The sequence below is a fragment of the Amycolatopsis sp. cmx-4-54 genome, from assembly GCF_046548895.1.
GTDB lineage: Bacteria > Actinomycetota > Actinomycetes > Mycobacteriales > Pseudonocardiaceae > Amycolatopsis.
In genome coordinates, this window is sequence record NZ_JAEBEJ010000017.1 from 112,562 (window position 1) to 210,581 (window position 98,020).

Sequence of the window (98,020 nt, forward strand, 5' to 3'; positions counted from 1 at the left end):
ATCACCTCGTAGTTGTTGCAGCCCAGGACGACGCCGACGATGTTCTTGCCGATGTCGTGCACGTCGCCCTTGACCGTCGCCAGGACGACCTTCCCGTTGCCCTGGCGGGTTTCGACCCGGCCTTCGAGGCGCGCCTTCTCCTTCTCGGCCTCCATGAACGGCTCGAGGTAGGCCACCGACCGCTTCATCACGCGCGCGCTCTTGACCACCTGCGGCAGGAACATCTTTCCGGCCCCGAACAGGTCGCCGACGATCTTCATGCCGTCCATCAGAGGGCCTTCGATCACCTCCAGCGGCTTCGGCAGCTTCTGGCGCGCTTCCTCGGTGTCCTCTTCGATGTAGTCGACGATGCCGTGCACCAGCGCGTGGCTGAGCCGTGCCTCGACCGTGTTGTCGCGCCAGGACAGGTCGACCGTGCGCTGGGTTCCCTTGCCGTTGACCGTTTCCGCGAACGTGACCAGCCTGTCGGTGGCGTCCGCGCGGCGGTCGAAGAGCACGTCCTCGACCAGCTCCAGCAGATCCTTGGGGATGTCCTCGTAGACCGCGAGCTGCCCGGCGTTGACGATGCCCATGTCCAGCCCGGCGCGTACCGCGTGCAGCAGGAAGGCCGAGTGCATCGCCTCGCGCACGACGTTGTTGCCGCGGAAGGAGAAGGAGAGGTTCGAGATACCGCCGCTGATGTGCACGCCGGGGCAGCGTTCCTTGATCCGCGGCAGCGCGTCGATGAACGCCTTGGCGTAGCCGTTGTGCTCGGAGATACCGGTCGCGACCGCGAGCACGTTCGGGTCGAAGATGATGTCCTCGGCGACGAAACCGGCTTGCCGCGTCAGGAGGTCGTAGGCGCGGCCGCAGATTTCGACCTTCCGGTCGGCGGTGTCGGCCTGGCCCTGTTCGTCGAAGGCCATCACGACCACGCCCGCGCCGTAGTCGCGGATGCGCCGGGCCTGCTGGAGGAACTGCTCCTCGCCTTCCTTGAGGCTGATGGAGTTGACGACTCCCTTGCCCTGCACGCACTTCAGTCCGGCCTCGAGCACCGTCCAGCGCGAGCTGTCGATCATGATCGGCAGCCGGGCGACCTCGGGTTCGGTGGCGATGAGGTTCAGGAACGTGGTCATCGCCTTTTCGCTGTCGAGCAGATCGGCGTCCATGTTGACGTCCAGCAGGTTCGCCCCGCCGCGGACCTGCTCCAGCGCGACGTCGACGGCGGCCTGGTGGTCGTCGGCCTCGATCAGCTTGCGGAACTTGGCGGATCCGGTGACGTTGGTCCGCTCACCGATCATGACGAACCCGGTGTCCTTGCCGATCTCGAACGGCTCGAGCCCGCTGAACCTGGTGTGCGGCTTCGGGGCCGGGACGTTCCGCGGGGTCATCCCGCGGACGGCGTCGGCGATCTCCTTGATATGCGCGGGGGTCGTGCCGCAGCAGCCGCCGACGACGTTGACCATCCCGGCCGTGGCGAAGTCGCCGAGCAGCCCGCCGGTCTCCTCGGGCGTCTGGTCGTACCCGCCGAACGCGTTCGGCAGGCCGGCGTTGGGGTGACAGGCGGTGTACGTGCCCGCGAGGTGCGACAGTTCGGCGATGTGCGGGCGCATTTCCTCCGCGCCCAGCGAACAGTTGACGCCGACGAGCAGTGGTTCCGCGTGCTCGATGGAGCTCCAGAACGCCTCGACCGTCTGCCCGGACAGCGTCCGGCCACTGAGGTCGACGATCGTCACCGAGATCCACAGCGGCAGATGCGGTGCGACGTCGCGGGCGGCGGCGATCGCGGCCTTGCAGTTGAGCGTGTCGAAGATCGTCTCGATGAGCAGCAGGTCCACGCCGCCCTCGGCGAGTGCCTTGATCTGGTCGGCGTACGCGGCGTACACCTCGTCGAAGGTGACCGCGCGGAACGCCGGATCCTCGACCTTGGGCGACAACGACAACGTGACGTTCAGCGGCCCGACCGACCCGGCGACGAACTTCCCGCCCGCCGCGTCCGCCGCCTCGCGGGCGATCTGGGCGCCGCGAAGGTTCATCTCGTACGCGAGGTGCTCGAGCCCGTAGTCCGCCTGGCCGATGGTGGTGGCGGTGAACGTGTTCGTGGTCGTGATGTCCGCGCCGGCGTCCAGATACTGGCGGTGGATGTCGAGTACGACGTCCGGCCTCGTGATGTTCAGCAGGTCGGGGTCGCCGGTGATGTCACGGGGATGGTCCTGGAACCGCTCGGTGCGATAATCCTCCGGCTCGAGGCCGGCGTTCTGGAGCATCGACCCCCAGGCTCCGTCGAGCACGACGATGCGCTCATCCAGCAGCTTTCGCAGGGCGGTCGTTTCCATCCAGCGCTCCTCCCATGTCGTGGGAGGCGCCCTTGCGGTGATGTCCGGGGCCGAGCGTGGCGGACCCGGCGGTCCGTTGCAGCGCCTCTCGACCTTGGCGTCCAGACTACCGGATCAGGACAAGCGCACTTCGCCTGAATTGCTCACCCGCTGGCCAACGCGGGTTCGGCTTCCCGCACTGTGAGACGCGGCGATGACTGGGGCACAGCGTGGCCGTGACCACTATCGCCGGCGGTCGGACGTAGGCCAGACAGCCGAATCGTAAGAAAATCGGTAACGGGCGCCGGAGCGTGCCGATGTGATCATCGGACGGCTCGCGGGAGGGTGAGCCCCGCCGAAATCGGAGGCCGGCGCTGGGGAGGGGACTGCGTCCGATCGTTCGGGAGCAGGCACGTTCGCTGGTCCGGTCGGCGTTTCGTTGACGCCACGTCTTCACGCTGCATCCAAGATCTCGCAGCTCCACCACGTCTTCGTGGTGGAGCGCGGTGACGCTGTCCGAATTACCTTCACCATTACGAAAAGGATTTCCATGCGCCAGAGACGGTCCATCCGGAGAGCTGCGGTTCTTTGCTCCGCCTTCACCATCGTGCTCAGTGGTGTGGCCGCGGCGGCTGGAACGCAGGTCGCGGCCGCCGAGACGATCACCTGCCGGGCGAACGCGGGTGTCTTCTACACGAAACCCGACACGGTGCTGCAGCTCGACCGGCACAACGAGCCCGAGACCGGCGCCAGGTCGTGGACCGGCAACACGACGATCGGCAATACCTGGGCGGGAAAGACCCTGGCCGGCCCGGACGGCCGTATGTACTTGATCAATGACAACGGTGACGTCCTGCGGCAGCGGCGGCTGGCGACCGGCTGGGAGAACGGCGGGGCGGGGCAGATCATCGCCACCAACTGGCGAGGCGTGACTCACCCCGCTCAGCGCAACAGGATCACCGTCGATTCGCTGGGCGACTTCTACTGGTCGCACGACGGCATCCTGGCCTGGCTCCGCTACGACGAGACCACCAAAGTGTGGACCGACCGGCTGATCGACACCGGTTGGGCGACCTCCCGGTACGACATGATCGTCGGGGCCGGTGCTGGTGTCTTCTACGCGCGCACACCCGGTGGGGACCTTCATCGCTTCCATTACGACGCGAACAGCCAGCGCTGGCTCGAGTACGCGAAGCTCATCGGCGCCGGTGGCTGGCAGAACTTCGCCCAGATGGCGTCCGCGGGCGGCGACGTCCTCTACACGCTCGACAAGAACAACGGCCAGATCAAGTGGTATCGCTACCTCGGAGATGGCACCTGGGCTCCTGGCCCGACGGTCATCGGCACCATCGGCGCGGACTGGCAGCTCTCCGTCACGACCGACGAGTGCAAGCTCGTCAACACGGGGGTGCCCACCCGCCCGGCTGTACCACTGCGGACGAACGCGCCCAGCACCGTGCTGGAAGGAGCGGGTGGCAGGCTTCAGCACTTCTACGTGGACGGATTCGGCAGACTGATCCATGGCCGCCAGCGTTCCGACGACGTCACCGTGGTCGAGTTCACCGTCGTGCCCGGACATCAGGCGTATACCGGGACACCTTCCGCGGTCCGGCTTGCCGACGACAGCCTGCGCGTCGTCGCACTCGGGCAGGACAGTGAAAGCCGCACCAGCACTCTGGCCACGGGCACCACGACCTGGCCTGCCGTTTCCGGGTTCGGCGGCTGGACGCCGGATGCCGCTTCGCTCGTTCAGCGGGCGGGTCTCGGCGCCGCGTTCATGATCGACGGCCTTGGCCGGCTCTGGGTACGGCCCCAGGATGGGGGAAGCAAGCAATACTTGCCGTGGCGGATGCTCCCGTCATCCGGGCTCGCCGGCGATCTCACCGCCGTGGTGCAGGGCGACGGTATCGACCTCGTCGCGAGGACGACTGCCGGCGCTTACACCAAGGCCACTTACGCGAACGGCGCGCTCAGCGCTTGGACCGCTGTGACGGGCAGCGGGGGGACTGGAAAGCTCGCCGGGGCCCCGAACCCGGACAACTCGCTCGAAGCCTTCGTGACCCGGGCCGACGGAGCGGTGGTCACCCAGCGCGAGAAGGCCGACGGATTCTCGGGTGCCTGGGTCCCTCTGACAGGCCTCGTCGCCGCTGGACCGCCCGCTGTGACGGTGGATTCGGGTGGCATCGTGCACGTCGCTGTTCGGGCCAACGACGGCTACGTCTATACGACCGAGCAGAGTGCGCCTGGCAGCACGAGCTACAAGGCCTGGCGTCAGCTGATCGACTCCCGGACCGGTGCGGCTTATCAGTCGGCCACCGACCCGGCCGTCACGAGTGTTTCAGGGGGCGGGGTGGTCGTGACGTTCCGGGACATCGACGGCGTCACCTACGCCTATTCGCCCACTCCGGCGCCGGCTGCGGCGATGCGGTCGGCGCCGGCTTCGGACGGCACGACCTACCGTGGCGGACCGCTGCCGAAACCGTCGTTCTGACGCCCCGGCGATGAGGCCCGGATGCGGCCGGAGAAATTTCCGGCCGCCTCCGGGCGAATTCGCCTCCTTTCCATGCCTGCAGTGACTTCACTTCACGAGGACGGGTCTACCCATGTCTTATGCGCACCGGCACAGCTCACGGGGAACCGGTTTGTTGAGCAGGATCGGCTTGCTGGGCCTCGCCGTCGCGCTCATGGCCGGATTGCTCGGGCCCGCCACGCGGTACGGGGCGTCCGGCCTTTCCGACGTCGAGTTGCTCCAGCAGGCGATGGCGATGTCGCCACGGCAAGCCCAGGGGGACGCGACGTCCGGTGAGCCGGAGACCGGTGGTCCGGCCAATGTCGCGGGAGCGGAGTCGTTGCAGGCGAAGTACCCGCCGATCTCAGCCGGTACGGAGAACGTCCGGGAAAACGCGGTCAAGGTCGAACCGGTCACCGCGGAGGTCCGGGGTTTCGACGAGAAGACCAGCAGGGAGCTGCCGGACCGCCGGACGGCGACGGATCGTACGTTCGCCAACGCCGACGGCACGCTGACCACGGAGTTCGGTGACGAGGCGATCAACTACCGTGCGCCGGACGGCACCTACCGAACGATCGACACGGCGCTCGTCCCGCGCGAGCGGAACGAAGGCTGGCGCAACGGTGGAGACAGCGTGGCGCTGAACTTCGCTTCGGCGGCATCGGCGGAGGGTTTGGTCGATGTTCGCATCGACGATGAACACCACTTCGGCTTCGGCCTCTCCGACGCCGCGCGCCAGGGTGGCGCCGTGTCAGGCAGCCGGGTCACCTACCCATCGGTGCGACCCGAATCGGACGTCAGATTCGACGTCGTTTTCGGTGGTGTCAAGGAAACCCTGGTCCTCAAATCGGTCAACGCGCCGACGAGCTGGGAATTTCCCTTGCGTCTCAAGGGTCTTCGAGCGTCGATGGCGGGTGGGGACGTCGTGTTGCTCGACGCGGAGGGTCGGGAACGGGCGCGGATTCCGGCCGGCTTCATGGTCGATGCCCGGACCGACCCCGAGACCGGCGAACAGACACGATCCGAAGGTGTCACCTATCGGCTGCTGGAACGCGATGGCGCGACAGTGCTGCGAGTGGAGCTCGACACCGCCTGGCTCCGGGATCCGGCGCGCAAGTTCCCGGTCGAGGTCGACCCCAGCGTCGACACGACGGTATCGGACGGTGGCGCGGTCTTCCAGAGCGGTTCGAGGATCGATGGCGGGACAGAGCTCAGGGTCGGCACCAACGGCTCCTCCAAGGCCGCCAGCTACCTGTCGTTCGGCGGGGTGGAGAACCGTCTGCGCAACCACAAGATCCTCGGCGCGCAGCTGACGCTCAAGAGCAGCTGGTCGTGGTCTTGCCAGCCGAGGCCGGTCACTGTGCACGACGTCATCGCACCCTGGAACACATCGAGCGCGTTCCCGGGCCCCGCATATGGCGCTGCTCTCGCGCAGGAGTCTTTCGCGCATGGGTATATCGGTCTTTATCAGCACGCTTCGAGCTGTCCGTCCGCGACCGAGCTGATCCCACTCGGCGTGGCGGGACGCGATCTGGTGCAGCGATGGGTCACGGGTGCGCAGCCCAACTACGGCCTGACAGTGCGCGCGTCGGAGACGGATCGCTTCGGATGGAAGAAGTTCACGGGTAACCGCACCGCCAATCCGCCCCGCCTGTTCGTCACCCACTCCGCCTACGACGCCGAATACCGGGTCGATCGCGGAGTGCCCGAACCGCCGGTCACGCGTCTGCAGAGCGGCAAGGTCAAGATCACCGTCACCAACCGGGGCGCCGACACCTGGACCGCCGCGAACTTCGCGCTCGGCTATCGCGTGTTCACCAAGGCAGGCGCTCCGGTCGGCGCCATCGAAGCGGCTTCGCTACCCCGCGATGTCCCCCGTGGCGATTCGGTGACTCTCGACGCGACGATCAAGGCGATCGACGTCGGTGACTACTTCTTCGACTTCAGCATGCTGCGTCGTGGTGGTTCCTGGTTCACGGACGAACAGATCCCGCCGACCCGCCTGGCGATGACCGTCTTCGACGTACCGCCGATTGTGAAGGCGCAATACCCGCCCAACGGGTTCTCGGCGCAGACTTTGACTCCGCAGCTGTGGGTCGACGCCGTCGATGTCGACGCTCCGGTCTCGTCGACGTTGAAGTATCGCTTCGAGGTATGCGAAAAGTACGTGCCGAAACCCGACGGCACGCTCACCGGTGTGTCCTGTGTGGACTCGGGCTACGTGACGAAGCGGACCTGGACGGTCCCGGTCGGTGGGCTGCGGTGGAGCATGGACTATCAGTGGCGGGCCTTCGCCTTCGACGGGAACTCCGAGAGTCAGAAGCTTCCGCCGAGCCACCTGCTGACGGCGGTGCCGCAGCCGGAGATCACCTCGCATTTGTCCAACGCGCCCTACAGCGGTGCTCAGCGTGACTTCGATCCACAGACCGGGAACTACTTCACCAGTGCCATCGACGCGTCCCTGCAGGTGAAGGGACCGGAGCTGACCGTCGGACGGACCCACAACAGCCTCGATCCCCGCAAGGATCTGCTCTTCGGCGCAGGCTGGTCGACGCGGTACGACATGAAGGTCGTCCCTGACGGCGACGGCTCCGGAAACGTGGTCGTAACCTATCCGGACGGCCAGCAGGTCAGGTTCGGACGGAACCACGACGGTACGTTCGCGCCGCCGCCCGGACGGCAGGCGAACTTCCGTATCGAGGTCGAAGCCGCTGGTGGCGGCTGGGTGTTGACCGACAAGTCGGCGACGTTGTACCGGTTCAGGCCGGACGGCAGGCTCATCGAGATCTACGACCACGCCGGCAACCACATCGAGCTCGATTACGGGACACCCGAACAACTTCGGCGGGCGATCAGCCGCACGAGCGACCGGATCCTGTACTTCAAGTGGACCGGAAACCATGTCACGTCGGTCAGCACCGATCCGGTCGACGGCAAGCAGCTCACCTGGAACTACACTTACGACGGCGATCGGCTCACCAAGGTCTGTGACCCCGACGGCGGCTGTACCGGTTACGACTACACGGCGGGTTCCCACTACCGCAGTTCGGTCGTGGACTCGCGGCCGTCGTCGTACTGGCGGCTGGGAGAGTCCGCGGGTACCACCGCGGCCAGCGAGAACGGGCTCAAGCTCGGCAAGGACAACGGAACCTACAAGGACGTCGTCCTCGGTCAGCCGGGTCCGCTGACCGACGGGGCGAACACGGCGGCTTCGTTCAACGGAACGTCCTCCGTCGTCACGCTGCCGGACGGGATGGTCCGCAAGAACCGTGATCTCGCGGTCGAACTGTGGTTCAAGACCACGACGGGTGGCCCGCTCTTCGGGTACCAGAAGGCGCCGATCAGCGGCACGCCGTCCGGTGCCGTGCCGGTGCTTTACGTCGGCACCGACGGGAAGCTGCGCGGTCAGTTCTGGAACGGCGCGACCGCGCCGATCACCTCGGCCGCGGTGGTGAACGACGATCGTTGGCACCACGTCGTGCTCTCCGGCTCACTCGCCACCCAGACCCTGTACCTCGACGGGCAGAAGGCCGGATCGGTCCAAGGCGAGATCTCGCACGACGACGTCGTCTACAACCAGATCGGCGCGGCGTACACGGTTCCGCCGTCCGCCTGGCCGGCCTGGGGCGCCGACGCACGCCGCTTTTTCTCCGGCCAGATCGACGAAGTCGCCTTCTACGAGTACCCGGTCGGGCCGACGACCGCCGCGGCCCACTACCAAGCGCGTACGAGTGCGAGCTACCTCTCCAAGATCACTTTGCCCACGGGCCGGGTGGCCGCCCAGCTGAGCTACGACGCCGCGGCGGACCGGCTCTCCGAGGTCGTCGACCGGGACGGCGGACGCTGGCGCCTCGGCCGTCCCATCGTCACCGGGACGGAGACCAACCTGATCCGCACCACTCAGGTGGCGGATCCGGCGAACCGGCTGCACTTCTACGACTACGACCCGGTTCGTGGCCGCATCCTGCGGTACGTCGCCCCCCTTGGCCAAGGGCTCCGGCAGGAGGACAAGCGGGATTCCGGCGGAAAGCCGGTGCCGCCGGACCTGGTTCCCTGTGATCCGAGCGCGCCGCCGACACCGGGTGACCCCTCGTATTGCGGTGGACCGGTAGGCGGTGACGGAACCTGGGTCGGTGGGCCTGTCAACGGTCAAGGGGTTCGCACCTACGACTACGACGAAAAGGGATTCCAGACCACCATCGGTGACGAGCTCGGCAACGTCCTGGTGCTCACCAATGACGAGCGTGGCAACGTCGTCTCGAGAAAGACCTGCCGGGTGGCGCCTGGGGACTGCCAGACCGCCTACTACAGCTACTACTTGAACTCGGCGGACGTCACGGACCCGCGCAACGACAAGATCCTGACCTCCAGGGACGCGCGTTCCGCGAATGGTTCGGATGCGACCTTCGCGACGAACTACGCGTACACGGATCTGGGTGTGCGTGGCTTGCTGACAACCGAAACCAACGCCGCCGGGCAGGTCACGCGGCACGAATACGCGAACGGGTCCGAGGCGGCGGTGGGCGGCGGCAACGTTCCCGCCGGTTCGCTGCTCAAGACCACGGATCCGCGTGGTGGAGTGACGGCCTACTCGTATTTCCGCAACGGTGATCTCGCGAAGATCGTCGATCCCGCCGGGCTGAGCACGTCCTACACCTACGACGTCCTCGGTCGCAAGAAGACCGAAACCGTGGTCAGCGACGCGAATCCGAGTGGATCGACGACCACGTACGCCTACGACGCACGTTCGAAGCCGATCTCCGCGACCGGTCCGGGGGTGACGAATCCGATCACCGGTGTGACGCACACTGCGCAGACGCTGACCGCCTATGACGCCGACGGCAGTGTCATCCGCACGGAGACCAAGGACCTGACCGGCGGGGATCCCAGCCGCGTCACGACCTTCGGCTACGACGCCTTCGGCCGGCAGAACCAGGTGACCGACGCTGAGGGTGAGACGACCCACTTCGGTTACGACCACTTCGGCAACAAGATGTGGACGGTCGACCCCGCAGGAAACAAGTACGAATACGGGTACACGGCGCGTAACGCCCTCGCGGAGGTCCGGTTGCGGTCCTGGCACGGGCAGGCGACCGATCCCGCCGGCGAAGGCGGCGACACCGACGGGGACGGTGACACGTCCTCGTCGCCCACTCTGGTCCTCGCCTCTTACGGCTACGACCTGGCCGGGCGGAGAGTCCGCGAGACCGACTCGATGGGCCGCACGACCCGTTACCAGTACTTCGGCGACGGGAAGCCCTGGAAGGTGATCGCGCACAACGTGAGCGATCCGTTCAACCCCAGCGCGCCCAAGCGTGACGTCACCCTGCGGGAGTTCACTTACGACGCCGCGGGACAGAAGACCAAGCTCGTGGAACCCGGCGGCCGGGTCACCACGTACGAATACGACGCCGCGGGAAGAGGCGTCGCCGAGACGGCCGACCCGAACGGCCTCGCCAACCGGACCGCCTGGACCTACGGATCGGGTGGCGACGTCGAAAAGGTCGTCCACACCGGACAGAGTTCGAACAGCACGCGACTGGACCTGGGGAACCAGGAGACGGCCGAGTTCCGTTACGACGTGGCGGGCCGCCAGACCAGCACATCGGTGACGAAGAGCCTGACGGAGAAGCTCACCACCACCGTCGCCTACGACCAGCGAGGATCGGCCACCTCGATCACGGCGCCGCGAGGGAACGTCTCTGGCGCGAACGCGGCCGGGTTCACCACCAATCTCGCCTACGACAAGCTGGGGCGGTTGTCCGTCACCACACTCGCACCCGTTTCCGCGGAGACCGCAGGTTCCACGGCCGCCGCGACGCGTCCGCAGAGTACGTCGGGCTACAACACCTTCGGCGAGGTGACCGAGACCCGGGATCCAAACGGCACTGTCGAGACGAAGTCGTACGACCGGCTCGGGCGTTTGATCCAGGCGACGTCTGCGGAGTACCGCAAACCGGGAGACTCCGTCGCGGCGAAGGCGGTCTCGAAACGGCAGTACGACGCCTTGGGCAATCTTTTGGCGCAGACCGATCCTCTCGGCGCCGTCACCCGATACCGCTATGACCAGCTGAACCGGCCGGTGGAGCGGATCGACCCGGACCCCGAGGCGGGCGATCGCCCCGGCGGTGTCTGGAAGTACGGCTACACGACCGAAGGGGAAATGCTCTCGACGACCGACCCCACGCTGTCGCGAGTCGAGGCGACCTACGACGATCTCGGCCGTCAGGTCACGGCGACGCGCTTGGAACGCCGTCCCGACCCCGCCGCTTTCGTCACGAAGCTGCGTTACGACGACTCCGGCAACCTCCGGTCGAAAACCGCTCCGACCGGCGAGCTCACCGCCTACGAGTACGACGTGCTCGGTCAGCGGGTCAAGGCGACCGACCCGGCAGGAGTGGTCTCGCGATACGGTTACGACCTCGCTGGGCGACAGGTCCGGGAGTCCGACGGGCACGGCCGTACCGAGTACGTCAGCTACGACCAGGCAGGCCGGGCGACCGGTGTCTACAGCCTTTCGCCGGAAGAGCGGATCCTGCGCAAGACGGCGGCGGCTTACGACGCTGACGGCAACAAGGTGTCCGCGTCCGACGCTCTCGGCCGCACGACCCGTTTCGAGTACGACAGCCGTGGGCTGCTCGTCAAGCAGCAGGAGCCGGTCTCCGAATCGGCGGCCATTACGACGAGCTTCGGGTACGACGCGGCCGGGAACAGGACGCGGGTCACGGACGGCCGGGGCAACGCGACCTACCAGACGTACAACTCGCTGAAATTACCGGAATCGGTCATCGAGCCCGCGACACAGGCGCATCCCGCGGCGACGGATCGTACGTGGACGACGGCGTACGACCTCGGCGGCAGGCCAGCCTCGGTCCGGGCACCAGGCGATGTCGTCCGGCGGCCCGTGTTCGACACCCTCGGCCGCTTGAGGTCCGAGACCGCGACAGGTGCCGAACAAGCGACGACGGAACGCAAGCAGCGGTTCGACCTGGCAGGAAGGTTGCTGGGCGTCGACACGCCCGGCGGAGAGAAGACGTTCACCTACAACGATCGTGGTGGCCTGCTCACCAGCACCGGTCCGACGACCGGCACCTCGAAGTATGGCTTCGACGACAGCGGACGGCTGACTAATCGGGTCGATGGCGCCGGAACTGCGGCCTTCACCTACTCGAAGGGGCGGCTCGACACCCAGCAGGACGGTCTGACCGGCGTCAAACAGACGATCGGCTACGACGACGCGGGGAAGGTGGCGAGCCTCGACTACGGCTCGGGACGCGTGCGGACGTACGGTTATGACGATTTCGGCCGTCAGTCCAAGGATGAGCTGAAGGGCGCGGACGGTAAATCCGTGGCGTCGCTGACCTATGGCTACGACCTCAACGACCGGCTGACCGCCAAGAAGACGGTCGGTTTCGCGGGCGCCGCGGACAACGCCTACGCCTACGACCACGCCGGCCGGCTGAAGTCGTGGACCGCCGGCGGCCAGACCGTCGGCTACGGCTGGGACGACTCGGGCAACAGGATCAAGGCCGGAGAGCAGACGTCGACTTTCGACGAGCGGAACCGGCAGCTGGCCCAGGGCGCCGAAGGCTTCTCGTGGAGCCCCCGGGGAACTCTGGTCTCACGAACCGGCCCGGCCGGAACCGTCCAATCCGGATTCGACGGCTTCGATCGTGCGGTCAAGCAGGGTGGTGTCAGTTACGAATACGACGGCCTCGACCGCACCTCGTCGCGAAACGGTGTGCCGTTCTCCTACGACGGACTGAGCCTCGACCTGGTTTCGGACGGCTCGTCGGCTTTCGCCGTCGGGCCCGGTGACGGCGTGCTGGCCCAGCGCTCTCCGGACGGTGCTGCGCAGCTCACGCTGACCGACCAGCACTCGGACGTCGTCGGCATGCTCGACGCGTCCGCGGGAGTCCTGACCGGCTCGGCGACCTTCGACCCGTTCGGCGGGAAGACCGCGTCCAACGGTGTCTCGAGCGCGCTGGGTTTCCAGTCGGACTACACGGATCCGAGCACCGGTTCGGTCGACATGGGGGCGCGGTGGTACTCACCGGGTTCGGGGACCTTCAACGCACGGGACAGTATTTCCCTGCCGGTCAGTCCCTCGGTGGGAGCGAACCGCTATACGTACGGGAACGCCAGTTCGCTCAATGGAATCGACCCGGACGGACACCGTGTGGTCGCCCCCGCGCCCCCGGCTCCGGCTCCGGTAGCAGCGCCGCCGGCATACAACCCCTGGAAGGGAGCGGCCCGGTTCGGCTCCCGGTTCGGCGGATGGATCGGCAATGCCTACAACTTCCTCTGGGATGTCCCGGCCGCCGGACCGTCTTGTGAGTTCCGAGATGCGGCAGGCAATCGTTGTGCTACGACCACTCGAGAGGCGTGGCGAGCGGGGTGCGGCTTCGGTTTCCGGGACTGCTATGCCGGTAGCGGCCGCCTTGGCTACTGGGTGGACACCAGGAGTGACAGGGCTTGGAATCCTTCCTGGAGGAGCGGAAGCAACCCCGGCCCCGGCCCTGGTCTTGGCCCTGGTCCTGGTCCCCGGCCCCCGAAGAGGATCGCTCCTCCGCCTCCGCCTCCGCCTCCGCCTCCGCCGCCGCCGCCGGGCATCCAGGCGCGGATCGACCAAAAGAAGAGGGCGGAGCGGGTCGCCGACCGGATCCCGGACGCTGCAAAGAACCCCCTGGTGAGCGGGCCGCAGATCTCGTCGTCGCCGAACCTGCCGGCCAACGTGGTCGCCGGAGTCCTCGACAACGTCCAGGACCTGGTGTCGATCTACGACATCTTCCTCAAGCAGGTCCTGGACGCGAAGAACCCGGTGGTCCAGAACGTCGACGCGCCGATCCCTTCGCCGCTTCTGCCTTCGCAGGTGTCGGCTTGGGACAACTGCGGTGGTGGGGTCGTCCGGGACGACTTCAACGGTGGTACCTCACGGACGGCGTTCGCCTGCGAAGGACCGGACGCGACTCAGCCTGATGAAGCCAGTGGGCCGGCAGTCTTCCGCGGGACTACGCAAGGTTACGGTGGCAGCGACGGCACACAACGTGTCGGAATCACTCCGACTTCGACGGATCCGGGTGTCGCGGCAACTTTTGCGACGCACTCGGAGAACTATGGAGAAGCCGTGGTACAGATCGCTTTGCCAGGTGATTTGGCCGGAGTGGCCACGTATGAGGGTTACATACCGTCTGAACTTGAAGTGGGTGTGGAACTGAGTCCAGGTGAATTCGCCAGGCGGGCAAGTATTGAGATACCTTCGTCTGTAGCTCGTTCGATATTGGGTGAAATGGGATTCGGAATACCCGGCCGTATTGGGATTGGGGACCTGTCGCAGATACTCGCAACTACGCAGAAGCTCAGCCCTGCCCAGATCCGACGGTTCATTGAGGAGGCCCGCGGCTATGGGAAGTGAAATTCGAGTAAGTGTCGAGAGTGTCGAGTCAGCCCTTGGCGGGACAGTGGCATGCGTTGTTCGGTGTCTGAACGGGACAATTTCTGCGGGAGATGTTTTCGACGTGGCTACATTGAGCGACGATGCGGAGGCGTCGGTCGAGCTTCGAGTCGTCAGTGTCTGGCGCTACGGTCGATCTGTCGATCTACTCGACCCGCCGCATGTCGCGAAACTCGAACTGGCTGGTGGGGACTTTTCCTCGCTCTCCCAGGCCCGGGAGCTCCGTGGGCCTGGGAGGCCTGCCGATGTCGATCGCTGCCCGAAATCCGCGCGGAGAAACGTCGTGAGTGGCGATTCGGATTCTTAAAGTAGGGCGAAGGTGGTGTGGGGAGGCTGCCCTGTAAACGCTAGCGTGGCCGTGATCGCCGTTTTGCGTCACGGTCATCGGGTAGGCGCGGTGAGCGGCCCGCTTGTCATGACACGGCACGTATGTCTTACCCCTCAAATAGCGCCCGAATTTCCGTGCGCGAACGCCGCCGCTCAAGGCATGCAGACCGCTTTCCGAACCGGCTTCAGAAACGGACGGTCGCCTTCTGGATCTTCACCGGCTTTGCGGGCAACCCGTCCTGCGGGCCGTTCGGATCCGTCGGGATGATGCCGTTCGCCACGATCCGGTCCAGTACCTCCATGCCCCGCACGACTTTGCCCATCACCGAGTAGTTCTTCGGGATGTTCGCGAACGAGTGCACGATGAAGAACTCGCTGCCGTTGGTGCCGGGGCCCTGGTTGCCCATGGCGATGGTGCCGCGTTCGTAGATCTCGGTGCCGTCGACCTCGTCCGGGAATTTGTAGCCCGGTCCGCCCTTCTCGGCTTCGTAGATGTCGCCGCACTGGAGGACGCCGAGGCGCGACGAGTTCGTCAGGCGCCAGCACTGGCTGCGGTCGTAGAAGCGCTGCAGGGCCAGGCTTGCCAGGTTGTGGACGGCGCACGGAGCGGCGCCGGCGCGGTTCAGGCGCACGGTCACCGGGCCGTAGTTGAAGCGGAAGGTGACGTCGACGGTGCCGCGCGTGAACGCGAAGGGGAGCGGGCGCAGGACCGGCCGGGCCGCGGGGTTTTCCGGCGTCGGGGTGAACTCGCAGCGCACGATCGGCAGGGACGCCGGGGCGGGCGCGGCGGTGGCGACACCGGGCAGCAGGACGGCGGCGAGAGCGGAAACGACAGCGGTGACACCCCAGCGCAGCTTCATGAGGGGGAACCTAACCCAAAAGGATGGTCGTCGGGTAGCGGTTCACGCGGGTGCTGCCCTTGCTCGGGTCCGTGAAGGCCTCCTTGCCTACGCTGAAGGTAGTGAAGGAGGCCTTCACTACCTTGGTGCTCGCCACGACCGCTTCAGGTGGTCGTGAGTGGCGATTCGGGTTAGAAACACGAATCGCCACCCACGACCCACCGGGAGCCGCATGTTCACCGCCACGTACCTCGCCCTCGCCCTCTCCCTCGTCCTGCTCCCGCCCACCGAGATCCGGCCGGACCAGGTCGAACACGTCGCCTTACCGTGCGTCCAAGCCGGCGCGACGGCCGACGACGCGGACGCCGCCAAAAGCCTCAACCAGCAACTCGCCACCAAGATGCGCGGCTACATGAACCCGTACAACACGTCGTGCGCCAGAGTGATCGTCGAGACCGTCCAGAGAGCGGGGTTCAACGATCGCGCGGCGGCCATCGCGATCGCCACGGTGATCGTCGAGTCCAGCGTCGCGAACCTCGACGGCGGCCTGGGTGACTCGGTCGGGCTCTTCCAGCAGCGCGCGAGCTGGGGGAGTTTCGAGCAGCGGACCGACCCGGTCTGGGCGACCGGCAGGTTCCTCGCCGTGATGCGGCAGTTCTACCCGAACGACACCTGGAACAACGTCGCCATCGGAGAGGTCGCCGCGGTCGTCCAGCGGCCGGCGGCGAAGTACCGGCATCGCTACGGGGTCGAGGCGGGCGACGCGGTCAAGATCGTCGGCGAGCTGTGGACCCACAACGGCCAATAGCCCCTGCCCACGAAGGTGGACAGGGGCCATTGAGCCGTGAAAAAGCTACTTGCGCCAGGCCGTGCGCTGCTTGCGGATGTCCAGCACCAGGCCGAACACGAGCAGCAGGGACAGGCCGATCAGCCACAGGTTTTCGGTCCAGCCGTGGTGGTTGCCGTACAGCATCACCAGCAGGATGATCGCGGTCAGCCAGCCCGCGATCCGCGTCGCCTTCGGGAAGGAACCGTGCCAGCCCCACTCGGCCGACGGCTCGTCGCGGGGGTCAACGGTGTCGACGCCCACCCGGCCGCGCTTTTCGACCGCCTTGCTCGCCACGATCAACTCCTCAAAACCCGATGGTTCGCTTGCCCGCGAATGATCCCACACCTGGCTGCACGCGCCCGACGGGCCCCAAGCGACAATGAGACCCGATGACTACCTCGCGAAGTGTGCTCGTGCTCGGTTCGACCGGATCGGTCGGCGCCCAGGCCCTCGACGTCGCGGCCCGTAACCCGGAGCTGTTCCGGGTCGCCGGGATCGCCGCGGGCGGCTCCGACCCCGCCGCGCTGGCCGCGCAGGCCCTGGCGCACCAGGTCGACGCCGTGGCGATCAGCAGGCCGACGGCCGTGGAAGATCTGCAGCTCGCGCTGTACGCCGAGGCGCAGAAGCGCGGCTACAACCGTGGCGACTTCAAACTCCCGCGCATTTTCGCCGGGGCCGACGCGGTCGTCGAGATGATCGACGCCACCCCGGTCGACGTCGTGCTCAACGCGCTCCCCGGCTCACAGGGGCTCCCGCCGACCCTGCGCGCGCTCGCCACCGGCGCCACGCTCGCGCTGGCCAACAAGGAGTCGCTGATCGCGGGCGGGCCGCTCGTGCTGGCCGCGGCCAAACCCGGCCAGCTGGTCCCGGTCGACTCCGAGCACTCCGCGATCGCGCAGGCCCTGCGCGCCGGCCGCGAGTCCGAGGTCGCCCGGCTGGTGCTCACCGCGTCGGGCGGACCGTTCCGCGGCCGCGGGCGCGAGGAACTCGCCGACGTCACCGTCGAGCAGGCGATGGCGCATCCGACCTGGTCGATGGGTCCGCTCATCACGATCAACTCGTCCACTTTGGTCAACAAGGGACTGGAGCTGATCGAGGCGAAACTCCTGTTCGACATCGAGACCGACCGCATCGACGTGGTCGTCCACCCGCAGTCGATCATCCATTCGATGGTGACCTTCGTGGACGGCTCGACGATCGCCCAGGCCAGCCCGCCCGACATGCGGCTGCCGATCGCGCTGGCCCTGCACTGGCCGGATCGTGTGCCCGGCGCCGCGGCCGCGTGTGTCTGGGACAAGCCCGCGAGCTGGACCTTCGAGCCGCTGGACAACGACGCGTTCCCCGCCGTCGAGCTGGCGAGGCACGCCGGAACCGTCGGCGGCTGCGTCCCGGCCGTCTACAACGCGGCGAACGAGGAACTGGTGGCCGCCTTCCTGGCACAGAACACCGGCTTCACCTCGATTGTGGACACTATTGCCCAGGTGGTGGAAGCCGCCGACGAATGGCGTCGTGAACCTCGCGACGTTGATGACGTACTAGCTGCCGAGCGCTGGGCTCGCGCGCGTGCCGGTGCGCTGATCGGTAAGGGGAAGTAGCGCGTGCTCTGGTTCATTCTCGGGATCGTGCTGTTCGCGCTGGGTATCTGCCTGTCCGTAGCGCTGCACGAGGCCGGCCACATGTGGGCGGCGAAAGCATTCGGCATGAAGGTCCGGCGCTACTTCATCGGCTTCGGGCCGACGATCTTCTCCTTCCGCCGCGGTGAGACCGAGTACGGCGTGAAGTGGATCCCGCTCGGCGGGTTCTGCGACATTGCGGGCATGACCGCGCTCGACGAGGTGACTCCGGAAGAGTCGAAGCGCGCGATGTGGCGCTTCAAGACCTGGAAGCGCACCGTCGTCATGTCGGCGGGTTCGGCGATGCACTTCATCCTCGGGTTCATCATCCTCTACCTGATGGCCATCACCATGGGCCTGCCGAACCCCGAGGCGCAGGCCGCTCCCACCCAGCCGGTGATCAACGCCACCTCCTGTGCCCGTACGGCCACCACGATGGAGCAGCTCAACGACACGAGCTGCCCGGCGGACGCGCCGACCCCGGCGAAGACCGCCGGTATCCAGGCCGGTGACAGGATCGTGTCGGTCGCCGGCAAGCCGACGCCGAACTGGACCGACGTGCTCGCGGCCGTCCAGGTCGCCGGCGGTCCGACTCCGTTCGTGGTCGAGCGCGGCGGGCAGCGGCTCAACCTGACCGTCGACGTGCCGCGCGTGCAGCGCCTGGTCGCCGACGGCGAGAACAAGACCACCGTCAAGGACGTCGGCATGATCGGCGCCTCACCGGTCCCGAAGACACTGGTGGCGACCTATGGCCCGGTCGACGCGGTCGGCGCGACGGTCAGCTTCACCGGCACGATGTTCTCCGAGACCGCCAAGCGGCTGATCGAGTTCCCGTCGCGGATCCCCGCGGTGGTGGAGTCCATCTTCGGCGGCGAGCGCGACCCGAACACGCCGGTCAGCGTGGTCGGTGCCAGCCGTATCGGTGGCGAGGCCGCCGAACGCGGTCTGTGGGAGATCTTCGTGCTCCTGCTGGCGAGCCTGAACTTCTTCATCGGCGTGTTCAACCTGCTGCCGTTGCTCCCGCTCGACGGCGGGCATATCGCGGTCGTCTGGTACGAGCGGGTGCGGGACTGGTTCCGCAAACTGCGCGGCAAGGCGGCGGGTGGTCCGGTCGACTACACGAAGCTGTCCGCGGTCACGATGGTGCTCGTGTTCATCGGCGGCGCGGTGACTCTGCTCACCGTCACCGCCGACATCGTGAACCCGGTCAAGCTGTTTCAGTGACGCGGGAGGCCGGTGCCGGAGCGCGCTGTCAGCACCGTTGGGCTGCCCAGGTAATGCTGCTCACCGTGACGGCTGACGTCGTGGATGTCCGCCGATCGGGGTAGGTACGCTTGAAGGCGTGACTGTCGCTCTAGGTATGCCAGCGCTTCCTCCTCCCGTCCTCTCCGAGCGTCGCAAGACCCGACAGCTGCAGGTCGGGCCGGTCGGCGTCGGCAGCGAGCACCCGATCTCGGTGCAGTCGATGACCACCACGCTCACCTCCGACGTCAACGCGACGCTGCAGCAGATCGCCGAGCTGACCGCTGCGGGCTGTGACATCGTGCGCGTCGCGTGCCCGTCCGCGGACGACGCCGAGGCGCTGCCCGCCATCGCGAGGAAGTCGCAGATCCCGGTGATCGCCGACATCCACTTCCAGCCGAAGTACGTCTTCGCCGCGATCGAGGCGGGCTGCGCGGCGGTCCGGGTGAACCCGGGCAACATCCGCAAGTTCGACGACCAGGTCAAGGAGATCGCGCGGGCCGCGAAGGACCACGGCACCCCGATCCGGATCGGCGTCAACGCGGGTTCGCTCGACAAGCGGATCATGGACAAGTACGGCAAGGCGACCCCGGAGGCGCTGGCCGAGTCGGCGCTGTGGGAGGCGTCGCTGTTCGCCGAGCACGACTTTTACGACGTGAAGATCTCCGTCAAGCACAACGACCCGGTGGTCATGGTGCGTGCGTACGAGATCCTCGCCGAGCAGTGCGACTACCCGCTGCACCTCGGCGTCACCGAGGCGGGCCCGGCGTTCCAGGGCACCATCAAATCGGCCGTGGCCTTCGGCGCGCTGCTGCGGCAGGGCATCGGCGACACCATCCGCGTTTCGCTGTCCGCGCCGCCGGTGGAAGAGGTCAAGGTCGGGATCCAGATCCTGCAGTCGCTGAACCTCAAGGAGCGCAAGCTCGAGATCGTCTCCTGCCCCTCGTGCGGCCGCGCGCAGGTGGACGTCTACACCCTCGCCGAGCAGGTCACCGCCGGGCTGGAGGGCATGGAGGTCCCGCTGCGCGTCGCGGTCATGGGCTGCGTCGTCAACGGGCCCGGCGAAGCCCGCGAAGCCGACCTCGGCGTCGCTTCGGGCAACGGCAAGGGCCAGATCTTCGTCAAGGGCGAGGTCATCAAGACCGTGCCCGAACACGCGATCGTCGAGACGCTGATCGAAGAGGCCATGCGCATCGCCGAGGAGTCGGGTCAGACGATCGGTGAGGGAGAGCCGACCGTCACCGTCGGCTGAGTCCGCCCGAGTGGTCGAGACCACGCTAGGAAAGGTCCTTTCCTCGCAAATTTTGCCAGGAAAGGACCTTTCCTGGCGCTTGTGGGGCCCGACCTGCCGAAGTTCTCTCAGCGTGTCTTAAAGCTTGCGTTCCGTTTAAGCCGCCGATCTGGCACCCTGGAGTGGTGTTGCGGCTTGCAGGTGCACGGCTGCTCGATGATCGGGACTATCCCGCGGTCCGTGCCGCGCTCGCCACAGACCCGGTCGGCAGCTGCATGGTGAGTGCCAGGGTGGAGACGGCGGGTCTCGACCCCTGGCGGCTCGGTGGTGAGCTCTGGGCCGCGGATTCCCGTCCCGTTCGCGCGGGCAGGCTCCAGGGGCTGTGCTTCTCCGGGCCGAACTTGATCCCCTTGCGCGGCAACGCCTCCGCTCTGCGTTCCTTCGCCGATCGCGCCCTGCGGCGCCAGCGGACCTGTTCGTCACTGGTCGGCCCGTCCGAGCAGGTGCTGGGGCTCTGGGACGAACTCGAGCCGGAATGGGGCCCCGCCCGCGAAGTCCGGCACGACCAGCCGCTGCTGGCGCTCGACGGGGTCCCGGCCGTGGCCGCCGATCCGCTGGTCCGCGCGGTACGCCCGGAGGAACTCGACCGATATCTCCCGGCCGCGATCGCCATGTTCGTCGAGGAGGTCGGCGTCGACCCCCGCAACGGTGACGGTGGCGCCGGGTATCGCGCCCGCGTCGCGGAGCTGATCGCCGGCGGCCGGGCGTTCGCGCGGTTCGAGGACGGCGAGGTCGTCTTCAAGGCCGAGATCGGTGCGATGTCCTCGACGGTCGGCCAGATCCAGGGCGTCTGGGTGCATCCGGAACGCCGAGGCGGCGGGCTCGGCACGGCCGGGACGGCGTCCGTGGTGACCAGGCTCGTCCGCGGGATGGGCCGCACGGCGAGCCTGTACGTCAACGCCTACAACAGCCCGGCGCTCGCCGCCTACCGCAGGATCGGCTTCCAGCAGGTCGGCCGGTACGCGACCGTTCTCTTCTAGACCGTGTCGCGTCCGGCCGGAACGGGCCGGGGCTGGCAGGATTCGAAGCATGCCTGCAGGTCGTCGTTTTGCCGTCGTCGTGCTCGCGGGGGTTGTGGGCCTCTCGGCCGCCGGGTGCGGCCTCTTCGCCGATTCGGGTCCCGAGGACGCCGTCTCGGGTTTCCTCGGCGGGCTCTCTTCCGGGGACGCCGCCGCCGCGGCCGCCTTCACCGATTCGCCGGAGGCCGCGCGCTCGTCGCTGGAGATGGTTCGGAAAGCGCTTTCGCCCGAGTCGATCACCATCGTAGACAAGCAGGTCCGGCATTCGTCCGGGGCGGACAACGGGACGGCGACCTATCAGCTCACCTGGAAGCTGCCGCGCGGCCGGAACTGGACGTACCGGGCCGACGCGCAGGTCCATTCCACGCAGGACGGCTGGAAGGTGCGCTGGTTGCCGACGGCGCTCCATCCGCAGCTGGCCGCGCAGCAGAGCATCGCGCTGAAGGCCGATCCGCCGGCTCTCGCGCCGGTGCTCGACCGCGACGGGACGCCGTTGCTGCGCCCGCAGACGGTCGTCAGCGTGGTGCTCGACCCGGCCAAGGCGGGCGACCTGGTGGCCGTCACCGACAAACTCGGCGCGGCGCTCAACCGGTTCGAGGCGTCGGTGACCGGCCAGTCGATCCGCGACGGGGTGAAGACGCTCAAACCCGGCTCCGGCTATCCGGTGGTGAGCCTGCGGGCGAACAGCTACCAAGAGGTGAAACCCGAGATCTACGACCTGCCCGGCGTCCGGTTCAGCCAGCAGGAAAGGCTGCTGCCCGACGACAAGAACTTCGGCAAGCAGGTGCTGCCCGCGGTCCGGTCGCTCGTGGAGGACCAGGTGGAGGGCTCGGCGGGCTGGCGCGTCGTCACGCTCGACACGGGTGGCGGCGAGATCATCGACCTGCACTCCGAGAACCCCAAGCCCGCGCCCGCGGTCGTCAGCACGCTCAGCGTGAAGGCGCAGGGTTCGGCGGAGCGGGCGCTCGCCTCGGTCCCGACCGCCTCCGCGCTGGTCGCGATCCAGCCGTCGACCGGCGAACTGCTGGCGGTGGCGCAGAACGCCCCGGCCGACCCGCAGGGCGCGATCTCGCTCACCGGCCGGTTCCCGCCGGGCTCCACGTTCAAGATGGCCACCGCCGTCGCTGGGCTGACCGCGGGTTCGGTCCGGGCGGACAGCCCCGTCGACTGTCCCGGCACGGCCACGTTCGAAAACCGGACGGTGCCGAACGAGGGCAAGTTCGCGCTCGGTGTCGTCCCGCTGTCCACGGCGTTCGCCAAATCCTGCAACACGACGTTCGCGAAACTCGCGACCGATCTGCCGCCGGCCGCGCTGACCGACGCCGCGCGCGACCTCGGCGTCGGTGCCGACTTCGTGATCCCCGGCTTGACCACGATCACCGGTTCGGTCCCGCCGGCGAACACCGTCGCGCAGCGGGCGGAGAACGGGTTCGGGCAGGGGACCGTCGTGACGAGCCCGTTCGGGCTGGCGGTCGCCACCGCGACGGTCCAGTCCGGGAAGGTCCCGGTGCCGACGCTGGTGCGGGGAATGGCCACGACGTCGTCCGGGCTCGGCAAGCCGATCAAGCCCGAGGTGCTCGACGCGCTGCGCGGGATGATGCGCGAGGTCGTCACCGACGGCACGGCGACGCTGCTCAAGCCCCTGGCGGACGTCCGGGGCAAGACCGGGACGGCGCAGTTCGGCGACGGCACGCGTGCACACGGCTGGTTCGTCGGCTACACCGGCGACCTGGCCTTCGCGGTGCTGACGACCGACGCGGGAACGTCCAAGCCCGCGGTCGAGGCCGCCCAGCGCTTCCTGGCGGGGCTCGGTTAGCCGCCAGGTCGTAGGCTGGGCTCATGTCCGTTCGATCCCCCTTGAAGCCCGGCGTCCAGACGCCGAGGCGAGTCGTCCCCGCCGGCATCGCCCGTCCCGAGTACGTCGACCGGCCGGCGCCGAAACGCGACACGGGCAACGGAGTTCGCACGCCCGAGGTCATCGAGGCGATGCGGGTCGCGAGCAGGATCGCGGCGCAGGCGCTCGAGGAGGGCGGCAAGGCCGTCAAGCCCGGTGCGACCACCGACGACATCGACAAGGTGATCCACGAGTTCCTCCTGGACAACCACGCGTACCCCTCGACCCTTGGCTACCGCGCGTTCCCGAAGTCGTGCTGCACCTCGCTCAACGAGGTGATCTGCCACGGCATCCCGGACTCGACGGTGATCGAGGACGGCGACATCTGCAACATCGACGTCACCGCGTTCATCGGCGGCGTCCACGGCGACACCAACGCGACGTTCCTGGCGGGTGACGTCTCCGAGGAGGCGCGGCTGCTGGTCGAGCGCACGCGCGAGGCGACCATGCGCGCCATCAAGGCCGTCCGCCCCGGCAGGCAGCTCAACGTGATCGGCCGCGTCATCGAGGCGTACGCGAAGCGGTTCGGCTACGGCGTCGTGCGTGACTTCACCGGTCACGGCGTCGGCCCGGCCTTCCACACCGCGCCGACCGTCCTGCACTACGAGGAGCCGTCGGTCGACACGATCATCGAGCAGGGCATGACGTTCACGATCGAGCCGATGATCACCCTCGGCACCATCGACTACGACATCTGGGCCGACGACTGGACCGTCACCACCAAGGACAAGAAGTGGACGGCCCAGTTCGAGCACACCCTCGTGGTGACCGAGGACGGCGCCGAAATCCTCACGCTGCCGTAAGTACATGAAGGCCCCCTTCCTTGCGCCAGGCGCAAGGAAGGGGGCCTTCATGTACTTCAAGGTCAGCTCTCGTCCTGCTCCACCCTGGCCAGGAGTTCGTCCAGGAAACCGCACGCCTCGGTGGCGGCCCGGTCGGCGTCGCGATCGGCGATGGCCTCGGCGAGGCCTTCGTGCCCTATCTCCGGCAGGTACTCGCGCCCCGGCGTCACGTTCGACGTGGCGGCCACGCTGGCCGTGATCACCTCGGTGAGCCCGCGGTACATCTCGGTCAGCAGGGTGTTGTGTCCACTTTGGACGACGGCGAAGTGGAATTCCGCGTCGAGGCGGGCGAAATCCTCCCAATGGCCCTCGCGCAGCTCGGCGTTGCGGCGTTCGAGCAGCGTCTTGAGTTCGGCGGCCTCCTCGTCGGTCCGCGACGCGGCCGCGAGCCGGGCGCCTTCGACCTCGAGGATGCGCCGCACCTGCAGCACCTCGCGCAGTTCCGAACCGCACAACCGCCGGATGGCGCCCGAGACCTCGCTCGTCGCCCGCACGTAGGTCCCGTCGCCCTGCCGGACCTCGAGCAGCCCCGTGTGCGCGAGTGCGCGAACGGCCTCGCGGACGGTGTTGCGCCCGACGCCGAGCTGTCCTGCCAGCTCCGGTTCGGTCGGAATCCGCTGACCGATAGGCCATTCTCCCTGCGTGACGGCGTCACGCAGCTGCTCGATGACCTGATCGACCAGGCCGGCACGGCGCGTGGTGGCCAATGGCACAGCGTTGTCCCTTCATCCAATCATCCTATGTATGTGATACTAGCCGACGTGCGTGTCGACTCCCGAAAACCCGCTTCCCCGTTCGATGAAAGCCTCGAACTCGAAGGCTCGATCGAAACGGCGTGGCGGCCGGGTGTGATCACCGGCGGCGTGCTGCTCGGTGTCGCGGTGATCCTGGTGGCGCTCAACCTGCGCCCGGCCATCACCAGTGTCGGCCCGATCCTCGGCGAAATGCGCGACGACCTCGGCGCCACGGCGACCTGGGCCGGTGTGCTCACCACGCTCCCCGGCCTCTGCTTCGCCGCCGCCGGTCTCGCCGCGCCTCTGCTGGCCCGCCGGTTCGGCATCGGCGCGGCCATCGTTTCCGCGCTTTCGGTGCTGGCCGTCGGCCTGGTGCTGCGCGTGCTCGACGGACCGTACGTCGTGCTCGGGGGAACCCTCGTGGCCACGGCGGGAATCGCCCTGGCGAACGTACTGATCCCGGTCGTCATCAAGGACTCCTTCCCGGCACGTGTCGGCATGATGACCGGCGTGTACACCGCCGCTCTGCAGGGCGGGGGCGCCCTGGGGTCCGCGCTCACCCCTCCCTTGGAGAACGCGTTCGGCGGCTGGCGCCAAGGTCTCGGCGCCTGGTCCGTATTGGCGGTGCTCGCACTCCTCGTCTGGATTCTCGCAGCCCGCGGTGCGGGGCGTGCGCCCGTTGCGGAGGCAGGCAAGCAGGGTAGCGGGCGATCGCTCCTGCGTAGCCCCCTTGCGTGGATGGTCACGCTTTTCTTCGGAACTCAGGCCTTTTTGGCCTACGTCGTGATGGGCTGGCTGCCGGAAGTGATGATCGACGCGGGGGTGAGCAAGGGTGACTCCGGTCTGCTGCTCGGGCTGATTTCGCTCATCGCCGTCCCGATCAGTCTCGTGGTGGCCCCGATGGCCGCGCGGCACAAGAGCCAGAGCCCGTGGATCGTCGGGCTGGGCGTCTTCGGCTTCGTCGGCATGGTCGGCATGATGGTCGCGCCGTCCGTCTCGCCGCTGCTCTGGTGCATCCTCATCGGGCTCGGGATGAGCGTCTTCTCGCTCGCGCTGACGGTGATCGCGCTGCGGGCGCGCACGGGCGAGGACACCGCGCGGTTGTCGGGGATGGCGCAGGGCATCGGCTACCTGATGGCGGCCGTCGGGCCATTCCTCTTCGGGCTGCTTCACGACCTCACCCACGCCTGGACCGTGCCCTGGATCATGATGCTCGTCGTCTTCGCCGCGCAGATGACCTTCGGCGCCTTGGCCGGTCGCCGCCGCTTCGTCTGAACGCGTTCAAAAAATGTCTTGACCCAGCCATGGGCGGAGCCATAGCCTGACCGAGTTGAACCTGTTCAAAACTCGGGCCTGGGGGTCGGCGTGGTGGAGGGACTGGCGTACGGGGCGGCGCTGGCGTGTTTCGCCGCGGTATGCGTATCGGCGCCGTCGCGGCCCGCGGCCGCGGTCTCGCCGCATGAGTTCTACCGCGCCGTGGACCGGGTGTGCGTACAGGTGGGGGCGGAGAGCAGGGCGATTCAGCGCTACTGGCCGGACCCGGAGGGGGACGTCGCGACGGAGCAGCGCAAGTGGCGGCACTTCATCGCGACGAGGGTGGACGAGGCCAAGGAGATCCTCAAGGGGGCGACGGGGGTCCGCACGGTGCCGGGAGGGGCGGCATCGGCGCGGGAGGAGTTCTTGGCGGCCGTCCGCCGGTACGTCGAGGCGGGCGAGCGGTTCTCGGCGGACGGGGCCCGCTCGGCCACCTTGATGGGGATCTCGGACACCCGGATGAACGCGGCGAGCGAGCTCGCTGTGCGGAACGGGGCCCGCAACTGCGGACGCGTCGTGTGAGGCCGCCCAGCGTGCAATGAAGGGGCCTTTCATAGCAAATTTTGCTATGAAAGGCCCCTTCATTGCACGGGCAGGCCCAAGGAAGCCGCAACTAGAGGACTGGTTGCGGCGGACCTCAGTCCAGCGGAAGGTTCAGCAGCGCGTTCTCGACCAGTTCCGGCATCGCCGGGTGGATCCAGTACTGCCCGCGCGCCATGCTCTTCGCGTCGAGACCGAAGCTCATCGCCTGGATCAGTGGCTGGATCACCGAAGACGCCTGCGGGCCGATGATGTGCGCGCCCAGCAGCTGCCCGGTGGCCGGGTCGGCGAGCAGCTTCGCGAAGCCGGTCGTGTCCTCCATCGCCCAGCCGTAGGCGATACCCGCGTAGTCCTGGTGCGACGTCACGTACGACACGCCACGCTCGCGCGCCTCGCGTTCGGTCAGCCCGACCGAAGCGACCTGCGGCGAGGTGAACACCGCGTGCGGGACGAACCGGTGATCGGCCTCGATCCGCTCGTCCGGGTGAAGCAGGTTGTGCTGCACGACGCGCTGCTCGTGGTTCGCGACGTGCTTCAGCTCGAAGACCGACGAGAGGTCGCCGAGCGCGTAGATCCCGTCGACCACGGTCTGCTGGTACTCGTCGACCACGACGTGCCCGCGCTCACCCGTGGTCACGCCGGTGGCGGCGACGTCGAGGAGGTCGGAGTTCGGCTTGCGGCCGGTGGCGACCAGCAGCACGTCGGCCTCGACCGTTTCGGCGCCTTCCGGGCCCTCCAGGTCCAAAGCGACGCCCGACGCCGTCTTGCGCGCGCGGACGGTCTTCCGGTCGAGCCGGACGTCGAACCGCTGCGCGGCCAGTTCGGTGAAGCGGGCGCTGACGTCGTCGTCCTCCGAGCGCAGCAGCGCGCCGGATCGGTTGACCACGGTAACGTTCACCCCGAACGAGGCGAAGACGTGCGCGAACTCGGCCGCGATGTATCCGCCGCCCAGGATCACGATGCTCGACGGCAGCTCGTCGAGCCGCATCACCGTGTCGGAGGTGTGGTAGCCGGTTTCGGCGAGGCCGGGGACGTCCGGGATCACCGGACGCCCGCCCGCGGCCAGCACGAACCTGTCGGCGGTGATCGTCTCGGCGGGGCGGCCGTCGGAGTAGCCGACCCGCAGCTCCTTGTGCCCGGTGAAGCGGCCTTCACCCTCGTAGACGGTGACGTTCTTGTTGTCCTCGTGCTGGACGCGGTACTCGCGACCGCCGGCGGCGATCGGGTCGATCCGCCCGAAGATCCGGTCGCGCACGTCGCGCCAGCGGACCCCGGTCAGCTCCACGTCGACGCCGAATTTCGACGACGTGGCGGGCGTGGCCGCGACGTTGGCGGCGTGCACGAACATCTTCGTCGGGATGCAGCCCACGTTCAGGCAGGTCCCACCGAACGTGCCCTTCTCCACGATCGCCGTGTTCCAGTCCGCGAAACGCGGGTCGAGGATCGAGTTACCCGATCCGGTACCGACGATCACCAGGTCGTAGTGGGGCACGCTGTCTTCCTTTGCGGCGGGGGAGCGGGTGGTTCCGACTCTAGCCAACTTGTCACGGCGGCCGGTTGTTCCCGGTCAGCGCCCGTTGGCGCTGAAGTGCATCAGGTCCTTCGGCGTCGTCCAGGTGCCGCCCCAGGTCCAGCCGATCGCGGAGAAGGCGGCCACGGTCCGGTCGCCGGCGGTGACCATCCCCGGCCGCCGGTTCCCCCGGTCGAGGTACGCCGACGCGAGCTCGGGCAGCACGAGGTCGCCCTTGGTGTACGGGTTGCAGAAGGGGTTGACGTCGATCGCGAGCCCGTAGGCGTGCGCGGACCAGTTCTTCTGGCCGCGCGCCGGACGGCAGACGAAGGCGTTGGTGTTGTTCCCGTCACCCGTCGGGGGAGCGGTGAGTTCGGCGGGAGCGGTCACGCGCATTTCCTCGAGCGGGAATTTCACGGCGAACAATTGCCTGAATACGGTGACGACGGCGTTCGCCACCGACGCGTTCACCAGCATTTCCCCGGTATGCGCGCGGCCGTCGAAACCCCAGAACGAGAGCGTGAGATAACGCAGTTCGCCTGCGGAGACGGGGCAGCCCGCCTGCCAGGTGCTGCGCGCGAGCACGTCGGCGGGAACGGGATTCACCGTGCCCGAGAACCGGTTCCCGGCGGGGGGCGGAAGCAGGTCGGTGGTCGGCAGGGAACGGTTCGCCAGCACGGGAGGAGTCGGGAGGATCTGCCCGAAACCGTCGCCGCGCAAGGGAAGCGGCTTCGCGCCGACCTGCCAGACGGGTGCGGGCGGCGGGGCCGAGGTCGTCGGAGACGTTGCCGCCGAAGAGGTTTCGGCGGGCGCGCTGGTCACAGCGGGGGTGGACGGCGTGGGCGGGGCCGGGCTCGAACACGAGGAGAGCAGAAGGGCCGTAGCCGCCAGAATCGTCGCCGTAGCCCGCACGAGGTCCAGGGTGACAGATGCGTTCGGTGAGCACAGATCCACCCGTTTCAGTGACACCGCATCGAGCATTCTGCGATTAGGGTATTTGCGATCGCTCGTGTACGCGCTGGAGTCGAATGACTTCCCAGGGTTTGACCGTACGTACGCCCCGGTGAAGGGACAGAACATGCCCAAGAAGTCACGTCGCACCCTGCTGTTCGCGGTCGGCGCGGTGCTCGCGACGGCCGTGATGGTGCCGGTCGCGGTCACCAGCGCGTCGGCGGACGACAGTTCGGTGACCGGCCCGGATCAGGCGGCCCAGCCGAGGATCGTGGGCGGTGGCAAAGCTTCGGTTTCGCAGCACCCGTACGCGGTCTACCTGGCCGATCGCGCCGGCAACCAGTTCTGCGGCGCGGTGATCGTCAGCTCCACGACGGTCGCGACGGCGGCGCACTGCGCGGTCGCGGTCAAACGCGCCGATGTCCGCGTGGTGGCGGGGCGGGACGACAAGCGCTCACGGGAGGGCGTGGAACTGCGGGTTTCGCGGATCTGGGTCAGCCCCGACTACAGCGGTGAGCCCAGTAAGGGAGACGACATCGCGGTGATGACGGTCAGCGGCCAGTTGCCGTACCGGCCCGCGAAGGTTGCGGACAACGGTGCCGCCGACCTGTACAGCGAAGGCACGAAGGCGACCGTCCTCGGCTGGGGCCGGGTCGCCGACGGAGGCGCGCGGTCGGACTACCTGCGCAGCGCGGTCGTCCCGGTGGTCAGCGACCAGACCTGCCGCACCGCGTACTCGGGCTATGACCCGAGCGACATGGTGTGCGCCGGTTACCCCGAAGGCGGCATCGACGCCTGCCAGGGCGATTCGGGCGGACCGCTCATGGTGGGCGACACGCTGATCGGGATCGTGTCGTTCGGCGAAGGCTGCGCGAAGGCGGGCAAACCCGGCGTCTACACCCGTGTCTCCCACTTCTCCAACGAGATCTCCGAGCAGAAGAACCGGAGCCTGATCGGCTGATCGGTGCCTTCTTCACGTCCGATGTGCTAACAAGTGGGACGTGAGCACCGACACCCCGATCATCGAGACCTCGTCGTTCCCGCTGTCCGTTGCCGGTGACGAGATCACCGCCGCGCAGTTGCACGGCATCCTCCGCCTGCGCGTGGATGTGTTCGTCGTCGAGCAGGACTGCGCCTATCACGAGATCGACGGACGCGACCTGCTGCCCGGCACCCGGCATCTCTGGATCGGGGGTTCGGTCGCCGTCGATTCGTACCTGCGGGTGCTGCAGGACGCCGGCGGCACCTTCCGCATCGGCAGGGTGTGCACGGCCGTCCGCTCGCGCGGCAAGGGACTGGCGGGACGGCTGATGGAGACCGCGCTCGCGGGGATCGGGGACGCGCCGTGCGTCCTCGACGCACAGACGTACGCGACGGATTTCTACGCCAAGTACGGCTTCGTGGTCGAAGGCGAAGAGTTCATGGAAGACGGGATCCCGCACATCACGATGTGGCGCCGGGAGGCGCCGCGGCCGTGATCACCCCGACCGCGCGGTCCACGTCGGCCTCGGTGAGGTCGGCCCGCGCGGTCAGGCGCAGGCGGGAGATGCCGTCGGGTACCGACGGCGGGCGGAAGCAGCCGACCCGCACGCCCTGATCGGCGCACGCGGCCGCCCACGCGACGGCCGATTCCGGGGATGGTGCCTGTACCGAAATCACCGCGGCGTCCGGAAGACCGACCCGGAAACCCGCGGATTTCAGCTGCATCGCGAGATTTCCGGCGGCTTCGGTCACCTTGGTGGCCAGCTCGGGCTCGGCCTTCAACGCGCTGAGGGCGGCCAGCGCGGCGGCGGCACTGGCGGGCGCGAGACCGGTGTCGAAAATGAAGCTGCGTGCGGTGTCCACGAGATGCTTGATCACCCGACGCGGTCCGAGTACCGCTCCGCCTTGTGCCCCAAGGGATTTCGATAGCGTGATCGTGGTGACGACATCCGGCGCGGCGGAGAGTCCCGCCGCGTGGACGGCGCCGCGGCCGCCCTCTCCGAGGACACCGAAGCCGTGCGCGTCGTCGACGAGCAGTGAGGCGCCGTGCTCCCGGCAGACACCGGCGAGCTGCTCCAGCGGGGCGATGTCGCCGTCGACGGAGAACACCGAATCGGTGACGACGAGCGCGCGCGGCTTACGGCGGGTCGCGAGCGCGTGTTTGAAGGCGCTCGGGTCGCTGTGCGCGACGGCGGCGATGTCCGAGCGGGACAGGCGGCAGCCCTCGATCAGCGAGGCGTGGATGTACTTGTCCGTGACGATCGCGGAATCCGCGCCGGACAGCGCCGTGACCGCGCCGAGGTTCGCGGTGAAGCCGGACGAGAAGACCAGCGCGGCCTGTGTGCCGCAGAAGCGGGCGAGTTCGTGCTCGAGTTCGGCGTGGACCTCGGTGGTGCCGGAGACGAGCCGGGAGCCGGTGGCCCCGGCGCCCCAGCGCAACGCGGCCGCGGCGGCGGCACCGGCGACGCGCTTGTCCCTGGCGAGCCCGAGGTAGTCGTTACCCGCGAGATCCAGCTCCGGTTCCTGCGCCTGCCGGATGCGCAGCTTGCGCACCAGCCCGGCCTCGGCCCGCTTCTCCGCCTCCACGTCGAGCCAGTCGAAGACCTGGTCGGGCGGGAGGTTCTGGGAAGCGGGGCCGGAAGAAGTCACGTCCCGCAGTCTCCCATCCGCGCCTCGCGGTGTGCTGTGGTGGTCCCCACTGCGAACGCAATGAAAGGTCCTTTCCTTGCAAATTTTGCAAGGAAAGGACCTTTCATGGCACTAGCCGCCGGGGGAAACCGGCTTCAGTTACTTCAGCTGTCGTAGCTGCGACGCGGGCGGCCGTTGCCCGGACGCTGCGGGCGGCCGTTGCCGCCGCCGGACTCGCCGCGACGCGGGCGGCCGCGGAAACCGCCGGGACGGCCGCCTTCGCGGTGACCGTGACCCTCGCGCGAACCCTGGTAACCGCCGCGGTCGCCGCCACCGTAGCCGCGGCCACCGCCGCGACGCGGGGATTCACGACGACGCTCGACGACCGGCTCGCCGCTGGGCTGCTGCGCACCGGTGATACGAGCGAGCTCGGCGTCGCCCGGGCGGACCGTGGTCTGCTCGGCGCGGACACCGGCGCGGTCGGTCATCCGGCGCACCATGCGGCGCTGGTCGTGGGTGACCAGCGTGACCACGACACCGGACGCCCCGGCGCGCGCGGTGCGGCCGGCGCGGTGCAGGTAGTCCTTGTGGTCGGCGGCCGGGTCGACGTGCAGCACCAGCGAGATGTCGTCGACGTGGATACCGCGCGCGGCGACGTCCGTGGCGACGAGGACGGGCGCGAAGCCCTCCTTGAAGTCCGCGAGGACGCGGTTGCGCTGGCCCTGGGTCTTGCCGCCGTGCAGCGCGGCCGCGTGGACGCCCTTCTCGCGCAGGCGCTCGGTGAGGCGGTCCACGTGGTGCTTGGTGCGGACGAACATGATCGTGCGGCCCTCACGGGCGCCGATCTCGGTGATGATGTCCTGCTTGTCCTGGTGCGACACCTGGAACACGTGGTGGTCCATGGTGGTGACGCTCGCGGTCGACGGGGCGACCGAATGCGTGACCGGGTCGGTCAGGTACGCGCGGACCAGCCTGTCGACGTCACCGTCGAGGGTGGCCGAGAACAGCAGGCGCTGGCCGCGGGCCGGGGTCAGGTCGAGGATCTCGCGGACCTGCGGCATGAAGCCCATGTCGGCCATCTGGTCGGCCTCGTCGAGCGCGACGAAGTTGATGTCGGACAGCGACGCGGTGCCCTGGCGGACGTGGTCCGACAGCCGGCCGGGGGTGGCGATCAGCAGGTCGACGCCGCGGGAAAGCGCGTCGGCCTGGCGGGTGAAGGCCATCCCGCCGACGGCGGTGCGGCACCACAGGCCGAGCGACTTGGCCAGCGGGGTCAGCGAGTCGGCGACCTGCATGGCCAGCTCGCGGGTCGGGACCAGGATCAGCGCGCGCGGGTGCTTCGGACGGGCGCGGCCGCCGTTGAGCCGGGTCAGCATCGCGAGGCCGAAGGCCAGGGTCTTGCCGGAACCGGTCTGGGCGCGGCCGAGCACGTCGCGACCGGCGAGCGCGTCGGGGATGGTCGCCGACTGGATCGGGAAGGGGGTGGTGATTCCGGCGTCGGCCAGTGCCCGCAGCAGCGGCTCGGGAAGCCCGAGCTCCGCCCAGGTCGTGGCCTTGACACTCTCGACGGCGTCGTTGTGCAGCATCGCGTCACCCGCGGGGCGGGTGCGCGGCTTGCGGTGCTGACGCGCCGACGGTGAGGTGGGGCCGGAGTTGAACGTGACTGTCACAAATGCCTCTCGGACGTGGCACGTCGCAAGGAGGCCCGGGCTGCCCGCACGCAGGCAAGGCAAGATGGTGTGCACAGATGGGCGTTCACAGGGACGAACCCGGCACACCGCGTCTGCGTGACACCGCGCGCCAATTGGTTGATACGGATACCGCGAGCCATTCGGTTGGCTTTGGAGGCGACGGACACCACTCATCCACGCCGCCGGTTGCGGTCTGTCACTACTGTACCGGACCGTTATCCGGCCTCCCAACCCGAGGGACCGATTGTGGGCAGGGTCTCCACGAAGGGCCGTTCCCGGCACCGCGCGCCGGGAACGACCCTTTCATGACACTGTGGACGGTCACCGGAGACCGGCGATCTCCTTCAGCTCCTCGATCAGCTCCGGAACGGCCGTGAGCCGCTCCGACAGCCCCCGCGAGTGGAACCACGTCGCGATGTTCCGCACGTCCCGCGCGAGGAACTCCAGCCCACCCGGATTGGCCACGATGTCGACCACCTGCGGCAAATCGATCACCATGATCCGCTCACGGTGGACGAGCAGGTTGTACGCCGAGAGGTCGCCGTGCGCGAGCCCCTGCGACGCCAGCAGTTCCAGCATCGCCGCGGTCTGGAACCACAGTTCCCGCAACTGCTCGGGCTCCGGCCGGACCTGCGCCAGGCGCGGCGCGGCCGTCTCACCGTCGCCGAGGAATTCCAGCAACAGCTCCGTGCCGTCACGCTGCACCGGGTACGGCACCGGCGCGCCGACCGCCCAAAGCCTGCTCAGCGCGCCGAATTCGGCCACGGCCCACTGTTCGGCGATGAGGTTGCGGCCGAAGCTGCTGCGCGACTCCATGGCCCGCATCTCCCGCGACCGCCGCATCCGCCTGCCTTCGAGGTAGCCGGCGTCGCGATGGAACAGCCGGTGCTCGCCGCTGCGATACCGCTTGGCGGCGAGCACGACGCCGTCGGTACCGGGCAGATTGCGCCGGACGAGGTGGACGTCCGCCTCCTTGCCGGTCTTGAGGATGCCGAGTTCGGTGTCCACCGCCGCCAGTTCGGTGATCACCCAGTCCGGGCGTGGCAGCGGACCGTGCTCCGCTTCTCCCCACGTGCTCCAGCGGTCGGCGCCGTCGGGGATGGCGGTTTCGGTGTAGGCGTCATCACGCAGCCGGGCGAGCCGGACGCGTTCGGCTTCGGTGAGCCGTCCGCCGCGCGTGGGTTCGGGCTCGTCGTCGAAACGGGCACGACGGGTGCGGCGAGGACGTTGTTCGTAGGACTCTTCGAGATCGTGCTTGCGCACTGGTGGGTTCTCCTAGATCAGGGATGCCCCACCGGGCGAGCGTCGTGGCTCAGCCTCGAGGGGCGAGTGGATGGGGGCGGGCAACGCCCCGGACAGTCATCAGCACGAGGCACCTCCCTGTCGCATCCACCGGCTCCCTGCCGGATCGCGCACGATCATCCCCGACCCCTCCGGACGACCGCAACCGATTTAATTTCGTGTGTGTTCTGGGTCGTCTCTTAGGTACCTACGTGGATCCCGGCCGCGGTTGACTCTCGGGCCTGGTGGTCCGTGAAGGCCTCCTTGAGGGACCCAGAGTCCCTCAAGGAGGCCTTCACGGACTCGGTAACCGCGCGCCTACGCCGACCGCAGCCGTGCCAGCTCGCTCCGCGACCGCACCTTCAGCTTCCGCAGGACGCTCGCGACGTGCTGTTCCACCGTGCGCCGGGACAGGAACAGCACCTCGGCGATCTCCCGGTTGGTGTGCCCGGCGGCCAGCAGGCGGGCGACGTCGCGCTCGCGGGGGGACAGTTCGTCGCCGTAACCACGGCGGCCACGTCGCGACGGGGCGACCGCGCCGGTGGACCGGAAGGCGTGGCGGCAGCGCGCGGCGTCGCGGGTGGCGCCGAGGTGGTCGAAGGTCTCCGCGAGCGCCGCGAAGGTCTCGGCGACGTCCTCGTTGCGGGCCAGACGGCAGCGCGTGGCGCGTTCGGCGATCAGCGCCGCGTGATACGGCGCGGGAAGACCGTCGAACCGGGCCCTTGCCCGCTCGAAGGCCTCGATCGCCTCCGTGTGCTCACCCCGTGACGCCGCGACGAGCCCGCGGTTCGCGGCCAGCGCCGCCAGGGTCGACGGCGCGTCGAGGTCGCCGATCTCGCGTTCGAACTCGTCGGTCAGCGCCTGTGCCTCGGCGTCCCGCCCGGTGGCGCAGTAGGCGTCGGCGGCGGCCATCAGCAGATCGGCGCCCCAGGCCCAAACGCCCTTGGCGCGCAAGAGTTCCAGTCCCTTTTCGGCCTGCGCGACGGCGGCCTCGCCGAGGTCCTGCGCGAGCAGCATGCCCGCCATCCCGGCGTGCGCGGCGATCGCGACCGGGGTGAACGCGTTCTCCGGCTGGTCCGCCGCGGTGCCGGCGAACCGGGCCGCGGCCTCGTCCCATTCGCCGCGGGCGGCGGCGAGCAGACCGAGGACCAGGCACAGTTCGCTGGTCACGGGCAGGAGGTCGCGGTACTCGTCGATCAGCGCGCAGGCCCGTTCGGCGAGGCCGTCCCAGTTCCCGGTGAGCCAGTCGGTGTGGACGGCCGTCGCGCGGGCGGTGCTGACGACGTACGGCGCCCCGCAGTCGGCGGCCAGCTGCATCCCACTGTGCAACAGGCTTCTGGCTCGCCGATGATGGCCGGTCCAGGCGCAGGCGTCGGCGCTGTTGCAGTGCAGCCGCGCCAGATGCCGCTGTTCGTCGGCGGAACCGACGCTGGTGGGCGCCCGGTCCAGCATGTCCCAGCCGCGCGCGTCCCCGATGTGCAGCCGCGACGCCGTGTTGTTGGCCAGCAGGATGATCTTCAGCCGCCGGTCGGTCGCCCGCTCGATGAGCTCGTCCACCCGGTCCATCCAGCGCCGGTGCTCCCGCAGCGGGGTCGCGCCGACCCACGGCTGCGCGAGGACGCCCATCCCACGGCCCGCCAGGTCGGGCCGGTCGGCGAGGTCGTTGACGGCGATCTCGATCTCGGTCCTCGCCGCCTCCAGCCCGCCTGCCTGGCGCACCAGCAGGAGCCCGAGCCCCAGCCGGACCTCACCGCTCAGGCGTCCGGAGAGCCTGCCGTCGGTGAGCAGCCGCTCCAGCGCCGGGACGACCTCGGTCTGCGCGAGACCGTTGCAGGCCACCGAACTGAACTTGACCGCCAGTCTGTCCACATCGGACGGTTGCAGGCCCGGTTCGTCGAGCAGGGTGCGGAGCAGATCCGTCGCGGTCGCGAGATCACCGACCGCCGACGCCTGGTCCGCGGCCGCTTCGCCGTACTTCAGGGCACCGGCCCGGTCACCCGCCTTGCGGCAGTGCTCGGCCAGCCGTACCAGCGATTGGGGCAGGCGATCGCGCAGCAGCCGCGCGGCCCGCCGGTGCAGTTCCTGGCGGTCGGGGCCCGGGATGGTGCGGTACGCGGCCTGCTGGGCGAACGCGTGCCGGAAGCCGTATGTGCCTTCCCCGGTCTCCACCAGGACGTTGCGTTCGAGCGCGATGACGAGCCCGCGGCGGGCGCGCTCGGGGGTGAGCGCCGCCGCGGCGGCCAGCAGGTCCGAAGTGGACGGTGTGGCGAGGACCGCGGCGGCTTCGGCGATCCGCCGGGCGGCGGGCGGCAGCGCGACGAGGTGTTCGACCGTCGCTTCCCGCAGCAGCGCCGGGACTTCGACCGTGTCGAGCAGATGCCGCGCGGTCGCGCCGTCGGCGTGCACCGCGCCCTCGACGCCTCCGATCGCGTGCACGATCTCCTCGACCACGAACGGGATCCCCCCGGTCCGCTCGTGCAGCCGCGCGGCGAACTCGGCGGACACATTCGCTTCGCCGAGCAGCGTCGATACCAGCGCTTGGACGCCGTCGCGGTCCAAGGGCCGGAGGGTGACGAGCGCGTGCGCGGTGCCGGGCGCCGGACGGTAGGCGCTGCCGAGCGGGATGCCGCCGGGCGTCTCTTCCCGCCGGTACGTGAGCAGGAGGGTCAGGCCCGCGGGCGGGTCGGTCATCAGGAACCGCAGCAGGCGGCGGGATCCGTCGTCCGCCCAATGGAGGTCTTCGATGCGCAGGACGTGCGGGCCCAGCGAACCGAGCAGTTCCCGGACGGCGCGGAAGAGCCGGTGCCGTTCGGCCCTCGGATCACCGAGCCGGGGCGGCGGCTCAGGCAGGAAGGCCGCGAGTTCCGGCAGATAGGGCGCGAGGACACCGGTCACGGGGTTGAGGTCGCGCGCCGGGCGGATGTCTTTCAGCGCGTCGAAGACCACGCCGTACGGGAAGGGCTCGCGCAGCGGCTGGCAGGTTCCGGTGAGGACCGGCCGTCCGCCCAGTTCGGGGCAGGCCAGCAGTTCGGCGGCGAGCCGGGTCTTGCCCACCCCCGCTTCCCCTTCGAGCATGAGCACCGACGGCGAGCGCATCGCGCTGTCGAGGAGTTCGCGTAGTTCCGCCTCACGGCCGACGAGCACGGGCGCGCTCGTCCTGCGTCGGCAGCCACCGATCACCATTGCCGGGTCACCCCCGCTTCACGAACCACACCGTTCGAGTGAACGCAGCTTAAGCGCCTGCTTAGTGATCACGGAACCCACTCGGACCGGCACAGAACTTTCGTAGGGACGGGGCGTTCACCTATTAGATACGTAGTCCTACGGAGTGTTGCCTCGCTTGTTCGCGCAGGTACCGCCACCCGAAAGTGATTCATGCGTGACTGCACGTCACGGCGTCGGCCCGGATCCTCGCCGGCGTGAACCACCTGTTCGAGTGAACGGAGCTCAGGAAATGCGTGGAGAACTTCGACGTCACCGGATCGCGGGTGCGGTGCTCGCCGGGGCCTGTGCGGCGGCCACCGTGGCCTTCGCCGGACCGGCCGCGGCCGCCGAGGGGCAGATCCGCGGCGCCGGTGTGCCGGGAGCCGTCACGGACGGGTACATCGTGTCGCTCAAGAGCGGCGACGCCGGCCTCGCGGCCAAGTACGGCGGCCAGGTGAAGGCGACCTATACCGCCGCGCTGAACGGTTTCTCGGCGAAGATGACCGAGGCACAGGCGAAACGCCTCGCCGCCGACCCGAACGTCGACTTCGTCCAGCAGGACGCGGTCGCGCATATGACCGGCACCCAGACCAACCCCACCTGGGGCCTGGACCGGATCGACCAGAAGAACCTGCCGCTGGACAAGAAGTACACCTACCCGAACACCGGATCCGGGGCGACGGTCTACGTCCTCGACACCGGTGTGGACTACCGCCAGTCCGAATTCGGCGGCCGGGCGACCAGCGGGTACGACTTCATCGACAACGACAGCGACGCCCGCGACTGCCAGGGCCACGGCACGCACGTCGCCGGTACCGTCGGCAGTGCCACCTACGGCGTCGCGAAGGGCGCCAAGATCGTCTCGGTCCGCGTGCTGAACTGCCAGGGCAGCGGCCAGTACTCGCAGATCATCAGCGGGATCGACTGGGTCGTGAAGAACGCGAAGGGCCCGTCGGTGCTCACCATGAGCCTCGGTGGCCCGGCCGACTCCGGTGTCGACGCCGCCGTGCGCCGCGCCGTGTCCGCGGGTATCACCAACACGGTGGCCTCCGGCAATTCCAACACGGACGCCTGCTCCACCAGCCCGGCCCGCGTCCGTGAGGCCATCACCGTCAACGCCACCCAGAGCGACGACCGCCGGTCCTCGTTCTCGAACTACGGCAGCTGCACCGACATCTTCGCGCCGGGCACCAGCATCACCTCCCTGCGCAACGGTGGCGGCACCCAGCAGATGAGCGGTACCTCGATGGCGACGCCGCACGTCGCCGGCGCGGCCGCGATCTACCTGACCTCGAACCCGTCGGCCACCCCGGCCGCCGTCGCCTCCGGTCTCGCCAACGCCGCCACCAGTGGTGTCGTCAAGAGCCCGGGCACCGGTTCGACGAACAAGCTGCTGAACGTGGCGGGTCTCTGATGCGGCGCGGCGTGCGGGCCGGTGTGGTGGCCGTCGCGGCCACCGCGCTGGCCGCGCTCGCCGCGGGCAACGCCCTCGCCGCGGAGGCGGAAGGCGTTGTCGTGCAGGCGAAGCAGCACTACGGCGATCAGTACATCGTGGAGCTCCACGAGGTAGGCGCCATGGCGGTCGAGCAGTCCTCGGCCGCGCTGACAGGCCGTTACGGCGGCGAGGTCCGGTCGGCGTACAAGAACGTGCTCCGCGGGTTCTCGGTCAAGGGCATGTCCGAGCGTCAGGCGCGACGGCTAGCGGCCGACCCGGCGGTCAAGACGGTGTACCAGGACGGCACCGCGCGTGCCGTGGGCACGCAGACCAACCCCACCTGGGGCATCGACCGGGTCGACCAGAAGAACCTGCCGCTCGACAAGAGCTACACCTACCCGAACACGGGTGAGGGCGTCACCGCGTACGACCTCGACACCGGGATCAACCCGGAGAACCCTGAGTACGAGGGACGCGCGTCGGTCGGCAAAGACTTCTTCGGCGGCAACGGGAAGGACTGCAACGGGCACGGCAGTCACACCGCGGGCACCATCGGCAGCAAGACCTACGGCGTGGCGAAGAAGGTCAAGCTCGTCGGGCTGAAGGTGCTGGGCAACGACTGTTCGGGCAACGGTCCCGACTCGGGCATCATCGACGCGGCCGAATGGATCACCGCGAACGGCACCAAACCGGCGGTGGCGAACCTGAGCCTCCGGATGGATCAGGCCGGGGTCGGCGACGACGTCATCAAGAAGTCCATCGCGGCGGGCTTCGTCTACGTGGTGGCCGCGGGCAACGAGAACCAGAACGCCTGCAACGTCAGCCCCGCGCGGGTCCCCGAGGCGATCACGGTCGGCGCCTCGGACATCAACGACAACAAGTCGTCGTTCTCCAACCACAGTTCGTGCGTGGACATCTTCGCCCCTGGCAGCAACATCACGTCGCTGTCCACTTCGAACGGTGGTACGGCGGTCAACAACGGCACGTCGATGGCCACGCCCCACGTGGTGGGCGCGGCGGCGATGTACCTGGCGGCGAACCCCGGCGCCACCGCGCAGCAGACGCGGGACGCGCTGGTGAACAACGCCTCGGACGGCGTGCTCAAGGGCCTGCCGAGTGGTACGGCCAACAAGCTGGTGAACGTGTCGTTCATCGGCGGCGGTGGCCCCACGCCCACGTGCGGGGCCAAATCCAACACGACACCGGTGTCCATTCCGGACGCGGGTGACGCGGTGACCAGTTCGGTGACGCAGGAAGGCTGCGACGGCAAGGCGTCGGCGACGCTGCCCGTCAAGGTCGACATCGCGCACACCTACACCGGTGACCTGGCGATAGACCTGATCGGGCCGAGCGGTGCGGTATTCGGCCTCAAGCAGGCGGGAGGGATCGGCGAGGCGGGCGGCGTGCACACGTCGTACACGGTGAACGCCTCGTCCGAACCGGCGAACGGGACCTGGAAACTACGGGTCCGTGACGTCTACCGGTTCGACAGCGGGACGATCGAAGGCTTCTCCATCACCTTCTGAGTCCTTGCGAACGGCGGTGCGCCGCGGTCACGATGACCGCGGCGCATCGTCGTTTTCGCTGGGAGGCTCGCATGGAATCGTTCGACGCCGTGATCGTCGGTGGCGGGCACAACGGGCTGGTGGCGGCGGCCTACCTGGCCAGGGCAGGCCGCTCGGTGCTGGTGCTGGAACGGCGCGACGAGGTCGGCGGGGCGGCGGTCTCCTTCCGTGCCTTCCCCGGCGTCGACGTCCGGCTGTCGCGGTACTCGTACCTGGTGAGCCTGCTACCGCGCGAGATCATCGCGGATCTCGGGCTGAGCCTCGCTCTGCGGCGGCGGCGGATGTCGTCGTACACACCCGTCGGCGACGGCGGTCTCCTTGTCGACACGGGTGACGACGGCCGGACCTCGGCGTCGTTCTCCGCGCTCACCGGGTCCACCGAGGATTTCGAGGCGTGGCGGCGGTTCTACGCGATGACGGCTCAGGTCGCGGAACGGACGTTCCCCACCCTGACCGAACCGCTGGTGTCCAGGGAGGAACTAAGTTCGGGCATCGAGCCGGCGGCGTGGGACGCGCTGTTCGAACGGCCGATCTCGGAGACGCTCACCGGGATGTTCGGCGACGACACCGTCCGCGGCGTCGTCCTGACCGACGCGCTGATCGGGACGTTCGCCGGAGCCGGGGATTTCCGGCAGAACCTGTGCCTGCTCTACCACGTGATCGGCAACGGGACCGGCGATTGGGACGTGCCGGTGGGCGGGATGGGCGCGGTGACCGGGGCGCTCGCGTCGGCCGCGTCTTCCGCCGGGGCACGGCTGGTGACCGGCGCCGAAGTGCTGTCGGTCGACCCCGGTGGCTCAGTGCGCTACCGGCTCGGCGACGACGAATTCACCGTGCGCGGCGGACACGTGCTGTCGAACGTCGCGCCTCGGACGCTCGCGCGGTTGCTGGGGGAGGAGCCGCCGGAGGCACCGGAAGGCGCTCAGCTCAAGGTGAACATGGTGCTCTCACGGCTGCCGAGGCTGCGCGATGCGAGCGTCGATCCGCGGGAGGCGTTCGGCGGGACGTTCCATGTCAACGAAGGATACGGGCAGCTGGCGACGGCCTACGCCGAGGCGGCGGCGGGCCGGATCCCGTCGCTGCCGCCGTGCGAGATCTACTGTCATTCGCTGACCGACCCGTCGATCCTCGGCCCGGCCGAACGGGCCGCCGGGGTGCAGACGCTGACGTTGTTCGGCCTGCACATGCCCGCGCGGCTGTTCGAGGGGCGCAACGACGCCGCGCGCGACGAGGCGTTGCGGGCGACGTTGTCCTCTTTGGACAGTGTGCTGGCCGAGCCGATCGAGGACTGCGTGCTGCGTTCGCCGGACGGCGGGTTGTGCGTCGAGGCGAAGACGCCGCTGGACCTCGAAGCCGAGCTGGGACTGCCCGCGGGACACATCTTCCATCGCGATCTGTCGTGGCCGTATGCCGCGGATGCCGCTCAGGTGGGCCGCTGGGGTGTCGAGACCGCACACGAGCGGGTCCTGCTCTGCGGCGCGGGCGCCGTCCGGGGCGGCGGTGTCTCGGGCATCCCCGGACACAATGCCGCGATGGCGGTGCTCGCCCCGTCCTGAAGTCCGTGAAGGCCTCCTTGAGGGACCCAGAGTCCCTCAAGGAGGCCTTCACGGACTTGTCTCGCTACTGGACGGTGAGGGTGTAGGTCGCGGTGGAGGTCTTGCCCGCCGAGTCCGTCGCGGTGACGGTCACCGGGTACGTACCGCGCTGGAACGGCGCGACCACCTGCATGGTCGAACTGCCGCCGCTCGAGATCGTCTTCGGGTTGAAGAACGGTGCGAACGGCAGTCCCTGCCCGGACGCCGACAACGTGATCGAGCCCGTGCCGCCGGTGGCGGAAACCGTGACATTGCTGAAGAAGCCGGGCTGCGACGTTCCGCTGGTGGGGCTCAGGCCCACCTTGAGTTCGCCGGGCTGCGGCCCGCCGTCGCCGACGGTCAGCGTCAGGTTCGTGGTCGCGGTGTCGGTGGTGCCCTTGCCCGAAATCGTGACGGCGTAGTCCTTTTGGGCCGTCCCGGCGGGCACCTCGATGCTCACCTTCGCCGACTCACCCGAGTTGATGGACGTGGGCTGGAACGTGGCCGTCGCGCCCTCGGGAAGACCTGAAGCGCTGAGATCGACCTTCTCCGCACCGTTCTTGCCGGGCTTGCTGGTCACCGTGGCCGAAACGTACTTGCCCGGCTCGACTTTGAGAGCCGACGGAGTCACCCCGAGCGAGAACTTCTCCGGGTTCTGCGGCTCGCCGATCTGCTGCTTGACCCAGTCGCCCATCTCGTTGTTGAGCCTGCCGTAAACGCTGTACCACTTGAAGTCGCTGCGGCTCCACGACGCGACACCGACGACCTTGCCGTCCACGATCAGCGGCCCGCCGCTGTCGCCGGGCAGGATGGTGACGCGGCCGTCGCTGTAGCCGCTGCAGATCATCGTGGCGTCTTTGAAGCCCGCGCCGACCCCGCTGCAGTTGCTGCCCTGGACGATCGGCAGCGTGAACTTGTGCAGTTCGACGTTCGCGGGGCTGTCGTTGTGGTTCTTCTTGCCGTAGCCGAGCCCGAGCCCGGACTGGCCCGGCTTGTGGAGCTCCGTGTCGGCCGACGTCGCGACCTTCGCGTACTGGCCACCCGGCACCGGGATGTCGGCGTCGGTGGTGACGACGGCGACGTCGTAACCCTGGTCGAAGTTGACGTACTTCGGGTGCTTTTCGTAGCTGACGACGCCGATCCGCGTTCCGCCACCGGCGTTGAGATCGTCCAGCCCGTACAGGAAGGACTTCTCGCCGGCCGCGTCCTTGCAGTGCGCGGCGATCAGGATCTTGCGCGGCGCGACGACCGACCCGGTGCACGTCTGACCCTGCGGCCGCGTCCCGCCTTCGCGCAGGCCCGCGATGATGAACGGGTGGTCCTTGACCGAGGCGGGAGTGCCGCCGATGGAGTTCGTGTGCAGTCCACCGGGGACGACCGCTTGATCCGTCGGGGTGACGGCCGGCAGGTTCGCGGCGGCCGCCGGAGCGGGCAGGAGGACCGAAAGGCAGCCGAGGGTGGCGGTGGCGATCCCCAGTAGCCGTTGTCTTCTGTTCACGGTGATTCCTTTCCAGGTGGCTGGAAATCACTTTCCGCATGTGCACCTGGCGGAACAATCGAGGAAGGAGCCCGTAGGGGTACGGAACTAATGCGCTCCGTCGCCGGTGAGCAGCTCGATACTGTGGTCCCCGGTGCGCTCGACGTCGAGACCCGCCTTCGCCAGGACCCGCATCAGCTGCTCCACAGTGGACGGTTCGCTGCGTGACTTCACCAGCTCCGCGGCCAGCCGCCCCTTGTACGCCTTGTTGAAGTGGCTCACCGTGGTCCGGTCGCCCTTCGCGTCCTCGGTCACGACGCGCACGGTCACCGCGTCCGGGCGGAGCTTCGCCAGCGCCGAGTAGGTCCCGGACCGCAGGTCGACGACGAGCCCCTCGACACCCTGGAGCGCCGGTTCGAGGACCGGCTTCCACACGCTGCGGACGGTGCCGAGCGACGGCAGCGCGTTGCCACCCGAAAGCCGGTACGCGGGGATCGGGTCGGTCGCCGCGACCACCCCGAACAGCGCCGAAGCGACGGCGAGGCGCTTCTCGGCCTTCGCCAGTGTCGCCTTGGTGAAGGACTTCACGTCGAGCGCGTCGTAGAGGACGCCGGTGTAGCGGCGCAGCGCGGGCATCGTGGGGGACGTCCACAGCTCGGCGTTGCGGGCGACCTCGTCGGCCTGCCGCGGCGTGATGCCGAGCGCGGCGACACTGGCCGGGACGTCGACGGCCAGTTCGGTCAGCGCGTCGGCCAGCTTCGCCCGGGTCGGGTTCAGTTCCGGGAACGACAGCGCGTCGAGGTCCAGCGGTGCGCCGGTGCCGCCGGCGGCCTTGGTCTCGGAAGGGGGGAGGAGCACGAGCACCACGGAAGCGTAACTAAATGGAGTGCGTCACCCCGAGGCGCGGGCTTAACCTCGTCCGCATGAGCCTGACCTGGCGCCCGCTGACCATGGACGACATGCCGCGACTGGCCGAGACCTTCGCCGAGGCGGAGCGTGCCGAGCCGATCGAGGAGCACTACAGCGCGGAGGACCTCGCCGAAGAGATCGGTACGCCGACCGTCGACCTGCCGACGGCGTCCACCAGCGCGTGGGATGGCGACACCCTGGTCGCCTACGGTCTGCTCCGGAAGCGTGACGCGGCGGATCCGGTGCACATGATGCGGGTCGAGGCGCTCGTCCACCCCGCGTACCGTGATGACGCGATCGCCGCGCGCCTCACCGGCTGGTTCGAAGAGGCGGGCAAGGCTCTCCACGCGACGTCCCATCCGGACGTACCGCTGGAACTGCACGCCGGGGTCAACACCAAACAGCGCTGGCTCTCCGAGGTACTCGTGGGCGCCGGGTACGAGCACGCCCGGTGGTTCGTCGACATGCGGGCGGACCTCGGCATGATCCCGCCGGTCAAACCGCTGCCCGAAGAGTTCCCGCTCGTCGCGTACGAGCAGAAGTACGAGGCCTTCACGCTGCGGTCCCGCAACGAGACCTTCGCCGACCACTGGGGGAGCACGGAGCAGTCCCCGGAGGCTTGGCGGCATCTCGTGGTCGGCGCGAAGGACTTCCAGCCGGACCTGTCATTCCTGCTGCTGAGCCCGGAGAGGGATCGGGCGGTCGCGATGGTGCTGAGCGCCCACTTCGCCTCCGACACGGCCGCCACCGGCGTGAAGGATCTGTACGTCAGTCACGTCGCGACCGACGCGGGTCTTCGCGGACGCGGGATCGCGGGCGCGCTGCTCGGGCACGCGCTCACCCAGGCGAAGGCCAAGGGTTTCCAGCGGGCTTCGCTCAACGTCGACCAGGACAACACCCACCGTGCCCTCGGTGTCTACGAGCGTGTCGGGTTCAGCGAGTTCCAGCGCTGGGCCGGGTACGTGAAACCCGTTCCGACCTGACCGGTTGTCACCCGAAAGGGTGGATTTCGGTACAGTCGATCTTCTCGGAGAGATCGCTGGGGGTGGTTGGGCGTTGCCGGTTTCCGCACGCCTCGGCTGGCACGATCTGCCGTCGGAGACGCGTGACGCCGTGGAGCGTGAGCTCGGGTCGGCGGTCCGTCGTTCGTTGTGGCAGACCCCGGAATTCGACGGCGGTGTCGCCGCGCGGCTCGAACTCGAACGCGGTCATCGCTGGGTCTTCCTGAAGGCGATCCCGGCGGGCAGCCCGCGCGCGGGTGGCTACCGGACGGAGGCCGCCATCGCGCGACGCCTCCCCCCGGAGGCGCCGACACCGAAGCTGCTGTCCTTTGTGGACGGCGAGTGGCTGGTGCTCGCGTTCGCCGACTTCGACGGCACCAGGCCGAACCTTCGCCCGGGGTCGCCGGACCTCTCCGCGGTACTGGCCACCTTCGGCGCGCTCGGGCGCACTCTCACGCCGTGCCCGCTGCCCGACGTCCCGGACGCCCTCGACGATCTCGGCCCGCTCCTGCGCGGCTGGCACGAACTGGCGAAGGAGCCACCGGACGACCTCGACGGCTGGGCCGTCCGCAACCTCGACCGGCTCGTCCAGCTGGAGACGTCCTGGTATCCCTGGTCGGCTGGGGACACGTTGCTGCACAACGACATCCAGCCTGAATACCTGGTGCGGACCGGGCCGGGCAGGGTGCTGGTCACCAACTGGCGCTACCCGGCGCGGGGTGCGGGCTGGCTCGATCTGGTCGCGCTCGTCCCGTACCTGCTCGACGCCGGGCACGAGCCCGCCGACGTCGACCGCCTGCTCCGGCGGCGGCCCGTGCTGGCCGGTGTCCCGGTCTGGGCGGTCACCGCGTTCGGCGTCGCGCTGGCCGGGCACGCCGAACGAGCGTCCCGGCTACCGGAACCGCCCGCGACGACGGGCGTCCGCGCGGCGCAGCGCCGTCTCGCTGCGGCCATGCGGGGCTGGCTCGCCTACCGGACGCACTGGCAGTAGGGCCTCGTGCCCGCCTGTGAGCGGCGATCGCAACGCCTACGACAGGACGCGACAGGGCAGGGGCACGCCAGGCGGCTCTCGTGAGTGGCCAGATTTAAGGGGTAAGGCAAACGTGTCGTGTCGGGGGTAGGCCCGTGAAGGCCTCCTTCCCTACCGTCAGGGTCAGGGTCCCGGCAAAGTCGCATAACCGCTGGTCGGTTCGGGGTCGTGAGTTACTCGAGGCAACCGTCAAGCCTCTGAAGGTCCACGAGGACCTTGTCGAGCGGTGAAATGTCTGATTGATGGCTTGATGTTCGTTTCTCGGTGGGGGTCGTGAGTGGTAATGATCGTTAGAACGACCATTGCCACTCACGACCCCTTCGAAAAGCGCCCGAATCAAGCGCTGTTACCTGGAAAGAGTCCCCTGTGGACAGTCGAGAAGGTGTCAGGCCACTGTGGCGAGCCCCGGGACCAGAACCCGAATCGTCCCTCGCCACTCACTTCACCAGCGGTTATGCGACCTTGTCGGGACCCTGACCCTGAAGGTAGGGAAGGAGGGCCTTCACAGCCGTGACAAGAGACACCACGCCATATTGACTTACCCCTCAAAACCGTCCTTACCGTTCACGAGGTTCAGCGGCTCCTCACCGGCGGCGTACCGGCGCAACTGCTCGGCGACCAGCCGCTTCGCGCGCGGGTAGAACGATGCCGATCCGCCCGCGATATGCGGCGTGATGATCACTCCCGGCGCGGTCCACAGTGGATGCCCGGCGGGCAGCGGTTCCGGATCGACGACGTCCAGCGCGGCCCGCAGCCGCCCGGAGCCGGCCTCGGCCGTGAGCGCCGCGGTGTCGACCGCCGAACCCCGCCCGACGTTCACCACCAGTGCGCCGTCCGGCAGCGCGGCGAGTTCCGCGGCACCGAACAGGCCCGTGGTCGCGGGTGTTTCGGGCAGGATCAGGACCACGATGTCGGCGGACGGCAGCAGTTCCGCCAGTTCGCCGACTCCGTGCACACGCTCCGCGGGCCTGGCCGTGCTCGCCACCCTGGTCACGATCGCTTCGGCCGCGACCAGCTGCCGCTCGATGGCCCGGCCGATCGACCCGTGGCCCACCAGCAGCACCCGGCTGTCGGCGAGCGAGCGCGTGTGCTCGCGTACCCACGACGCCGCTGCCTGTTGCGCGAACCAGCGCGGCAGATTCCGCTGCGACGCGTGGATCAGCGCCAGCGCGTGCTCGGCCACGCTGAGGTCGTGCAGGCCGCGGCCGTTGGCCAGCCGCACCCCCGCCGGCACCAGCGGGATCAGCTTCTCCACTCCGGCTGACAGCGACTGCACGAGCTTCAGTGACGGAAGCCGGGAGAGCAGCTTCATCGGCTCGGCACCGGTGTCGTACGGCAGCACGTAGACCTCGACGTCATCGAGGCCCTCTTCCGGCAGCGGACCCCGACCGTCGTAGAGCCGCGCGCTCAGGCCCTCGGGCAGCTCGATATCGGACCAGGGCAGGATGGCTCGCTCCGTCATGCCGCCATTCTGACCATCGCGGCCTGCCTCAGCCCTCGTGGGCGGCCACGCAGAATTCATTGCCGACGGGATCGGCCAGCACCGTCCAGGCGAAGCCCGGCATCTCGTGCCTGTCCAGTTTCTTCGCACCCAGCCCGACCAGACGTTCCACCTCCTTCTCCATGTCGTCGGTACCGAAGTCCACGTGGACCCGGTTCTTGCCCGCCCGCTCCTCCGGCACGCGCTGGAAGGCGAACACCGGCCCGTTCTCCTTCTTGGCGCGCAGGATCAGGAACTCGCCACCGTGGTCCTGATCCACCTCGACCACGAGGGCCTTCGTCCAGAACTCCGCGAGGCCGCGCGGATCCGCGCAGTCGATCGTGATCATGCCCAGCTCGATACCCATGGCGGCACGCTAGCGGCACCCACCGACAAAACCGGGCGCCCGTGATAACCGGTTGAACCGGCCCGGGGCGGGGTGACTACGCTGCGCAGAACGTCTCAGCACGTAATTCCAGCGAGGAGCCCAGAAGTGATCACCAGGATGTCGTCGTTGTTCCTTCGCACCCTGCGTGAGGATCCGGCGGACGCCGAGGTACCGAGCCACCGGCTCCTGGTACGCGCCGGCTACGTCCGCCGGGTCGCCCCGGGCGGCTACTCCTGGCTGCCGCTGGGCCTGCGGGTGCTGCGCCGTATCGAGAACGTCGTCCGCGAAGAGATGAACGCCATCGGCGCGCAGGAGATCCAGTTCCCCGCGCTGCTGCCGAGGGAGCCTTACGAGGCCACCGGCCGGTGGACCGAGTACGGCGACGCGTTGTTCCGCCTCAAGGACCGCAAGGGCGCCGATTATCTTCTCGGCCCGACGCACGAAGAGCTCTTCGCGCTCACCGTGAAGGGTGAATACAGCTCGTACAAGGACTACCCGGTCGTCCTGTACCAAATCCAGACCAAGTACCGCGACGAAGCGCGCCCCCGCGCCGGCATCCTGCGCGGCCGCGAGTTCGTCATGAAGGACTCCTACTCCTTCGACCTCGACGACGAGGGCTTGACCAAGTCGTACGAGCTGCACCGCCAGGCCTACACGAAGCTGTTCGACCGCCTCGGCATCGAGTACGTCGTCGTGAAGGCGACCTCCGGCGCGATGGGCGGTTCGGCCTCCGAAGAGTTCCTCGCCGTCGCCGAGACGGGTGAGGACACCTACGTCCGCAGCACCGAATCGGGGTACGCGGCCAACGTCGAAGCGGTCACCACCCCCGCTTCCGAGGCGAAGCCGGTCGAGGGCCTGCCCGAGGCGAAGGTCCACCACACGCCGGACACCCCGACCATCGAGTCCCTGGTCGCGTTTTTGAATGACGCCGATCTCGGCCGTACCTTCACCGCCGCGGACACGCTCAAGAACGTCCTGGTGAAGACCCGCCAGCCGGGCGCGAAGGAGTGGGAGCTGCTCGCGATCGGCCTCCCCGGCGACCGCGAGGTCGACACGAAGCGCCTCGAAGCGTCGCTCGAACCCGCCGAGTTCGAACTGCTCGAAGAGGCCGACTTCGCCAAGAACCCCTTCCTCGTCAAGGGTTACATCGGCCCGAAGGCGCTGAAGGACAACGGCGTCCGCTACCTGCTCGACCCGCGCGTCGTCGACGGCACCGCCTGGGTCACCGGCGCCGACGAGCGCGACCACCACGTGGTCGACCTGGTCGCGGGCCGCGACTTCACCGGTGACGGCACGATCGAGGCCGCCGAGGTCCGCGAGGGCGACGCGTCGCCCGACGGCAAGGGCACCCTGGTCGCCGCGCGCGGTATCGAGATCGGGCACATCTTCCAGCTGGGCCGCAAGTACGCGGACGCGTTCGAACTCGACGCGCTGGGCCCGGACTCCAAGCCCATCCGCATCACCATGGGTTCGTACGGCGTCGGCGTCTCGCGGCTGGTCGGCGTGCTCGCCGAGCAGAACCACGACGACCTCGGCATCGTCTGGCCGCGCGAGGTTTCGCCGTTCGACGTGCACGTCGTCATCGCGGGCAAGGACGAGACGGTCGCCGCGGGCGCGGAGAAGCTCGCCGCCGAACTGGACGCCGCCGGCGTCGAGGTCGTCCTCGACGACCGCAAGGCCACCCCGGGCGTGAAGTTCGCGGACGCGGAACTCGTCGGGGTGCCGACGATCCTCGTCGTCGGGCGCGGCCTGGCCAACGGTGTCGTCGAGGTCAAGGACCGTCGCACCGGCGACCGCGAGGAGATCGCCGTCGACGCGGTCGTGGAGCACCTGGTCAAACTCGTCCGTTCGTAATGGGCCTTTTCGGCAAGAAGCGCGGGGATTCCCCGGGCTACGAGGACAACGCGGCGCTGGACGGGTTCGGGGGCTATCAGCCTTCGGACTCGTCCGGCTACACGCCTGCTCCCGAGACACCGGCCCCAGCCGAACCGGAGCCGCAGAAGCCTGCGAAGCAGCCGATGTCGCGGAGCGGGCGCAGGGCCATGTACGGCTTCTTCGCGACGATCGGTGTCATCGCGGTCGCCGCACTCTCGAACACCGGCGACCGGTCTTCCGACAGCGGCGCGCCGACCACCCGGGCCCCGGTCGTCTACACGCCTTCGCCGCGGGTCGTCGCGCCGCCGGTGACCGAAGGCTGGCAGTCGGTGGCCGGGAAGGACGGCGTCTACGCCTACGACGTCCCGCCGAACTGGACGCCGAAACCCGGCACGATCCACGGCTGGGAAAAGGGCACCCAGGTCCCGGGCATCACCATGGTCGCCAGCGCCTTCGTCGGCGAGGGTTACTGCCCCCAGGAGAAGGGGAGCAGGATCGGCGGCAGCGGTGTGGCCAACGTGAAGGTCTCCGACCCCGCTGATGTCACCGCCGCCGCGAAGAAGGCGGTCGACGATCTCGCGGTCAGCGCCTACAACCCGGAGAACGGCCCGCTGACCGCCAAGATCACTCCGGAAGCGCCTCAGACGACCGAGTTCACCCTCGGTACCGGCAAGAAGGTCCCCGCGAGCATCCTGCTGGCGGAGGTCGTCACCCCGCCGGGGCAGTGTGGCGCCCAGCGCGCCCTGGTCGGAGTGATCGCGCCGCAACTGGGCGACGCCTCGGCGGCCCTGGCCGTCTATTCGGGCCAGGACGCGCCGGGCGGTGCGGACCGCGAGCTGATCCTGAAGATCCTCAAGACCTACCGGGGTGTCCCGGAGGCCGACCGCAAGACCATCACGCCGCCGCCTTCGACGTTGCGCTGAGGTTTCTTGCCCGACCGCGCGAGCTTCGCCAGCCGCAGCAGCCCGGTGTTCGGCAGGTACGCGCGGCCGAGCGCGATCCCGATCCGCGGCAGGTCCGCCTCGTCGCGGAACGCGAGGTACAGCGGCACGTGGCGCGGCTGGAACTTCGCCTTGAACGCGTGCAGCGAACGGAAGCCGTAGAACGGCTCCATCATCGTGCCGAGCGCGTCCAGCACCCGCTCGACGGCGTGCGCGGGTTCGCCGGAGCTCGCCAGCGGGGCGCCGGACAGCGAGACGAACTTCGCGCCTTCCTCGCGGAAGGCCAGGCACGACGACGCGATCAGGAACTCCATCGACGGGCGGAACCCGTCGGCGCGTTTGCGCATGACGTCGAGGGTCCAGCCGCCGATCGCGCCCGCGCCGGTGTGGACCGGCAGCCACGACGTCACGCCGTGGACCACGCCGTCGGCGTCCACCGCGAGACCCACGCGGGTCTCGGGATCCATCGCCTCGTCGACGCCGCCGAGGGTGAAGCCCATTTCCGGCATGCCCTTGTCGCTGATCCACTCCTCGGAGATCGCGCGGACCTGCGAGATCACCGCGCGCGGCTGGTCGGCGAGCCGGACGAGCCGGAACTCGATGCCGTCCTTCTTGGCCCGGTTGAGCGCCGTTCGCACGTCCTGCCAGCGCTTGCCGCGGAACTCCAGCGTTTCCAGCTCGATCAGGGTGTCCTCGGCGACCTGGACCTGCTTCCAGCCGAGCTCTTCGGTTTTGGCGGTGGTTTCGCCGGTGGCGGAGAACAGGCACGGCACGAGACCGGTGTTCTCGCACATCGTGATGAACTCGGCGATCGTCCGGTCGGCGGCGCCGTCCGGGGCGATCGGGTCGCCGAGGGCGATGGCGACCCCGGCGTGCCGCCGGTAGGCGAGGTAGGACTTGCCGTCCGCGGCCACGAAGTACGAGTTCTGCGGCCAGGTCGTCATCCACGAAAGCGTGCTCCCGCCGTGGCGGCTGAGCAGCGTGCGGGCGAGCGCGGGATTGCCCATCCGGCCGAGGCGGCGGCGCTTCCGCCGCGACGGCACGCGGAAGGCGCCGCGCGAAGAGACCAGCAGGGCGAATTCGACCGTCCAGAGCAGGTTGTCCACGAAGAACAGCGGCGGATCCACCACGCCGGCGTCCTCGCCGAAGATCTCCGCCAGGGTGAGCACCCCGCCGTAGACCATCACCTGCAGGATGACGAACGAGGTCAGGATCATCGCGCACCACCAGGCCACCTGGCTGCCCTTGCGCAGGCCGTTCATGATCGGCACCACGATCAGGCACAGGACGACGACCTCCCAGGTGGACAGCGAAAGCTCTTCGGACGAACCGAAGGGGCCGTTGCCTGGCACGAAGGACATCACCAGTTCGGCGACCGTCAGCACCAGCAGACCGGCCATGACGTAGAACCGCCACTCGCGCAGGCTCGGCCTCCGTTCGCGCGAGGAGTCCTTGGCGCCGAGGAACTTTCGGCCGAACGGCAGGGCGAGGATGAGAGCGAAGAAGTGCACGAGGTCGGCGAGCGTGCCGACGAAGATGATCGCGATCCCGGCGTAGACGCACAGCCCGGCTCGCAGCCGCAGGCGCCACGGCGGACGCAGGGTGGCGCTGGCGACCGCGACCGCGGCGAGCGCGCCGCCGGAGAACCCGACGTCGAGGCTGCCCGCGACCCGTTCCGCCCATTCCCAGCCGGAGTTGCGGCTCAGTGCCAGGAACTGGACCGCCACCAGCACGCTGACGAACTGGCCGCCGATGGTGACGGCCATCGCCCGGCGGGTGCCGAGCCGCCATTCCGCGAAGCCGGAGAACAACGCGAAGCTGAGCACCATCGGCAGGTAGTACAGCGGGACGACCGCGAACAGCGGTCCGGTGAACAAGGTCCACCACCGGCCTGATTCGAGCGACGGCAGCCCATACGCGATGTACGGGTACACCGCGCGATCCTCGGCGGCCGACCAGAGCGCGCCCGTGGCCAAGGCGAGCGCGAGCATGGTCAGCGTGACGAGGCTCGTGAAAGGCAGCCGGTGCCTCAGCACCGTGGCGATCTTGTGCGTCCGGCCCGGCGCGGCCGTCCCGCTTCCCCCTTTTGGCATGGAACTCAAACTAGGTCCGGGAGGTGCTCGGACACATCCGGCACGGGACCCATTTATCCCTTAGGGGAGTGCTACTCGCGACGGATGCTCTCACCCATCTTGAGGACGACACCGCTGGCTATCGCGCCGGGGATCTCCTGGTCCGCCAGTACCAGGAGGACGTGGTAGCGGCCCGATCCGGGCAGCGCGCGCAGCGGGAGGGCGATCGCGGTGATCGCGACCGACGGGGCGGGACACGGTCCGCCCGGGGCGGGGACGACGGTGGTGGTCACGGCGGTGGCGGTGGTCCCGCCGTCCAGGACCGGCACCGGCCCGGTTTCGCCGACCTCCGTCTTCGGGGAGCGTCCGTACGCGGCTTCGGCCCAGCGCAGCGTCGTTTCCTCGGCGGCCTGGGCGAGGCCGCCGACTTCGCCCTCGTCGATGGTGGTGAATCCCGCCGTCGCGCGTGCCGAGAGATCGGTGCCGGGGCAGAAGGCGCGGCGGAACCGGGCGACCCCTTGCAGCGTGACGAGGTCCCCGGCCGGGGTCTCGTAGCCGATGGCGACGTCGGGCTCTTCGAGTCTCCAGTCGGGCGGGACGTCGTAGACGAACGGGTGATCGTCGGACACCACCGGTTGCCAGCCCGCGATCACCGGCTGGATCCGCGTGACGGGCACCGGGTCGGGCAGGACGAGCTGGTGGGCGGACGGCGGCGGAGGCGCGGTCTTGGCCTGGTAGGTGGCCGCCGTGCCGACGGCGAGGACGACGGCCAGCCCGAGGACACCCAGTGTCGGCCTGAGGCGGAGGCGGCGGCGCGGCGGGACGGCGTCCCGGACGACCGGAAGCGGCCTCGTCTGCTCGGCTTCGGTTTCGAGCGGCTGCCCGGTGAGTGGATCGACGAACCACGGCCGAGGTTCGTCGATCCACCCACCGGGGCCGGTCATTGCTGCGGCCTCAAACTCGCGAGGATCATCTGCGCGTCTGCTTCGGACAGGGCGTCCGGGGTGCCTTGGTCGAGGACCATCACGAAGCAGATGGTCTGCTCACCGAGCTTGAACGCCGCGGACGTGACCTTCACGCTCGGCGCCCGGCAGCCTTCGCCTTCGCTCGGGGTGAAGGAGGCGGTGGAACTGAGAGCCTGGATCGTGCCGTCCGCGATGGGGATCTGCTTGACCTCGGGCAACGGCACGTCGGGCTTGCCGGTCGCGGACTGGATCCAGAGCCGGACAGCGCCTCTGGCGGCGTTGTCGACGGGGATCTGATCCGCGGTGGCGAAGCCGACCAGTCCCCGGTGCGAGCCGCTGATGTCGGGGCAGGCGCCGAGTTTGTACCGCATCGCCTCGCGGATGACCATCTTGAAGTCGCGCTCGGTGTTCCCGGTGGTGTAGCCCGGCTTGGTCTCCCAGCCCATGGGGGGAAGGTCGTACGCCGTCTTGTCCTGCCGGGAGACGATTCCTTGCCAGCCCAGCGTCTTCGCCGGCACCTTGTTGTCCTCCGGGGCGTCGCCGCGCTGGGAAGTCGACGGCGGTTTCGACGCGGACGCGGCCGCGGGCGGCGGGGCGGGCGCGGGCCGCGGATCGTCGCCGTCACGCAGCACGAAGAAGAGCGTGGCCCCGACGGCGATGACCACGACGAGCGCGCCGAGGCCGAGCAGGAGGCCTTTCTTGCCCTTCTTCGGCGGTTCCGGCGAGAAACCCTGGTAGGTCTGCTGTGGGAACTGCTGGTAACCCTGGTACTGCTGCTGGGGACCCTGGGCGTACTGGGGCGGATACCCGTGCGGTGGGGGTTGCCGCTGATCGGGCTGCTGTGGTCGCTCCGGCCAGCCGTTGCCGCCTGGGTATGCCATGGAACGAGTTTAGTCGGCCCTGCCGAGCACGGCGGCACGAACTGCTGCCAGATCGGACAGGTCGCCGAGCACGGTGTGCGCGCCCGCGTCGGTCAGTTCCTCCGCGCTGAACTGCCCGGTCGCCACGGCCACCGCGACGGCGCCGTTGTCGAGCGCGGCCCGCACGTCGTCCGGGGTGTCGCCGATGACGACGACCGACGCCGGCGCGAACTCCGTGCCGTGTTTCGCCGAAGCGTGGCCGACGGCGGCGGGCACCAGATCGGGGCGGTGCGCCGAGAGCGAGCCGTAGCCGCCGATCTCGAAGTCCACGTGCTCGTGCAGCTCGAACGCGGTCAGCTTGTGCACGGAGATCTCCGGCAGATTCCCGGTGACCAGTGTCTGGACGATGCCGCCTTGCGTCGCGAAGGCGTTCAGCGCGTCCTTCGCGCCCGGGAGCGCCCGGCCGCTCGAAGCCAGCGTCGGGGCGTGACTCTCGGAGACCGCGATCAGCGCGAGCCAGAGCTTGCGCACGTTCTCTTCGGTGGGCTCGACACCGTGCGCGGTCAGGATGTCCGCGCTGATGGCGCGTTCGGTGCGGCCGCCGAAATTCGGCAACGCCCGCAGCTCGACGCCGGCGACCTCGGCGAGCGCGGTCGTGTACCAGGCGGCGCCGACGCCGCGCAGGTCCACGAGGGTCTGGTCGATGTCCCACAGCACGAGCCGATGCGGAGTAGTCACGCCGCCGACGGTACCGGTGAGCTAATTCAACGTCTGTTGACTTCCGTGTCCGGGAGGCTTACCTTGGGCTCTAATTCAACAGATGACGAATAAATGGAGAACGGTCATGTCGAACCGTCGCCCCACCGGGGCCTTCGCCTTGCTCGCCGCGGTCGCCGGCGCGCTGGTCGCCGTCGTCCTCGGCTTTCTCACCTTCGGCGCGCAGGCCACCGTCGCGCCCGAGAGGCTGCCCATCGCCGTGGCCGCACCTCCTGGACCGCTCGAGGCGGTCGCGAAGGGGATCGCGTCCCATGGCGGAGGCCAGGTCTCGTGGCGGGTGACCTCACCCGAGCAGGGGCGGAAACTGCTGGAGGACAAGGAGGTGTACGGCGTTCTCGAACTGCCGTCGACGGTCGTGGTCTCCGGCGCGGTGAACCCGTCCGGAACGCAGATCGCGCAACAGGCGCTGACCGGTGCCGCGCAAGCGATGGGCGGGACGCCGAAGGTCGAAACGCTGCATCCCGCGAGCGCGGCGGGACGGGTCGCGCCGCTCGCGCTCAGCGCGCTGGCGTGGGTCGGCTGCCTCGCCGCGGGCGCCGTGCTGATCCTGGCCGGACGGCGGGTCGGCCGGGACGCGGGAGCCGCCGCGCGTTTCACGCAGATCGTTTCGGCGGGCGTGCTGGTCACCGGCGTGCTGGCCGGCTTCCTGAAACTGTGGGACTCCGCGCTTCCGCTCGGCTGGGACGTCCTCGGCTTCCTTTTCCTGACCTCGACCGGGTTCGCCGCCCTGCAGACCGGGCTGCTGCGGCTGCTCGGTGTCCGGGCGATGGCGATCCTCGGCCCGCTGTACCTGGTCGCGCCCGCCGTCGCGGGTCAGGTGCCGGAGCTGCTGAACCCCGTGTACCGCGCGGTGTTGTGGTCCTGGACGCCGTTCCGCTTCGCCGCGGAAGGGCTCCGGAGCCTGCTGCAGGGTGTGCCCGGCGCGCCGGACGTCACGACCGGCGTGTGGGTGCTCGCCGGACTGCTCGCGGCGGGGCTGGTACTCGCGCTGTGGCCGGGCCGCTCAGCCCTCCAGAAGGCTGAAGCGGACACGCCGGACCGGGTTGTCCAGGTTGGTGTCCACTAGGCAGACCGACTGCCAGGTGCCCAGCGTCATCACCCCGCCGAGCACCGGGATCGTCGCGAACGGCGGGAGCAGCGCGGGCAGGACGTGGTCACGGCCGTGACCCGGACTGCCGTGCTGGTGCCGCCAGCGGCCGTCGCGGGGAAGCAGTTCGTCGATGGCGGTGAGCAGGTCTTCGTCGCTGCCGGCGCCGGTCTCGAGGATCGCCAGCCCGGACGTCGCGTGCGGGACGAAGACGTGCAGGATCCCGTCCTCGGCGTCCGCGTCGCGCAGGAAGGCCTCGGCGTCCTTGGTCAGGTCGTGCACCACGGCCACGCTGCCGGTGCGCACCTCGATCTCCGTGGAATACATGCTTGTCACGGTAGTGCCCCGAAGCGTGCGACGTAGTGCCAGACGCGTTTGAGGGCTTGCTGGTCGACGCCGCGGGCTTCACCGAGGACACGCGGGTCGAGGTAGCCGTCTCGGGCCAGCGTCAGGCCGAGTTCGACGAATCCGGGACCGCGGTACTCGGGATGTCGTGCGAGTTCCTCGGTGGACAGGCGGAAACCGGGATGCCATTCAACCGGGCAGCCGACTCTCGACGCGGCCCTTTCGACGTCGGTGCCGCGGTGGCTCGGATCGAGAACGAGGGCTTCGACGTCCTTCGTGAGATCGACCGGGCCGTGGACGTGTGCCTCGATGTAGTCGTCGAGGAGATCGGCGTCGTCCTGGCCCGCCAGCGCGATCAGCGCGGAAACCCTGGTGCCGTGGCCGAAATCCGCCGGGTTCAGCACGCTGTCCGGATAGCAGAACGTCGTCCTGTCGAGGGTGTGCGCGGCCATCCGGAAATGGGCGGAGCCGAATCTCAGCGCGCCGCCGACCGCGCGGCGGCGGAAGTTCAAGGCGCCGTACTTGGGCCGTTCGGCGGCGGGCGCGTCGTCGTAGGCGCCGCCGAACATCCGGCTCTCCCAGAGCCAGCGGTCTCCGCCGGGACGCGCGGTCAGTCCTCCGTTGCTCGTCCCGGTCTCGAACTGGTTGCGGTAGAACCCGTCTTCGGCCATCGCCGCCAAGAGCGGGCGTCCGTCCACAGTGGACCTGTCCGGCTGGAAGTGCAGTGTCACCGGCAGCCTGGCCTCGTGCCCGCCACGCGCTTTCGCCGCGACGTACGCGAGTGCCCGCCGATTCATCACCCGAGTATCAGGCGTGCCGCCGGGCGAGGGCGACCAGATATCGGACCGGCTCGCCGGTCGGGTTGACGTAGGCACACGGTTTCGGGGTGTCGAGCTGGAGGCAGTCGCCGGTGTCGAGTTCGTGCTCGACGTCGCCCTCGCGGAAGCGCAGATGCCCGTCGAGTACCCAGATCTGGTGGTGGGTCAGTGCGTAGGTGTGCGCGGGGAAGGCGACCTCGGCGCCCGCGGGCAGCACGACCTCGACCAGTTCCAGCGGTCCGCCGAGCGTGGGCGAGACCGCGCGGCGCACGTACCCGGTGTCAGGGTCGGTCCACGTCGGCTGATCGGCGGCGCGCACGAGCCGTCGGTCACCGTGTTCGGCGCGCGCGATCAGCTCGGACAGCGTCATCCCGAGCGCGGCGGAAAGCCTGCTGAGCAGCACCGCCGTCGGCTGCGCCTCGCCCCGTTCGATCTTGCCGATCATCGCCCTGGACACGCCCGAGGACTCGGCGAGGGCGTTGGCCGAGAGGTTCTGGTCGAGTCTCGCGGACTGGAGCGTCGCGGCGAGCGACGCGGACAAGGGATCCGACATGCTGCTCACTATAGTGGCAGCCTCGGTTACTATCGTTGCCATGGTGATCAGGGAAGCGACGGAAGCCGACGCGGCGGCGTGCGCGGAGATCTACGCGCCGTATGTCACCGACACGGTGATCTCGTTCGAGACCGAGCCGCCCAAGCCGGACGAGATGGCCGAGCGCATCGCCAAGGCGCAGCGATCGCACGCCTGGCTCGTACTCGAAGACGACGAAGGCCGCGTCGCCGGCTACGCCTATGGAGGCCCCTTCAGCGGTCGGCCTTCCTATCGCTGGTCGTGCGAGGTCAGTATCTATCTGGAGCTCGGCCGCCGGAGGACGGGCGGCGGGCGCGCGCTCTATCAGGCGCTGCTGGACACGCTGGCGTCGCGCGGCTTCCGGAACTTCTGCGCGGGAATGGTGCTGCCGAACGACGCGAGCGCCGGGCTGCACCGCGCACTCGGCTTCGAGCCGGTGGGGACGTATCGGCGAATCGGGTACAAGCACGGGGCCTGGCGGGATGTCGCGTGGGTGCAGCTGTGCCTGCCGGAGATGGACGGAGTTCCGGTGGAACCGTCCTAAGACTCCAGATACCGCAGCACGGCGAGAACCCGTCGGTTGTCTCCTTCGGACTGGGGCAGCGCCAGCTTCCCGAAGATGCTCGACACGTACTTCTCCACGGAGCCCGCCGAAAGGAACAGCGCCGCCGCGATGGCCGAGTTCGACCGTCCCTCGGCCATCAAGCCCAGCACTTCACGCTCCCGCGGCGTCAGTCCGGCGAGCGCGTCCGTCTTCCGGGTGGCGGTGAACAGCTGGCTGACCACTTCCGGGTCGAGCACGGTCTCGCCGTCGGCCACCCGCCGGAGCGCGTCGAGGAAGTCCGACACCTCCGCGACGCGGTCCTTCAGCAGATAGCCGACACCGCCCGCGCGGTCGGCGAGGAGCTCCGTCGCGTACTGCGTCTCGACGTACTGCGAGAACAACAGGATCGCGCATCCCGGCAGTTCCGCGCGCAAGGCGATGGACGCGCGCAGCCCTTCGTCGGTGTGCGAGGGCGGCATCCGGATATCCACAATGGACACATCGGGGCGGTGTTCGCGCACCGCCGCGCACAGGCTGTCCCCGTCGGCCACGGCCGCGACGACCTCGTGCCCCCGAAGGTTCAGCAGTTCGACGAGCCCCGCCCGGAGGATTGCCGAATCCTCCGCGATCACGACGCGCACGCCGCCCCCTATTTCCGTATCGGTATTTCCGCGCTGATCACCGTAGGCCCTCCCGGCGGGCTGTCGATGTCGAGCCCGCCGTCCACCGTCGCGAGTCGCTCGGCGATCCCGGCGAGCCCTCCGCCGCGTACGGGCCGGGCCCCGCCTTCGCCGGCGTCGCGCACCACGAGCCGCAGGTCTTCGCCGACGATACCCACGTCGACCTCGATCGCGGCGGAAGTGTGCTTGGCGGCATTCGTCAGCAGCTCGGAGACGGTGAAGTAGGCGATGGTCTCGATCGACGGCGAAGGCCGGTCCGGCAGGTCCACGGTGATCCGCGCGTCGATACCCGAGCCCGCGGCCAAAGTGGACAGAGCGACGTCGAGGCCCGCGTCGAGTGCGGCGGGATGGATGCCGCGGGCGAGGTCGCGCAGCTCGATCAGAGCCTGTTTCGCGTTGGAGTGCGCGGCCGTGACCAGGGCGGTGACCTGTTCGATGTCGCCGCCGCCGTCGAGCTCGTCCTTCGCGATTCCGAGCTTCATCGCCAGCGCGACCAGCTGGGCCTGCGCGCCGTCGTGCAGGTCGCGTTCGATCCGCCGCAACCGCCGCGTCGCGTCGTCGACCGCGGTCGCGCGGCTGCGTTCGAGGTCGCGCACGCGTTTGGAGAGGTCCTCGGCGCCCAGGACTCCGCGCACCAGCAGGCGGTCGAATTCGGCGAGGCCGTGGACCACCCACGGCATCGCCAGCAGCACGGCCAGCCCGGTGAGGGCGAGCGGAAGGGTGAGGGGCCAGGTGTCGACGCGGAGGTCGAACGCCGGCATGGCCGCGCCGTTCAGGGTGAACCAGAACAGCGGATAGGTCAGCGTGCTCACGGCGTACACGAACAGGCTCGCGACCAGGAAGAACGCGATCAACGAAAGCGGCAGCCGGATCAGCAGGTAGGCGACCGACCGCCAGCCGAGCGGATCCCCGAGCCGCCCTTTGACGCCGTTCCAGAGCCCCGGCCGTGGTTCGCGCCGGGCGGGCGGGACGACCGTCGTCCCGAGCAGGACACGAGCCAGGCCGACGTGGGCGACGCCGATCAGCCGCGCTCCCGCCAGGACGCCGATCAGCACGGGCAGCCCGATCGTGAGCAGGCTCAGGCCGACGCCGAGGAGCAGCCCGGCGACGACGAGCACCACGAACGCCAGCGTCAGCGGCGCGCCGATGATCACCCACGCCAGCTCGGCCCAGTACGCGCGGCTCAGCTGTGCGCCGAGGACACGTCGAAGCAGGGCGAGGCGGGTGATCACGGCTTCAGCGTGCCGTGGCCACCCGCCTCGTGCCCATCCAGGTTTCCCTAGTCTTCGTCTCGAAGTGCGTGATCCCGACTGTGTGGATTTCGGGTCATCCAGCGGCGGCCCTAGTCTTCGCGGCTCTCGTCCGCCTGCGCCCGCTGGGACGCCTCACGCATCTCGATGACGTCCGTCAGCCAGTCGCCGGTCTCGCGGGCGATGTCCCGGATCGCGCCGGTGATGATCGTCGCGATGTTGCCGATATGGGTGGCCGCGGACTCGGTGACCTCTTGGACCACGTCCTTGGTGCTTTCGAACTGACCGACCATGTCAGACACCTTAAGCCGCTCGGAGGGTCTTGTCGCTCTCCACGGTAGCCGGTGTCCGGGGCTCACCGTTCCACGGAAGGGCCAGTTTCACGATCTTCTTGGCCACCGAGAACAGCTGCTTGTGCAGGGGGCCGGTGTTGTACGGCAGGCCGTACTTCTCGCAGATCGCCCGCACCTCGCCCGCGATCTCCGGGTAGCGGCGCGCCGGGATGTCCGGGAACAGGTGGTGCTCGATCTGGTGCGAAAGGTTCCCGGTCATGAGGTGGAAGAGCTTGCCGCCGGTGATGTTCGCCGAGCCGAGGATCTGCCGCAGGTACCACTGGCCCCGCGACTCGTTCTCGGTCTCCTCCTCGGTGAAGCTCTCGACGTCGGCGGGGAAGTGACCGCAGAAGATGATCGAGAACGCCCACAGGTTGCGGGTCAGGTTCGCGGTGGCGTTGCCGAGGAAGGTCAGCGGCGCGAGCGGCCCGGTCAGCAACGGGAACAGCACGTAGTCCTTGCCGACCTGGCGACCGGCCTTCTGGAGCATCTTCAGGCCGACCTCCTTGTTGTCCGACCACTTGCGCTCGCCCTTGACGACGCGGTCGAACTCGAGGTCGTGCAGCATGACGCCCCACTGGAAGAACAGCGCGAGCAGCGTCGCGTACACCGGGTTGCCCAGGTAGTACGGGTGCCATTTCTGCGCGGTGTCCATCCGCAGGACGCCGTAACCGATGTCGCGGTCCTTGTCGAGGATGTTCGTGTACGTGTGGTGGATGTAGTTGTGGGAGTGGCGCCAGTTCTCCGACGGCGCGACGGTGTCCCATTCGAACTTCTGCGAGCTCAGCGCCGGGTCGCGCGTCCAGTCGTACTGGCCGTGCATGACGTTGTGGCCGATCTCCATGTTGTCGAGGATCTTCGCCACCGAGAGCGCGGTCACCCCGGCGACCCACGCGGGCGGGAAGAACCCGGCGAACAGCAGCCCGCGGCCGGCGACCTCGAGCGCGCGCTGGGTCTTGATGACGTTGTGGATGTAGTCGACGTCGACCTGGCCGAGATCGGCGACGATCCGCTGCCGGATCTCGTCCAGTTCGCGGCCGAACTCCTCGACCTGGGTGGGGGTGAGCTTGTCCTGCAAGCCGGTCATCACGGGCTCCTTTCTAAGCGTTGATCTCGACGTCCCCGACCGGGACGGAGATGCAGAGCTGGATCTCTTCGTTCTCTTCGCCGGAGGTCTCGCCGGTCTTGGCGTTGCGCACACAGCCGGAGGTCTTGATCTGCGTGCAGGAGAAGCAGATGCCCATCCGGCAGCCGTGTTCCGGGCTGAGCCCCGCCTCTTCGGCCTGCTCCAGCAACGGTTTCCCGGAGTTGGCGAACTCGCGGCCGCTGCGCGCGAACCGCACCTGCCCTTCGGCGTTCTCGGTGTCGAAGGTGAGCGCCGGCGGGGTGAACTCCTCGGTGTGCAGATATGCGCCGAGACCATCGGCTTCGAACACCTCGCGGACCGAATCCATCAGCGGCTTCGGCCCGCACAGGAAGGTTTCGGCGTCGGGGTACCACGGCGCGGCCTCGGCGAGGTGCTCCTTCGAGAAGAACCCGTGCAGGTCGCCGCCGGTCTTGGCGTGAGTGAACGCGTGTACCACCCGCAACCCGGGCAGGCGCCGGGCGAGGTCGGCGAGTTCGGCGCGGTAGAGCGCGTCGTCGGCGCCGTTGGAGTAGTGCAGGAAGGCGAGATCGCCCTCGTACTTCTCGTCCGCCAGCGTGCGCAGCATCGACAGGACGGGGGTGATCCCGCTTCCGCCGCTCAGCAGCAGGATCCGCCGAGGCCTCGGTGATGGCAGGGTGAATTCACCGTCCGGAGTGGACAGTCCGAGCACCGAACCGACGGTGACCGTGCGGTTCAGATGCCGCGAGACCAGTCCCTGCGGGTCGGCCTTGATGGTCAGTTCCAGTGATCCGTCGTGCTCCGAACCGCTGGGTGAGTAGCAGCGGGTCCGGCGGACGCCGTCGATCTCGACGGTCACCCGCACGTACTGGCCCGCGACGTGTCCCCGCCAGGCCCGGCTCGGCCGGATGGTCAGCGTGACCGTGTCGGGTGTCTGCCGCCGGACGTCGGTGACCAGGCCGCGGATCTCCCGGCGGACCAGCATCGGATCGACGAGTTCGAGGTAGCGGTCCATGCCATGGGGCGTGAGCAGGGCCTCGGCCAGCGAGGCCAGCCGCCTGGCCCTGCGCGGTACCAGTGCCGTCATCACTTCTCCCAAATTCAGTGAACGCTTGTACACTGAATAGTGAAGTGGCGATACTCGCGCTTGTCAACGCGAGAGGAGGGTGATGTGACGTGGGTGATACTGCGGAGGCGATTACGCTGTCCGTCGTGACAACGGAGCCCGTTTCCCGGCAGGAGCGCAAGCAGCGCACACGGCAGGCGCTGCTGGGCGCCGCCCTGGACCTGGTGGCGGAACGAGGGTTCTCCGGGCTGAGTCTGCGCGAGGTGGCGAAGCAGGCCGGGATCGTGCCGACGGCGTTCTACCGGCATTTCGCGTCGATGGACGAGCTGGGCGTGGCGCTCGTCGAGGAGTCGATGCGCACGCTGCGCACGATGATCCGGTCGGCACGCACCAAACCGGCCGCGTACAACGACATGATCAGGATGTCCGTGCGCATCCTGCGTGAGCACGTACGCGCGCACGAGGACCACTTCCATTTCCTGACCAGGGAGCGGTACGGCGGCACGGGACCGGTCCGGCAGGCGATCGCGTTCGAGCTCAAACTCTTCGTCAGCGAACTCGCCGTCGACCTCGCGCGCTTCGACAACCTCCGCGAATGGAGCACCGAAGATCTCCACCTGCTCGCCGACCTGATCGTGACGACCATGCTCACGACGGTGCTGGAGCTGCTCGAAGCGCCTTCGCGTGACGACGGGATCGGGCGCACGGCCGAACGGCGGCTGCGGCTGATCTTTCTGGGCGTGCCGAACTGGCGCAGCGTTCCGTGATGTGGAAAGCGCTGCCATGCCTGAGTGCATCCGCGCCGGTGGCGTAGGGGTCAAGTGGGTCGTGAGTGGCGTTTCCGGTCAGGCCACGGGTGTTGGTGCCAGGTCTGGTCCGTGAAGGCCTCCTTGAGGGACCCAGAGTCCCTCAAGGAGGCCTTCACGGACTCGGTGACCGCCACGTTCGCCCCACAAACACCAGTAGTCAGGCGCTCACGATCCAAGGGCTCGACGGCGGCCCCATCGGAAGCACTGAAGCAGCCGCCCGCTCATCCACGACCACCGGGCAAACCACGTTCGGCATTCCGCTTACCGGCGGCCATGAACCCCTTATGACGTCGCGCACCTGGATCGATGGCTGGATCGATCGTGATGAGCGATGTCACGGAAAGATGCCGTCCGGATACGTTCAGCCAGGAAAGTTGTCGGCCGGGCGTGGTAAGAAGTGCGGGTTCGTGTGGTCCTCTCCAGCGAGGAGGTCGCCTGTGGCGGCAGAGAACGAGCAGCTCACGGTCGGTGTGGTCCGGGAAACCGGACAAGGCGAACGCCGTATCGCGCTGGTACCGAAACTCATCGAGCGCGTTTCCGGACGCGGACTGCGGGTGGTGGTCGAGCCCGGCGCGGGCGCCGGCGCGCTGCTCGCCGACGAGACCTTCGAGCAGGCGGGAGCGGTGATCGGCGATCCGTGGGATGCCGACATCGTGGTGAAGGTGGCGCCTCCGAGCGCCGCCGAAGTCGCGAAGCTCAAACAGGGCACCATTCTCATCGGCTTCCTGAATCCGAGGGGTGATCCCGACGGGATAGCGGCGCTCGAATCGGCGGGCGTCCGCGCCTTCGCCGTCGAGGCGATCCCGCGGATCTCCCGCGCGCAGGCGATGGACGCGTTGTCGTCGCAGAGCAGCGTCGCGGGCTATCGCGCGGTCTTGCTGGCCGCGGAGAAGCTCACCCGCTTCTTCCCGATGCTCACCACCGCCGCCGGGACGGTGCCACCGGCGAAGGTGCTCGTGCTCGGCGCCGGTGTCGCCGGGTTGCAGGCCTTGGCGACGGCGAAACGGCTCGGCGCGCAGACCACCGGATACGACGTCCGGCCGGAGGTCGGCGAGCAGGTGAAGTCGCTCGGCGCGAAATTCCTCGACCTCGGCATCGAGGCGGTCGGTGAAGGCGGGTACGCCCGCGAGCTGACCGACGAGGAAAAGGCCGAGCAGCAACGCAGGCTCACCGAGGCGATCACGAGGTTCGACGTCGTGATCACCACCGCGCTCGTCCCGGGCCGCCGGGCACCGGTCCTCGTCACCGCCGACGCGGTGAAGGGAATGCCCGCCGGCGGTGTCGTGGTCGACCTCGCCGGGGAGACCGGTGGCAACTGCGAACTGACGAAACCGGGCGAGGAGATCGTCGAGCACGACGTCACCATCTGCTCGCCGCTCAACCTCGCCGCGGAGATGCCCGCGCATTCCAGCGAGCTCTACGCGCGCAACGTCACCGAGTTGCTCGAACTGCTCGTCGACTCCGAAGGCAAGCTCGCGCTCGACTTCTCCGACGAGATCGTCGCCGGGGCCTGCGTCGCCGGAAAAGAAGAAGGGGGCGAGTGATGCTCGTAGGCAGTTTGGCGATCCTCGTACTCGCCGGATTCGTGGGTTTCACGGTCATCTCCAAGGTGCCCAACACGTTGCACACCCCGCTCATGTCGGGCACCAACGCCATCCACGGCATCGTCCTGCTCGGCGGGTTGATCGTGCTCGGCCTCGGGGTCGACGGCGTACTGAACAAGATCCTGCTGGTGATCGCGATCGCCTTCGGCACGATCAACGTGGTCGGCGGCTTCCTCGTCACCGACCGGATGCTCTCGATGTTCAAGGCGAAGAAGCCGGAAGACGGTGGTGACAAGTGACGACCTTCATCGCCGTCCTCTACATCATTTCCTTCGCGCTGTTCATCTACGGCCTCATGGGCCTGACCGGTCCGCGCACCGCGGTACGCGGCAACTGGATCGCCGCGGTCGGCATGGCCATCGCGGTGATCGCGACGTTGCTGACGCCGGGCATGAGCAACTGGCTGCTCATCGCGCTCGGCGTCGCGATCGGTGTCGTCGTCGGCGTGCCGTCCGCGCGCAAGGTGAAGATGACCGCGATGCCGCAGATGGTGGCGCTGTTCAACGGCGTCGGCGGCGGAGCGGTCGCGCTCATCGCGTGGGTCGAGTTCCGCACCACCGACGGCTACGCGCACGAGCCCGCGTATGTCGCGATCGCGTCGTTGTTCGCCGCGATCGTCGGTTCGGTGTCCTTCTGGGGATCGAACATCGCGTTCGGGAAACTGCAGGAACTCATCTCCGGCCGCCCGATCACCCTGGGCAAACTGCAGCAGCCGGTGAACGCCCTGGTGCTGATCGCCGCGATCGTCCTCGCGGTCGTCATCGCCGCCGGCGGTGACGCCGAGCTGCTGATGATCGGCCTGCTGGTCGCGGCGGGCGTGCTCGGCGTGGTGGTCGTGCTGCCGATCGGCGGCGCGGACATGCCGGTCGTCATCTCGTTGCTGAACGCGCTCACCGGATTGTCGGCCGCGGCCATGGGGCTCGCGCTCGACAACACCGCGCTGATCGTGGCGGGCATGATCGTCGGCGCCTCGGGTTCGATCCTGACGAACCTGATGGCGAAGGCGATGAACCGGTCGATCCCGGCCATCGTCGCCGGCGGGTTCGGCGGCGGCACGGCGGTCGCCGGCGGCGGATCCGGCGAGGTCCGGCCGGTCCGCAGTACCAGCGCGTCCGACACCGCGATCCAGATGGCGTACGCCAACAAGGTCGTGGTCGTGCCCGGTTACGGCATGGCCGTCGCACAGGCGCAACACGTGGTCCGTGAGATGGCGAAACTGCTGGAGGCCAAGGGGATCACGGTCGCGTACGCCATCCACCCGGTGGCGGGCCGGATGCCGGGGCACATGAACGTCCTCCTCGCCGAGGCCGACGTCCCGTACGAGCAACTCAAGGAGATGGACGAGATCAACTCCGAGTTCGCCCAGACCGACGTCGCGCTGGTGATCGGCGCGAACGACGTCACGAACCCGGCCGCGGAGACCGATCCGGGCTCGCCAATCTACGGGATGCCGATCCTCAAGGTGAACCACAGCCGGTCGGTGATCGTGCTCAAACGCGGGATGAGCTCGGGCTTCGCCGGCATCGACAACGAGCTCTTCTACGATGCGAAGACCAGCATGCTCTTCGGCGACGCCAAATCGTCGGTGGGCGAGATCGTGGAGGAACTCAAAGCACTGTGACCGGTCCCTCGGAAGTCGTCGCCTCGTTCGACGACCCGGCCGACAACCTCGCGTTCGACGAAGCCCTCCTGCGTGCCGCACCGGAGGCGCCAATCCTGTGGATCTGGCGCAACACCGACTGTGTGGTCGTGGGGCGGGGGCAGAAGATCGAACGCGAGGTCAAGGCCGACGTCTGCGCGAGCGACGGCGTCCCGGTGCTGCGCCGGGCCAGCGGTGGCGGCACCGTGTTCCACGATCCCGGCAATCTCAACATCACGCTCGTCCTGCCGGGACTCGGTTTGTCGGGGAAGTCCGTCAGACCCCTGGAAGCACTCGGGGAACTGATGACCGCGACGGTGGCCGAACTCGGGCTGCCGTCGCGGCTCGGTGATCGAGGGCTGTTCGTCGGCGACGCGAAGCTGTGCGGTTTCGCCGTGTTCCGGACGAGAACGGGCTTGCTCGCGCATTCCACGCTGCTCGTCTCGACCGCGGCGGAACGGGTCGGCCGGTACCTCACTTCGGCGCCCTCGGACCCCCGTCCGCTCGACTCCCACCGGAGCCGGGTCGCGTCGCTCGCCGAGCATGGCCTGCGCAAAGGTGTCGCCGAAGTCACGGCCGCGGTCCGCGTGGCGGCGGCCACGCAACTGGGTGAACTCACCACCCGGAAGCCCTCGGCCGAGGAGCTGGAGCGGCACCGCTCGCTCCAGCACACGCGATACCACTACCAGGAATGGCATGCCAAAGGCTCTCAGCGACCGGGCGGCTCGTGAGTGATTCGGGTCGTCAGAACGACCCGAATCACTCACGACAATAAAAGGGGCCCCCTTTGCTCGATTACGCGAAGGGGGCCCCTTTTGTATTTCGCGGAACTATTTCTCCGTGGCCGAGAAAGTGACGACGGGCACCTTGCGAGCGGCGCGCGTGGTCTTCTTCGGCTCGGTGGCCTTCTTCGCCGGAGCCTTGGCCGCGGCCTTCGGAGCGGCCTTCGGAGCGGCCTTGGCGGCCGTCGTCTTCGCGGCGGCGGCCTTCGGAGCCGCCTTCGCGGACGTCGTCTTGGTCGTGGCCTTCGGCGTCGCCTTGGCCGTGGTCTTGGCCGCGGCGGCGGTCTTCGCGCGACCGGCCGGAGCTTTGGCCGAGGTGGTTTTCGCCGCCGTGCCGCGGGCCGACTTCGCCTTGGCGGCAGTGGCTTTCGCCGTGGTCTTCGCCGGAGCCTTGGCCTCCGCCTTGGCGGCGGTGGTCTTCGCGGCGGCGGTCTTGGGAGCGGCCTTGGCGGCGGCGGGCTTGCGGCCGGCGACACCCTTCGCGGCGGGCTTGCGGCCCGGCTTCGCGGCCGTCTTCGACTCGGCCTTCGCGGCGGTGGCCGCGGTCTTCGGGGTCGACTTGGCCACGCGCGCGCCCTTGGGCCGCTGCACCACCCGCGGCCGCAGTTTGCGTCCGCCGATCCGTCGGCCATTCGCCACATAGGCACGCAGGATATCCCGGAGTGCGGTGGCGTTGTCGGCCGAAAGGTCGATGTCGTAAGCGATTCCGTCCAAACCGAAAGCGACCGTTTCTTCGGCCGCCTCGCCGGTCAGATCATCCAGCAAATGCACAGCAGTGTTCCTGGCCATGAAAAACCTCCCGCGCTCGATCGTTCTACTGCGTAACCGGCACGGCGAAACCTGACCCGCGGCTATGACTCACGCAGCGACACGAGGATAGCGGCAGGTTGCGCGAAGCTGCGCGGTGGTGTGCGCTGAATGCATGTCAGCACAGGATTTTGACGTGATCGTGATCGGAGGCGGCCCGGTCGGCGAGGTCGCCGCCGAACGGGCAGCGCGGGGCGGCCTCCGGGTCGCGCTCGTCGAACACGAACGCTTCGGCGGCGAATGTTCTTACTGGGCCTGCATTCCGAGCAAGGCGCTGCTGCGGCCGGGGAACCTCCTCGCCGCCGCCAAGCGGGTTCCCGGCGTCCCGGTTGGCGACGCGGTCGACCCGGCCGAGGTGTTCGCGCGCCGGGACTGGTTCACCGGCAAGGGAGACGACACCGGACAGGTCAAGTGGGCGGAAGGCGTCGGGATCGTCCCGATCCGCGGCCACGGAAGGATCACCGGTGAGCGGGAGATCACGGTCGACGGCGGTGACGTGCTGACCGCGCGGCACGCCGTGATCGTCGCCACGGGCAGCGTCCCGCGGACGCCGCCGATCCCCGGGCTGGACACCGTTTCGCCGTGGGGTTCGCGTGAGGCGACTTCGGCGGAGAAGGTTCCGGGCCGCCTCGGCGTACTGGGCGGCGGTGTCGTCGGAGTCGAAATGGCGCAGGCCTTCGCCACGCTCGGCGCCGAAGTCCACCTGATCATCTCGGGCGAACGTCCGTTGCCTCGGCTGCTGGAGTTCGCCGGCGACGCCGTCATCGCGGGTCTCCGCGAAGCCGGGGTCACCGTGCACACGGGCTCCGGCCTCGACTCCGTGTCCGCTGTGGACGGTGGTAAGGAATTGGCCCTGAAAGGTGGTGAGCGGTTGGTCGTCGACGAATTGCTCGTCGCCACCGGCCGCCGCCCGGCGACCGACGGACTCGGCGTCGAGACACTGGGGCTCGAGGCGGGCGCGCCGCTCACGACGGACGACAACGGCCGGGTGTCCGCTGTGGACGGTGACTGGCTGTTCGCCGTCGGCGACGTCACCGGCCGGGCGCCCCTGACCCATCAGGGCAAATACGCGGCAAGGGCCGCGGGCGACGTGGTGGCCGCGCAGGCCGCGGGCAAGCCCGTCGATTCCGCCGCGTGGAGCGCGCACAGCGCCACGGCCGATCACCACGCCATCCCGCAGGTCGTGTTCACCGACCCGGAGGTCGCTTCGGTCGGGCTCGCCGGGCCGGAGGAGGGCAAGCCGCACCGCGTCGTCGACATCGACATCGCGGTGGCCGGTTCGTCACTGCACGCGGACGGTTACGCGGGCAAGGCGCGGATCGTCGTCGACACCGAACGCGGGGTCCTTCTCGGCGCGACCTTCGTCGGGCAGGACGTGGCGGAACTGCTGCACGCGGCGACGATCGCGATCGTCGGCGAAGTCCCGCTGTCGAGGCTGTGGCACGCGGTGCCTTCGTTCCCGACGATCAGCGAGGTGTGGCTCCGCCTGCTGGAGGCATACGGCCTCTAGCCCTGCACAGGCAGTTCGAGCGCGGCCTTCGCGCCGCGAACGAGGCCGGGGTCGTCCGGGGTGGACGGTCCCGGCACCCACACCACCTGGACCAGCCGGACCGACTTCCCGTCCAGGCCGCTCTGGTAGGCGGCGCTCTCGAACACCGGGACTTCGCTCTGCCACTGGTTGGTCTCGGTGGCGAGGTCGAGGATGCCGCCCCCGCCGGGGGTGTCGGCGGTGGCCTTGAACGCGGTCGCCTGCTCGGTGTCCGGGAATTCCACGACGGCGATCGTCACCGCGGCGGCCCGGCCGTCGATGGAGCCGGCGAAGCTGGCCCGTTTCACTCCCGCGCAACTCGTCTGCTGAAGGCTCGCCTGGACGTCGCCGTACGCGTGCGACGCGCACTTCTGATCCGCGGCGGACGCCCGCGACGTGAACTGGATGCTCTCCACCTGGCTGCTGCTCGGCGGTGGCGGACTGGTCGCCGGGGTCGGCGGCGGCGGTGGGGTCTGCGTGGAGGCGGTGTCGTCGCCGCCGGAAGCGACGCTGATGGCCGCGACCAGCAGCACGATGAGCAGGCCGATCGCGGCGACCGGGAGCCATTTCACCGTCTTTGACTGGTGCGACTTCTCCGGGCCGGGCTCGGCGGGAGCGGCCGGTGGCGGGGGAACCGGCTTCACGGCGACGGCCTGCTGAACAGGCGGAGAGGCGGCCGACTTCGCGGGCTTCTTCCCCGGATGCTGCACCGGAACCGTCGGCGCGATCGCGACGAGCGGGTTCTCGCGGATCACCGTCGGCTCGTCGTCGGAGTAGGCGCTGAACCCCTCCCCGAGCAACACCTCCTCGGGCATCGGCGGCGCGTCCGGGGCGAGCGCGGCGATCAGCTCCCGCGCCTGCTGGACCGAGCGGGGACGGGGCGCGGTGGCCAGAGAGGTCGTCGCGGCGAGCATCGTCGTCGCCGTCGGGTAGAGGACGCGGACCGGGCCGGCGAGATCCGCGGCGGGCTGGTCGACCGTCTCCACATACGGCCCGACGGCGAGGATCGTGCCGATCGGCCCGGCGCCGGGGGCGACGTCCGCGATCTTGTGGGTGCACGCGGCGGACAGGGAGAGCGCGTCCGTGGCCGGGTTGATCGAGGTGTCACCGTGGACCAGCGGCCAGCCGTCGGCCTTCCACGGTCCGCCGAGCGGGGCTTCGAGTTTCAGCGCCGGATCCGGCAGGTCGACGCCGATGACGATGAGGACACCCTTCGGCATGACCACGACGGCTTCGACGGGCCTGCCGTCGACCGGGCTGGCGCCGACCAGGGCGACCCCGCCGACGACGTTGCTGCCCCGGCCGAGTGAAGCCAGCGCGGCGCGGACGTCCTCGGCCACCCGGGACGGCTGCTGAGCGAGGCGAACGAGTCGCACGAACCCTCCCCATCTCGTCGGTCTCGGTGCACAAACTAGCGCCTCCATCCGGAGCAACGGGAAGACACGTCGCAGGTAGACGAGGTGATGTTGCTCCGAAAAGTTGTTATGCACGTGAGCGCCGTCACCCTTCCGGGTGCTACTCGTTGGTAGGTGACAGTTCCCTGCCCCCTGTCACCAGGAGAAACACCATGGCCGCATTTCGCCACTGGCGTCGACGTGCAGCGCTCGTTGTCGCCCTGCTAGCCGTCCCGGCCGCGGGGACGGTTCCCGCGCAGGCCGCAGGACCACTCGCACCCGTCGCTCCCGGACTCTCCCGCCTGCTCTCGACCGTGACCGGCGCCACCGGGGTGACCGCGCTCGTGCACGCCGACGACATCGCCAGCGCCGAACGCGCCGCCCGCGCGGCCGGCCTCGAGAAGATCACCTCGTTCGGGAAAATCGGCGTCGTCGCCGTCCGGGGCACGGTGGACCAGGTGCGCGCGGTCCGCGGGGCCGCCGGGGTCACCTACGTCGAAGGCAACGAGAAGCTCAAGGCGCACGGCAGCGCCGGCACCACGGCGACGCGAAGCCTCCAGACGCAGGCACAGCTCAAGGACGCGGGCGGCGCTCCCGTGGACGGCAGGGGCGTCTCGGTCGCGATCATCGACACCGGCGTCGACCCGACGCATCCGGCCTTCAAGGGCGCCGACGGCAGGACACGGGTGGTGCGCAACCTCAAGAGCCTCTGCCTGGACGGCACCGCCACGAACTGCATCGTCGACGTCCCGACCTCTGTCGACACCGACACACTGTCGCTGGGCGGCCACGGCACGCACGTCACCGGCATCGCCGCCGGGAACCAGCTGACCTTGACCGACGGCACCAAGGTCGGCGGCTCGGCGCCGGGCTCGAAGATCGTTTCGGTCTCGACCGGGGCCGCGCTGCTCGTGCTCGGCACGGACGCGGCGCTGAACTGGGTGCTGGAAAACCACAAGGCGCCCTGTGGCGCGGGCGTCGCGGCGTCGGTGTGCCCGCCGATCAAGGTGACCAACAACTCCTACGGCCCCAGCGGCGGCGGCACCTTCGACCCGAACTCGGCGACGGTGAAACTGCAGCGCGCTCTCGCCGCGGAAGGCGTCGTCACGGTGTGGGCGAACGGGAACGACGGCGGCGACGGTTCGGCGAACCTCTCCAACCCGCCGGGACAGGACCAGACGCCGGGCGTGCTTTCCGCGGCGTCGTTCAACGACCAGGGCACCGGCACCCGCGACGGCACGGTCTCCGACTTCTCCTCGCGTGGTCTCAAGACCGACCAGGCGAGCTGGCCCGACGTTTCCGCGCCGGGGGAGAACATCCTTTCGGCGTGCCGTCCGACGCAGCCGATCTGCACGCAGGGACTGCAGCCCAAGAACGGTCCTGGACTCCTGGACCTCGGCACCTACAACGTGATCAGCGGGACTTCGATGGCGGCGCCGCAGATCGCCGGCATCGTCGCGCAGCTGTTCCAGGTCGCGCCGAACGCGAGCCCGGGTGACATCGAGGCCGCGATCAAGGGCACGGCGTACAAGTTCGCCAATGGCTCGCCGTACGTGGCGGCGGGCCCGTACACGTCGAGCTTCGACAAGGGCGCCGGCCTGGTGGACACCTTCGCCGCGGCGAAGTCCCTCGGCGCTCAGGGTTAACCCGAGCCGCTTACCGGTGACGGCCGAAGGGATCCCTCAAGCGGGTGGTCGAGTCGGCAGTAGTACATGAAGGACCCCTTCCTTGCGCCTGGCGCAAGGAAGGGGTCCTTCATGTACTGGGGAAGGTGTGAAGGTCCTGTATGTAGTGAAGGCCTTCACGGACTTACCGGCACGTGCCCGCGTCGAGGTGGCGGCGTCCCGAACGCGAGTCGTGCGTCCCAATCAGGTGCGACTTGTGGTGTTCATGTGGCCAAACAGCACAGTTGGGGTGCACAATGTGCTCACGCGTACCGGGAGGCGGCACGAGCCACCTGACCAGCGCAGCTCGCGAGGTCGTAGGGGAAGACGCCCCTCGTCGAGTAGCGGAGGTCAGCAGTGAGCACCCGTGGCAACACCCGTGGCGTGGTGTACGTCCACTCGTCGCCGTCTGCGGTGTGTCCGCACGTCGAGTGGGCCATTTCGGGCACCCTGGGTGCCCGAGTCGAGCTGAAGTGGACGGCGCAGCCCGCCAGTCCAGGACAGCTCCGCGCCGAATGTGGTTGGCGTGCGCCTTCGGGCACCGGCGGAAAGCTGGCGTCCGCGCTCAAGGCGTGGCCGATGATCCGGTTCGAAGTCACCGAAGAGCCCAGTGCGGGGGTCGACGGGGAGAGGTTCTGTTTCGCTCCGGGCCTCGGCCTGTGGCACGGCAGGACCAGTGCCAACGGCGACATCGTCGTGGGCGAAGACCAGTTGCGTGCCCTGGTGAGCAAGGTTCGCACCGGCGAATCGCTGGCGCACAAGCTCGACGAGCTCCTCGCCGCCAATTGGGACGAAGCGCTCGAACCGTACCGGCACGCCGGTGACGGCGCCCCGGTCACCTGGCTGCACCAAGTCGGGTAGACGCCGGTGAAGACGGAGGAGGCGGGCGGCTAACCTTTCAGGGTGACCGCCCAGCCTCGCCCCCTCTCTCGCCAGCGGTGGCTGATCCCCGTTCTCGTGGTCGTGATCTCCTTGACCGTCGCCGTGGGGTTGCTGGCACGTGATCTCTACACGCGCCCGGAGGCCGTGCCCACCGAGCCGGTCGTGAGCGAGTCGCCGACGTCCGTCGCCCCGGAGCAGCAGCCCGGTTCACCCGTCGTCGAGGTGACGCCGGACGTCTTCGCGCATCCGCAGTACCAAAGCGTCCGGCAGGTGCTGCAGGGGTATTTCGACTCCATCAACTACCGCGACTATCCGAAGTGGACATCGGTGGTCAGCCGTGAGCGGGCCAAGACCAAGACCGCGGCGGAGTGGAAAAAGGACTATCAGTCCACTCGGGACGGCAGCATCCTCGTCTACCGCGTCGAGCCGAGCACGCCGATCACGCTCCGGGTGCTCGTCGCCTTCACCAGTACGCAGGACGTCGAAGACGCGCCGCTGTACCTGCCGGAGGGGTGCATCCGCTGGCGGCTGGTGCTGCCACTGCGGCTGGAGAGCGGATCGTGGCGCGTCGACACGACCGACGGCGGGACCAACCCCGAACACGAAAGATGCTGAAGTAAGGGGCGACATCGTCCCCGAGGCTGACGCGGGTGGGAGCCGGGCGGAATAGAGTCGCGGGCATGGCAATTGATCAGCCGGCCCTGCTGACCGACGCCTCGAGGGGGCTCACCAGCGAAGAGGTCGCCCAGCGGGTGGCCGCGGGCCAGACCAACACGGTCTCGACGAAGACCAGCCGGACGACCGGCGAAATCATCCGCGCGAACGTCTTCACCCGGATCAACGCGATCTACGGCGTGCTGTTCGTGCTCATCCTGTCGACGGGGTATTTCATCGACGGGTTGTTCGGCGGGCTGATCATCGTCAACAGCGCGGTCGGCATCATCCAGGAACTCCGGGCGAAACGGACACTGGAACGGCTCGCGATCGTCGGGCAGGCGAAGCCGACGGTCCGCCGTGACGGTCAGAGCACCGAAATCGCCCCGGAAGACGTCGTACTCGGGGACATCGTCGAGCTGGGGCCGGGCGACAAGATCGTCGTCGACGGCCCGGCGCTGACGGCCGACGCGCTGGAGGTCGACGAATCACTGCTGACCGGTGAATCCGATCCGGTGGTCAAGCAGCCCGGTGACAAGGTGCTGTCCGGCAGCTTCGTCGTCGCGGGCAGCGGCACCTATCGCGCGGACATCATCGGTGACGAGTCCTATGCGGCGAAACTGGCCGCGGAGGCCAGCAAGTTCACCCTGGTGAAGTCGGAACTGCGCCAGGGCATCGACAAGATCCTCAAGTTCATCACGTACCTCCTCATCCCGGCGGGCGCGCTGACGATCTACAACCAGCTCGCGGGCGACCAGGCGTGGCCGGACGCGCTGCGCGGCATGGTCGCGGCGCTCGTGCCGATGGTGCCCGAGGGCCTGGTGCTGATGACCAGTGTCGCGCTGGCGGTCGGCGTCATCCGGCTGGGCAAACGCCAGTGCCTGGTGCAGGAACTCCCGGCGATCGAGGGCCTCGCCAGGGTCGACGTGGTGTGCGCGGACAAGACCGGCACGCTCACCGAGAACGCGATGCGGCTTTCCGAGGTCCGGGAGATCACGCCGGGCCATCCGGTGGACGCCGTGCTCGCCGCCCTGGCCGCCGCCGATCCGCGCCCGAACGCGAGCCTTCAGGCGATCGCGGAGGCGCACCGGACCGATCCGGGCTGGCGGGTCTCCACGACCATGCCGTTCTCCTCGGCGCGCAAATGGAGTGGTGCTTCGTTCGGCCCCGACGGCGACTGGGTGCTCGGCGCGGCCGACGTCCTGCTGCCCGAGGGTGAGCACCGGGCGGAGGCCGAGAAGATCGGTTCGCGCGGTTTGCGGGTCCTGCTGCTGGGCCGTGCCGAGCGGGCCGTCGACGCGGCCGAAGGGCCCGGCGAGATCGAACCGGTCGCGCTGGTGGTGCTGGAACAGAAGGTCCGCCCGGACGCGAAGGACACGCTGGACTTCTTCGCGCACCAGGACGTCGCGGTCAAGGTCATCTCCGGCGACAACGCCATTTCGGTGGGCGCCGTCGCGAGCACCCTGGACCTGCCGGGCGCGGACAAGCCCGTCGACGCGCGGAAGCTGCCGGACGACGCGGAGAAGCTGGCCGACACCGTCGAGGATGGCGCCGTCTTCGGCCGCGTGACCCCGTTGCAGAAACGCGCGATGGTCGGTGCCCTGCAGTCGAAGGGGCACACCGTCGCGATGACCGGCGACGGCGTGAACGACGTCCTAGCGCTGAAGGACGCGGACATCGGCGTCGCCATGGGCGCCGGCAGCCCGGCCACCCGCGCGGTGGCGCAGATCGTGCTGCTGGACGACAAGTTCGCCACCCTGCCGCACGTCGTCGCCGAGGGGCGGCGGGTGATCGGCAACATCGAACGCGTCTCGAACCTGTTCCTCACCAAGACGGTCTACTCGGTGCTGCTGGCCTTGATGGTCGGCATCGCGCAGGTGCCGTTCCCGTTCCTGCCGCGGCACATCACGATCACCGCGTGGTTCACGATCGGCCTGCCCGCCTTCGTGCTCTCGCTGGCGCCGAACAACGAACGCGCCCGCACCGGTTTCGTCGGGCGGGTGATGCGGATGGCCGTGCCGGCCGGGCTGGTCATCGCCACCGCGACATTCGTGAGCTACCTGCTGGTGTACAAGGGATCCGGACAGTCCGAAGTGGACAAGATCCAGGCGGGGACGACCGCGCTCATCACGCTCATCACGATCGCGCTCTGGGTGCTCGGGATCGTCGCGCGGCCGTACCGGTGGTGGAAGATCCTGCTGATCGGCGGGATGGTCGTGCTGACGCTCGCGTTGTTCCTGATCCCGTTCACACAGAAGTTCTTCGCGCTGGACCCGAGCGTGAGCGCGTACACGCTGTCGGCGTTCGTCTGTGCCGGAGTGGGGATCGTGCTGGTGGAGGCCGCCTGGTGGATCGGGCGCCATCTGGTCAAGCGACAGGAAGCCTGACCCTTGCCCTTTCACGCTGGGCAAAGAGCGTGATGCGAAAGCCACTTTCGCAACCTTCAACGTTGCGAAAGTGGCTTTCGCAACACCGCGTTCGCCCGGCGACCGATCTGTGAAGCCGCCCCCCAGGAGTACATGAAGGCCCCTTCCTTGCGCCTAGTGCAAGGAAGGGGGCCTTCATGTACTTACAGCGTCAGGCCGCCGGGGTGAACAGCAGCGCCGTGTTGTGCCCGCCGAAGCCGAACGAGTTGCTGATCGCCGCGCCCAGCTCGACCTTGCGCGCCTCGCCGGAGACGACGTCGAGCTGCACCTTCGGGTCCAGGTCCTCGAGGTTCAGCGTCGCCGGGACGAGCCCGTGGTAGATCGCCAGGATCGTGGCGATGCCCTCGACCGCGCCCGCACCGCCGACCAGGTGGCCGAGCGCGCCCTTGGGAGCGGTCACCACGACGTGCTCGCCGACGGCCTTGCGGATCGCCGCGGCCTCGCCGACGTCGCCGACGACCGTCGAGGTCGCGTGCGCGTTGACGTGGCCGACGTCGGCAGGGGAGACCCCGGCCATCGTCATCGCCTGCCGCATGGCGGCGATCTGGCCGACGCCCTCCGGGTGGTTGCCCGTGATGTGGTACGCGTCCGAAGTGATCCCGTACCCGCTCAGCTGCGCGTAGATCCGCGCGTTGCGGGCCTTGGCGCGATCCGCCCGCTCGAGGATCACGACACCGGAGCCCTCGCCGAGGACGAAACCGTCACGGTTCACGTCGAACGGCCTGGACGCCTTCGTCGGGTCGTCGTTCCGGGTGGACACCGTCCGCGCCTGGGCGAAACCGGCGAGGGTGATCGGGTGGATGCACGATTCGGCACCACCGGCGACCACGACGTCGGCACGGCCCGAGCGGATCATCTCGTAACCGGCGGCGATGCCTTCCGCGCCCGACGCGCAGGCCGACGCGGGCGAATGCACACCGGCACGCGCCTTCAGGTCGATCCCGACGTGAGCGGCAGGGCCGTTCGGCATCAGCATCGGCACGGTCAGCGGAGAAACCTTGCGGAGTCCCTGCTTGTGCAGAAGGTCGTTCTGGGAGATGAGGGTGACCGGACCGCCGACACCGGTACCGATGGTCACCCCGAGGCGCTCGGGTTCCACATCCTGATGCTCGTCGGTCGGCTGCTCGAAGCCCGCGTCCGCCCAAGCCTGCCGGGCGGCGATGAGCGCCACCTGCTCACAGCGGTCCAGCCGCCGGGCCTGGACCCGCGGCAGGACTTCGGACGGGTCGACGGCGAGCATGGCGCCGATCTTCACCGGCAGTTCGAGTTCGTCGACCCAGTCGGCTTCGATGCGGCGGATCCCGCTCGCCCCGGCGAGCAGGCCGTCCCACGTGGACGCGACGTCCCCGCCGAGCGGCGTGGTCGCGCCCATCCCGGTGATCACGACGTCGATGTTGCTCATTGGAGTCTCCCCAAGGTCGGCGCCAATCAAGAAGTCGGACTTACTTGGAATTGGCCGACACGTAGTTCACCGCGTCGCCAACGGTCTTCAGGTTCGCCAGCTCGTCGTCCGGGATCTTGACGCCGAACTTGTCCTCGGCCTGGACAGCGATCTCCACCATGGACAGCGAGTCGATGTCGAGGTCGTCCACGAAGGACTTCTCGGCGGTCACGTCGTCCTGCGCCACACCGGCGACCTCTTCGACGATCTCGGCGAGGCCGGCGAGGATCTCTGCGTTGTCTGCCACTGGTTGTTCCCTTCTCGGTGATGCTTTCGGCTGCCCTGCGGACACGGTGTCCACAGGGGAAGTATTCATCACGGGCAGATGAAGGCCTGGCCCGCGTAGGAGAGTCCGGCACCGAAGCCCACGGCGAGCACGACGTCGCCCGGTTTGGCGGTCCCGGCCTTGCGCATATGGTCCAGCGCCAGCGGAATCGACGCGGACGAGGTGTTGCCCGAGTACTTGATGTCGTCGGCGACGACCAGGTCCTCGCGGGCGCCCTTGGCGCGCAGCTTCTTGGCGATGGCCTCGACGATGCGCAGATTGGCCTGGTGCGGGATGAGCACGTCCACATCGGACGGTTCGAGCCCGGCGAGTTCCAGCGCCTGCATGGCGATCGGCGCGATCTGCGTGGTCGCCCAGCGGAAGACCGACTGGCCCTCCTGGTAGATCCACTTGTCGTCGCGCATGTAGATCAGGTCGACGTGCTCGCCCGCGCTGCCCCAGGCGACCGGGCCGATCTGCGCGGTGTCGGCCGCGCCGACCACCGCCGCGCCCGCACCGTCGGCGAAGATGATCGCGTTCGCGCGGTCGACCGGGTCGACGTGGTCGGTGAGTTTCTCGGCGCCGATGACGAGCGCCTTCTTCGCGCTGCCCGCGCGGATCAGGTCCGAGGCGACGCCGATGCCGTAGCAGAACCCGGCGCAGGCGGCGTTGAGGTCGAACGCGGCCGGATGCGTGATGCCGATCCGGTCGGCCACCTGCGCGGCGGCGTTCGGGATCTGGGTGGGCATCGTGCAGTTCGGCAGGATGACCGTGTCCACTTCGGACGGATCGACGCCGGCGTCCGCCAGTGCGGCGGTGCCCGCCTTGACCGCCATGTCGACCAGCGACTCGTCCTTCTCGGCGAACCGGCGCTCGACGATGCCGACCCGCTCGCGGATCCACTGGTCGTTGGTGTCCATGATCTTCGAGAGATCGTCGTTGGTCACGATCTTCTCGGGCTGGAAGCTCCCGACACCGAGGATGCGGGTCCCGGCGGCGCCCGGCGCCTGCCGCAAGGTGGATCGGTCGGTCACGAAGCGTCCTCCTGCCCCTGAAGCTTCGCCAGCTCGGCGGGCGTCTTCAGCGCGATGGTGGTGGTCACGGTTCCCTTGAGCTGCCGCTTGACCAGCCCGGTCAGCGTGCCCGCCGGCGGAAGTTCGAGCGTCGAGGTGACACCCGCGGAGACCAGGCCGTCCATGGTCAGGTCCCAGCGCACCGGGCTCGTGACCTGCTTGACCAGCCGGTCGAGGTACTCGGCCCCGCTGGTGACGACCTGGCCGTCGGCGTTCGACAGCAGCGGACGCGTCGGGTCCGCCGGGGTGATCTTCGCAGCGTGGGCCGCCAGCGCTTCACGCGCGGGTGCCATGTAGGAGGTGTGGAACGCGCCCGCGACCTTGAGGGCGCGGACCTTCGTGCCCTCAAGCGGCTCCGCCACGATCTTCTCGATCGCGTCGGCGGCACCGGAGGCGACGATCTGGCCTGCGCCGTTGCGGTTCGCCGCGGCGAGGCCGTGGCCCTCGAGCCACGCGACGACCTGCTCCGGGTCGCCGAGCATGACCGCGGCCATGCTGGTGGGCTCCAGCGCGCACGCCTTCGCCATTTCCGTGCCGCGGACGGCGGCCAGCGCGACGGCGTCTTCGGGGCTCAGCACCCCGGCGACGGCGGCGGCCGCCAGTTCGCCGACGGAGTGACCGGCGACCGGCGCGTCCGCGGAGACCGGGGCCTCACGCTGAAGGTGCTCGAACGCCAGCAGTGACAGCGCCACGATCAGCGGCTGCGTGATCGCGGTGTCCTGGATCTCTTCGGCGTCCGCTTCGGTGCCGAGGCGGACGAGGTCGAGACCGGCCCGCTCGGACCAGGCATCGACGCGCGCGCGGGCGCCGTCGAGCTCGAGCCAAGGGGAGAGCATGCCTGGGGCTTGGGAACCCTGACCGGGGGCGAGGACTGCAACTGTCACCCCACTAGAGAACACTCTCGGCCACCATGGTCGTGATGCCGACGCTCACCAAGTCCGGCCGACGTAATTGTCGGAACCCTCCAAAAGTGCCTTCCTGATCACCGCGCTTAACCCAAAAGCCTTGTCGGGTTCAACCAGCTTTCCCTATGAGGTCCATCACTGAACAGTCTATGTCGCCATCGCGAACACGTCGCCGGGCCGTGACTTTGCGGGGTCGGTCGAAGCGGGTGCTGAGCGGCCCGCCGCCCTGTTCGCGAGCCCTTCGGGCAAAACGCGGCACTCCAAGGGATCAAAGGACCTCGGTCGCCTTGGCCTGGGTCGAGTTCCCCTTCGCCTTGGTCTTGGTCGAGGGACGGCGTCACCAGAGGCCGCGGGCACGGGCCAGCCGCCCGACCGTCAGCGCCACCTTCAGCACCCAGGCGTCCCGCGATTCGGCGGCGTGGCGGCCGGTGAGTTCGGCCGCCTTCCGCAGCCGGTACCGGACGGTGTTCGGGTGCACGAACAGCGTTCGCGCGCAGGTCTCCAGGACGCCGCCGCTGTCGAGGTAGGTCTCCACCGTCCGCAGCAGTGCCGGGCCCGCCTCCTCCAGCGGCCGCGCGATCTGCTCGACGAGCAGGCGCTCGGCCTCGGGGTCGCCGGACAACGCGCGTTCCGGCAGTAGGTCGATCGACCTCGCGGGCCGCGGCGCGCCGGGCCAGCCGACGACGGCGCGTAATCCGGAAAGCGCCTCTGTCGCGCTGTGGTGCGCTTCGGCGAGGGTGGGCACCGTCGGGCCGGCGACGACGGGGCCCTCGGCGAAGGCGACCGAAAGCTTGGTGAGGATCTCGCGATCCTTGACGCTGCCGTCGGTGGGCCCGGCGATGACCACGACCAGCCGGGACCCCTGCACCGAAAGCAGCACCGGGCGCCCCACCCGCGCGGCGCGGCTGCGTACTTCGAACACGACGGCGGGCGGGTCGTCCGACGTCGGGGTGCCGACCAGCGCGGTGGCCGGCGCGGCCGGATCCCAGCCGAGCGCGGCGGCGCGGGAGAGCACCGCCTCCTCGGCGTCGCCGCGGACGATGCCGTCGACGACCAGCGCCTCCAGCCGCGCGTCCCAGGCGCCTCGCGCCTCGGCGGCGGCGGCGTAGGAGTTCGCGGCGGCGAACGCGATCTCCCTGCCGTAACGCAGGATCCCCTCGATCAGCGCGGCGCGTTCCGCCTCGTTCGCGGCGAACTCCGGCAACTGCTCCTCGAACACCTCGATCGCCAGCCGGACCATGCCGACCGCCTGCCGCAGGCTCACCCAGCGGGAGAGTTCGGCCGGTGCTTCGCGGAACGCTTCCGTGGTGAGGGAGAGGGCCTCCTTCGCGTCGCGCAGCCAGTCGACGAAACCGGCGGCACCCGCCTGGGTGATCAGCAGGACGCTCGCGCGCTGGTCGGCGGGAAGCCTGGCGAACCAGCTCAGCCGCTCCTCCATCACCGCCACACTCGCGCTCGCGAGCCGGCCGGAGGCGTGCTCGAGCCGCCGGAGGGTCTTGGCGGACAGCCCGTGGTGCTTGGGCACACGCCGTCCGGAGGTCACATCAGCCATGGTCAGCCGATCCTAGGCCGTGTCCGGCAAGCCGTGTTCGCGAAGCCCGTCGAACGGAATTGCCGGACACGGCCTGGTCCGCCGGGCGAAGGGCGCCGTCATCCTGCGGGCTTTCGCCTCCCATGTCCGAAGTGGACAGTAATCGGCGAGGAATGATGAAAGGTGTTCGCATAAAACTCGAGGCCGCCCGGCGCCTGCGTTTTTCGCTGCGCCGGACGGCCTCGTCTCCCCGGTCCCCACCGGTGGAACAAGTATGGGACTTGTCGATCTTTTCCCGCTAGCTCACTCACTCGATCGTGGGGTGCCGAGTTGCCGGTGCGGTACTCGTGATCAACGATCCCTCGCAAGCCGCACCGGGCAGGTCGCGGATGCGCAGAGGAGGGAGTTCGCCGTGGGCGAGCAGCTGAAAGACGGTCTGGGACAAGCATGGAACCTTGTCGCCACCTTCGTGCCGAAATTGGTCGGTTTCCTGATCATCCTGCTGATCGGCTGGCTGATCGCGAAAGCCGTGTCGAAGGCATTGGGACTGGTTCTGTCGAAGATCGGTTTCGGCAAGCTCGTCGAGAAGACCGGACTCACCGGAACGCTCAAACGGGCGAATGTCGACGCGAGCGGGATCCTCGTCAAACTCGTGTACTACTTCATTCTCCTGATCGCGTTGCAGCTCGCGTTCGGCGTATTCGGTGAGAGCAATCCGGTCAGCGCGCTGCTCAACGACATCATCGCGTTCCTGCCGCGGATCCTGGTGGCGCTGGTGCTGGTGGTCGTCGCGGCCGCCGTCGCGAAGGTCGTCCGCGACCTGGTGACCGGAGCGCTGTCCACCCGGCCCGCGGGACGGCTGCTCGGCACGATCGCCTACTGGATGATCATGGCGTTCGGCATCATCGCGGCACTCGGCCAGGTGAACATCGCGACGGCCGTGACGGGGCCGGTCCTGGTGGCCGTGCTCGCCACCGTCGGCGGCGTGATCGTCGTCGGCTTCGGCGGCGGCCTGATCAAGCCGGCGCAGGACCGCTGGCAGGGCTGGTTGGCCAACCTTCAGGGCCAGCTGGAGGCTCCGAACGGCAAGCAGGAGGTCCGTTCGGAGCCGCCGACTTCGCCCGTGGGCATCGGTCGCGTAGATTCCTGAGCATCCGCGCGGGCCCGGTGATCGAGGAAGGCACCGGGCCCGCGTGGAGTCGAAAGGGCCCGTCGCCGCGGAACACGCGGTGGAGGGCCCTTTTCGCGTCCTGTGAGCGTCTCTCGAGCCATCCGCCTGTTCCGCACCTCACACTCCCTAGGGAATGGCATCGGTACGGAGCATGTTGGAGCGGGAGACGGAGAGGGGTGCGGACGTGGACTTCCTGCTGCACAACGGTGTCACGGTGCTCGGACAGTGGATTTCCTTCGCCGAACTGGCGGGGCAGATCTTCGCGCTGGCCGTGGTCTTCCTGGCGCAACGCCGCACGTTGTGGACGTGGCCGGTGCAGGTCGGCGCCACCGTGCTGTTGTTCTCGGTCTACCTCTCCGCGCATCTCGGCGGGCTCGCGACCAGGCAGATCGCGATCCTCGCCATCTCGATCTACGGCTGGTGGGCCTGGTCCCGCCGCAGCGACCCGGTCTACGGCGTCGTCGTCCGCAAGGGCAGGCTCGGCGAACGCCTGGCGATGATCGGCGCGTTCGCGATCGGCACCACCGCGATGGCGCTGGTCCTCGACGCGTTGAACGCCTCGTGGGCGCCGTGGCCGGACGCCGCGATCTTCGTCGGCACGCTGGTCGCCTTCGCCGCGCAGGGCGCGGGTCTCGTCGAGTTCTGGCTGGTGTGGCTGGTCGTCGACGCGATCGGCGTGCCGCTTCAGCTCTCTTCGGGCCTGTACTTCTCCGCCGCGGTCTACATCGTGTTCGCCGGGTTGGTCGTGCACGGCTGGTGGAGCTGGAACCGCACCGCGAAGCAGGTGCGCACCGCTCCCTCCGGCGCCACCTTCGCGGCCCGCTGACCCCCGCGTTTCGTCCTCTGAATGCGGTAGTTGGCGACGCGAACCACCGCATCCAGAGGACGAAACGCGAGGGGGTCAGCGCATGATGGCGTGGGAGGGCTTGAGGTCGGCGAGGGTGCGGACACCCAGCAGCTGCATCGTCCGGACCATCTCGGCGCGCAGGATGTCCACGCACCGCTGAACGCCGCGCTCGCCCCCGGCCATCAGGCCGTAGAGGAACGCGCGCCCGATGAGCACCGCGTCCGCACCGCGCGCGAGCGCGGCCACGATGTCGCCGCCGGAGAGGATGCCGGTGTCGATCCACACCTCGGCGTCGCCCTGGATCTCGTCGAGCACCGCCGGGAGCAGTTCGATCGGCGTCGGCGCGCGGTCGAGCTGACGGCCGCCGTGGTTGGACAGCAGCACCGCGTCGGCGCCGTGCTTGACCACGTCACGCGCGTCGTCGACGTTCTGGATGCCCTTGACCACGAGCTTGCCCGGCCAGGTCCGGCGGACCCGGTCGAGGTCGTCGAAGTTCAGGGTCGGGTCGAAGAGCTTGTCGAGAAGTTGGGCGACCGTGCCGTCGAAGTGGCTCAGCGACGCGAAGGTCAGCGGCTCGGTGGTCAGCAGGTTGAACCACCACGCCGGGTGCATCGCGCCGTCGACGAAGGTCTTGAGGGTGAGCGCGGGCGGGATGGTCAGCCCGTTGCGGACGTCACGCAGCCGCGCGCCCGCGACCGGGGTGTCCACCGTCAGCATGAGCGTGTCGAAACCGGCTGCCCAGGCGCGATTCATCAGATCTTCGCCCGCCTTGTGGTCGCGCCAGACGTAGAGCTGGAACCACTTGCGGGCCTCCGGAGCGGCCTGGGCGAGGTCTTCGATCGACGTCGTCGCCATCGTCGACAGGCCCATCGGGATGCCGTTGCGCTGCGCGACGCGGGCCACCGCGGACTCGCCCTCGTGGTTCATCATGCGGGTGAACCCGGTCGGCGCGAACGCGAACGGCAGCTCCGAACGCTTGCCGAGGATCTCCTTGCCGGTGTCCACATCGGACACTCCACGCAGGACGTTCGGGTGGAATTCCACGCTGCGGAAGGCTTGCCGGGCGCGACGGAGACTGTCTTCCAGCTCCGCGGCGCCGTCGGTGTAGTCGAACGCCGCCCGCGGCGTGCGCTTGCGGGCGAGCATCCGCAGGTCGGCGATCGTGTGCGCGCCCGCCAGCCGCCGGTCGGTCGGGTTGAGCACGATCGGCTTCGGCCGCAGGATCCGCTTCAGCTCACTCGGCTTCGGCAGTCGACGCTTCGTCACACTCGCTCACCCTTCCCGCTACCCACAAACATCCGATGTCTCACCCTAGCTCGCCCGGTCCCAAACGCAATGAAGGGGCCTTTCATCGCAAAATTTGCGATGAAAGGCCCCTTCATCTCAGCGTCAGGCGCTGCCGGAGTCCGACAACTGCGGACCCGCGGCGGCGACGTCGTCGAGGCGGTACTTCTGCGCCGCCTCGGCCACCTTCGCCCGGTCGAACTCGCCGCGCTTGGCGAGCGCGCTCAGCGTGCCGACCACGATCGACTGGGCGTCGACCAGGAACTTCCGCCGGGCGGCCGGGCGGGTGTCGGAGAACCCGAACCCGTCGGTGCCGAGCGTCAGCATGTCGTTCGGCACCCAGGGGCGGATGAGGTCCGGCACGGCGCGCATCCAGTCCGAAACCGCGACGACCGGCCCGTTCGCGCCGGACAGCTTCTGCGTGATGTACGGCACACGCGGGGAGTCGCCAGGGTGGAGCAGGTTGTCGTGATCGGCCTCGACGGCCTCGCGCCGCAGCTCGGTCCACGACGTCGCCGACCACACGGCCGCGCGTACGCCCCACTCCTCGGCCAGCATCTGCTGGGCGCGAAGAGCGTCCGGCATGGTGACGCCGGAGACCAGGATCTGCGCCTCCGGGCCCTCGCCCGACGGCGCGTCGGCGTACTTGTAGAGACCCCTGAGCAGGCCGTCGACGTCGAGGTTCTCGGGCTCGGCGGGCTGCTGGTAGGGCTCGTTGTAGATCGTCATGTAGTAGAAGATGTTCTCGCCGTTGCCGTCCGGCCCGGTCTCGCCGTACATCCGGCGAAGGCCGTCCCGCACGATGTGGGCGATCTCGAACGACCACGCCGCGTCGTAGGCCACGACGGCCGGGTTGGTCGCCGCCAGCAGCAGCGAGTGCCCGTCGGCGTGCTGCAGGCCCTCACCGGTCAGCGTGGTGCGGCCGGCGGTGGCGCCGAGCACGAACCCGCGGGCCATCTGGTCCGCCGCCGCGTAGAGGCCGTCACCGGTCCGCTGGAACCCGAACATCGAGTAGAAGATGTAGATCGGGATCATCGGCTCGCCGTGCGTGGCGTACGAGGTGCCGACGGCGGTGAACGACGCGGTTGACCCCGCCTCGTTGATGCCCTCGTGCAGGATGACGCCCTTTTCGGACTCCTTGTAGGCCAGCATCAGGCTCGCGTCGACCGACGTGTACGTCTGGCCGTGCGGGTTGTAGATCTTGGCCGTCGGGAACATCGAGTCGAGACCGAAGGTGCGCGCCTCGTCCGGGATGATCGGGACGATCCGCTTGCCGATCTCGGAGTCCTTCGCCAGCTCGCGGACGAGCCGGACGAACGCCATCGTGGTGGCGACCTCCTGCTTGCCCGAGCCCTTGCGGATGCCTTCGTAGACCTTGTCGCCGGGCAGCACGAGGGCCTTCGACGCCTTCGGGCGGCGCTCCGGCAGGAAACCGCCGAGCGCCTTCCGGCGGCCGATCAGGTACTCGATCTCCGGCGATTCCTTGCCCGGGTGGTAGTACGGCGGCAGCTTCGGGTCGCGCTCGAGCTCCTCGTCGCTGATCGGGATGCGCTGGGCGTCCCGGAACAGCTTGAGGTCGTCGAGGGTGAGCTTCTTCATCTGGTGCGTGGCGTTGCGGCCCTCGAAGGACGGCCCGAGGCCGTAACCCTTGATGGTGTGGGCCAGGATCACCGTCGGCTGGCCGTGGTGCTCCAGCGACGACTTGTAGGCCGCGTAGACCTTGCGGTAGTCGTGCCCGCCACGCTTGAGGTTCCAGACGTCGGCGTCGGTGAGGTCCTTGACCAGCTCCTTGGTCCGCGGGTCGCGGCCGAAGAAGTGCTCGCGGACGAAGGCGCCGTCGTTGGCCTTGTAGGTCTGGAAGTCGCCGTCCGGTGTGGTGTTCATCAGGTTGACCAGCGCGCCGTCACGGTCGGCGTGCAGCAGCGAGTCCCACTCGCGGCCCCAGATGACCTTGATGACGTTCCAGCCCGCGCCGCGGAAGTACGACTCCAGCTCCTGGATGATCTTGCCGTTGCCGCGCACCGGGCCGTCGAGCCGCTGCAGGTTGCAGTTGATCACGAAGGTCAGGTTGTCGAGGCCCTCGCCGGCGGCCACGTGGATGAGGCCGCGCGATTCCGGCTCGTCCATCTCGCCGTCGCCGAGGAACGCCCAGACGTGCTGGTCGCTGGTGTCCTTGATGCCGCGATCGCGCAGGTAGCGGTTGAATCGCGCCTGGTAGATCGCGTTCATCGGGCCGAGGCCCATGGACACGGTCGGGTTCTCCCAGAACTCCGGCATCAGCCGCGGGTGCGGGTACGACGGCAGGCCGCCGCCCTCGCCGGCGTGCGAGAACTCCTGGCGGAAGCCGTCCAGCTGGTTCTCGGTCAGCCTGCCTTCGAGGAACGCGCGGGCGTAGATGCCGGGGGAGGCGTGCCCCTGGATGAAGATCTGGTCGCCGCCGCCCGAGTGGTCCTTGCCGCGGAAGAAGTGGTTGAAGCCCACTTCGTACAGCGCCGCGGACGAGCCGTAGGTCGAGATGTGCCCGCCGACGCCGACGCCGGGACGCTGCGCGCGGTGCACCATGATCGCGGCGTTCCACCGGATGTAGGCGCGGTAGCGGCGCTCGATCTCCTCGTCACCGGGGAACCAGGGTTCGTTCTCGGTGGGGATGGTGTTGACGTAGTCCGTCGACGTCAGCGCCGGAACGCCGACGTGGCGTTCCCTGGCCCGCTCGAGGATGCGCAGCATCAGGTACCGGGCGCGCTGCTGACCACCCCTGGCCAGCGCCTCGTCGAAGGAGTCCAGCCATTCGGCGGTCTCCTCCGGGTCGATGTCGGGCAGGTGCGCCGCCAATCCGTCACGGATGACGCGGACGCGTGCCGGGGTCTCCTTGCCGGAGGCGCCGTCGTTCTGCGGGGCCAAGGGGTCTCCTTGCGAAAGGTGGTAGCTGGTTGTGCTCGTACGCGGGCGTGTTCGCCTTCCATCGTCGTCCTCCGGTTCCGTTCTCGTCACCGCTACTGATCGGTAACGTTCGCGGACCCGATTGCGACACGCCTCGCACGCGCCTGTACTCGCGCGCGCGTTTTCTCTCTCACCCTAAAGCAGGCCGTTCGGAGGTGCCCAGGCGCGCCCGGATTGACCCCGCGAGAGTGGGCTGAATGTCCGTACGCCGCGACACGAGTTGTTCAAGATCCGGTGTGGACGGTTGCGCGGAACGCTTCACCAGTGTTCGCTAACGGGCATCGTGTACCCGAGTGTGGTGCCCGCCCGGCCGATCAGGCCGACGCGACACCACGCTCCGTCGTAGTTGGAGGAGTGACAGCAGTGGTCGCCGCGGGAGACGCTGATCAGAGCAGCGTCGCCGAAAGGCTCGGGATCAAGCCGGACATGGTGGTCCAGGAGATCGGCTGGGACGAGGACGTCGACGACGACCTTCGTGCGGCGATCGAGGAACAGATCGGCGGCGACATCCTCGACGAGGACGCCGACGAGGTCATCGACGTGGTGCTGCTTTGGTGGCGCGAGGACGACGGTGATCTCGGTGACACGCTGATCGAGGTCCGGACCCCCCTGAACGAGAACGGCGTGATCTGGGTGCTGACCCCCAAGACGGGCCAGCCCGGGCATGTCGAGCCGAGTGAGATCGCCGAAGCGGTGCCGCAGGTCGGGCTGGCGCAGACGGCCAACATCAGCGCCGGTCCCAAGTGGGCGGGCACGCGGCTGGTTTCGCCGAAGTCGTCCAAGACCAAGCGGTGACCTCTCCGGGCGTGCGATCGACACGATAGGGTTGTCGTCGCAGGCCCCTGTTCGCTCTTGAGAGGAAACCGCCGGTATGGCCGTCGAGGTCGGATCGCAAGCCCCGGACTTCACGCTCAACGACTACAACAAGCAGTCCGTGACGCTGTCGTCCTTCAAGGGCGAGAAGCCGGTCCTGCTCGTGTTCTACCCGTTCGCGTTCAGCGGCATCTGCACCGGCGAGCTGTGCCAGCTCCGCGACGAGTTCGCGGACTACGACGGCCAGGGCGTCCAGGTCATCGGTGTGTCCGTGGACACCCCGTTCTCGCTCAAGGCGTGGGCCGAGCAGGAGGGCTACCAGTTCCCGCTGCTTTCGGACTTCTGGCCGCACGGTGAGGTCGCGAAGGCCTACGGCGTCTTCAACGAGGCGGCCGGTCTGGCCACCCGCGGCACCTTCCTGATCGACAAGGACGGCGTCGTGCGGTTCGCCGAGGTCAACCAGCCCGGCGAGGCGCGCGACCAGCAGGCGTGGAAGAAGGCCGTGGCCTCGCTGGCCTGAGTCTTCACCGGTGGCACCCGTGCGCGGGTGCCACCTCCCGGGCGCATAGCTCAGCGGGAGAGCACTCGGTTTACACCCGAGCGGTCGTAGGTTCGATCCCTACTGCGCCCACCGAAAACCCGGCGACAGCCCTGCCCGCGCGGGCTACCTTCGGCCGCATGCACGACCTCACGTGGCGGCCGCTCACCCCGCGGGACGCCCAGGCGTCGGCCGACCTCCTCAACGCCATGGAGACCGCCGACGGGATCGGCGAGAACTACACGGCGGAGGATACCCTCCAGGAGCTGATCGACCCGTACGCGGATCTGGAACGGGCGAGTCTCGCCGCCTTCGACGGCGACGTGATGGCCGGCTACCTGAAGATCCGGTTCAAGCCGTCCGCGGAAGAGGTCCACCGGGTCTTCCTCGACGGCGGCGTCCATCCCGCGTATCGCCGCCGGGGGATCGGCGCCACGCTCGTCGACGCGGGCGTGGCGGCGGCCAAGGTGGTGCACGAGCTGCATCACCCGTCGGCGAAGCTCGTGGTGGACGTCAACCGGCCCGAGCGCATCGCGGGTTTGGCCGAGCTAGTCCGCTCCCGGGGATTCGTACCGGTGCGCTACTTCCAGCGCATGGAGCACTCGCTCTCCGCGTTGGATGTTCCGGTGCTCCCCGACGGGTTCGCGGTCGAGCCGTGGTCGAAGCGGAACAACGAGGATTTCCGGAATGTCCGGAACGAGGCGTACCGGGACCACTGGGGTGCCGTGCCGATGCCCGCCGATCTTTGGCGGAACAAGATCACCAACCAGACTTTCCGGCCCGACGTCAGCTTCCTGCTTCGTGAGGCGGGCCACGCGGTCGGTGTCCTGGTGACGATGAGCTGGGATGCCGACACGGAGGCCACCGGTGTCCGCGATGCGCACTTCATGGTGATCGGAACGCTTCGGGAGTATCGACGCCGGGGAGTCGCCGGCGCGCTGATGGGGCACGCGCTGCGGGCCGCCGCCGGGCAGGGCTACGACCGCGCGAGCCTGAACGTGGACTCGGCGGATCCTTTGGGCGCGTTCGGGGTCTTCGAGAAGGCGGGCTTCGTTTCGACGATGCGCTACGTGCGCTGGGCGCTCGAGGTCTGACACGCCACGCAATCAGTCGACTAACTGCGGCGAGACACGTGAAGGCCCCCTTCCCTCGGCTCAGCCGAGGGAAGGGGGCCTTCACGCACCCCCAACACCTGTGGAACGTTTTCGGTTTCGGCGGTCTGGTCTGCCCCCTCGGCAGGCCAGACCGCCGGTGTGCGCCGCGCCGCGGGTGGCGAACTTTCGGCTACACAAGAGAAGAGGCGGTCGGGACTGCCCAGATACATCAAGATCGGCGGCCATTGGAGTGATCCGGGCCGCGAGGGGCGATCACGCAGAGCGACTAGGCGCGCGTGAGCCTGTTCGCCAAGGTCGACATCGTGTAGGCCCCGATGCCCATGACGACTTCGAGGGCGTTCCGTTCGGTGTATCCGTGCCCGAGGAAGGTCCGCAGCGTCTCGTCGTCGACACCACCGGCGGTTTCGAGCACCGCCAGCGTGAACTGCCGGATGGCCTCCAAACGCTCGTCGGGCACGGGCTGCTGGGAGCGGAGCGCCTCGATGACGCCACCGTCCGCGCGCAGCCTCTTCAGTTTCGCGGTGTGCAGTTCGATGCAGACGTCGCAGCCGTTGCGCGTCGCCACGGTCATCACGACCGTCTCCCGCGCGAACGGATCGAGCGTCGTCTGCTCGAAACTCGCGCTCAGCTTCAGAAACCCATCGAGCAGTTCCGGAGACGTGGCCAGCCGGGCCACGGCGGTGGGGAGGTGGCCGAACTTCTTGATGGTCGCTTCCATCGAGCGGCGCGAGGCTTCGGGTGCGGTCTCGAGGGTGTGATCGGGAAACAAGGGTGCCCCTTAAGATGGTCAATGTGGTTGACGAAAAGGTAAACCAGGTTGTCGAACAACGCAAGCGGGTTTCCGACCCGCCCGGGTTCGAGCTACCGCTTCTGCTGTTCGCGGGCTTCCGCTCGATCATCGACCGGATGCACGACGAGCTGGCCGAACAGGGGCATCCCGAGGTCCGCCCGGCGTTCGGCTTCGCCATGCAGGCGATCGGCCGCGAGGGCGCGACGGCGAGCGAGATCGGGCGGCGGCTCGGCGTCAGCAAGCAGGCGGCGGGCAAGACCGTCGACAAGCTGGAGCAGCTCGGCTACGTCGCGCGTGTCGACGACCCGGCCGACGCGCGGCGCAAGGTCGTGCGGCTCACCGGCCGCGGGTTCGACTCACTCGGCCGGACGGCGGCGATCTTCGAGGAACTGCGCGAGGAGTGGGCCGCCACGCTGGGCGCCGAAAGAGTCCGCGCGCTCGAAACGGACCTCCGCACGATGGCGCCCGCGGACGGCTTCCGCCTCGACGTGGCGGGCTGGTTCGGGGCCTAGGGCGGCACGGGCGGACACGGCTTAGAAAGGACAACCCGGGTTGGGCGCGTCCTGTGACAGCGGACTTCCGTGCGGCAGTACGTAGAGCACTTCCAGCACCACCGGCGTCGTCCCGAGGTTCCGTCCGATGTGGACGGTGTCGCTCGGCTCGGTGAAGACGGCGCCCTTCCGGTACAGGCCGTCGAGCCCGCAGTCGGCCGAGTTGTGCGTCAGCGTGCCGGCCTTGACGTACGCGCGCAGCGTGCCGTCGTGGTAGTGCCAGCCGGTGTAGCCGCCGGGCTGGATGACGACCTCGCGCAGCACGTAGTCGGTGTCCCCGACCGTCTTCTGGTGGAAGATCGCCCCGGTCACGCCGGATCCGGGCGTCGCGTCGGCCGTCGCGGGGACGGCCAGTGCGAGAACGAGGGTGGCGAGCAGTGTGGTCACGGACCGCAGGCGCATGAGCGAACCGTACCGCGACCGGCGCTGCCCGAAAGGGCCGTTCACTCCGCCCGAAGTCAGCTGATTCGCGCGCGCCGATAGCTCGCCGAAGGTGCTCATTCCGTCTCCGATTCGGGAGGCCGCAGGCTTTTCAGGTGCCGCCGGAGCACTGTGCGCATCAGCTCCGGCGAAGTCCGGCCCGTCGACAGCGCGAGCCCGTCCAGCAAGGCCGCCAGCCGTTCGGTCTCCACGGCCAGGTCGAGGCCGTCGAGGAGGCCACCTGCTTGGTTCGCGCCGTCGAGCACCCGCCGGACGAGGGCGCGGACTCCGTCGTACATGCGGCCGGCCTCCTCGGCGAGGTCCGGGCGGTTCTTCGCGGCGGCCGAAAACGCCAGCCAGACGTCGGTTTCCGCCCGGGTCTGTTCGGTGAGCGGGAGCACTTCGCCGAGCAGCTCCTCGGTGATCTCGTGCCGCCGCGAGCGCGGTGTCGCGGGGTCGAGCAGCGCGGGGAGGTGTCCCAGCAGTCTCGCTTCGAGCCGGTCGCCGAGCGATCGCATGGCGAACACGATCAACTCGTCGTGCCCGCGGAAATAGTGCCGCACCGAACCGATCGCGAGACCGGCCTCCTCGGCCACGCTCCGGAGCGACGCTTGCGGGAGACCGTCGCGCTGGATCACCCGGAAGACGGCTTCGGCTATCTCCAGGCGCCGGGCATCGGGGTCGACGATCTTGGGCATGTTGCCTTTATAGCACGACCTTGCTATTTTATTTGGCATAGTCATGCTACAAAGGGGGAATCCATGAGGACCTGGTTGCTGATCGCACTGGTGGTCGCCGCGGTGATCGTGATCGTCGTGCGCAGGCTGCGTGGGGAGCCGTTGGTCGCCCGCGAGGTGTTCGGGGCGCCGGTCGTCCTGCTCGCGATCGGGGTCTACGGCCTGGTGAAGCTCGAAAGCTTCACCTTCACGGACGGCGTCTGGCTCGTGCTGGGTGCCGTCGTCGGGTGCGGCCTCGGCGCGGTGCGCGCCACTACCACGAAACTGTTCGAGCGCGACGGCGTCCTGTGGCTGCGCTACACCGGATGGACGTTCGGCGTCTGGGTACTGTCGCTCGTGGTGAACTTCGGCATCGGTTTCCTGGCCACGATGGCCGGCGCGCATCCCGACGCGCGGCCGGTGACGTTGTCGATCGGGGTCAGCCTGCTGGGGGAGGCGTTGGTGCTCGGAATGCGCGCGAAGACGACGGGGCTGCCGTACGCCCCGCCGTCCGAGTCGGTGCTTTCTCGTCGCTAAGCCATTTTCTCGACTTCACCGACGAGGAGCGCCATGTCGTCTTCGGTGTTGAAGTAGTGCACCGAAGACCGGACCAGCGGCGGCAATCCACGTTCGGCGAAATCGAATTGGGCGGACGTCGCTTCCGTGACGCTCACGTTGATCTTCGCCGCGGCCAGCTGCTGTTTCACTTCCTGCGCCGGTGTTTTCGCCACGCTGAACGTGACGATGCCGCACTGTCGCGTGCCTTGGTCGTGGACTTGGACGCCGGGGATCTCGCGCAGCGCGTCGCGCAGTTTCGACGCGAGCGAGGCGACACGGGCTTCAATGGCGGGCATGCCCCATTCGAGGGCGTAGTCGATCGCCGCGCCGAGGCCGTGCAGGGCAGCGTGATCGCGTTCCCAGACCTCGAACATCTTCGCCGTCGGATCGACTTCGTAGGTTTCGGGCGCGGTCCACGCCGCCGAGTGAAGGTCGAGCATCGCGGGCTCGACGCGCTCGCGCAGCCGCGGGTGCGCGTAGAGGAACCCGGTGCCCCGCGGACCGCGCAGGTACTTGCGGCCGGTGACGCTGAGGGCGTCGCAGTTGAGGCGTGCGACGTCGAGGTCGATCTGGCCGGCGCTCTGGCACGCGTCCAGCAAAAACGGGATCCCGGCCTCGCGCGCGACCGCGCCGATCTCTTCGGCGGGGTTCACCAGCCCGCCCTGGGTCGGCACGTGGGAGACGGCGATCAGTTTGACGTCACCGTCGACGCGGCGCTTGAGGTCTTCGACGTCCAGTTGCCCGGACTCGTCGTTGTCGACCACCTCGACGACGGCACCGGTGCGCTTCGCGATCTGCAGGAAGGAGATGACGTTGCTCGCGTACTCGGATTTCGCCGTCAGGATCCGGTCTCCCGCCGAGAACGGGAGCGCGTAGAAGATCGCCTGCCATGACCGGGTCGCGTTGTCGGTCAGGGCGATGTCTTCGGGCTCGGCGCCGACGAGGCGCGCGGCCGAGGCGTAGACGCCGTTCAGCCGCTCCACGGTCGCCGCGGCCTGCTCATATCCGCCGATCAGGGCCTCTTCGCGCAGGTAACCGACGACGGTGTCGGTCACCCGTGCGGGCGGCAGCGACGATCCGGCGTTGTTGAGGTGGACCACCTCCGCGCAGCCTGGTGTATCGGCGCGGGCGCGGTGCACATCGAAGTCGGTCATGCCTCACTGAATACAGTACGGCTGAAGTGCATGCAATACTGCACCGATGACGAGGAACCTGCTCCGGCGCGACCTCGCGGAGGAGATCACCGCCCGCGTGCTCGACGGCCGCATCGCCGCGGACAGCCGCATCAACGAGGTGCACCTCGCCCGCGAACTGGGTGTCAGCCGGACCCCGTTGCGCGAGGCGTTGATCGGGCTGGCCGACCGCGGGCTGCTCGTCTCGGCGCCGGGCCGCGGCTTCCTCGTGCCGCCGTTCGATCCGGACGAGGCCCGGCAGCTGTACCCGCTCGTCGCCGAGCTCGAATCGCTCGCGTTGCGCTGGAGTTCGCCGCAGGACCTCGCCGGGCTCACCGGCGGACTGGACCGGATCACCGCCGAGATGGCCGCCGAGATGGCCAGGCAGGGCGACCTGTCCACTTTGGACGACCGATGGCACGCGCTGCTCGTCTCACGGTGCACGAATCCGCATCTGCTGCGCCTGCTCGAGCAGACGAAGCCGCTGCTGAAACGCTATGACGCGCGCTATTTCGGTGGCGTCGAACGCGCCAGGGAGAGTATCGACGAGCACCACCGGATCGCCGAAGCGATCCGCGTCTCCGACCTCGCGACGGCGGTGGAGCTGCTCGTGCGGAACTGGGTGAAAACGTTGGCTTATCTGGAAGACATGGGGTGACACGATGTTCGTGACGGCACATCTGAGCGACAATCATCTCGACGGCGGGGAGCGCGCCGACGAACGCACCGCACGGGTCATGCGCTATCTGGCGAACCTGGCGACGCCGGTCGACGCGATCCTGGTGACCGGCGACATCACCGACCACGGCACACTTGAGGAATACCGGCGCGCGGCCGAGCTCTTCAAGACCGACGTCCCGCTCTTCGTCGCCCCCGGCAACCACGACGAACGCGGCCCGTTCCGCGAAGGGCTGCTCTGCCAGGCGCCGGACGACTCCCCGGTCAACACGGCGCACACCGTCGGCGACGTCACCTTCGTCATGGCCGATTCGACCATTCCCGGCAAACCCGACGGGCAGTTCGACGACGAGACCATGGCTTGGCTGGACGGCGTGCTCGGCGACGGCGACGGGCCGGCCTTCATCGCCTTCCACCACCCGCCGGTCGCGCTCGGGCTGCCGCTGGTGGACGCGATGCGCCAGTACGGTGAGGAAAGGCTGGCCGAGGTGCTCGCGCGCCATCCGCGCGTGGTCGCCCTGCTGTGCGGGCACGTCCACGCCGCGGCGTCGACGATGTTCGCGGGAGTGCCGCTGCGGTCGGCGCCGTCGGTCGGGTCGAGCATCCTGTTCCCGTGGGAGCGCAACGGGCTGCGGTCCTGGGGTGAAGGGGGACCGGTCGACTACGACCTGCCGCCGTCGCTGCTGTTCCACGTGCTGCACGACGACGGCAGGCTGACCACGCACCAGCGGGTCGTCCCGGCCTGAGCCTCCCCCGCCTGACGTGTTGCGAAAGCCACTTTCGCAACCTTCAACGTTGCGAAAGTGGCTTTCGCAACGTGCCGGTGCGCGGGCGGCGGTTTCGCGCGTCTGGATGGACGGCTCGCGGGTGGAGCTCGCGAGCAGCCTC

Annotated in this window: 80 protein-coding genes and 1 tRNA gene (1 of these 81 only partly in view); 42 read left to right on the plus strand and 39 right to left on the minus strand. The window is 68.7% G+C overall.

What is annotated here, in order from left to right; all coding sequences use genetic code 11:
* Positions 1-2,315: the 5' portion of a methionine synthase gene (gene metH / locus ACLJQ7_RS38585; RefSeq protein WP_410653134.1), read on the minus strand. 1,294 nt of this gene lie to the left of the window's left edge; only the first 2,315 of its 3,609 coding nucleotides appear in the window; the start codon lies at positions 2,313-2,315; the stop codon falls past the left edge of the window.
* A gap of 529 nt (positions 2,316-2,844) precedes the next feature.
* Between metH and ACLJQ7_RS38590 the strand changes: the two genes are divergently transcribed.
* Together ACLJQ7_RS38590 and ACLJQ7_RS38595 are read left to right on the plus strand one after the other, a co-directional pair.
* Positions 2,845-4,785 carry a tachylectin-related carbohydrate-binding protein gene (locus ACLJQ7_RS38590; RefSeq protein ID WP_410653135.1) on the plus strand — a complete coding sequence of 647 codons (1,941 nt, stop codon included), beginning with the start codon at positions 2,845-2,847 and terminating at the stop codon, positions 4,783-4,785.
* Between the two features lie 154 nt (positions 4,786-4,939).
* Positions 4,940-14,218, plus strand: coding sequence for a LamG-like jellyroll fold domain-containing protein (locus tag ACLJQ7_RS38595; RefSeq protein ID WP_410653136.1), 9,279 nt, complete (start codon positions 4,940-4,942; stop codon positions 14,216-14,218).
* A gap of 551 nt (positions 14,219-14,769) precedes the next feature.
* Here ACLJQ7_RS38595 and ACLJQ7_RS38600 read toward each other — a convergent pair.
* Positions 14,770-15,444 (minus strand): peptidylprolyl isomerase, encoded by a 675-nt coding sequence (locus ACLJQ7_RS38600; protein ID WP_410653137.1) that lies wholly within the window; start codon positions 15,442-15,444, stop codon positions 14,770-14,772.
* Positions 15,445-15,655: 211 nt separating this feature from the next.
* Here ACLJQ7_RS38600 and ACLJQ7_RS38605 point away from each other — a divergent pair, with 211 nt between their 5' ends.
* Positions 15,656-16,231, plus strand: coding sequence for a hypothetical protein (locus tag ACLJQ7_RS38605; RefSeq protein ID WP_410653138.1), 576 nt, complete (start codon positions 15,656-15,658; stop codon positions 16,229-16,231).
* A 45-nt stretch (positions 16,232-16,276) separates the two neighbouring features.
* On the opposite strand, the gene ACLJQ7_RS38610 is transcribed toward ACLJQ7_RS38605, so the two are convergent.
* Positions 16,277-16,546: a DUF2631 domain-containing protein gene (locus ACLJQ7_RS38610; protein ID WP_126736056.1), complete on the minus strand. Its 270-nt coding sequence runs from the start codon at positions 16,544-16,546 to the stop codon at positions 16,277-16,279.
* A gap of 95 nt (positions 16,547-16,641) precedes the next feature.
* Here ACLJQ7_RS38610 and dxr point away from each other — a divergent pair, with 95 nt between their 5' ends.
* The 6 genes from dxr to map all read left to right on the plus strand — a co-directional run bounded on the left by dxr (position 16,642) and on the right by map (position 24,114).
* Entirely contained in the window at positions 16,642-17,847 is a 1,206-nt protein-coding gene (gene dxr, locus ACLJQ7_RS38615) for a 1-deoxy-D-xylulose-5-phosphate reductoisomerase (RefSeq protein ID WP_410653139.1), read from the plus strand.
* A gap of 3 nt (positions 17,848-17,850) precedes the next feature.
* Positions 17,851-19,089, plus strand: a complete 1,239-nt coding sequence (locus ACLJQ7_RS38620; protein ID WP_410653140.1) for a M50 family metallopeptidase — start codon at positions 17,851-17,853, stop codon at positions 19,087-19,089.
* A 118-nt stretch (positions 19,090-19,207) separates the two neighbouring features.
* A complete protein-coding gene (gene ispG, locus ACLJQ7_RS38625) occupies positions 19,208-20,359 on the plus strand; it encodes a flavodoxin-dependent (E)-4-hydroxy-3-methylbut-2-enyl-diphosphate synthase (RefSeq protein WP_076155264.1) in 1,152 nt (383 codons plus the stop codon).
* A gap of 164 nt (positions 20,360-20,523) precedes the next feature.
* The gene (locus ACLJQ7_RS38630) at positions 20,524-21,378 is read left to right on the plus strand and encodes a GNAT family N-acetyltransferase (protein ID WP_410653141.1); all 855 of its coding nucleotides are present in this window, start codon (positions 20,524-20,526) and stop codon (positions 21,376-21,378) included.
* Between the two features lie 49 nt (positions 21,379-21,427).
* Positions 21,428-23,233 carry a penicillin-binding transpeptidase domain-containing protein gene (locus tag ACLJQ7_RS38635; protein ID WP_410653142.1) on the plus strand — a complete coding sequence of 602 codons (1,806 nt, stop codon included), beginning with the start codon at positions 21,428-21,430 and terminating at the stop codon, positions 23,231-23,233.
* Positions 23,234-23,256: 23 nt separating this feature from the next.
* Positions 23,257-24,114: a type I methionyl aminopeptidase gene (gene map, locus ACLJQ7_RS38640; RefSeq protein ID WP_410653143.1), complete on the plus strand. Its 858-nt coding sequence runs from the start codon at positions 23,257-23,259 to the stop codon at positions 24,112-24,114.
* 62 nt (positions 24,115-24,176) lie between these two features.
* On the opposite strand, the gene ACLJQ7_RS38645 is transcribed toward map, so the two are convergent.
* The gene (locus ACLJQ7_RS38645) at positions 24,177-24,866 is read right to left on the minus strand and encodes a FadR/GntR family transcriptional regulator (protein WP_410653144.1); all 690 of its coding nucleotides are present in this window, start codon (positions 24,864-24,866) and stop codon (positions 24,177-24,179) included.
* Between the two features lie 48 nt (positions 24,867-24,914).
* On the opposite strand from ACLJQ7_RS38645, the gene ACLJQ7_RS38650 reads away from it, so the two are divergent.
* Both ACLJQ7_RS38650 and ACLJQ7_RS38655 read left to right on the plus strand, forming a co-directional pair.
* Entirely contained in the window at positions 24,915-26,162 is a 1,248-nt protein-coding gene (locus ACLJQ7_RS38650) for a CynX/NimT family MFS transporter (protein ID WP_410653145.1), read from the plus strand.
* A 90-nt stretch (positions 26,163-26,252) separates the two neighbouring features.
* Positions 26,253-26,723: a hypothetical protein gene (locus ACLJQ7_RS38655; RefSeq protein WP_410653146.1), complete on the plus strand. Its 471-nt coding sequence runs from the start codon at positions 26,253-26,255 to the stop codon at positions 26,721-26,723.
* 115 nt (positions 26,724-26,838) lie between these two features.
* Here the strand turns inward: ACLJQ7_RS38655 and ACLJQ7_RS38660 are convergent, their stop codons facing one another.
* Positions 26,839-28,233, minus strand: coding sequence for a mycothione reductase (locus ACLJQ7_RS38660; protein WP_410653147.1), 1,395 nt, complete (start codon positions 28,231-28,233; stop codon positions 26,839-26,841).
* Between the two features lie 75 nt (positions 28,234-28,308).
* Positions 28,309-29,073, minus strand: a complete 765-nt coding sequence (locus tag ACLJQ7_RS38665) for a M15 family metallopeptidase (RefSeq protein WP_410653148.1) — start codon at positions 29,071-29,073, stop codon at positions 28,309-28,311.
* A 256-nt stretch (positions 29,074-29,329) separates the two neighbouring features.
* On the opposite strand from ACLJQ7_RS38665, the gene ACLJQ7_RS38670 reads away from it, so the two are divergent.
* Together ACLJQ7_RS38670 and ACLJQ7_RS38675 are read left to right on the plus strand one after the other, a co-directional pair.
* Positions 29,330-30,163, plus strand: a complete 834-nt coding sequence (locus ACLJQ7_RS38670; protein ID WP_410653150.1) for a S1 family peptidase — start codon at positions 29,330-29,332, stop codon at positions 30,161-30,163.
* Positions 30,164-30,203: 40 nt separating this feature from the next.
* On the plus strand, positions 30,204-30,680 hold the full coding sequence (locus tag ACLJQ7_RS38675) for a GNAT family N-acetyltransferase (RefSeq protein WP_410653151.1): 477 nt from the start codon (positions 30,204-30,206) through the stop codon (positions 30,678-30,680).
* Here ACLJQ7_RS38675 and ACLJQ7_RS38680 read toward each other — a convergent pair.
* The 4 genes from ACLJQ7_RS38680 to ACLJQ7_RS38695 form a co-directional block, all read right to left on the minus strand.
* Positions 30,646-31,833: an 8-amino-7-oxononanoate synthase gene (locus ACLJQ7_RS38680; RefSeq protein ID WP_410653152.1), complete on the minus strand. Its 1,188-nt coding sequence runs from the start codon at positions 31,831-31,833 to the stop codon at positions 30,646-30,648. The genes ACLJQ7_RS38675 and ACLJQ7_RS38680 overlap by 35 nt on opposite strands.
* A gap of 143 nt (positions 31,834-31,976) precedes the next feature.
* The gene (locus ACLJQ7_RS38685; protein ID WP_410653153.1) at positions 31,977-33,482 is read right to left on the minus strand and encodes a DEAD/DEAH box helicase; all 1,506 of its coding nucleotides are present in this window, start codon (positions 33,480-33,482) and stop codon (positions 31,977-31,979) included.
* Positions 33,483-33,824: 342 nt separating this feature from the next.
* Entirely contained in the window at positions 33,825-34,766 is a 942-nt protein-coding gene (locus ACLJQ7_RS38690) for a serine protein kinase RIO (RefSeq protein ID WP_410653154.1), read from the minus strand.
* 336 nt (positions 34,767-35,102) lie between these two features.
* Positions 35,103-37,928 (minus strand): ATP-binding protein, encoded by a 2,826-nt coding sequence (locus ACLJQ7_RS38695; RefSeq protein ID WP_410653155.1) that lies wholly within the window; start codon positions 37,926-37,928, stop codon positions 35,103-35,105.
* Between the two features lie 310 nt (positions 37,929-38,238).
* Between ACLJQ7_RS38695 and ACLJQ7_RS38700 the strand changes: the two genes are divergently transcribed.
* From ACLJQ7_RS38700 to ACLJQ7_RS38710, 3 genes are all read left to right on the plus strand, one after another.
* Entirely contained in the window at positions 38,239-39,402 is a 1,164-nt protein-coding gene (locus ACLJQ7_RS38700) for a S8 family peptidase (protein ID WP_410653156.1), read from the plus strand.
* Entirely contained in the window at positions 39,402-40,949 is a 1,548-nt protein-coding gene (locus ACLJQ7_RS38705; protein WP_410653158.1) for a S8 family serine peptidase, read from the plus strand. Before ACLJQ7_RS38700 ends, ACLJQ7_RS38705 begins: the two co-directional genes overlap by 1 nt.
* A gap of 71 nt (positions 40,950-41,020) precedes the next feature.
* Positions 41,021-42,544, plus strand: a complete 1,524-nt coding sequence (locus ACLJQ7_RS38710; RefSeq protein ID WP_410653159.1) for a phytoene desaturase family protein — start codon at positions 41,021-41,023, stop codon at positions 42,542-42,544.
* Positions 42,545-42,608: 64 nt separating this feature from the next.
* Here the strand turns inward: ACLJQ7_RS38710 and ACLJQ7_RS38715 are convergent, their stop codons facing one another.
* Together ACLJQ7_RS38715 and yaaA are read right to left on the minus strand one after the other, a co-directional pair.
* Positions 42,609-44,060, minus strand: coding sequence for a trypsin-like serine protease (locus tag ACLJQ7_RS38715; RefSeq protein WP_410653160.1), 1,452 nt, complete (start codon positions 44,058-44,060; stop codon positions 42,609-42,611).
* A gap of 87 nt (positions 44,061-44,147) precedes the next feature.
* The gene (yaaA, locus tag ACLJQ7_RS38720; protein ID WP_410653161.1) at positions 44,148-44,903 is read right to left on the minus strand and encodes a peroxide stress protein YaaA; all 756 of its coding nucleotides are present in this window, start codon (positions 44,901-44,903) and stop codon (positions 44,148-44,150) included.
* Between the two features lie 59 nt (positions 44,904-44,962).
* Here yaaA and ACLJQ7_RS38725 point away from each other — a divergent pair, with 59 nt between their 5' ends.
* Together ACLJQ7_RS38725 and ACLJQ7_RS38730 are read left to right on the plus strand one after the other, a co-directional pair.
* The gene (locus tag ACLJQ7_RS38725) at positions 44,963-45,931 is read left to right on the plus strand and encodes a GNAT family N-acetyltransferase (RefSeq protein WP_410653162.1); all 969 of its coding nucleotides are present in this window, start codon (positions 44,963-44,965) and stop codon (positions 45,929-45,931) included.
* 73 nt (positions 45,932-46,004) lie between these two features.
* Complete coding sequence (locus ACLJQ7_RS38730) at positions 46,005-46,940, plus strand: aminoglycoside phosphotransferase (protein ID WP_410653163.1); 936 nt, start codon at positions 46,005-46,007, stop codon at positions 46,938-46,940.
* 577 nt (positions 46,941-47,517) lie between these two features.
* On the opposite strand, the gene ACLJQ7_RS38735 is transcribed toward ACLJQ7_RS38730, so the two are convergent.
* Both ACLJQ7_RS38735 and ACLJQ7_RS38740 read right to left on the minus strand, forming a co-directional pair.
* Positions 47,518-48,441, minus strand: coding sequence for a 2-hydroxyacid dehydrogenase (locus tag ACLJQ7_RS38735; RefSeq protein ID WP_410653164.1), 924 nt, complete (start codon positions 48,439-48,441; stop codon positions 47,518-47,520).
* Positions 48,442-48,469: 28 nt separating this feature from the next.
* The gene (locus ACLJQ7_RS38740; RefSeq protein WP_410653165.1) at positions 48,470-48,826 is read right to left on the minus strand and encodes a VOC family protein; all 357 of its coding nucleotides are present in this window, start codon (positions 48,824-48,826) and stop codon (positions 48,470-48,472) included.
* A gap of 126 nt (positions 48,827-48,952) precedes the next feature.
* Here ACLJQ7_RS38740 and ACLJQ7_RS38745 point away from each other — a divergent pair, with 126 nt between their 5' ends.
* A complete protein-coding gene (locus tag ACLJQ7_RS38745; RefSeq protein WP_410653166.1) occupies positions 48,953-50,701 on the plus strand; it encodes a proline--tRNA ligase in 1,749 nt (582 codons plus the stop codon).
* Positions 50,701-51,645 (plus strand): hypothetical protein, encoded by a 945-nt coding sequence (locus tag ACLJQ7_RS38750; RefSeq protein ID WP_410653167.1) that lies wholly within the window; start codon positions 50,701-50,703, stop codon positions 51,643-51,645. Before ACLJQ7_RS38745 ends, ACLJQ7_RS38750 begins: the two co-directional genes overlap by 1 nt.
* Here ACLJQ7_RS38750 and ACLJQ7_RS38755 read toward each other — a convergent pair.
* From ACLJQ7_RS38755 to ACLJQ7_RS38770, 4 genes are all read right to left on the minus strand, one after another.
* Positions 51,582-53,756 (minus strand): bifunctional lysylphosphatidylglycerol flippase/synthetase MprF, encoded by a 2,175-nt coding sequence (locus ACLJQ7_RS38755; RefSeq protein ID WP_410653168.1) that lies wholly within the window; start codon positions 53,754-53,756, stop codon positions 51,582-51,584. The genes ACLJQ7_RS38750 and ACLJQ7_RS38755 overlap by 64 nt on opposite strands.
* Positions 53,757-53,827: 71 nt before the next feature.
* Complete coding sequence (locus ACLJQ7_RS38760; RefSeq protein ID WP_410653170.1) at positions 53,828-54,679, minus strand: hypothetical protein; 852 nt, start codon at positions 54,677-54,679, stop codon at positions 53,828-53,830.
* Positions 54,676-55,581, minus strand: coding sequence for a hypothetical protein (locus ACLJQ7_RS38765; RefSeq protein ID WP_410653171.1), 906 nt, complete (start codon positions 55,579-55,581; stop codon positions 54,676-54,678). Before ACLJQ7_RS38765 ends, ACLJQ7_RS38760 begins: the two co-directional genes overlap by 4 nt.
* Positions 55,582-55,590: 9 nt before the next feature.
* Entirely contained in the window at positions 55,591-56,277 is a 687-nt protein-coding gene (locus ACLJQ7_RS38770) for an HAD hydrolase-like protein (RefSeq protein ID WP_410653212.1), read from the minus strand.
* A 127-nt stretch (positions 56,278-56,404) separates the two neighbouring features.
* On the opposite strand from ACLJQ7_RS38770, the gene ACLJQ7_RS38775 reads away from it, so the two are divergent.
* Positions 56,405-57,403: an ABC transporter permease gene (locus ACLJQ7_RS38775; protein WP_410653172.1), complete on the plus strand. Its 999-nt coding sequence runs from the start codon at positions 56,405-56,407 to the stop codon at positions 57,401-57,403.
* Here the strand turns inward: ACLJQ7_RS38775 and ACLJQ7_RS38780 are convergent.
* The 3 genes from ACLJQ7_RS38780 to ACLJQ7_RS38790 are packed head-to-tail and all read right to left on the minus strand — an operon-like array spanning position 57,341 to position 59,140.
* A complete protein-coding gene (locus ACLJQ7_RS38780) occupies positions 57,341-57,751 on the minus strand; it encodes a secondary thiamine-phosphate synthase enzyme YjbQ (protein WP_034311078.1) in 411 nt (136 codons plus the stop codon). The two genes, ACLJQ7_RS38775 and ACLJQ7_RS38780, sit on opposite strands and share 63 nt — an antisense overlap.
* A gap of 5 nt (positions 57,752-57,756) precedes the next feature.
* The gene (locus ACLJQ7_RS38785) at positions 57,757-58,566 is read right to left on the minus strand and encodes a DUF3626 domain-containing protein (protein WP_410653173.1); all 810 of its coding nucleotides are present in this window, start codon (positions 58,564-58,566) and stop codon (positions 57,757-57,759) included.
* A gap of 10 nt (positions 58,567-58,576) precedes the next feature.
* The gene (locus tag ACLJQ7_RS38790) at positions 58,577-59,140 is read right to left on the minus strand and encodes a helix-turn-helix domain-containing protein (protein ID WP_410653174.1); all 564 of its coding nucleotides are present in this window, start codon (positions 59,138-59,140) and stop codon (positions 58,577-58,579) included.
* Between the two features lie 40 nt (positions 59,141-59,180).
* On the opposite strand from ACLJQ7_RS38790, the gene ACLJQ7_RS38795 reads away from it, so the two are divergent.
* Positions 59,181-59,702: a GNAT family N-acetyltransferase gene (locus tag ACLJQ7_RS38795; RefSeq protein ID WP_410653175.1), complete on the plus strand. Its 522-nt coding sequence runs from the start codon at positions 59,181-59,183 to the stop codon at positions 59,700-59,702.
* Here ACLJQ7_RS38795 and ACLJQ7_RS38800 read toward each other — a convergent pair.
* The 5 genes from ACLJQ7_RS38800 to ACLJQ7_RS38820 all read right to left on the minus strand — a co-directional run bounded on the left by ACLJQ7_RS38800 (position 59,699) and on the right by ACLJQ7_RS38820 (position 64,156).
* Positions 59,699-60,343, minus strand: coding sequence for a response regulator transcription factor (locus ACLJQ7_RS38800; RefSeq protein WP_340687413.1), 645 nt, complete (start codon positions 60,341-60,343; stop codon positions 59,699-59,701). The two genes, ACLJQ7_RS38795 and ACLJQ7_RS38800, sit on opposite strands and share 4 nt — an antisense overlap.
* Positions 60,344-60,351: 8 nt before the next feature.
* Positions 60,352-61,614: a sensor histidine kinase gene (locus ACLJQ7_RS38805; protein ID WP_410653176.1), complete on the minus strand. Its 1,263-nt coding sequence runs from the start codon at positions 61,612-61,614 to the stop codon at positions 60,352-60,354.
* A 110-nt stretch (positions 61,615-61,724) separates the two neighbouring features.
* On the minus strand, positions 61,725-61,925 hold the full coding sequence (locus ACLJQ7_RS38810; protein WP_340687415.1) for a hypothetical protein: 201 nt from the start codon (positions 61,923-61,925) through the stop codon (positions 61,725-61,727).
* Between the two features lie 10 nt (positions 61,926-61,935).
* Complete coding sequence (locus tag ACLJQ7_RS38815) at positions 61,936-63,051, minus strand: fatty acid desaturase family protein (protein ID WP_410653177.1); 1,116 nt, start codon at positions 63,049-63,051, stop codon at positions 61,936-61,938.
* Between the two features lie 13 nt (positions 63,052-63,064).
* On the minus strand, positions 63,065-64,156 hold the full coding sequence (locus tag ACLJQ7_RS38820; RefSeq protein WP_410653178.1) for a ferredoxin reductase: 1,092 nt from the start codon (positions 64,154-64,156) through the stop codon (positions 63,065-63,067).
* Between the two features lie 89 nt (positions 64,157-64,245).
* On the opposite strand from ACLJQ7_RS38820, the gene ACLJQ7_RS38825 reads away from it, so the two are divergent.
* The 5 genes from ACLJQ7_RS38825 (at position 64,246) to ACLJQ7_RS38845 (ending at position 68,918) form a co-directional block, all read left to right on the plus strand.
* A complete protein-coding gene (locus ACLJQ7_RS38825) occupies positions 64,246-64,902 on the plus strand; it encodes a TetR family transcriptional regulator (protein ID WP_410653180.1) in 657 nt (218 codons plus the stop codon).
* 479 nt (positions 64,903-65,381) lie between these two features.
* A complete protein-coding gene (locus tag ACLJQ7_RS38830) occupies positions 65,382-66,488 on the plus strand; it encodes a Re/Si-specific NAD(P)(+) transhydrogenase subunit alpha (RefSeq protein WP_410653181.1) in 1,107 nt (368 codons plus the stop codon).
* The gene (locus tag ACLJQ7_RS38835) at positions 66,488-66,787 is read left to right on the plus strand and encodes an NAD(P) transhydrogenase subunit alpha (protein WP_007032801.1); all 300 of its coding nucleotides are present in this window, start codon (positions 66,488-66,490) and stop codon (positions 66,785-66,787) included. The genes ACLJQ7_RS38830 and ACLJQ7_RS38835 overlap by 1 nt, the downstream gene beginning before the upstream one ends.
* Positions 66,784-68,169, plus strand: a complete 1,386-nt coding sequence (locus ACLJQ7_RS38840) for an NAD(P)(+) transhydrogenase (Re/Si-specific) subunit beta (RefSeq protein WP_410653182.1) — start codon at positions 66,784-66,786, stop codon at positions 68,167-68,169. The genes ACLJQ7_RS38835 and ACLJQ7_RS38840 overlap by 4 nt, the downstream gene beginning before the upstream one ends.
* Entirely contained in the window at positions 68,166-68,918 is a 753-nt protein-coding gene (locus ACLJQ7_RS38845) for a biotin/lipoate A/B protein ligase family protein (protein ID WP_410653183.1), read from the plus strand. Before ACLJQ7_RS38840 ends, ACLJQ7_RS38845 begins: the two co-directional genes overlap by 4 nt.
* A gap of 99 nt (positions 68,919-69,017) precedes the next feature.
* Here ACLJQ7_RS38845 and ACLJQ7_RS38850 read toward each other — a convergent pair whose 3' ends face one another.
* Positions 69,018-69,758 (minus strand): histone-like nucleoid-structuring protein Lsr2, encoded by a 741-nt coding sequence (locus ACLJQ7_RS38850; protein ID WP_410653184.1) that lies wholly within the window; start codon positions 69,756-69,758, stop codon positions 69,018-69,020.
* Positions 69,759-69,912: 154 nt separating this feature from the next.
* Between ACLJQ7_RS38850 and ACLJQ7_RS38855 the strand changes: the two genes are divergently transcribed.
* The gene (locus tag ACLJQ7_RS38855; RefSeq protein ID WP_410653185.1) at positions 69,913-71,286 is read left to right on the plus strand and encodes a dihydrolipoyl dehydrogenase family protein; all 1,374 of its coding nucleotides are present in this window, start codon (positions 69,913-69,915) and stop codon (positions 71,284-71,286) included.
* Here the strand turns inward: ACLJQ7_RS38855 and ACLJQ7_RS38860 are convergent.
* The gene (locus ACLJQ7_RS38860) at positions 71,283-72,680 is read right to left on the minus strand and encodes a hypothetical protein (protein WP_410653186.1); all 1,398 of its coding nucleotides are present in this window, start codon (positions 72,678-72,680) and stop codon (positions 71,283-71,285) included. The genes ACLJQ7_RS38855 and ACLJQ7_RS38860 overlap by 4 nt on opposite strands.
* A 191-nt stretch (positions 72,681-72,871) precedes the next feature.
* Between ACLJQ7_RS38860 and ACLJQ7_RS38865 the strand changes: the two genes are divergently transcribed.
* The 4 genes from ACLJQ7_RS38865 to ACLJQ7_RS38880 all read left to right on the plus strand — a co-directional run bounded on the left by ACLJQ7_RS38865 (position 72,872) and on the right by ACLJQ7_RS38880 (position 78,285).
* The gene (locus ACLJQ7_RS38865; protein WP_410653187.1) at positions 72,872-74,344 is read left to right on the plus strand and encodes a S8 family serine peptidase; all 1,473 of its coding nucleotides are present in this window, start codon (positions 72,872-72,874) and stop codon (positions 74,342-74,344) included.
* 375 nt (positions 74,345-74,719) lie between these two features.
* Complete coding sequence (locus ACLJQ7_RS38870) at positions 74,720-75,223, plus strand: DUF3145 domain-containing protein (RefSeq protein ID WP_091599164.1); 504 nt, start codon at positions 74,720-74,722, stop codon at positions 75,221-75,223.
* A gap of 42 nt (positions 75,224-75,265) precedes the next feature.
* Complete coding sequence (locus tag ACLJQ7_RS38875) at positions 75,266-75,859, plus strand: hypothetical protein (protein ID WP_410653188.1); 594 nt, start codon at positions 75,266-75,268, stop codon at positions 75,857-75,859.
* 65 nt (positions 75,860-75,924) lie between these two features.
* Complete coding sequence (locus tag ACLJQ7_RS38880) at positions 75,925-78,285, plus strand: cation-translocating P-type ATPase (RefSeq protein WP_410653189.1); 2,361 nt, start codon at positions 75,925-75,927, stop codon at positions 78,283-78,285.
* Positions 78,286-78,475: 190 nt separating this feature from the next.
* Here the strand turns inward: ACLJQ7_RS38880 and ACLJQ7_RS38885 are convergent, their stop codons facing one another.
* The 5 genes from ACLJQ7_RS38885 to ACLJQ7_RS38905 all read right to left on the minus strand — a co-directional run bounded on the left by ACLJQ7_RS38885 (position 78,476) and on the right by ACLJQ7_RS38905 (position 83,560).
* Positions 78,476-79,726 carry a beta-ketoacyl-[acyl-carrier-protein] synthase family protein gene (locus tag ACLJQ7_RS38885; protein WP_410653190.1) on the minus strand — a complete coding sequence of 417 codons (1,251 nt, stop codon included), beginning with the start codon at positions 79,724-79,726 and terminating at the stop codon, positions 78,476-78,478.
* A 40-nt stretch (positions 79,727-79,766) separates the two neighbouring features.
* Positions 79,767-80,012, minus strand: a complete 246-nt coding sequence (locus ACLJQ7_RS38890; RefSeq protein ID WP_004559006.1) for an acyl carrier protein — start codon at positions 80,010-80,012, stop codon at positions 79,767-79,769.
* A 68-nt stretch (positions 80,013-80,080) separates the two neighbouring features.
* Positions 80,081-81,064, minus strand: a complete 984-nt coding sequence (locus ACLJQ7_RS38895) for a beta-ketoacyl-ACP synthase III (RefSeq protein ID WP_410653191.1) — start codon at positions 81,062-81,064, stop codon at positions 80,081-80,083.
* Entirely contained in the window at positions 81,061-81,987 is a 927-nt protein-coding gene (locus tag ACLJQ7_RS38900; RefSeq protein WP_410653192.1) for an ACP S-malonyltransferase, read from the minus strand. The genes ACLJQ7_RS38895 and ACLJQ7_RS38900 overlap by 4 nt, the downstream gene beginning before the upstream one ends.
* Before the next feature lie 358 nt (positions 81,988-82,345).
* Positions 82,346-83,560 (minus strand): PucR family transcriptional regulator, encoded by a 1,215-nt coding sequence (locus tag ACLJQ7_RS38905; RefSeq protein ID WP_410653193.1) that lies wholly within the window; start codon positions 83,558-83,560, stop codon positions 82,346-82,348.
* A 391-nt stretch (positions 83,561-83,951) separates the two neighbouring features.
* Here ACLJQ7_RS38905 and ACLJQ7_RS38910 point away from each other — a divergent pair, with 391 nt between their 5' ends.
* Both ACLJQ7_RS38910 and ACLJQ7_RS38915 read left to right on the plus strand, forming a co-directional pair.
* On the plus strand, positions 83,952-84,689 hold the full coding sequence (locus ACLJQ7_RS38910; RefSeq protein ID WP_410653194.1) for a mechanosensitive ion channel family protein: 738 nt from the start codon (positions 83,952-83,954) through the stop codon (positions 84,687-84,689).
* A 205-nt stretch (positions 84,690-84,894) separates the two neighbouring features.
* Complete coding sequence (locus tag ACLJQ7_RS38915; RefSeq protein WP_410653195.1) at positions 84,895-85,536, plus strand: nicotinamide riboside transporter PnuC; 642 nt, start codon at positions 84,895-84,897, stop codon at positions 85,534-85,536.
* 75 nt (positions 85,537-85,611) lie between these two features.
* Here the strand turns inward: ACLJQ7_RS38915 and ACLJQ7_RS38920 are convergent, their stop codons facing one another.
* Together ACLJQ7_RS38920 and aceE are read right to left on the minus strand one after the other, a co-directional pair.
* Positions 85,612-86,823, minus strand: coding sequence for an alpha-hydroxy-acid oxidizing protein (locus tag ACLJQ7_RS38920; protein WP_410653196.1), 1,212 nt, complete (start codon positions 86,821-86,823; stop codon positions 85,612-85,614).
* A gap of 123 nt (positions 86,824-86,946) precedes the next feature.
* Positions 86,947-89,742, minus strand: a complete 2,796-nt coding sequence (aceE, locus tag ACLJQ7_RS38925; RefSeq protein ID WP_410653197.1) for a pyruvate dehydrogenase (acetyl-transferring), homodimeric type — start codon at positions 89,740-89,742, stop codon at positions 86,947-86,949.
* Positions 89,743-90,144: 402 nt separating this feature from the next.
* On the opposite strand from aceE, the gene ACLJQ7_RS38930 reads away from it, so the two are divergent.
* The 4 genes from ACLJQ7_RS38930 to ACLJQ7_RS38945 all read left to right on the plus strand — a co-directional run bounded on the left by ACLJQ7_RS38930 (position 90,145) and on the right by ACLJQ7_RS38945 (position 92,226).
* Entirely contained in the window at positions 90,145-90,576 is a 432-nt protein-coding gene (locus ACLJQ7_RS38930; RefSeq protein WP_034311133.1) for a DUF3052 domain-containing protein, read from the plus strand.
* Between the two features lie 76 nt (positions 90,577-90,652).
* On the plus strand, positions 90,653-91,114 hold the full coding sequence (locus ACLJQ7_RS38935; RefSeq protein WP_037342406.1) for a peroxiredoxin: 462 nt from the start codon (positions 90,653-90,655) through the stop codon (positions 91,112-91,114).
* Positions 91,115-91,153: 39 nt separating this feature from the next.
* A tRNA-Val gene (locus tag ACLJQ7_RS38940) sits at positions 91,154-91,225 on the plus strand.
* Between the two features lie 47 nt (positions 91,226-91,272).
* Entirely contained in the window at positions 91,273-92,226 is a 954-nt protein-coding gene (locus tag ACLJQ7_RS38945) for a GNAT family N-acetyltransferase (RefSeq protein ID WP_410653198.1), read from the plus strand.
* Between the two features lie 286 nt (positions 92,227-92,512).
* On the opposite strand, the gene ACLJQ7_RS38950 is transcribed toward ACLJQ7_RS38945, so the two are convergent.
* Complete coding sequence (locus tag ACLJQ7_RS38950) at positions 92,513-93,016, minus strand: carboxymuconolactone decarboxylase family protein (protein WP_410653199.1); 504 nt, start codon at positions 93,014-93,016, stop codon at positions 92,513-92,515.
* 14 nt (positions 93,017-93,030) lie between these two features.
* On the opposite strand from ACLJQ7_RS38950, the gene ACLJQ7_RS38955 reads away from it, so the two are divergent.
* On the plus strand, positions 93,031-93,549 hold the full coding sequence (locus ACLJQ7_RS38955) for a MarR family winged helix-turn-helix transcriptional regulator (protein WP_410653200.1): 519 nt from the start codon (positions 93,031-93,033) through the stop codon (positions 93,547-93,549).
* Between the two features lie 21 nt (positions 93,550-93,570).
* Here ACLJQ7_RS38955 and ACLJQ7_RS38960 read toward each other — a convergent pair whose 3' ends face one another.
* On the minus strand, positions 93,571-93,990 hold the full coding sequence (locus ACLJQ7_RS38960) for a cupin domain-containing protein (RefSeq protein ID WP_410653201.1): 420 nt from the start codon (positions 93,988-93,990) through the stop codon (positions 93,571-93,573).
* Between the two features lie 95 nt (positions 93,991-94,085).
* The gene (locus ACLJQ7_RS38965; RefSeq protein ID WP_410653202.1) at positions 94,086-94,706 is read right to left on the minus strand and encodes a TetR/AcrR family transcriptional regulator; all 621 of its coding nucleotides are present in this window, start codon (positions 94,704-94,706) and stop codon (positions 94,086-94,088) included.
* A 63-nt stretch (positions 94,707-94,769) separates the two neighbouring features.
* On the opposite strand from ACLJQ7_RS38965, the gene ACLJQ7_RS38970 reads away from it, so the two are divergent.
* Positions 94,770-95,261: a DUF1453 domain-containing protein gene (locus tag ACLJQ7_RS38970; RefSeq protein ID WP_410653203.1), complete on the plus strand. Its 492-nt coding sequence runs from the start codon at positions 94,770-94,772 to the stop codon at positions 95,259-95,261.
* Here ACLJQ7_RS38970 and ACLJQ7_RS38975 read toward each other — a convergent pair.
* The gene (locus ACLJQ7_RS38975) at positions 95,258-96,436 is read right to left on the minus strand and encodes an aminotransferase class V-fold PLP-dependent enzyme (protein WP_410653204.1); all 1,179 of its coding nucleotides are present in this window, start codon (positions 96,434-96,436) and stop codon (positions 95,258-95,260) included. The genes ACLJQ7_RS38970 and ACLJQ7_RS38975 overlap by 4 nt on opposite strands.
* 46 nt (positions 96,437-96,482) lie before the next feature.
* Between ACLJQ7_RS38975 and ACLJQ7_RS38980 the strand changes: the two genes are divergently transcribed.
* Positions 96,483-97,112, plus strand: a complete 630-nt coding sequence (locus ACLJQ7_RS38980; protein ID WP_410653205.1) for a GntR family transcriptional regulator — start codon at positions 96,483-96,485, stop codon at positions 97,110-97,112.
* A 4-nt stretch (positions 97,113-97,116) separates the two neighbouring features.
* Positions 97,117-97,878 carry a metallophosphoesterase gene (locus tag ACLJQ7_RS38985; protein WP_410653206.1) on the plus strand — a complete coding sequence of 254 codons (762 nt, stop codon included), beginning with the start codon at positions 97,117-97,119 and terminating at the stop codon, positions 97,876-97,878.
* Positions 97,879-98,020 lie beyond the last annotated feature (142 nt).

Bases quoted from the DNA above. Each gene is read 5' to 3' on its own strand.
- map (WP_410653143.1), top strand. From the start codon at position 23,257: ATGTCCGTTCGATCCCCCTTGAAGCCCGGCGTCCAGACGCCGAGGCGA.
- ACLJQ7_RS38750 (WP_410653167.1), top strand. From the start codon at position 50,701: ATGGGCCTTTTCGGCAAGAAGCGCGGGGATTCCCCGGGCTACGAGGAC.
- ACLJQ7_RS38835 (WP_007032801.1), top strand. From the start codon at position 66,488: ATGCTCGTAGGCAGTTTGGCGATCCTCGTACTCGCCGGATTCGTGGGT.
- ACLJQ7_RS38635 (WP_410653142.1), top strand. From the start codon at position 21,428: ATGCCTGCAGGTCGTCGTTTTGCCGTCGTCGTGCTCGCGGGGGTTGTG.
- ACLJQ7_RS38945 (WP_410653198.1), top strand. From the start codon at position 91,273: ATGCACGACCTCACGTGGCGGCCGCTCACCCCGCGGGACGCCCAGGCG.
- ACLJQ7_RS38955 (WP_410653200.1), top strand. From the start codon at position 93,031: ATGGTCAATGTGGTTGACGAAAAGGTAAACCAGGTTGTCGAACAACGC.
- ACLJQ7_RS38815 (WP_410653177.1), bottom strand. From the start codon at position 63,051: ATGACCGGCTTGCAGGACAAGCTCACCCCCACCCAGGTCGAGGAGTTC.
- ACLJQ7_RS38970 (WP_410653203.1), top strand. From the start codon at position 94,770: ATGAGGACCTGGTTGCTGATCGCACTGGTGGTCGCCGCGGTGATCGTG.
- ACLJQ7_RS38980 (WP_410653205.1), top strand. From the start codon at position 96,483: ATGACGAGGAACCTGCTCCGGCGCGACCTCGCGGAGGAGATCACCGCC.
- ACLJQ7_RS38850 (WP_410653184.1), bottom strand. From the start codon at position 69,758: ATGGCCAGGAACACTGCTGTGCATTTGCTGGATGATCTGACCGGCGAG.
- dxr (WP_410653139.1), top strand. From the start codon at position 16,642: ATGACTACCTCGCGAAGTGTGCTCGTGCTCGGTTCGACCGGATCGGTC.
- ACLJQ7_RS38865 (WP_410653187.1), top strand. From the start codon at position 72,872: ATGGCCGCATTTCGCCACTGGCGTCGACGTGCAGCGCTCGTTGTCGCC.
- ACLJQ7_RS38820 (WP_410653178.1), bottom strand. From the start codon at position 64,156: ATGACGGCACTGGTACCGCGCAGGGCCAGGCGGCTGGCCTCGCTGGCC.
- ACLJQ7_RS38590 (WP_410653135.1), top strand. From the start codon at position 2,845: ATGCGCCAGAGACGGTCCATCCGGAGAGCTGCGGTTCTTTGCTCCGCC.
- ACLJQ7_RS38935 (WP_037342406.1), top strand. From the start codon at position 90,653: ATGGCCGTCGAGGTCGGATCGCAAGCCCCGGACTTCACGCTCAACGAC.
- ACLJQ7_RS38885 (WP_410653190.1), bottom strand. From the start codon at position 79,726: ATGAGCAACATCGACGTCGTGATCACCGGGATGGGCGCGACCACGCCG.
- ACLJQ7_RS38780 (WP_034311078.1), bottom strand. From the start codon at position 57,751: ATGTATTCCACGGAGATCGAGGTGCGCACCGGCAGCGTGGCCGTGGTG.
- ACLJQ7_RS38785 (WP_410653173.1), bottom strand. From the start codon at position 58,566: ATGAATCGGCGGGCACTCGCGTACGTCGCGGCGAAAGCGCGTGGCGGG.
- ACLJQ7_RS38765 (WP_410653171.1), bottom strand. From the start codon at position 55,581: ATGGCATACCCAGGCGGCAACGGCTGGCCGGAGCGACCACAGCAGCCC.
- ACLJQ7_RS38790 (WP_410653174.1), bottom strand. From the start codon at position 59,140: ATGTCGGATCCCTTGTCCGCGTCGCTCGCCGCGACGCTCCAGTCCGCG.
- ACLJQ7_RS38975 (WP_410653204.1), bottom strand. From the start codon at position 96,436: ATGACCGACTTCGATGTGCACCGCGCCCGCGCCGATACACCAGGCTGC.
- ACLJQ7_RS38605 (WP_410653138.1), top strand. From the start codon at position 15,656: ATGTTCACCGCCACGTACCTCGCCCTCGCCCTCTCCCTCGTCCTGCTC.
- ACLJQ7_RS38740 (WP_410653165.1), bottom strand. From the start codon at position 48,826: ATGGGTATCGAGCTGGGCATGATCACGATCGACTGCGCGGATCCGCGC.
- ACLJQ7_RS38965 (WP_410653202.1), bottom strand. From the start codon at position 94,706: ATGCCCAAGATCGTCGACCCCGATGCCCGGCGCCTGGAGATAGCCGAA.
- ACLJQ7_RS38705 (WP_410653158.1), top strand. From the start codon at position 39,402: ATGCGGCGCGGCGTGCGGGCCGGTGTGGTGGCCGTCGCGGCCACCGCG.
- ACLJQ7_RS38880 (WP_410653189.1), top strand. From the start codon at position 75,925: ATGGCAATTGATCAGCCGGCCCTGCTGACCGACGCCTCGAGGGGGCTC.
- ACLJQ7_RS38600 (WP_410653137.1), bottom strand. From the start codon at position 15,444: ATGAAGCTGCGCTGGGGTGTCACCGCTGTCGTTTCCGCTCTCGCCGCC.
- ACLJQ7_RS38700 (WP_410653156.1), top strand. From the start codon at position 38,239: ATGCGTGGAGAACTTCGACGTCACCGGATCGCGGGTGCGGTGCTCGCC.
- ACLJQ7_RS38775 (WP_410653172.1), top strand. From the start codon at position 56,405: ATGTCGAACCGTCGCCCCACCGGGGCCTTCGCCTTGCTCGCCGCGGTC.
- ACLJQ7_RS38905 (WP_410653193.1), bottom strand. From the start codon at position 83,560: ATGGCTGATGTGACCTCCGGACGGCGTGTGCCCAAGCACCACGGGCTG.
- ACLJQ7_RS38760 (WP_410653170.1), bottom strand. From the start codon at position 54,679: ATGACCGGCCCCGGTGGGTGGATCGACGAACCTCGGCCGTGGTTCGTC.
- ACLJQ7_RS38670 (WP_410653150.1), top strand. From the start codon at position 29,330: ATGCCCAAGAAGTCACGTCGCACCCTGCTGTTCGCGGTCGGCGCGGTG.
- ACLJQ7_RS38725 (WP_410653162.1), top strand. From the start codon at position 44,963: ATGAGCCTGACCTGGCGCCCGCTGACCATGGACGACATGCCGCGACTG.
- ACLJQ7_RS38755 (WP_410653168.1), bottom strand. From the start codon at position 53,756: ATGCCAAAAGGGGGAAGCGGGACGGCCGCGCCGGGCCGGACGCACAAG.
- ACLJQ7_RS38795 (WP_410653175.1), top strand. From the start codon at position 59,181: ATGGTGATCAGGGAAGCGACGGAAGCCGACGCGGCGGCGTGCGCGGAG.
- ACLJQ7_RS38735 (WP_410653164.1), bottom strand. From the start codon at position 48,441: ATGACGGAGCGAGCCATCCTGCCCTGGTCCGATATCGAGCTGCCCGAG.
- ACLJQ7_RS38960 (WP_410653201.1), bottom strand. From the start codon at position 93,990: ATGCGCCTGCGGTCCGTGACCACACTGCTCGCCACCCTCGTTCTCGCA.
- ACLJQ7_RS38985 (WP_410653206.1), top strand. From the start codon at position 97,117: ATGTTCGTGACGGCACATCTGAGCGACAATCATCTCGACGGCGGGGAG.
- ACLJQ7_RS38810 (WP_340687415.1), bottom strand. From the start codon at position 61,925: ATGGTCGGTCAGTTCGAAAGCACCAAGGACGTGGTCCAAGAGGTCACC.
- ACLJQ7_RS38710 (WP_410653159.1), top strand. From the start codon at position 41,021: ATGGAATCGTTCGACGCCGTGATCGTCGGTGGCGGGCACAACGGGCTG.